This window comes from Psychrobacter glacincola, assembly GCF_904846215.1.
GTDB lineage: Bacteria > Pseudomonadota > Gammaproteobacteria > Pseudomonadales > Moraxellaceae > Psychrobacter > Psychrobacter glacincola.
Window position 1 is genome coordinate 1 of the sequence record NZ_CAJGZK010000010.1, and the last position, 111811, is coordinate 111811.

The following is a 111811-nucleotide window of genomic DNA, read 5'->3' on the forward strand; positions in this document are numbered from 1 at the left end:
TTAAACGGCTTGGATGTGTCTGCCTATTTGACAGACGTGCTAAGACGCCTGCCTATTCAAGATGATCTGGATGAGTTGTTGCCTCATCGCTGGGTGCCACCGCAATAGGGGATGGTCGGATGCTTACTCTTTAACTATATACCTAGCTACATAATGTTCGTATTCAGAAAAATCCATAGATTGATATTTACTAATTGTTGCTACTTTATTTGTTACCGTATGGATTGCACGGTCTTTCAAATCTTGGCTCTGTAACAAAATGGCATTTAATTCGTAACTTTCTAAGTCTTTCACTAGCAGCAAAACGAGTGATGCTACTTTTTGATCATAATGCCTCCAGTCATTAGACATTTCTTTTTGATGCTGATAACAAACGTCGTCCCAGACGTTTTTGAGAGTCTTTATCTCTGGTAGTTTCGAGTCTATTAGCTGTAACTTTTTTATGGTCTGTCTTGTAATTTTCTCACATATTTTTTTAGATAGCTTTTTCGAAACATCTAAAGCTATTTCCTTCTCAAAGTCCATTTTAGCTACCCTTACGTTGAACAGTAATAATCTGTTTTTAATATACCGTTATGAAGAACTAGCACATTGTAAGACTTAATCTAGGTAATAAGCCACTAGAAATAAACCGATAAGGAGGAAAACAAGCGACTCTAGGTCGCTTGTTTCAGCCTAACTAATTTATGCCGTATAAATGAGTTGATTGCTTTAGCTTACCGCTGTCACACTTTGCCGTAGCCCTTGCTCAATGCTAGTCACGTTACGAGTGGCTAACCCGTTCTGATAATTGCCCTGCTGACTATCGCTAATGTCATCTGTTTCCATCGGATAAAACTCCTCAGCGACTTCCACTAAATCATCGCCATCGACCTCAAAGCATGAATTCACGTATCCTTGTTTAGCGGCTGCCTCTAATGCCGCTTGATCAAAGCCATGCTCGCTAAGCTCTGCATCTATCGCTTGCGCATCCTGTACTGCTTGTTTTAGCGTTACACCCTCTCGCAGCGTTAAATCCACAAAGTAGATTGGTGTCCGATAGCTTTGCGTCGTGCTTTTACCTCTCAAGGTGAGTTGCAGAGGCAGACAGGACAGCTTATTGCCTGATACTGCTGCAAAGTAGCTCAGCCTTGCTGCCAGCGTACGAATACTATTAAAGCCTGTGGTGCGAAAGATAAAGGTGCCTAGCTCATCGTCCTCAGACAGATTCACATACAACCTGCCATACGGTTTGCAAGCGCCACCTTGCGCCAGTGGACAGCGATCAGGCGATGGGCAAGGATGGCTTTCAACGCCTTTATTAGTGCGCCTCTGACATTGCTCACCGTCACCCACGCATAGTGGGCGTCCGGTCTGCCTATCAAATAAGGTGTATTCAGCTCGCAAATTAAGCTCAGGATCGTTAAACAACATACGAACCGGTATTTGTCTGAGCTTGCCTTGATTATTTGCACGTAGCTTTTCATCAAGTGGGTGGTTGATCCAGCCATCCTTATTCTGCACTTGGCTAGTAATGGTAAATTGATCGTCTTTCGCAGGTAAACGCTTGCCATCCTTTTGAATCACACGCCCAATGCTGATACGACCTAAAACTGGCGGAGTAATGGTTAGACCTTTAATCATGGTGATATTCCTTTTGTGTTTGATAGGTTTTGTTTAGCCATAAAAAAGCCCACCTATGACGGGTGGGCTGTTATGCACTAATTTGAGTGAGTGGCGTAATTTATTGATTATGATTGATGGCTGAGACTTGGCTCAGTTATCATTAAGAATGACAAAGCGACGACTGCCCGGGCGGGTTTTACCAAACTGTTCAAGCAATTCAGGGTGCGCTTTGGTGAGCGCTTTGCTATCCAGACTGATACTGTCTTTCGAGCGCTTCCATGAAATCGCGCCCATCGAAAATACCGCAATCTCATTGTCGGCAATTAAGCTTTGCAGCTGATGCTTTACCTGGTCATGACGCTGCTCTAATTCTTGCATGTCGTTACGGTAGCTAACCAGCTGCTCAAATAACTTATTGGCTCCGTCATCTTCCCGTAGATCAACTTTGCTTGACGGCTCAGGGGTTGGATAAAGCAGCTTTAAGGCACGCGCTGCGGATTCTGAATGATCAGGCGTTGGTGGTGTGTCTGTCTGCACATATTGCCAGAATAACCGCTCATGCTCGATGATGGACGCAATCAAGCGCTCATCACGCTCAACCTTAAATATCTTGGCTTCATGTCCGCAGATTAACACACAGATATGCGCAGCCTGTTTGCCAGTGACCGCCAGTTGATGCTGTACTTGGCACGTCACGTATAAGGGAACGCCATGCTTCCACAGCTTAGCCCCATGTTCTCCTGCCGTTTTACACTCGAGTATCTGCACCTCATCATTGCCTGTAATGGCGTAGTCTAAGTTAGCCAGCATAAAGTGATTACCAGGATCAGGATGTTGCAAGATGGCATTAACACGGCGAACTTTATTGCCTGTGTGCTGTTGATAATACTTAGCCACCATAGGCTCCAAGGTATTGCCCCAGTAGAGTGGTGAGTAGCCATCAATGTCATCATCTAGATGTGAATGCAGGCGACCCGTCTTGATCATCCATAACTCAAGCATCGACAAATACGGATGAATACCACAGGCAGCAGCAGAGTCAGAGCTGCCAATACCTTGTTTGCGTACCTCAAGCCATTTTTCATGACTTAAGTCTTTGGTATTGACCAAACGCTTAGCGGTGGTTGATTGAGCGGTGGTTATAGGCGCTTTTACCTTAACGGTTGCACGCTTGGTTTGTTTTAGCTGAGCGATATGATTCAATGCGATTGTGTTCATGATAATTCCTTCGTTAGGTTTGTTATTGGTCAAATAAACGGCATAAAAAAACCACGCTTAAAGGCGTGGTTGGTTGTGTTATTAGGTTTTAAATGTCGATAATTAGGCAAGCATCAGCAGCGATTCTTCCAAGCCCTTTTGCTTCAGCTTAGCGCCTGCACCGAACCATGCGGAATTGAGACGGTTATCGGTATTCATCGCACGTCTTTCATGATCAACGTACTCCGTAATGCTGCACAGCAAACCGTAAGCCGTATCACGAGCGGCGTCGAGATCAGCTCCACGTCCTTGACCGTTAAACATCTGCATCACTTGATTCATCGCTTTAGCATTAGGCACCGCATCTTTCTCTTTCTTAGCGCTATTGAAAAGAATGATGTCATTGTCCTGATCATTGAATACACGGCTTAGATAGTTAGCCGCTTCCGCTTGGGTAACGCGGCGCTCTGATAGCTGCTTCATCTCATAGCTGTGCTGATTCCATTGCTTAACCGATACGCCTAATTGCTGCTTGACTCTGTCGCCATCAAAGGAGGTACTATGCGGTACTTTCACTACATTACCGCCTCCATTAGCCAAGCTAATCGCCAAGGTGTTATTGCACACCACACGGATCGATGTGAACTGTGCAGTAGTCGCTAGCGTGCCATCACAAGCGGTTGCAAGAAGTAAATAGCCATTACTGACATCTTTGCCCTTAAGTGTTGCTGACTGGCCTGTACGAGCCAATGCCCACATCTTACGACCGCCCTTTAAGATGCCTGCCGTTTCAAGCTCAAAGTCGGATTGCTCGGTAAGATCACGATAGAATTCTAAAATTTCACGCGGCTGTACTTCTTGATAGCGTTGGCTCACTACGCTAAGTGGTTCTAGATTGTCACTTCTGAACAGCACCTTCTGCTCAGCAAAAGGCAGAATCAGGTTATGCCCTTTGTCGTTGTTCGCCATGTAACTGACGTCCGATGATTCTATACGCCAATCCATACCCGCTTGCTTTGCCCAGACCTCAAGCGGCTGCTTAGGTGCAAGCTCATTGCCTAGTCCGTGCCAAGGGGTGTCACCGACGTACGCTATTGTCTCTAATAAATGTGCCATGAGAATATTCCTTTTGTTATCGATTAAGTGAGTTGGTTATTAGATATATTAAATAGTGAAATTTTTTGAGCAGGTATTGCAGGTATAACGGGGCTTTGATACTAAAATGAGCAAGGGTGGCTGTTGTAGCTTGTCTTTAGCCAAGCTGATCGCAGAGGCAAGCGCAGTACCTACCACCACACCGATAGCGGAATTTATTTTGTAATACCTACAGATGCTCACACCAAGACTAGATAACGCTGTTGGCGTAAATAGCTGCTCAAAGATAGTAAAGGGACTATCTATATCCGTATTGCTCGTCACCCTTGATGAGTGACAGTAAGGACAGATCGTTTGCATATAAGCTCCTTAAATTAAGCGCATAAAAAAAGGCCTGCGATTAAGCAGACCTTTGGTGATGGTGGATTGGGGTTAATAGATAAGAGCGCGAGGGCTCTTTGTCTTATCTCACAGTAGTAATATATACCTAAAATTATTTTACTATAGCCAATCCATTTTAAAGTTCAGTTTTGTTAAACCGGATGCAAGAAAACTTTATACCAGTATCAGTTTTCTTAATAGATATCTCCTTGATGGGCATAACGTTGGCTTTTATCAAAATGATCGGTTATATCAAGTAGTGCATCAATAAACTTTTGAGTATCGTAGTCATCCCAAACCATATTTTTAAAATACTTTTGATCTGTGACCTGATTTACGCTAATAGCAAATAAATCAATGCTCGATAGGCAAAAAGGGTTACGTTCGTAATTGAACATCAGGGGTGAGTATAGAATCGTCAGCTCTATACTGAGATTGCTGATATCGAAATTATCACTTAATACATTTTCGATAAGGTTATTAACACTATGTATAAGTGCAAGTTGATTTTTTAGTAAGTTTAACATGGTAGTGCTCCTATGAGGTTAGTGGTTCATAGGGTTGGGGGGTGTCGTGTTTTTATAATTTTACAGAACAGGGAGCTATTGGCTCCCTGTTTTTTATTAGCATAATGACAATTAGATTGAGTTAACGATATTATTTAGGCAATCCTCTACGTTTAGAGGTTCTATAAATACCATGACCAAAGGTGCGCATGTTTGGTAGCCACAGTTTAAGTTGCTGCTCATCTTTACTTGGCTTCGTTAAGTATAAAGCTGAAGCTATAGCGTTTTCGACTTCCTGAGGGTTATCACGATGAATCATTCCGATACCTAGTTTTCCATGTTGTTGGTACTTCTGCTTAATCTCTGGATCGTGATAGCTATAATATTCACCTAGACCACCAGTTATAGTTTTCCATTTCTCGCCGACCTCTTTAGCAACGTGCCAGTCACTTTGTCGCTCTGAGCCATCATAGATAAGCAGTAAATGACAGTGTAATCCACCGTTGATTCCCCCTTGCTCAATAGCCCAAGCATTACCCTGCAAATGCTTAAAACAAGTTTTCTTATTACCGATAAGATCCCGTAGTTTACTCATGTGATCATCAAAGTTCTCGATAGATACATGATTGCTCGTCTTCTGTGCGTATTTTAAATCAATACGAATAAATAGCAGTCTTGAATAATGGTTAATCAGATTATTAACATAGAGCTCTAATTTTCTTTTGTTTTGAGATTCTTGATAAATGAACGCATGACGTTCATTCTCAATATCATTTTTATAATAGGACAACGTAGTGATAAGTCGCTGGGTTTTATCATGATCCCAAATCACGTTTTCTGGATAGTCATTTCCAACAATAGCGTTGGTGCTATAAATAAATGCGAAAACTGGCTGTGAATAAAATAGCTCAGTATTTAAGTGTGTCATGAACGGGCAATACAACCATTTCAGTTTATTTATGGTCTCGTTAAAGCTAATGGCGTTTGCCAATATGTCTGTAACCAGACTATGGACGTTAGCGACAACTTGAGGTTGGTTGAAGTTTGAATACGGCATGATTTTGATCCTATTAAATTAATGTTCATAGGGTCAGGTCAGTCCGTATTTTTATAATGTTGGCTGCTGAGAGATCAGCTCTCAGCATTAGGATAATCAGTTACTGAGTTATTAATAATATAGATAACCCACTAAGCATGAGCTGCCCGAATGTAGCTTTATCCTAGCTAGCGTTGAAGAGCCGAATGCTGAGCAACGTCAAATTGCTTTATGCTACAGGTGAATGATTGAAATGGAGTTAGCATGTTAAGTTAACCCTTAATTATAAACAAATAATTAGGCTGCAACCTATATTTTTCGTTATATTGACCGAAAATATGCCTACGTTTTAATGACGAATATTAAATGATTTAATCATGTTTTTATGATGTTTTTATGATGTTATAATTACAGTATTATCTTGGCTTTTGAATCAGTTTCAAAAAACTATGGAGAGTTTATTGTGAATGGTAATGGCGTTCAGAATGGATCTAACCGATCAAAAAAATATATATCAAATGATGAATACATTGAAAAGAAGATTGATAGGCTTAGCATATATGATACCTATTGGTGTCTTTTTATGTTGCGATCGCAACATAAAATTCCACAGTCATATATTTTAAAAGATGACGCCGGCAGTAAATTAAGCATCATCAGCATTCTCAAAGACCACTCTTGTACAAAGAAAGATATAGATAGATTTCTACAGACAAGCGCAAGAAACAGCATACCGTTGTCTTATGTTAAATGGTTTTATGAGGACGCAAGAGCAGCCTTATGGATGCATATGGCTTTAAAGAAACTCAATATTATTAGTGATCCTATAGGTATAGAATCTGATATTGCAATTTTTGTCCATGACGTTATTTTTAATAGAAAATTTGCCATTGGAGAAGAAGAGCTTTGTGAAGTACCTGATACTTACTACGAAAGGTGGATAATAAATAAAAAGAAGGGTTTGGATGTTTTAAAAAATATTTATCTCCGTAGTTCAGTTGAACCTAAAGAAACTAAGTGGCTAGACTATGATAATGATATTCAAATCAATCATTTGTATGCATATATGCAAAAGCTCCATGATATTGATAACTTGAAAGCCAATAAAGAGAGCAAAAATCACAATAAAAAATCGATATCAAATAAAGATAAAACCGGGCATAGACAAGCTTTGATTTTCGCAGACACGATCAGATTTAGAGAGACAGATACGGCTAGTAGACTGCACCATATGCTAGCTTCGTTGGACTATTGGGAGGGTATTGCGGTAGACGAAGGTAAGGTAAATAATAGAAGTACGTTTATAGACAACATGTATGAGGCTTGGCTATCAAAAGCCAAACGTGATCGCGATAAAAACATGAAAGAAAAAGGTCTAGTACTTACCAGTGCAAACAAGAAAACCCTCAGTCTTATTGCTAAAAGACAAGGTAAAACTCGAGCGCAAATGCTTAACGATATCATTGCCAGCTACAACCAAACTTTTTTCTCCGAAGTACCTAAGACTACTAGAGCTGCTGGTACTTATATAACGGGCGACTATGGAAAACCATATACAGACACATTTGAAACGCAGCAAAGCCTGAAAGCTAAACAGGCTAGCTCTGAGACTATATTGGTAGATAGTGATAGCGAGGAGACTAAAGATATAAACCATCAGATTGAGTCGCTAGAATCGGTACCAAATATTAAAGATTCTAATGAGGATAAGAGCGAAGAGCCTAACGTAGAATTGGAGTCAATCTCTAGTGAACCACTTTCTAGTGATAATGTTACCAAACCTAGTTGTGAATCCAAAAAAGTGAATCCTCATGAAAGTGGTTTTGAATCAACTAAAAGGCGTAGCATACTCAAGAGTAAATTAACACCCACGGCTAGAGTAACGGGCAGTGGTCCTATTAAAATAGGGTAATTACACGTTAGCAGTAGCTCTATTTTTGAATTAACATTGAGTGTATGTCATCGATGCTTAAGCCTTTATCTTTCAAAGCCTGTATTAAAGCATCACTATCTATGTCTGATAGTGATGCTTGATTCTGCGCTGTCAATGCCCTTTCAATCTGCTGCCGAGCTGTCTGGAAGTCAACAACTTCGCCTTTGTCTCTAAGCAAATCTAAAAAATCAGCCCAAACTTGCATTATCTTACGGCGCTCTTCTAAGTGCTGCGCGTGGTTATAAACTGCTCTGATGCTACTTTTTTTGTCATGTGCCATCTGCTTTTCAATAGCATCACCCATGTAGCCAAGCTCGTTTAAATTGGTTGAGGCAATGTGACGAAAGCCGTGACCTGTCTGTTTTCCACCATAACCTAAGATATCGAGTGCGTTATTGATAAACTCTTCACTATAAGGCTGATGCATGCCAGTATGATAAAACACGTATTCATATTGACCTGTAATACATTTCATTTCCTCTAGCACTGCCAGCATTTGATCTGATAATGGTACGACATGCTTACGCGCAATTTTAAGATTATCAATATCGACACGCCATAGACGGTTCGGGAAGTCGATATGCTCCCATTTCATCATCCTGAGCTCGATAGTACGACAGAAAGAATATGCTAGAAACTTCATACCTAATCGAGTTTGATCATGACCATGATAGGCTTCAATGTCTTGTAAAAGCTTAGGTAAATCACTAAGCTCAACATGTTTCATGTGCTTAGTCTTCGCTTTCGGATATAGCTCTTTAAGCCCATCTGTATGATTTACCTCGATTAGGCGCTCTCTCATGGCTCTTCTAAGAATATTCCCAACGAGATCAATAGTGCGTCTGGTTACTTCTCGTGGTGAGGCCCCTTCATTATTAGTCCTACTTTCAATGTCATCTGCCATTAATTTACAATCTTCGAACGTCACATCTTTTAAAGCGATGCCCTTAAAGCTAGGTATAACGTCTTTATACATGCGATTATAATCCTGCTGATAGGTGCGAGGCTTTACGTTGCGCTCACGCTCCTCTAGCCATTCAAGCGCATAATCATTGAACATTTTAGCTTGCTCATTCGCAAGCTTGTCTTGACGTTTTTTATTCTTTGGATTGATTCCATTAGCTAATAAAGCTTTAATATCAGCGTTAGCTATTCTTGCTTCTGCCAAGCCCATCTGTGGATATGTACCTAAAGTGGTTTTCTGCTGTTTATTATCAAAGCGATATGCACTTATCCATGTTCGCGTTCCTGAGCTGCGTACCAGTAATTGTAAACCTTGGTGATCACTATATTTGTCTGGACGAGAAGGGGTGCATTTATCAGTTGGCTTAAGCTTACGAATTTTGGCATCACTTAACATGCTGGTCTATTCCTTATACCTACAAGCTATATGTTTAAGGCCTAGAGACGATTATGTTGGTCTAAGACATGTAGATTGAGATCGAATATTGGTCTAATTGAGGTGTATATGAATAATAGACCAACGGATAGGCCAACACAACACGTGGGATACATAGGGTTGGACGGGAATGTTTCGGACAGTAATAGATAATAAGTATAGACTGAAAGTCTTACTATTAAAGGTTTTAAGGGATATTTAGGATAGTATGGGACAGATTGGGAAAACAGGGAATAACTAAGATTGGCGGTGAAGGAGGGATTCGAACCCTCGATACGCGATTAACGTATACACACTTTCCAGGCGTGCGGTTTCAGCCACTCACCCACTTCACCGTTTTTAGTCGCGCTAACTTGAATACTAAAAAAACCATTCATTATAAAATGAGCATAGGCTTGTTTTAGTACTTAGGCTTTGAAATCCTGTATAGAACAGACAGGCGCTGATTTTTTGCAGGCCTTAGTATAGCGGATCGCATTCAAAATGTCACGGTTTGCGCAGCATCATTCTTTCTTTATTCTTAGGCGCCTGCTAGGATAGTGCATACATGATAATAAGTATAAATGGTTGAAAATTGCATGATAAGTGTTTTTAAGCATAGATTTAATCTGAAGAATGACGCAGTAATGTTCATTATCGCCGTCGTTCTGAGCATATCATCGGCATACGCTGATGACTTTACACAGTGTAGCCAATCATTTTATGGCGGTGTCTATCCTGAATTCAGCAATACTAAGCTGAGTAATAATACCCAAGCACTGTGCATGGACGGTTTTGCTGTCATGTATTCAGGTGTATCACGTACGCCATTATGGTCAGCAGAATATTTAACGCGTAAGCGTTTGCAGCAGGCCAAACAAATCGACCGTGAAGACAGCTTTCATGAAGAAAGCCAATTACCACAGTCCATGCGAGCGCAACTTTCTGACTATTCAGGATCAGGCTATGACCGCGGACATCTGGCACCGAATGGTGACATGGCCAATCGCAGTCAGCAGTATGATAGCTTTAGCCTTGCCAATATCGCCCCGCAATCACCGCGAAATAACCGCTATATTTGGCGCAATATTGAATCGGCTACCCGCTACTTAACCCAGCAATACGGTGAGGTTTATACCGTCACAGGCGTGGCATTTACGGACAAAAAAGCCAAACAATTAGCGGGACGCGTACTGGTACCCAGCCATTTTTTTAAAGCCGTTTATATCCCCGTAAGCAACCAAGCAGGTGTTTACTATGCGCCAAACGATGAATCTGAGCGTATCGAAATCATTAGTATTGATGAGCTGACTGCTAAAATTGGTATTGATGTTCTGCCGGTACTTGATGCAAAGACCAAAGCGCAAGCCTTGGATTTGCCGTTAAAAGCTGGTGAAGCTATGGATATACCAGAAAAAAAGGTAGAAGAGCCCACTTGGATATTATTTGTGGTAGCAATCTTTGAGTGGGTCATGACACAATTACAAACATAAATCGTTCAATTATTACTGGAACTATGGGATTTTGCTACATCGTGTAATGTACTATTTATGAAAAAAGGAGGATTAGATGATTGACCCATTTGCTAATAATCACCAAAGCATGCAGATTGGTGAGCTGGTTATTGAAAATCAAGAAGACAAAATTATTATTTATGGCGACATTAATCTGCTCTTAAATGACATTGGATATGAGCAGGCAAAGCAGTTGCATGAGCTGAGTAGTAAGATTTTACTCGCCTTTGAAAATAGCAGTCTCTATAATAATGATGAAGCTAAGTCAAAAGAAAAAGATGACCAATCGGGCAAAATTATAGACAATCCATTCCTGTAACTTATTGATATAATTTTGATTTTATAGAAATAATAAACTATAAAAAAATTACTAGGCAAATTCTAAAAATTGCTTATAATGGGTCAAGACAACGCTTATGCTGTTCAGATTTTTTATAAAAGGTGAATTGGTCATTCTGTATTTGCCGCACTAACGAGCGAAAACTGAATATAGTACCATTGACTATAATAAAAAATTGTTGGCAAAGGATAAGCTGAGGACGACAGAAACATATCGTTTCTAGTAATCATTAAATGAAGGGAGTCTATTTATGAAACTATTCGCAAAAACTACGTTGGCAATCGCTGGTATCAGTTTAGCAAGCATGGCATTCGCCGCTGACCCACTAGCTAATACCACTTGGCAAACTTTTGACGAAGGCCAGCCTAAAGGCGTGATCAAAATCACTGAGTCAAATGGTGTTTTAACTGGTAAGCTTATCAGCACCGTTTCAGAGAAAGGTAAGAAGCACGTTGGTATGACTATTATTTCTGGTTTAAAAGCAGACGGTAATGGCAAATACAGTGGTGGTAAAATCACTGATCCTGAAAAAAACAAGACTTATAAATTGACTGCTAACTTAAGCGGCAGCAGCCTTAACCTAAAAGGTCACTTAGGTCCATTCTCACGTAGCCAAACGTGGAAAAAGAAATAAATCTAAGTTAATGTAATTCTCTTTATTAAGCTAAGTTTTGATAAAGAATAAAAAATCCCGCATTACCGAAAGGTTTGGCGGGATTTTTAGTTGTATCTATTTTTAGTGGTATCTACTTTTTAGGTTTGAAATCACTGCAAATTCAAGACACTGAAAATATAGTCAGTAAAAAGCAATATCGATACATTATATACTGCCGGTATGAATTTTTTGCAGTCTCTAGCTACGTAGGCACGGCAAGCAAGAAGCATTCATACCAGCAGTACCGTAATGTTTTTAGAATATTTTGACCATATATAGTCATTCTAAAATGATAGAAGTACAAGTTAAACAGTGCTTTGCTAGGATAAATGTTGCCACTTGCTGCGCAAATAGGCTTCACAAGCTTCGAAAAAGTCATCCTAGCAACATGGTGTTCTTGTTACAGTATGTTTGCTAATCAGCTATCTTATAAATTCCGGATAGGCTTCCATACCACACTCGGCAATATCGGCACCTTGATATTCTTCTTCTTCAGAGAGACGCAGACCGATGACAAGTTTAATAATACTCCAAACGATTAAACTGCTTACAAATACCCATATAAAAATAGTAGCGGCACCGGCTAATTGACCGACTAATGACGCTGCCGGATTGGTCAGTGGTACAATCAATAGACCAAATAAGCCCACCACACCATGGACAGAAATAGCGCCTACAGGATCGTCGATTTTCATTTTGTCTAGGAGCAGAATCGATAAGACGACAATGACACCTGCGGTCATACCAAATAGGGTAGCCTGTAGCGCAGAGGGCGTTAAAGGTTCTGCAGTAATAGCAACCAAACCTGCCAGTGCACCATTTAAGAGCATGGTAAGATCTGCTTTGCCAAAGATAAGGCGTCCAATAAGCAAGGCACCAATTGCTCCGCCAGCAGCGGCAGCATTGGTATTCAAAAATACAATAGCGACGGAATTGGCACTAGCGATATCACCCAGTTTTAATACTGAACCACCGTTAAAGCCAAACCAGCCCATCCATAAGATTAAGGTACCAAGTGCTGCCATTGGCAAATTTGCCCCAGGAATAGCGCGTATCTCACCTTTAGAACCGTATTTACCGAGGCGCGCTCCTAAGAGTAGTACACCTGATAACGCCGCTGCAGCACCTGCTAAATGTACGATGCCAGAGCCTGCAAAATCAGAGAAGCCCAAGTCGCCCAAACTATATAGACCAAAAACCTCCTTGCCACCCCACGTCCAACTGCCTTCTAACGGATAAATAACTCCTGTCATCACCACGGCAAACAGTAAGAATGACCATAGCTTCATACGCTCAGCGACCGCGCCTGAGACAATAGACATACAAGTGGCAACAAAGACTACTTGGAAGAAAAAGTCGGACGCACTGGAGTAAACGGCATCGCCATTAAAGCCATTTTCAGCTGAAGCCGCTAACGCATCAGTGACCAAGCTTTCGGTACCTGCAATCCCACTCAAAAACAGATTGCCGTCATACATGATGGCATAACCGCATATCATGTACATGATACAGGCAGTCGCAAAAAGTGCGATATTTTTGGTTAGAATTTCGACCGTGTTTTTTGAGCGTACCAATCCTGCCTCTAACATTGTGAAACCCGCTGCCATCCACATGACAAGCGCACCACACATTAAGAAGTAAAACGTATCTAACGCGTACTGGAGCTCAAAGATTTGATTTTGCATGTTAATTCCCCCTTGAATATATGCAATGCAGAGATCGAGATAACCTATAAATTGATATTTATAGGTAGGTCTTGCGCCTAGATAGCGTCAGGACCTGTCTCACCCGTACGGATACGAATGACTTGCTCAAGATTGGTCACGAATATCTTGCCGTCACCGATTTTACCGGTGCTAGCGATGCGCGTGATGGCTTCAATAGCTGGCTCAAGCATCTCGTCCATCACCGCCACTTCAATTTTTACTTTAGGTAAAAAGTCCACCACGTACTCGGCGCCGCGATAGAGCTCAGTATGGCCTTTTTGACGACCAAAGCCTTTTACCTCAGTGACGGTAACACCTTTTGCACCAATGTCAGAAAGCGCTTCACGCACATCATCGAGCTTAAACGGTTTTAAGATCGCAGTGATTAGCTTCATAAAAAAATCCTTATATGGGTGATATCGCAGGTTAATAGATGCCATTTGATGCAACATATTATGATCATGCTTGTATTAAGTGCTTCAAGAATTGTGCCAAACCTACTCAAGGGGGAAGGTAGAATAGGGCACATTTACTCAAAATCATTAGCACAATGACAAAAAATAGGCTTTATACAGTAAGTATAACCCTTGTTTTAATCTGTATAAACAAACGATTAACCTGTAACGTTACATGAATGCAAACTTTATTATAACCAACTTTTTAAGCACTTGGGGAAGATATGCCTTTATTTCCTGTGATGATTTGCTAAAAGATTGTAGGATATAAAAACAGCTAGAAAAGACAGAGGCTAATTTTTTATCAATATAAAGAGTGGTCTCTATATCGATAAAAAATTAGCCTTAGTGTCAAAAGAAATACAAAAAGGGCGTGGCTTTAGGCCTTAGGGAACAATAAGTACGGGGTAGTGATGCTCCCCAATAGCTTTTTAGTGGCGCTGCCTTTTAACAGCTCAATTAAGCGCGGTTGGGCAAAAGCGCCTGTCATCAGTAGACCGATATCGTTATCACGTTGGTAGTAGGTTAGCGCTGCGGTAACATCGCGGCAATCGAGCAAGGTTTTTTTGCATTTAATGCCAGCTTGTTTAAGACGCGCATAGGCTTCACGTAACGCATCGCAGTTTTCAGAGTTCTCTTTACCGACCATGACGATATGAATCATCAATGCACGCACCAGTGGTGTTTTACATAGCCAATTCAGCATTTTGTGCGAAGTGGGGCTATTATCAAACGCAAATAAAGCACTGCTAGGGGGCAAAAATGGTGCATGAGTCACCAAAATAGGGCAGAGACTGGAGCGGATAAGCTGGCTTAAAGTCGACTTACAGGTAACATGATGACCAATCACGATTAGTTGGGCTTGGTCATCGACATAATTAATGCTGTCATCGAGCTTTTCATGCCGATGAAGGGTGTAGGTTTTGATTTTGTGACGTTGCTGCTCGCAATAACTGCTGGCTTGATGTAAAAGCAGCTTACCTTGCGCTTTTAACTCGCAATTACTTAAGTGCTCTTTTGACGTGAATTGATCAAGTAAGGTGTTTTCATCATCAATATTGAGGCAGCCTGAATAATCAACGGCTGCTTTTTGCTGTAAGCTTGGTACTGAATAGAGCAGTCCAATCGGGGCTTGCAAGCGGATAGACGCCCACATACTTGCTTCTAATACCGCTTGCACATGGTTTGGGCAGTCTAAACAGGCAATTACGCTATCTGGTTTCAAATTACTCATAAAGGCATCACATCATCTCAATAACTAAAATGCAAGCTGGGCAGTCGAGATATTGCGCTCAACTGCCCAAGCTGATTTTATATACCAATATCATTACTGATCAATAAACAAAGCGTCTATATCAGTTTGATAACACATATACAGCTCTAATCTAATAAGCCAATATCTCGGCGATCATGAATAGAAAAACGATCAATAAGCGTGCGGCTGGCACTATTGAGTCCAACGACTTTGACATCAATCCCTTCGCGCTGCAAGCGTATGACCAGCTTATCTAAGGTATCTACCGCGCTGATATCCCAAAAATGCGCTTGGCTAACATCGATGTGTACATTGTCTAACGCCTCTTTGGTATCAAAGCTTTGCAAAAATTGCGTCGTTGAAGCAAAGAACACTTGCCCTTGAACGTAATAATAACGCGTATTGCTACTGTCATCATATTCGCTAAATACGGTCAAGAATTGACCGATTTTATTGGCAAAAGCCAAAGCAGATAACAGTACGCCAACGCCAACGCCATAGGCTAAGTTATGAGTAAAGACGGTAGTCAAAACGGTCGCTAGCATGACGATGTTAAATGACATAGGATGGGTCTTAAATTCACGAATAGACTGCCAGTTAAAGGTGCCTATAGACACCATAATCATCACAGCTACCAGTGCCGCCATCGGTATCAAGCTGACCCAATCACTTAAAAACACCACCATAATCAGCAGTACCACACCGGCGATGAGCGTGGATAGTCGCGTGCGTCCACCAGATTTTACGTTAATCATTGACTGGCCAATCATCGCACAGCCAGCCATGCCGCCGAAGAACCCTGAGACTACATTAGCAATACCTTGACCACGGCATTCGCGGTTTTTGTCGCTTGGCGTATCGGTCAGCTCATCGACAATGGTTGCTGTCATCATAGATTCCAACAACCCTACGATGGCAAGCGCGATAGAATAAGGCGCAATAATAAGTAAAGTGGTCAAGTTTAACGGGATATCAGGAAGCAAAAACATCGGTAATGAATCTGGCAAGTCGCCCATGCTACCGACGTTACGAATATCAAGATTCATATACATGGCAACAGCTGTCAAACCCACAATACAAACCAGTGGCGATGGAATAACGCGACCAATTTTAGGAATGAGGGGAAATAGGTAAATAATCGCCAAACCTGCGGCAGTCATAATATACACCATCATGCCGACGCGTTCAGTGGCAGGATTAAGCTCGGGCAGCTGCGCGGCAAATATTAAGATTGCCAACGCATTGACAAAACCAATGACCACTGAGCGCGATACAAAACGAATCAGATTACCGAGTTTTAAGATACCCATCACGATTTGAATACCACCGCACAATAAGGTTGCCGCAAGCAGGTATTGCAGACCGTGGTCGGCAACCAAATCAACCATGACCAGTGCCATGGCGCCCGTAGCTGCCGAAATCATACCCGGACGTCCACCAACAAAACTGATGACTACCGCGATGCAAAATGAGGCATATAAACCAACTTTTGGGTCGACACCGGCGATGATAGAAAAGGCAATGGCCTCTGGAATCAATGCCAGAGCAACAACCAAACCTGATAAGGTATCGCCACGAATATTGGAAAACCACTCTTCACGTAAATTACCAAAAAAAGATGTCATAAGTAAACTGCATATGGTTGAAGACAAAAAAAGCAATCATTATTCAGTGATAGAATGATTGCATTGTGATGAACGTATCTAGAATGATAAAACTGTGTCCGCAATCATGGTTTGCGGTAGAAGAGGACAGATAAGCTGTCAGAAATATTATAAAAATATATATGATAAAAAATATGGGAGCGTATGGCCGTCATGGCATTAGTATAATATGAAACATTACTAATGAGAGGCGACAGTCGCACGATAAGTGTGACAACATGATAAACTAAAACGCTAGGCTGAACTGGTCGTCAATATAGTGATTCTTTCTACGGTCGCTATTATAGCATTAGCCACTCAATATAAAAACCGCCGTCTCATAGTATAAAGTATTGAAAAATCAGTACCGAAATGTGGTTGATACCGTTATCATGCTATTCATTTTAAGCAGGTTGTTCAGGCGATATGTGCAGTATGTCAATTGCCTGTTTTCTTGATAGCATTTTGTTCGTTTATTTGTTCGTCTCATAAAAGGAAAAGCCATGACCGCTAGCACCGCAGCAACAACCTTACTTCATAAAGGCAGTGGTTTACAAGTCGTGGTCGGTTTGGGGCAGTCGGGGTTATCGGTCGCGCATTATTTGGCTGAGCAAGGCTACCAAGTTGCCATCACTGACAATCAGGAAAATCCCGCGTTAGCAGATAAACTACCTGCTACTATCGATATCAGGCAGTTTGGCGCGATAGATGCAGAGTTATTACAACAAGCAGCACGAATTATTATCAGCCCTGGTATCTCTCTAGATAATGCTGCGATTGCCGCGGCGCGTGCGGCAAATATTCCAGTGGTCAGTGATATTCAGCTATTTTGTGAGGCCTGTACCGTCCCAATCATTGCGATTACGGGCTCAAATGCCAAGAGTACCGTGACCACTCTGGTTGGACAAATGGCGGCAGATGCAGGTATCAATGTTGGCGTAGGCGGCAATATTGGCGTGCCAGCGCTGAGCCTTTTGAGTAATGATAAAATGGAGCTGGTGGTTTTAGAGTTATCCAGTTTTCAGTTAGAAACGGTCACCAACTTAGGGGCGCAGGTCGCAACAGTCCTCAATATGTCGCCTGATCACTTAGACCGTCATGGCGATATGCTCGGCTATCACCAAGCCAAGCATCGTATCTTTCAAGGTGCCAAATCGGTGGTGATTAATCGTGAAGATGCCTTGACCCGACCGTTGGTTTCAGACAGTTTGCCGCGACTGAGCACCGGTATTCATGCGCCTAATAAAGGGCATTATGGGCTTATTACGGATGCAGCAGGGCAGACTTATTTGGCACGTGGTACAGAGCATCTCATATCAGCAGACAAATTAAAGATAAAGGGACGTCATAACCTGCTTAATGCCCAAGCCGCGTTGGCATTGGGTGAGCTTGCTGGTTTGCCGCTTGAGAGTATGCTTAACACTTTGCAGCAGTTTGCAGGGCTTGAGCATCGTTGCCAATATGTCGCTACAGTCGCTGGCATCGATTACTTTAATGATTCTAAGGGCACCAATATTGGCTCAACCATGGCGGCTGTTGAAGGTTTAGGTGCCGTTTATGCGCCAAAAGACGGTAAGCTGCTATTAATATTGGGCGGTCAAGGTAAAGGTCAGCAGTTTGGTGAACTCTCACCTTTTATCAATCAATATGTCAGCCAAGTGCTGTTTATTGGTGAAGACAGTCAGCAGATTGAACAGCATTTACGCGCCGCAGGTCTCAGTGATGAGGTCAGCCTGCATCAATGTCAGACATTGGAAGGAGCTTTTGCGATGATTGAGCAAGTAACGGCAAGTAGTTTGTCGCAAGTACAGGCGGTATTATTGTCGCCTGCTTGTGCCAGCTTCGATCAGTTTAATGGGTTTGTCGCTCGCGGCGAGCATTTTAGCCAGCTCGTCAAGCAGTTAGATGCTGTGTCTCAATAGGCACTATAGTTGGTCCACTTTTAAAGGAGTACAGCACTACTGGGGTTAATTATTCGCAGCCTCTGTCTGCGTAGGCACAGCAAGCAAGAAAATTAACCCCAGTAGTGCTTGATACTATTTGTATTTCTTTTATTTAGGACTGACTATATCATAAGCGGCAAAACCTAAGCGTCTATGTCGTCATATTCAGTCGTATAAAGCGCCTTGTTACAACATTATGTGACCTGCGCCTTATAATCGTAAAACGGCAAGCGTTTTCTGGATAAATGATTGTTTTGCCTATAAATTGCTGCTACTGTCAAAGCAAGGTCTGTCTCATCAAATCTATTTTTTAGTTTTTAAACGGTGGCGTTGCATAAACGCCGTGTTTTTTCGTTTGCTAGTGTATATAAAATTATGGCGCTCTCTTCTCTCTCTCGTTCTTCTTCTCAACCTCGGCAACCTAATGGTTCAGATGGCGTTTTGTCTATGCCATCTGCGCGTGCGATCTTGTTATCAAGCGTTGGCTGTATGTTGGTACTGAGTCTATTAATGGTGGCTTCGGCTTCTATTCCTTTTGCGCTCAGCCGCGGCATGACAGAACTGCATTTTTTTTATAATCAGCTGCTTTATATGAGTATTGGTTTGGCTGTCGCTGCCATTTCTTATCGGGTTGTGTCCTTAAAAACCTTATATAAAACCGAAACCCAATTTATACTCTTAGCTATTACGGGAGCTTTGCTGTTTGCAACCTTATTTAGCACGCCGATTAATGGCTCTAAGCGTTGGCTGAGCTTGGGAGGTTTTAATTTCCAAGTAGCAGAATTGGCTAAGCTGGTGATGATTATATTTGTCTCAGATTTTGTGGTACGCCGCTCATTTGAGGTTCGTAACGGTTGGGATGGCTTTTTAAGGATTGCGTTGGTGGTTGGAATGATAACCTTCCTACTCTTAGCACAGCCAGATTTTGGCTCCTTTGTGGTTATTATCGGCATGGTGTTTGCGATTTTCTATATTGCTGGGGCGCCCTACAAACAGTTTATCGCCTTGGGTGCGGTCGCTGTCGGCGGCGCCGTATTGATGGTTGCGACGGTACAGTACCGGTTGGTACGGGTAATGTCGTTTCTGGACCCTTTTGATGATGTGCAAGATACCGATTATCAGCTGGCGCGCAGTTTAATTGCCTTTGGTCGAGGTCAGTTTACTGGCGTTGGTTACGGTGAAAGTGTGCAGAAACTGTCCCATTTACCAGAAGCGCATACCGATTTTTTATTGGCTATTACGGGTGAAGAGTTGGGTTTCGTTGGGGTCACGATGATTCTGATACTTGAGGCGTTGATTATTGGTAGTGCAATGCGTATCAGTTATAACGCTCTAAAACGTCGGCAGATGCGCATGAGCTATACCGCTTTTGGTATTGCGGTGGTGTTTATTGCGCAGACCATTATCAATGCCGCGATGAATATGGGCGCAATTCCGACCAAAGGTTTGACGATGCCTTTCTTTAGTTATGGCGGCTCATCAATGCTGATTAGCCTAGTGATGGTGGCGGTGCTACTAAAGATTTATAAAGAAAGTCCTGAGATTGAAAAAAGCCAGTGTCGTTATTATTAAGTGGCATTTTTGATTGAGCAAAGCGTCGCTCGTAGCGGCGTTTTTTTGTTATGTGGTTTTATTCTACAGTAGGCATATTTAAAGACTGTTTACCTTGTAATGGCGCGTTATCCCATTGGGCAATCGCTTGATTGAGCATACGATCCGGCGAGTCATGCTCGACTGGCAATTGCCCTAATAGCTGTAATGCATAGGCAAGTAATTTACTTGGGTGGCGAGTGTCGATAGGCTGGGCAAGATTTTGCTTAGAGAGTTTTTGACCATCTTGATTACATATCAAGGGCAGATGATACCAATGATCGATAGTCGGTAAGCGTGCCGCTTGCATGATACTGATTTGAGCCGTCGTCATCGGTAAGATGTCCAAACCACGCATGATATGAGTGACGTGTTGTAGTCCGTCATCAAGACTTGCCGCCAAAATATAATTAATCATACCATCTTGACGCCGAGCCACCATGTCCCCTAAGGTTTGTTGCGGATTATCCCACTGTATGCCCTGAATACCATCATTAAATCCAATACAATAATCTGGCAGCTGAATACGCAGCTTATGTTGCGTCGGACTTAAATCCGCCTCAATACAAAAACGTGGGTAGCGCTGCCTATTAGGTTGTAGGTCGCTATCCACTTTTTTATCATCGTTAATGGAAAAGTCAGTTGATATGTTTGCATCATTAAGCGCTGTCTGCTCTTGCTGTGTCCAATAATGCTCTAAACGCTTACGTGAGCACTGACAGCCATAAGTCAAGGGACTTAAGATTGAAGAGACATAATCATTATAAATATCAATGCGCTCAGACTGAAAAATAACATCGTCATCCCAGTTGAGACCGAGCGCCTCTAAATCTATCAAAATTTGCTCAGTGAACTGTCTGTCGCAACGTTCGGTGTCCGTATCTTCGATACGTAATAACCATTTGCCACCGATGGATTTAATATGACAAAAGCTGGCAAGCGCTGTCGTTAATGAGCCAAGATGAAGCTCACCTGTGGGTGAAGGCGCAAAACGACCAATAGGCTTGGGCAATGTCGTATTTATTGGCATAGGTTTTTCTGATTTAGAGGGGTTAGATGTTTTCAAAATAGCCAGCTATTGTAAAATGACCAGAGAGACAAATAGAATAAACAATCTCATTATAAAAAGATATTTAACATATGCACATATTTTGTTGGTCACTTATCAACCCGCGCACAGCCTATTGATGAAACGAAAAGAGCGACCAATCAATGGTCGCTCGCATTTATTCTCATAATCGTTTAAGAGGGATTGAGTTCGCTATAGGCGTTCATTTATCAAACCTAAGCGCGTTTAGGTATGACCTTGATTTTGGCGCTCTTTAATCTCAGACAAGGTTTTGCAGTCGATGCACTGGGTCGCCGTTGGGCGTGCTTCGAGACGACGCAAGCCAATCTCTACGCCACAAGTCTCGCAAAAACCATAATCATCATTTTCGATTTCTGAAATAGACTTGTCGATTTTGCGAATAAGCTTGCGTTCGCGATCACGCGTACGCAAAGTCAAAGCAAACTCTTCTTCTTGGGTCGCCCGATCATTGATATCTGGCATAGCGCTCGACTCATCTTGAATATAAGTCTTGGTGCGATCGGCTTCACCGATAAGCTGATGCTTCCAGTCTAATAACATCGCCTTAAAGTGCGCTAACTGCTCATCAGACATATATTCTTCGTCTTTGGCAGGTACATAAGGCGTAAACTTAACATCACTTGGATTCGTGGTCAGGGTGCTCATATGGGTATCCTACTTTTTCAAATTAATTCAATAAAACGCACTGTCAAAAGACCAGACGTTATCAATTTACCAAACGCTATAAATTTTCCCTTTATAAAACATTTTACCACTCAGTAATACAGCTGATCTGATTAGGATGGTTATCTTGATATGCCGATATTGATATGTCAATGGTCAAGTATATTGTCATAAATGTTTTTATTTAAATGGTCATGCCAAAATAAAATAATAAATCACTGACTGTGAACACTTAAACTGTGGTCGATGTAGCCATCCTAGCTTTTATAATATGGCCTAATTATATATTAGACTGTTGTCATTTTTATCACTATTTGTCGTGTGTAATACTGTCTTTAAAACACGGCTCTCAAGACAAAGATGCGATTGGTTATAATGATATAAACCTGTACTGTGCCAGCCATTCTAGAATGAATCAAGCAAAATCAGTGAGTAATATAACCGCCAAGCTCAAAGTAACATCATAGCCAAATAAGTAACTGATTCTAGTCAATAAAACTGGTCATCAAGTATCTAGTCTTTCAACCCAGCTTGCAACCTTTCCATTGTTGGCTAATTGCAACCAACGATATCCTGGTCGCAATTTTTTATCATAGGCAAAATTGTCTTCAAATGGCTTGAATTGATAGCAAGTAGAAGGGGTGCTATACACAGTAACGCCTTGATGATGGCGTGTTTGCTCTTGATGAGTATGCCCATTGATAATCACGCTCAGATGAGCGAAGGGCGCAATGTGCTGCCAAAATTCCTCTGCATTTTCTGCCATGTGGTTATCAATCCATTCAGAATCTACGGGCAATATATGATGATGAAGTGCAATGAGCGCCGGCTTAGCACAAGATGCTAGCTGTGCACATACCCAATCAATGTCGGTCGCCGTAATCTTGCCTTCTACCTTGCCAGTAATCGATGAGTCGAGTAGAAGCATCTGCCAATGCTCAGATTCAATCAGATGACAACTAAGCAGACGTGGGTCAGCAGCGCGAGCAATCAGTGTCCGTTGGTAAAAAGGTAAATCCTCATCCGTCTCATCCGTCACATCATGATTGCCAGCGATACAGACAAAAGCAATGCCCGTCTTCTGCAATACTGTAAAAATATGGTCATAGATAGCAGGCTCTACTTTATTAACCAAATCGCCTGTCACAATAATCAAATCACACCGTATCTCTTTGCTTAATGCTTGCTTGATAATCGCCTCAAAACTGTATTGGCAAACGGCGACTTCGCTACTGATTTCATCAGCAGAAGCTGGCACATGTGATGATAAATGCAAATCAGTGATTTGTAATATATTTACCTGTCCGTCTGGCGTGCTGACGGTACTCACAGGATAGCTAGGCATTGAATTTTGTCCTCTATCGCAGAAAAACAATGAACGTTTTTGAGATATCAAGATGATTAAATGCGTCATGACAGGTCAGCAATTACAGCTCACCTGACTTTCCAGCGTCGTTTTTGTAGAGGGCGCCTTAGACTAATAAGAGGGGCATCCCCTCCTGCATAAAGCGCTGTTAGATATAATTGGTATATTTTTAGAGATGTTTAACTATACTATTGATAGCACTAGTGAAATTTTACAACATTAAGCGTATGAAAGCTCTAGCAATTTTAATGAAATAAAGTTCTATAAGGGAGAGAAAAATAGCCATCATATTACTGATAGCTATAACGTGTTATGGAAAATTGTCTGCCTTCTAACGACGTGACGCCCAAAACTTTGCCAATATGGATTTCGATGTGGTCAATTTTGAGATAATTAAGGCAATAAAAAATAAACTGGCTAAGATTAAGACGATAGAGAGTCCTGTTTGTATATCTAGCCAGACACTGCCCCATACACCAAGTGTCACACCGAGTTGAGCAACGATCAGCGCGATGATGACCATTCGTTTTGGCGACGTTGAATATAGACGTGCCGTGAGTGCCGGTAATACCAGCAAGCCACTGATCAATAAGCTACCCACTGCTTGCAAGGCAATCGCACAGAATCCTGCCAATACGCCCATAAAAAACAGTCGTTGGCGTGTGGGATTAATGCCTTGAATACGGGCTAACGCTTCATGCGTCGCCAGTTTAATTTGCGCGGGCCAAATATAGGCCAATAATCCTAACCCGATCAGCACACTACCCGCCAATAACGGTAAATCTGCCCACCCAAGCTCAAGTAAGTTACCAAATAAGAATCCTAATACATTGGCTTGCTGATTGGTAAGCTGAGTCAATGCTAATAGTCCCAAACACAGCAAGGATACCGCAACCACTGCCAGTACCGCATCGGCAGGAAGCCGTTCATCATCAATGAGTACCAGTCCAAACACCACTATGATGCTAACCAAAGCGATACCAATGCCCATTGGCAACTGCCACCAGACCGCTAAGGCGACGCCAAGTAGCGTCCCATGTGCCAGAGCATCCGAAAAAAATGCCATGCGTCGCCACAGTACAAGACAACCTAAGGGCGCAGATAGCAGGGACAAAATACTGCCAGCAATCCAAGCAGGGGCAATGATAGCTAACCAAGCGGTCATAACAGATATCCGTTGAAAATTTTAGGGAGGGTACAGTGAGTAACAAACATATTATAAAATGTCAGGCTCATATGAATGTTCAAGTATTTACCTATATAGATCGCTTACTGCGTGATGTTCACAGGCGTGTGGCTGATGAACATAAGGCTGCTCATAATGATGGCCGAATAGCTTTTGAAATTCACTGCTAATCGCAAGCTCGCTCGGTTGACCCTCACAGCAAATATGCTTATTGAGACAAATCACCCGTCGACTGCCTTTCATCACCCAATGCAAGTCATGCGACACGACTAACATGGCGCAGCGTAAAAAGTCTGGTAATTCATCAATGAACTGATATAGCCAAAGCTCCGTATCAGGATCCAAGCCTTGCATCGGTTCATCTAAAATTAGTAAGTTAGGTTTGTCTAACAAGGCGCGTGCCAACAGTACCCGCTGAGTCTCACCGCCGGATAAATGCAACATTTGCCGCGGTAATAAGTGGTTTAAAGACAAGTTATCAAAAATGAATTGCCGCTGCTCATCATTCAAGCGTCGTTTGTCAGCTTGCGCCAATAAATCGCAGACTCGTAATGGCAAGATTGGTGGCACGGCAAAACGCTGCGGGACATAACCAAGTTGCAACGGTCCATGAGCAGTAATTTGACCCTCAGTAGGGGTAATAAGCCCCAAAATAAGCTTCACCAACGTTGACTTGCCCGCACCATTAGGGCCAATGAGACTTACGGTTTCATTAATCGCCATATCGATATTAATATGCGATACCAAACGTTGTTGGCCAATATGGTAACTGACATCGCTCAAAGTCAGTAATGGCTTTCCATTGTCTGTGCTGACTCTTTGCTTAGAGGGTGGTCGAGTAGAGGGTGATACTAATTGGTTCATGAGTTGGCAGCTAATAGTTTAAAAATTAATGAATAGAAGAATATTTCGCAGCGCTTTATCGGCAAGCTTGGCAGCGCCCTCTAAGCTCAATGACACTACGGGCAACCGTAAAACCAATGTCTTTTTCAGCAAAACTGATCATCTCTTGGACCGGTAAACTGCTACATTCTTGTACGCGCTGGCATTGATCACAAATTAAGAACGCCGCCGTATGCTGAGCCCGTGGGTGACAACAAGGAACATAGGCATTAATAGAGGTCAGCTGATGAATCAGGCCTTCGCTTAACAAGAACTCTAAACTGCGATAAACGGTCGGCGGCGCCACATTTTTTGCGCCATCAATCTCATTATCACTGTCTAATAAACGTGCTTGCTGTAATTGAGTGATGAGATCATAAGCGCCAACAGGCTTATTGGCTTGTAATACCAGCATATATATCTGTTCACGTAAGGGCGTAAAACGTACGCCATGTGTACGACACTGCTCTTTGGCTGCTGCCAGCCGCTCGGCCACGTCATGTTGCGTAAAGTCTTGCACCTCGTGAACATGACTGTCATACAACTGTCTGCCGTGTGGGCAATTATCGTCTACAGGGCCACTGGCCGATGACTGACAGGCTGATGAAATAGTGGACATCGTACAAGCTCCGAAAAATAAATTAGCACTTTTAATTGTTATAGTATAACATAATGAAAATTAGAAAGAACGTATCTTCTATTATTTTCATTTATTCGATTAACAGGATTGCCTGAACATGACCGCTCACCGTCACAATGCCGATAATGCTATAAATAATCTCTTACATACTATCACTTCCTTTAACACGTCATCTTTTAATAAATGTTGGCGCGCACTGTTACAGCCACAACGTCTGCTGATCGCGGCACTTATGATACTAAGTTCACTGGCAATGAGTGCACAAGCCGCTACCGTCAGTGTAAGTAATTATCCGCTATTCTTATTAAGTGAGGCGGTGACCAAAGGCGCGCCATCAGCTGAGCAAATATTGGACCCAAGTGAAGTCGGTCATCACGGCAGTATCAGTCCCGGCGATATCAAAGCGATTCAAGACAGTAAGTTTGTGGTGTGGTTTGGCGCATCACTAGAGCACAACTTAGCCACCAGTTTAGATAAAGCGCCTAATGCCATCTCACTATATGCTTTCGATGCTTTTAATCGGCATCCACTACGTGACGTACAAGGAGTTCCTATTGCTGGCACGTTAGATCCTCATATCTGGCTTGATCCTGAAAACGCCAAAGCTATTACTCGTGCGTTAGCGGTGATTCATAGTCATGCCAATCCGCAATATAAAAAGCTCTATCATGCCAACGCAAAGAAATTTGCTGAGCGTATGGATGCAGCAGTTGCCTCTATACAACAGCAAAGCGCACAAAATAGCATTTTACGAAAGCATCCTTACTGGGCCTATCACGATGCTTATCAATACCTAGAGCGCGCTACTCAGTTACAATTTGCAGGTAGTTTGAGTGTTGATGAAGATATAGCGCCCAAAGCCAGTCAGTTGCGCTGGGTCAACGAGAACCGTCCGTCCAAAACCATGTGTATAGTGACGCAAAGTGAACCGGCTAAAGGCTTGCTTGCCAAACTACGACCAGTGAATAGCACGGTACAATCAGAAGATATGAGCAACAGTAAAGACTTTGTCAATGGTTGGCAGATGATGGCGCAGCAAATTCGCCAATGTATATCATAATAGAAGCATTAAAATTAGTGATTGAAATCATTAATCAAGCGTCGCTAAAGACTGCGACATGGCTTCGATATAGCTTCGATAAAAGACCGGTTATCTACATATAAGTACCGGAATTGTTGATGATTGAGATAGATGACTGATAAAAGGTATATTTTACTTGCTTAAAAATGGCTCGCTCCCTATAATAAGTTGCGTTTAATTTTGGTTAAAAGGTAACATCTATAGAGTAAGCCATTCACGGATAATAGTGTCGCGATGATGTTAGATAGCTATACAATCCAAATGTTTAAGGCTATAGAAATACCATGACCAAGCCTGCCAAACGCACACAAAAAGATAAAATTGGCATTTATATCAAACGTCAAGCATGGATACTATTTATCCTTATTATTACTGCTTGGCTTGTAGATACGATGTGGCTGCACAGTGCGCTAACTGTTGCAAAAAGCACCGCTATTGGTGCATTGCTGAGTTTTGCCACACAAGCGGTCTTTGCTTTTTTTATCTTTTGGTATACCGGTTATCGCGCGCGCTTACATATTGTTAGCCAGCTTTATCGGGGTCAGATGGCCAAATGGCTATTGACTGTGTTTGGTTTCGCACTAATTTTTATTACCGTACAACCCCTATCAGCGCCTGCGCTGTTTATCGGTTTTATGGTAATGCAAATTAGTCACAGTTGGATGTTGTGGCATATACGCTAGTGTAGATAAAGGATAGCTATTTTATAGTTGCCTTATTGAATGCACTGAGCCGGTCACCCTGCTGTCCAACTTCTCTATGACTATTTAGTAAGTCAAAATATAAGCATTGTCTTAAAATAGCAGCGATAATGGTGATATAAGTTTTCGATATAAAAATATAGGCAGTTATTTGCGGGTAGGAGAGCGTTTATTGCTCTTTATAATTAAATTCTTACAATTTAATTAGTGACGCAAAGCCATGTTAACAAACGTGGACGCCCTTAACTTATTCATACAGTAGATAAAAAAGTCATAATTGACTTTACACGAATACAACGCTGCATTAATATAGGCGCCTAAATATCTTGCTTACGATCGCTGTATTAAGCGTTTATCGTGTCAAAACGAACGAAGCTAACAATATATGATATTTTCCGTACACATTAAAGGGCCATTAATGAATAATGATAAGCCCTTTTTTGATAGCTAAAATTTATCATCAGCTAGCAAATTTAGTATGAGTAACAGAACTATGGGTTGGATGTTATTGTTTACAGAGGCGCTTTAGAATCGTTTGTTTATCTGCATTGAAACGATGCAGCTGCAAGCGCTAAAAACCTCATCAGATGACAACCGTATTTTTTGGTAGTTGATAAATCGTTGACTAATAAGAAGCTTATATTATGGCAGGCGAGCAAACGACAACAGAGTATATCTCTCACCACTTAACGAACTGGACTTACGGCTATCTGCCGGGCGAAGGTTGGAAAGTTGCCTATACTGCTGAAGAAGCTAGTGCAATGGGCTTTAAAGCTATCCACCTTGATTCCATGCTTTGGTCAATTGGTTTGGGCATTGTTTTCTGCGCTATCTTTTGGATGGTCGCTAGAAAAGTCACTTCAGGGGTGCCGGGTAAATTACAGGCCGCTGTTGAGATGATCGTTGAGTTCGTTGATAACAACGTGCGCGACTCTTATAGTGGTACCTCAAAGCTGATTGCGCCTTTGGCGTTGACCATCTTTGTGTGGATATTCTTAATGAACTTGATGGATTTACTACCCGTTGATTTTGTTCCAGGCCTTGCCGGACAAATCGGCGCCATGATGGGACATGATCCGCATCATGTGTTCTTTAAGATCGTTCCAACCACAGATCCTAATATCACCCTTGGCATGTCTTTTTCTGTCTTTATACTTATTCTTTTCTATAGTATTAAAGAAAAAGGTCTGGGCGGCTTTGTTGGCGAGCTGACACTGCATCCGTTTAGTGCCAAAAATCCTATCGTACAAATTATTTTAATACCCATCAACTTTATCTTAGAGTTTGTTACTTTGATAGCCAAGCCTATCTCTTTAGGTCTGCGATTATTCGGTAACATGTATGCCGGTGAGTTGATTTTCATACTGATTGCTCTCATGCCGTTTTGGATTCAATGGGCGTTATCAGTACCGTGGGCTATTTTCCACATCTTAATTATTACCCTTCAAGCGTTCGTATTTATGATGCTGACGATAGTTTATATGTCACTTGCATCATCAACTGAACATTAATTAGACATTCAATAGGTAAATGAGGATACATCCATGGATCCAGTATTAGGTGGTTACACAGTTATCGCAGTAGCACTACTTATCGGTTTAGGTGCACTAGGTACAGGTATTGGTTTTGCTATTCTAGGCGGTAAATTCCTAGAAGGCGTTGCGCGTCAGCCAGAACTTGGTTCACAATTGCAAACTCGTATGTTCATCGTAGCAGGTCTTCTTGATGCTATTCCGATGATCGGTGTTGGTATTGCTATGCTATTGTTGTTCGCTAACCCTCTAGCAGGTTAATCAGAAAGCTCAGTTGTAAATGTTTGGTAGTCAAAATTTGTATCTTAACCATAGCCAAAGTTTGGCTATCAAATATGATCAATGAAACTGATTTTTCATTAACAAAGAGGTGATCACGTGAATATCAATTCTACCCTCATCGGTCAAGCCATTGCTTTTGCAATCTTTGTGATGTTCTGCATGAAATTCGTGTGGCCACCACTTATCGGCGCAATTAACGACCGTCAGCGTAAAATTGCTGAAGGCTTAAATGCCGCAGAAAAAGCAAAAGCAGATTTGGCGACCGCGGAGCGAGATGTACAGCAGGAGCTTGATCTTGCAAAGACTAAAGCTGCTGCTCTGATCGAGCAAGCAAACAAAAGCGCCAATCAACTTGTTGAAGATGCAAAATCGCAAGCCCAAGTGGAAGGCGAGCGCATTCGCCAACAAGCACAAGCGGCAATCGACCAAGAAATCAATCAAGCGCGTGAGTCATTACGTGCCCAAGTTGCTGAATTGGCGGTACTTGGTGCAGAAAAGATTTTGCAAGACAAAGTCGATGTGCAAAAACATGCCAGTATGTTAGACCAACTGGCGGCGAAGCTGTAATTGTGAGGATATAATGGCTGACTTATCAACCTTAGCACGACCGTACGCTAAAGCCGCGTTTGACTATGCCAATGAAAACGGGGCAGTAAATGAATGGGAAGACTTCCTATTTGTTGCCGCCACCGTTGTCAAAGACAAGTCGTTCAGTACTTGGCTAGACAATCCAGCTGTTTCTGCTGAGCATAAGTCAGCTGCTTTGGTCGATCTTTATGATACGCAAGTAGCTAGCGCTAATGATTCTGCTTTTAAGCAGTTATTAGAGGCAAATAAAGGGGTTCGCCCTGACAGCAACGCCAGCTATCCAAAAGTATCAGTAGCATTTAGTAACTTCGTTAAACAGTTATCAGAACAAGAGCGTCTGGCGCTGCTTCCTGAAGTTTATGAGCATTATCGCCGTCACAAGGCAGTAAGCTTAAAGCAGCTTGACGCTTATGTGACCTCTGCTTATCCATTAACCGATGATCAGCGTGATATGCTGCAAGCACGTCTTGCTGCGTCGCTAAATGCTAGCGTGGTGATTCATGAATCGGTGGATGCCAGTCTTTTGGCAGGCGTTACGATCAAAGTCGGTGACAAAGTCATTGATGATTCGATGCGCGGCAAGTTACAACAGTTAAAAACACAGCTAACGGCCTAATGCCAATCATTAACGTAGCTTAAGTAAGCATGCGTGATATAAGAGCATTTACGTCAGTGGCGGGTTATCATAAATTAAAGGAAACAAGGCAATGCAACAATTGAATCCAGCGGAAATCAGTAACCTGATTAAGCAGCGCATTCAAGACCTTGATGCGGGTGCAACTGCAAAGAATGAAGGCACGATTGTCAAAGTATCTGACGGTATCGTGCAGATTCATGGTCTTGAAGATGCCATGTACGGCGAAATGATTGAGTTTGAAGGTGAAGTCTATGGAATGGCGCTTAACTTAGAGCGTGATTCTGTTGGCGCAGTAGTACTGGGTGACTTCCTAAAACTACAAGAAGGTCAAAAAGCCTATTGTACTGGTCGTATCCTTGAAGTTCCGGTAGGTCCTGAGTTGCTTGGCCGCGTTGTTGATGCTTTAGGTAACCCTATTGATGGCAAAGGTCCTATTAATGCCAAAATGACCGACAAAGTCGAAAAAATCGCCCCAGGCGTTATCGATCGTCAGTCAGTTGATCAGCCAGTCATGACAGGTTATAAATCTGTTGATACTATGATTCCAATTGGTCGTGGTCAGCGTGAGCTTATCATTGGTGACCGTCAGACGGGTAAAACCGCGATGGCTATCGATGCGATCATTGCCCAGAAATCATCTGGTATTAAGTGTGTATACGTCGCAATCGGTCAGAAACGCTCGACCATTGCCAACGTGGTACGTAAGCTTGAGCAAACGGGTGCCCTTGAATATACGATCGTTGTCGTAGCGTCAGCATCAGAGCCAGCAGCACTACAATATATCGCACCGTACTCAGGTTGTACAATGGGCGAATACTTCCGTGACCGCGGCGAAGATGCTCTGATTGTATTTGATGATTTATCAAAGCAAGCTGTTGCTTATCGTCAGATTTCACTCCTATTACGCCGTCCGCCAGGTCGTGAAGCGTATCCAGGGGACGTCTTCTATTTACATTCACGTTTACTTGAGCGTGCATCACGTGTAAACGCCGCGTACGTAGAAAAATTCACCAATGGTGAAGTAGTTGGTAAAACAGGTTCTTTAACCGCACTACCGATTATTGAAACTCAAGCTGGTGACGTCTCTGCATTCGTACCAACCAACGTGATTTCAATCACTGATGGTCAGATTTTCTTAGAATCAAGCCTATTTAACTCAGGTATCCGTCCGGCTGTGAACGCTGGTATTTCGGTATCACGTGTTGGTGGTGCTGCTCAGACTAAGATTATCAAAAAACTCTCTGGTGGTATCCGTACTGCGCTAGCTCAGTATCGTGAACTTGCTGCATTTGCACAGTTTGCATCAGACCTTGATGACGTAACGCGTGAACAGCTTGACCATGGTGAGCGCGTGACTGAATTGATGAAACAGAAGCAATATCAGCCAATGTCTATCTCTGAGCAAGCCGCTGTTATCTATGCGTCAAACGAAGGTTTCTTAGCTGACGTTCCTGTTGAAAAAATCGGTTCTTTTGAAGAAGCTTACTTACGTTATATGCATGATGAGCAAGCCGACTTAATGAAAGAGATTGATGATACTGCGAACTATAATGATGATATCGCAGGTCGTTTAAAGTCAGCTTTAGAGACTTTTAAACAAAATCACAGTTACTAGTTTGCTAACGACTAAGTTTACTAACGACTAAGTTAATAAATACTAAGTTATCGGGTTAAGCCAGATTTGTTGTGGCTTTAGTGTTAGAGCTTATTGAGTGGCGCGTTGTCTGATAAGCTTTTTATTAAGACAGCAGCGCCACTTTAGTCACAACTCACGGTATATGGTTGCGTCATGCCACAAGATATTGAAACATTAAAACAATGATGCAATGCTACAATCTGGCAGTGCTACATTGTTAATAAGAACCCCGTTTTATATTAAAATATTGTTGCATGCGCCAATGCTTTTTAACCCTCTTATATTGGAATCATTATGGCAAACTTAAAAGAAATACGTGCCAAAGTCACCAGTATTCAAAGCACCCAAAAAATTACTCGTGCCATGCAAATGGTGGCTGCAAGTAAAATGCGCCGTGCCCAAGAGCGCATGAGCGTGGGTCGCCCGTATGCTGATAGTATGCGCCGGGTTATTTCGCATTTGGTGCACGCCTCATCAGATTATAAACATCCGTATATGGTAAGCCGTCCAGTCAATAGAGTTGGCTATATCGTCATTACCTCTGACCGTGGTCTTGCTGGTGGTTTGAATATCAACTTGTTCAAAGCATTAACAAAAAGCATCCAGCAATATCAAGCTCAGTCTGTACAGGCTGAATTTGCCGTTATTGGTGCCAAGGGTGTCAGCTTTTTTAAAAGCTTTGGTGGTAAAGTCACCTCAGCCGTCACTGATTATGGTGATAAACCTACCTTTGAGCAGATAAACGCACCGGTTCAAGCGATGCTTGACGATTATACGAACGGTAAAATAGATCGCATTTATGTGGTTTATAATAAATTTGTCAATGCAATGACCCAAAAGCCAACGGTTAATCAGTTGGTACCTTTACCAGAGAGTGCTTTTGGTGAAGAAGAAAGCGGCATTCAAACAGAACTGAGCTGGGATTATATCTACGAGCCTGATATCAAAACATTGATTGACGAATTGCTTGGCCGTTATATTGAGTCGATTGTCTATCAAGCGGTAATGGAAAACATTGCCTCTGAGCAGTCCTCACGTATGGTTGCGATGAAAGCGGCGACAGATAATGCTGGTGACCTAATTAACGATTTACAGTTGGTTTATAACAAGCTGCGTCAAGCGGCGATTACCCGAGAAATCTCGGAAATCGTTGGCGGTGCTGCTGCTGTTTCATAATTGAAACCCTTTATAAAACCCACTATATACAGAATTTCAAGGAGAACGCAATGAGTAGCGGTCGTATTGTACAGATTATTGGCGCGGTTCTTGACGTTGAGTTCAACCGTAACGAAGTTCCTCAGATTTATGATGCCTTACAAGTAGACGGTACTGAAACCACCCTAGAAGTACAGCAACAGCTAGGTGATGGCATCGTACGTACTATTGCGATGGGTTCTACTGAAGGACTAAAGCGCAACCTACCGGTTACCAATACTGGTGGTCCGATTTCTGTGCCAGTAGGTATTGGTACGCTAGGTCGCATCATGGATGTTCTTGGTCGTCCTATCGATGAAGAAGGTCCAGTACAAGCAGATGAGCGCTGGTCAATTCACCGTGAAGCGCCAAGCTATGCAGAACAGTCAAACAGTACTGAGTTGCTAGAGACTGGTATTAAAGTCATCGATTTACTTTGCCCGTTTGCTAAAGGTGGTAAAGTTGGTCTGTTTGGTGGTGCTGGTGTTGGTAAGACCGTCAACATGATGGAATTGATCAACAACATCGCGCTTAAACACGAAGGTTTATCAGTATTTGCTGGCGTTGGTGAACGTACTCGTGAAGGGAATGACTTCTATCACGAAATGCAAGAAGCTGGCGTTGTTAATACTGAAGACTTCAGTAAGTCCAAAGTGGCGATGGTATACGGTCAGATGAATGAGCCACCGGGTAACCGTTTACGTGTTGCACTGTCTGGTTTGACCATGGCTGAATACTTCCGTGATACCAAAGATCCTGCCACTGGCAAAGGTCGTGACGTATTGCTATTCGTTGATAACATTTACCGTTATACACTAGCCGGTACTGAAGTATCAGCACTGCTTGGTCGTATGCCATCAGCGGTTGGTTATCAGCCAACACTCGCTGAAGAGATGGGTCAGCTACAAGAGCGCATTACTTCTACGCAATCAGGCTCTATTACTTCTGTACAAGCAGTATATGTACCTGCAGATGATTTAACGGATCCATCACCAGCGACTACTTTTGCTCACTTAGATGCAACTGTGGTACTGAGCCGTGATATCGCCTCACAAGGTATCTACCCTGCGGTTGATCCACTAGATTCAACGTCACGTCAGCTTGATCCATTGGTTATTGGTGAAGAGCATTACAACGTTGCTCGTGGTGTTCAGGAAGTTTTACAGCGCTATAAAGAGCTTAAAGACATCATCGCAATTTTGGGGATGGATGAGTTATCAGAAGAAGATAAATTAGTCGTTTATCGTGCTCGTAAGATCCAGCGCTTCTTGTCACAGCCATTCCACGTCGCCGAAGTCTTCACTGGCGCACCTGGTAAATATGTACCACTACGCGATACCATTGCTAGCTTTAAAGCAATCATCGCTGGTGAATATGACAGCTTACCAGAGCAAGCCTTCTACATGGCTGGCGGCATTGACGAAGTCGTTGCTAAAGCTGAAAAAATGAAGTCTTCTGCAGCGTAAGTAGTATGAGTATTGGCTAATGAGTAGGTATAATATAAATCTTATATCTACTCCTCAGTAACGCATTGCAGTTTTTACTGTTTTTTGATCGCGCTTTGATAGTAAGGAATTAAGTATGGCAACGTTACAATGTCGCGTCGTAAGTGCTCGTGAAGAGTTGTATTCAGGCGAAATTAGCATGTTAATAGCTAGTGGTACCGAAGGCGAGATTGGTATATTGCCAGGTCACACCCCGCTTATTACTTTGCTCAAGCCTGGCGCAATGCGCATCCAAACGCCAAATGGCGAAGAAGAAGTGATTTATGTGTCAGGTGGCGTACTAGAAGTACAGCCAAAAATGGTCACCGTACTTGCTGATACTGCTATGCGTGCACACAATCTTGACGAAAGTAAAATCGTTGAAGCGCGTAAAAAGGCAGAGCAAATGCTGGTTAATCAATCTGATACCGTACAAACCAATGCAGCTTTGGCATCATTGGCAGAATCTGTCGCTCAGCTACAGACCATCCGTAAGTACAAAAACCGTGCTTAATTTTTTTTGCAAGGGTGATTATTTACTCTTGTAAGCAATAATAAAAAAACAGTCCTATAGGGGCTGTTTTTTTATGGCTGATGGTTTTATATCCACCAACAGTACTTTTTAGCTTTTAGTCGAAAAGCCACTAGCAACAATGGTGATATATGGTTATATTAAGGGTTGAAAAATAGTTTGCTAAGTTATATGGTTAAGCTGTTTTACCTGCTTTACTTAATGATCTGGCTTACGGTTGAAAGGTTTAAACATAACAAAACGGTTAGTATCAAATAAAAGTTATTTGATACTTTTTGATTGCGATAAATAGTATGATTTTTGGACGTAAACTAAAATTTTAATGGTCGTAGTTTATAGGTTTTGTTAACGACTATAAGCTATAGTATAGGAAGCTGTAGGTTTAATAGTATACTGTGCTGCCAAGTTTGTAACAGCTATATCAACAGCAGTTGCACTATTTTGTAGTGCTATTCATTTTACTGCTCTTATTTTGACTACTTTTAAATGAGATGTATTAGAGGATATAACAATGACAACGAATGATGATGACAACACCCCCCGAATTTTGATTGTTGAGGATGATGAGCGTCTGGCTATGTTGACCCAAGATTACTTGGTTAAGAATGGTCTAGAGGTGGCGATTGAAACGGATGGTAATCGCGCCATTCGTCGTATTGTCAGTGAGCAGCCAGATTTGGTCGTACTTGATGTTATGCTTCCAGGTAGCGATGGTTTGACGGTCTGCCGCGAAGTACGTCCACATTACCAAAACCCAATCTTAATGCTGACGGCACGCACAGAAGATATGGATCAAGTATTGGGTCTTGAGATGGGCGCGGACGACTATGTTGCCAAGCCGGCTCAGCCACGTGTTTTATTAGCACGTATTCGTGCGTTATTACGCCGCTCAGAAAATGCACCCTCTGAAGATGTGCCGCAGCGTTTAGAGTTTGGCGAATTGGTCATCGATAATGGTGGTCGTTCAGTGAACCTAGGCGATGAGTTGGTAGACTTTACCAGTGCTGAATATGACTTATTATGGCTACTTGCTTCTAATGCTGGACGTATTTTATCGCGTGAAGATATTTTTGAGCGCCTACGTGGTATTGAGTATGATGGTCAAGACCGCTCTATTGACGTACGTATTTCGCGTATTCGTCCAAAAATCGGTGATGATCCAGAAAATCCAAAACGTATTAAAACCGTACGTAGTAAAGGCTATTTATTCGTGAAAGAAGGCAACTAATCACCTATTTTTGCTATGAGTTTTGATTGTTCATCCCTATGTAATAAAAAACCAGCGTGAAGCTGGTTTTTTAGGGTTTAAATATTAAGTTTTTAACCTTAATTGCTGCATTATGTGGTTTAATTAAGCGATAATTTTATATGTCAGTTTAATCATCATTTAATACATATAGTCAAAATACTCTAAAAACGCTACAGTACTGCTGGTACAAATTTTTTGCAGCCTCTGTCTGCATGGGCACAGCAAGCAAGAAAAATTGATACCAGCAGTATATAATGTGTCGATATTACTTTTCACTGACTATATCACAGCAAATATTATCCTATATTATTTATGATAGGTATGCTTCTATTCATAACACGTATTCATTAGGTTGGTCACGGCACGTATGTCATTAGTCTCTTCTCTCAAACACAGTATTTTTGTTCGTATTTATGCAGGGCTCTTGATAGTCTGCTTGTGTGTGGCACTGTTTGCCCAGCTATTAATGGATACCATCAATAAAGAGCGCGTACAATCTTATCGTGAAGACATGGCGACTGGGGCGTTTTATATCGTGAGCGAGGGCTTGGCTCATCAAGAAAACGAGACGCAGCGTGATTATTGGTTATCTGATGCCAGCAGCTGGTTTGGTTCAGAATTTAAGATTGTGCCCATTGATGAGGTGGATTTTAATGCCAGTGAGCTGCGCCGTTTTGAGAAAGAAAACACGGTCGTGCGCTATGTGAGTCAACTGACCTCTGCCGATGTCTATTATCGCCTACCAGACAATCAAGGTGTTTTGACTGCGCGTATCTCACAAGTGACTGAACAGCAAGTCAGAGCTATCGCCGTATTTTTGCTCGATGATTTGTCCTATTATATTACCTTGTCTGATAAACGTACCCGTTTGGCACAGCTAGAAGAAAAGTTTTCATTCCCTTTAGCATTTAAAGCGGTAACGGCGCTCGATTTGGATTCTGATCAGATGGCGCGCTTGCGCCGTGATGAAGTGGTTATCTTATTGCAAGATACCAATACCAGTAAAAGTAACTCATCTATCAAAGTGATTGTGCCGTCTGAAATCAGTGATATGGCGATTTTGATCGGTCCAGTACCTTTGTTTAATTGGTTTCCACTAAACTTGATCGTCAGTATGATTTTGATCAGTATGTTTTTGATCAGTTTGGGTGTATATGCACTGATTTTCCCACTCGAGCGTAAGTTGCAATTGATTCAAGTCGGGGTCAGTGAAGTCAGTAAAGGCAATCTTGAGATTCAGGTACAGGTTATCGGTCAAGACGAAATTGCCCGTTTGGCGGCAACCTTTAACGCTATGACCTCTCATATAAAGCGTTTGATTGAGTCGCAGCGAGAGCTGACGCGCGCGGTATCGCATGAATTGCGCACGCCAGTGGCTCGTATTCGCTTTGCGGTCGATATGCTGGCAGATACTGAGGATGAAGACTCACGTTTTATGCAGCGTGATTTTATTGATGAAGATATCGAATCGCTTAATGGTTTGATTGATGAGATGTTAACTTATGCCAAACTTGAAGAAGGCTCGCCCAAACTAGATTTGGAACCAGTTAATCTTCGAGAGCTGCTTGAACAAATTGAGCGTGAAACCAATGCTTTAGGCAAGCCTATTAAAATTGTCACCAAGCTGCCAAATGCTAAAGTAGAGGCAATAGCAGATAGACGTTACTTACACCGCGTGATTCAGAATTTGGCTGGTAATGCTTTGCGTTATGCAGAGACTACAATTATCATCAGTGCAGGGGTGAAAAAGGGCAATGCCTTTGTCAGTGTTGAAGATGATGGTCACGGTATTCCAGAAGCGGATCGTGAAAAGGTTTTTATCCCATTTTCGCGCTTGGACGACAGCAGGACACGTGCCTCAGGTGGCTACGGTTTGGGCTTGTCTATCGTGTCACGTATTGCTTTTTGGTTTAATGGTCGTATGAAAGTTGATGAGAGCCGCGATCTTGGTGGCGCACGTTTTGTGATGATATGGCCTATCAAGCCACTGACACAAATCCTAGCTGCCGATGAATTAACCCAAGAAAAGAGCGAGCGCGACTTCGATGCTTAAGGTATTTCTAAAACAGAGTAGCATCGTAGGTTTTTAAATTGAATCGACTATCAATACGCTGTTTTTAACTGTTTATAAATAGCGTAATAAATTATTTATTGCTGTCATTTATTCTTTAACGGAGGAGGGCAAAGGATGCCGTATTTATTTGGGGGTTTGGTTGTATTAAATGCTGTGACGCTAGGATATTATTTATTCTTACAGCAGCCAAGCACCACTCAGACGCTAAAAGCGGCGCAGGATGAGATTATCCAGCCTTTAGCGTTTACCAACAGCGCTGAATATATTCCACCTGTCATCGGTAGCAAGCAATAAGTTTTATAACCGTCGCACTTTTTATCTTTAAAGACAAACCACGATAGCCAGTCGTTGTTTTTTAGCGTTATTAATTTGCGATATTATCCATGACAGGGTTTTTATCGGGATTGATATCCAAAGGCTGTTCTCCGGCAACTTCCGAGATGAGAGGGATGCGAATACAGACTTGCAAACCACCATCTGGATGATTAATAGCCTCAACTGTTCCATGATGTAAGCGCGCGATACGGTCAACAATCGCCAAGCCTAAACCGCTCCCTTGGGTGGTACGCGCTGATTCGCCACGCTCAAACGGCTGCATGACACGCTCAAGTTGGTCTTCTGCCACCCCGCCGCCGCAGTCTCGCACACAGATAATCAACTGCTCTTTTGCTTCTTTATTAACGGTGTTCTCAGTCACGACATCGCTGTACTCTATCACTTCCTTTTCTACAAAGGTTGGCATGACAACAGCGGACAGATAAATAGGCGGCTCACCATAACGCTTGGCATTATTCACCAGATTGATAATCAGGCGCTTAATTGACATAGGGCGTACGGGCACAAGCTTGCTGCATTCTGACTGATAAATAAACGCTAGCGGCGCAAATTGCACCATAATCTCATTAAATATGGTATCTAAATTGGTGAGGCGGACAGGCTCATCCGAGCCGTCTTTCATAAACGAGATAAATTGCTCCAAGATAGCATCCATATCTTCGATATCGTAAATCAACCCTTCACGAAAAAAATCATCGGGCAGCATCTCAGCGGTTAGACGCATACGAGTCAGCGGGGTGCGCAGATCGTGGGAGATGCCTGCTAGCATAATCGTGCGCTCTTTTTGCGCTTGATTAAGGGTGGTAAACAGACGGTTGAAAGCCATATTTACTTGGCGAATTTCGGTAGGGCCATAACGCGTCGGTAGCGTTGTCGCATGACCCAACTGAATATAGTTGGTGGCTGCCCGCTGTAAATAACGAAGGGGACGATTTAATTGACGAGCCAATAAAATAATCGTCAACAGTGTCAAAATCGGTAGCCCAAACAAAAACAATATCAGTAAAGCTGGGCTGTACTGCGAATAATAAACCACTGGCTCGCGTATCCAAAAACTGCTATCGCGACTGTCTTGTACCCAAAGCTGAGGAGTCGGTTTGAACTTAAAATATACCTCAACTGGTCGCCCTAGTTGCGCACCGATTTCGCGCTGCAACACATCGGTAAAAACGCTGACAAAGGCTTTGTCGGCAACTTCTGGAAAGTCACTCGGATTATCGACCACCACCACATGCGAGTGCTGATAAATCCACTGCCGCACTTCAGGGTTATCCTTCCAGTCTCGATTGGCACTGTTAATCAGCCGAAGCTCACTGGTCAAATAGCGCGCATGGCTTTTGAGCTCTGGTAAATACAGACTGCGCCAAAAAAATAAAATCGACACCCCAACGCTGATGAGTACAATAAAAGCCACCATCAAAGTGGTCAGCAGACTGTTAGAGTAAGAGCGGGGTAACCAGCTTTTATGAGTCAATGGTAGGTTTGGCGTGGTCATAGGAATCCAAATGATGATGAGGCAGTGACAGATGCTATTGCTAGAATAGCATAAACCAGTAATAGCGCTGCCAGCTTTCATCACTCACTATCATGAGACACGCCGTTCAAGATAAAAAAATGAGAGCAGACGACATGAACATCACTTATATAGTCAGTCCTAAATAAAAGAAGTACAAATGTTATAAAGTACTACTGGGGATAATTTTTCTTACTTGCTGTGCCTATGCAGACAAAGGCTGCGAATGATTAATCCCAGTAGTGCTGTACTCCTTTAAAAGTAGATTAACTATAGTTATGAGTACGATTTATGAATGTTATTTACAGCGATAACGATTTAAGCTATTGTTAATAAATAATTAAATAAGCACAGTTTATGTTTTCAATAAAATAAGACTGTGGTATAATTATGCCCTTTTTGGTATACCTGCGAAAGAGAGAATTCACATGGTTGTTATTCGTTTAGCACGGGGCGGTGCCAAGAAACGCCCATTTTATCAAGTAGTTGTTGCTGATCAACGCCGCGCGCGTGACGGTCGCTACATTGAAAACATCGGCTTTTTTAACCCACTCGCTAAAGATTCTGAAGAAGCAGTGCGCTTGAACATGGAAGCGTATAATGCGTGGGTCGCAAAAGGTGCACAACCTTCTGATCGCGTTGCTTCATTAGCAAAAGCTTATAATAAGTCTGCTGCTCAAACTGAAGCCACTGCTTAAGTTTAAGTAACTACACTGATAGTGCATTTATGCATCCATCAGTTGGCTTAAGAACACCTAGCGTAACTGGTCTAACCAGGGTACGCCATTAACTGTTTATCGCTTTTGACGACGTTTATCGTTTTTAATGGCTTTTTTGTTTATCATCGCTGTTTTTATCATTGTTAGGTTAGCCGTTATGTCGTCTGCTCCAAACGCTAGTGCCCTTATGAAAATTGGTCAGCTCAAAAAGCCTTATGGCATCAAAGGCTGGCTTTGGGTATTTAGTGAAACAGATAATCGTACGGCGATATTTGATATCAAGCCTTGGTGGATGAAAACCGCTACCGGTATGAAACCTTTGACAGTAAAGGCTTGGCGTGAGCAAGGGACAGGAATTGTGGCTCAGTTTGAGCAGATTCCTGATCGCAATGTTGCTGAGACCATGAATGGGGTAACTCTTTGGGTCGAGCAAGACATCTTGCCAGAACCTGCTGAAGATGAATACTATTGGTCGGATTTGGTCAGCCTGCGCGTTATTAACGAGCAGGATGAGTATCTAGGTGATATTACTGAGATGTTTGAGACTGGCGCCCACGCGATCATGCGGGTTGCGGCAACGTCAGACAGCTTGGATGCTGAGGAGCGCCTGATTCCATGGCACAAGCAAACTGTAGTGCAGGTCAGTCTGACTGAAAAAACAGTGCTAGTGGCATGGCCAAGTGACTATTAATAAGCAACTATTAATAAGTGATTATTAATCAGTAATGGTTAATATGCAATTATTAAAACAAGCTTTAGTGGTATAAGCTTTAACTTTATCGCTTAAGATTGTTCATAGTCATACCGATTTGTTTAGCCAATATTAGCCACTGCGCAAGTAGACATCTGATGTATTTTGCCGTTATTAGTATTTTTCCTGAGATGTTTGCCACGATTCGTGAGTTTGGAATCACGGGGCGCGCAGTCACTCAGCAGCAAGTAACGATTGAATGCATTAACCCGCGTGATTTTACCAGTGATAACTATCGCCGTATTGATGAGCGTCCCTATGGTGGCGGTCCTGGCATGGTGATGATGGCTGAGCCATTATCCCAAGCGATTGAGGATGCGCGCCTGCGAGCGGCTCAGCACGGCTGCCGTGTCGACAAAGCGCATTGTCCGGTGATTTATATGTCGCCACAAGGACAGACGCTGAGTGAAAGTAGTGTGGTCGATATGACTGAGTATGACGGCATGATTATATTATGTGGTCGTTACGAAGGTATTGATGAGCGCTTACTGTCGCAATATGTCGATATGGAAGTGTCACTGGGTGATTACGTGCTGACCGGTGGTGAGCTACCTGCAATGGTGCTGATGGATAGTGTGATACGTCGTCTGCCAGATATTATGGGCGATGATAAGTCAGCTGAGCAAGACTCGTTCGTCGATGGCTTGCTTGATTGTCCACATTATACTAAGCCACATGAATTTGCCGGTATGGCAGTACCTGAAGTGTTACTTTCAGGACACCATGCCAATATTGCCGAGTGGCGCTTTCGTCAGCAAGTTGAACGTACGCAAACGCGTCGTCCAGACTTATGGCAAGCGTTTACCCCAACGCTAGAGCAAACAAAGTGGCTAAAAGCATTGGTAAAAGCAGATAAAAAACAGCGTTGATAGCGGCTATAAAGATAAACAGTTAAGTAATAAAATCTTGCGCAACAATAAAACGAGTCATAGCATAATGGCCGTTTGTCATAACCCACTTACGTTGTGTCTTATTAAAAAGATATAATTAATTATTACAAACAGGTGATATGCGTCAAGCCTCTATTATCTAATGTGAGGAGATAACTCTCATGAGCAACAAGCATCCATTGGTTCAGGTCATCGAAAATGCTCAATTGATTGAGCGCCCAAGCTTTGCACCCGGCGATACCGTTGTGGTTCAAGTAAAAGTACGTGAAGGTGAGCGTGAGCGTTTACAGGCTTTTGAAGGCGTTGTAATTGCTAAGCGTAACCGCGGTTTAAACTCAGCGTTTACCGTACGTAAAATCTCAAGCGGTGTTGGTGTTGAACGTGCATTCCAATTGCATTCACCAATCATTGAGAGCATCGAAGTGAAACGCCGTGGCGCAGTTCGCCGTGCGAAACTATACTACTTACGTGAGCGCTCTGGTAAATCAGCACGTATCCGCGAGAAGCTTGCTCCGCGTGCCCCTAAAGTTGTTAAGCCAAAAGCTGACGCTTAGATTATATCCAGTATCTGCTTTTAAGCATTGTGCTTAAGATTGCTTTATTGCTGAGTCGTCTATTATGCGACTTGGCAATAAAGAAAAAGCAGATACAAGCCCTTATTCATAGGTTTATCATATAAATAAGCGGGTAGTACCAAAAAAGACAAAACCCCAATCTGTGCGTAAGCCAGATTGGGGTTTTTGTTTCTGTCGCTTTAATTAAGGCGTTTTAAGTAACATACTTTAAATCAAAAATTTAACTGACCGTTTTAAAATCAAATCACAGTTTTGAAAGTTAACTTCAATCATCCAGATTTTCGATACGGCTACTTTGGTCTTTAGATTTGCTGTACTTGCGCAGGCGTATGTATAGTTTTTTCGTGACGATAGCGATGGTCTTTTGTTGATCGTCGACGATATCTACTTGGTATTCACGAAACACGGGTTCGCCTTCTTTTGCCAGTTCTTGGATGGTGGTGATTTCATTACTGGGAATTTTCATGCGAGCAGTGACTTTGCTATTGCCCGGCGCGATAAATTCAATCTGTGAGCTTTTATCCCAAACGACATAGCTGTTCCCTAACTGGTGCATAAGCATCAACATATAAAACGGGTCAACCATTGAATATAAGCTGCCGCCAAACTGTGTCCCTACAATATTCTTATTCAGGCTATTGAGTCCCATGCTAACCACGCATAAGCCTTGGTCAAGGTTGATGTGCTCAATCTTGATACCGGCACCGATATAAGGGGCATAAGTGTTGATACGCAACTTGAGCAGATAAGGCGTGAGCAATGGCATAATATTTTTTTTAGCGTTACGTTTTAGCGTCTCAAGATTTTTGGGTAGTAAACTCATAAACTTATCCTAGGGTACTTCTTGATTTTTAGACTGCTATTATTCAATCGTTATGGGTAAAAAGGTATTTATCATAGTGAAAAACCCATGAAGGCGCTAGAGCTAAAGCGTAACTTCATTCAAATCTTAGTGCTTTGTTTTTGTCCATGCTTGATATTAACCGGCGTCATGGCTATCGTCGCTATGTTACCGGATATTCTGGCATTACTGCCAAATTTTCGCCACTGGCGTTATTATTATTTTTGCAAAAATTCAGCCTTGGTGCTGGCCTTTTTTGTGGTTATTGCTAAGCTGATAAGTATTCTTGCAAAACGCTCACTATCGCCCCATAAACATCTGTATATCAGCATTTTAAGAGCAATAAATTCTATGGTCAATGTCTTAGCATCGAGTCCCGTCGACGATAAAAAAGCCCGTCTTAAGCATTTAATTCAGCGCCTGCCAAATTTGCCAGGGGTTTATAAAATGTTGGGTAAAAATGGTGATATCTTATATGTCGGCAAGGCAAAATCGCTAAAAAGTCGCGTCAATAGTTACTTTGCTAAGACGATTGACCATCCAAAGACGCGTGCATTGGTCGCGCGTATTCATAATATCGAAACTATTATTACTCGTAGTGAAACCGAGGCATTGCTGCTCGAGCAAAATCTGATTAAAGAACATCGTCCGCCTTACAACGTGTTATTGCGAGATGATAAATCTTATCTTTATGTGTTTATTTCAGCAGATAAGCCGTATCCGCGTCTGGCTTATGGACGCGGCAAGGGCAATCATCAAAAAGGACGATTTTTTGGTCCTTTTCCCTCTGCGCATGCGGCAAAAGAGACGTTAGTGCTGATGCAAAAAATGTTTCAAATGCGCCAATGTACCAATACCTTTTTTAAGCAACGTAAGCGTCCTTGTCTTGAGTATCAGATTAAACGTTGCCGTGCACCCTGTGTGGGCTTAGTATCATCCGAAGATTACGCAGAAGACGTCAATAATACCATCCGATTCCTAAAGGGTGATTCTAGTGATATTCATAGTGCTTTGATTGAAAAAATGGAAGCTTCTGCGGAAGAGCTAGATTTTGAAAAAGCGGTTTTTTATCGTGATCAGCTGTCTATGCTGCGTGAAGTACAAGCGAAGCAAGCCGTCTATACTGTGCAAGGTGAGGCAGACGTGATAGCCATTGCCAGTCAAGCAGGCATGACTTGTGTCAACGTATTGACCGTACGTGGCGGCCGTGTACTTGGTGGTAAAAACTATTTCCCTGATGTCGATAGTAGTGAGCCACTTGCTGATAATTTATCCGCTTTTATCACCTCGTTTTATTTTCAAGTAACAGATGATTTGCCACCCGAAATTATCCTTAGTCATGAGTTACCGGATCAGCTTGCGGTCAGTGAAGCATTGGCAACGCATTTTGGTAGCAAGGTTGTTATCAAAACCAGCGTCCGTGAGCACCGCGCCGAATGGTTAGATTTGGCAAAGCTGAATACCAATAATGCGCTAAAAACCAAACTTGGCGATTATTTAGAGCTGCATGCGCGCTTTGGCGCACTCAAAGACGTCTTGACCGAAGTGACCGATCGAACCATTGATCGCATTGAGTGTTTTGATATCTCGCATACGATGGGTGAGGCGACCATCGGCAGCTGTGTGGTGTTTGACCAAGGTGGCTCGCGTCGCCGTGATTATCGCCAATATGCGATACATGATATTGTCGGCGGCGATGATTATGCCGCGATGAAGCAAGTGCTAACGCGCCGTTATAAGAAGCAGCCACTGCCTGATTTACTACTTATCGATGGCGGTAAAGGTCAGCTAGGTATCGCCAAAGAAGTATTGACCGAGTTGGGTATTCTTGGTGATACCTTGCTGATTAGTGTGGCAAAAGGCGAGGGGCGTAAGGCTGGGCTTGAAGTACTACATTTCATTGACCATGAGCCGCTTGATTTGCCCATGGATAGTAAGGCACTGCATTTATTAATGCATATTCGCGATGAAGCGCATCGGTTTGCGATTACTGCACACCGTAAGAAACGCGATAAGCGCCGTTCATCGTCAGTGCTAGAAGTGATTCCGGGACTTGGTGAAAAGCGTCGTCGTGACTTACTCAATCATTTTGGCGGACTGCAGCAATTACTTGGGGCGTCGCAGCAAGAATTGGCTGGTGTGCAAGGAATTGGGCCAATATTAGCCAAAACGGTTTATAAGGTTTTGCATGAGTAGATTTGTCTAATCTTAAATAAATTTAGGTTTCTGACAATAAAAAACTCGGGCTGTTCTAAATAATATTAGAACAACCCCAGTTTTTTAACGATAACACTTTATTATTCAGCCGCTTTTATTTTATAAGTCATAAATTTGAAATCTAAGCCACTTTTATCATCATGCATCTGCTCAGACTCTTCTGACACTATAAAATCATCTGGTATGTTAGGATAAAAAGCATCGCCATCAGTGATCTCGGTGTCTACATGAGTCAGCTCAATGCGGTCGGTATACATCATCGCCTCTTTAAACACGCGCTCACCGCCAATCACCCAAATCGTATCAAGATGCGCACCGTGCGCGAGACTGGCCGCTTGCGTTAACGCATCATCTAAATTGTGCACGACATAAGCGTTACTTTTACCAACAAGGCCTTTTTGCTCAGCATAATCTAACTGGCTGCTGATGATAAAGCTCACGCGTTTTGGCAAAGGTCGGCTGCCCATTGATTCAAACGTCTTACGACCCATAATGACGATACCTTGAATCGCGCCATCATTTGCTTTAGTCGTCATACTTTTAAAATGCTGCAAATCTGCTGAGATATGCCACGGTAGCTCATTGTTTTTACCAATACAGCGATTGCTACTGATAGCCGCGATTTGGGCAACTTCGGTGTTAGCATAACTCATAACATATCCTTTTTATTTTCTTTTAAAATACGACTTTTATTTAAAATTTTCAATCAGACAAATGCTATACGGCAACCTTCGCTTTGATAGCGGGATGCGATTCATACCCCTCAACGCTAATATCTTCATAGTTAAAAGCAAAAATATCTTTTACATTAGGATTGAGCGTCAACGTTGGCAGCGTATATAACGAACGGGTCAACTGTAATTCAACTTGCTCGCGGTGGTTTTGATAAATATGGCAATCGCCACCGGTCCAGATAAATTCGCCCACTTCTAGTTCGCATACTTGCGCCACCATATGAGTCAAGAGTGCATAGCTGGCAATATTAAAGGGTACACCTAAAAATAAATCTGCTGAACGCTGATAGAGCTGGCAAGAGAGTTTATTGTCCGCGACAAAAAACTGGAACATCGTATGACAAGGTGGCAAGGCAACTTGCTCTGCTTCACTCGGATTCCAGCCAGAAACTATCAAGCGCCGCGAGTTAGGATTGGTTTTTATTTGCTCAATCACTTGGCTGATTTGATCGACGCCATCGTCATTATAAACACGGTTGTCGCTGCCATCTTCGCTTTTACTAGCACCATAATTACGCCACTGATGACCGTAAACTGGCCCCAAGTCGCCAGCAGGACGATTAAAGCGCGCTGTTTGCTCTGCCGTCGCCCACTCATTCCAAATACGCACACCGTTCTCTTGCAAGTAATTGACGTGAGTGCTTCCACTTAAAAACCAAAGTAATTCATAAACGATAGATTTAAAATGGACTTTTTTGGTGGTTAGTAATGGAAAACCATCGGCTAAGTTAAAACGCAGCTGTGCGCCAAAATGGCTAAGCGTACCAGTTCCAGTGCGGTCACCTTTTTCCGTGCCTTCGTTTAGAACTAAATGTAGCAAATCTAAGTAGGCTTGCTCGTTTTTATTGGTAATCATATTTTTCAACTTCAATAAATATTTAAGAGATTTTAAAATTTAGCTATATTAATTTTTATGACCAACTAACGATGATTTGTAAATTGGAATATCTAGTTTGTATGTGTCTTTAACAAGCTTTCGAATGGTATTTTCGAACCAGTCCGAACAGTTAGGATGCAATATAATTTTCTTAATCATTTCTCTACTATACTTAGCCGAAAGATGAATGCCAAGCCTGTCATTCCTTTTTGCCACTGTAGCATCATTGTCGACCAATAAAAATCTTGCTTCTTTTTCAAAAGAAAAAGCGTGATGCTTATGAAATAAATAGAATCGAGGATATGTAGTTTTTGGATCTTTCGAATCATCATTATTGTTTCCAAGCCAAGGTCGAATAGTTTGATTGTCATAAAGCTCTTGAGCGTTAGCGGGCATATGATATTTAACTTTACCAACATAAGAACACATTGGATCTATTTTTGAGCCATGATAAGCAGCTTTGAAATCATGTTGCGTTGTCTGTATCGCTACAGCGTTGTCTGAGTTTCCGTAAGAGTTCCACATGGCATGCGTCTCTGGTTCATCTGCATACCAGCAACTTACGTAAATCCAATCTTTGGCAGTTGTAAGTTCTTCTTTTGTTAAAAATGGATCTTCTGTACCATCAAATAAGTGTAAACCGTCTTCCCATTTGTCGCTAAAAAGGTTTGCTTTAGGAATAAATAAGCCTTCTTCTAACATAGAAATTAGCTTAATAAAGGGCATATATCGTGTTAACACAGCATAATATTCTATTGGCTCAATCATTGTTTGGCACCTTAATAAGCGGCTTGCTTACCCCAGTCATAGATACCGCGTTTGTAAGCATAAATTAGTAGGATAAAGCCAAGAATAATCATTGGCGCACTTAATATTTGTCCTTTAGTCATCCAGCCTAATAACACAAACCCTTGATCAGCGTCTGGTTGGCGGAAGAACTCAATGATGAAGCGGCTGATACCATAGCCTAGTAAGAATACAGCGGTTGCAGCCATGCGTGGACGCGGCTTCGATGAATACCACCATAAGAAAATAAACAATAGCAGCCCTTCTGCAAAGGCTTCGTATAACTGCGATGGGTGACGCGGTAACACATACTGCCCATTGACCTCAATCATCAACTCTTGCAGTTGTGGATTGCTTTGTAATTGCTCCATATCAAAGGCAGCGGCTTGCGGAAAGTAGGTCAGCCAGTTATAGCCACCGTCTGATACGCGTCCCCATAACTCACCATTGATATAGTTGCCAATGCGCCCAAATAATAAGCCTGTTGGTACGCAAGGTACGATAAAATCGAATACTTGGAAGGCGGTTTTCTTATATTTACGAGCAAAGAACCACATACCTACCATGACGCCGATAAAACCGCCGTGGAAAGACATGCCGCCTTCCCAAACTTTTAATAGATAAGCAGGGTTTTGTAATAGCTCACCAAACTGATAAAACAGTACATAGCCAATACGACCGCCCAAAATCACACCAAGCGCACCATAAAAGACCAAATCAGACACCATATCGGTGGTCCAATTGTCGCGTTTGCTGCTGCGATACCAAGCCAGACCAAAAGCGGCAGCGAATGCCAGCAAATACATCAAGCCATACCAGTGCACGTCTACTGGACCCAAGGATAGCGCTACAGGATTATACTGAGGATGAATTATCATAAAGGCGCCATAATTATTGGTAATAAATGCTGTTTATAATAGCAAGATTTGACCTTTGCGAACACTAGTGTCTGTGCAAAATAAAAGAATGTTAACGATTGCAGCAGCCATGGCACTTACAGTGTCTATATCCCAACGTCATGGCACTCCTTCTAAAGCTAATCGCTACCATATTTATTGAAGTAAATTATCGAACCAGGTAAGTGAATGAATAGCAAAGCCCCAAAAAAACCGATAAGATGAACAAAAGCGCATTAACTTCTAAGGAAACGTCATGCACCCCAATGTATCATCACGATCACTTTTGCACGATAAAAAATTCGTTACCAAGGTTGATGTGCAAGCGCCAAACTTTAAGCCAAACAGATTACCCTTATCCTTATTATGTACAGTCGCATCAGGCTTAAGTTTTTTTGTGCCAGTGATGGTGCAAGCAGCAACCAGTAGTATCGAACAAATTACCATTTATCAAGGCTTAGCCAGTGTGACTCGTGCATTACCCATCAGTGGTACAGGAGAGCAGACACTGATTTTTTCCTGTCTTTCGCCTGCGATCGAAGCCGATAGTATTAGTGTGCAAGCACTGGGTAATGTCAATATCGGTGAAGTCAGTATCCAAACCTTGAGTGGCGAGCAAGCAGCGCAGTGCCAGTATCAAGGTGCCGCTAACGTACAGAGTCAGCAGAATAATCTAGCGGATATCAGTGCTGAATTGGAAGCTGCACGCCTGACCAAAGCCTATTTGCAAAATCTCACTAAAGTCACGCAAATCACTACTGCTGGTACCCTTGCTAATAATGCACGCGATTTAGAAACGCAAGCAGCCAGTATCAATAAAAAAATAGTAGAGCTGCAAAAACGAGAAGCCCGCGCCAATGATGATTTAAATCAGCTGGTCGCTGGCAGTACGACCTCGGTACAAAATACTGTTACCCAAGTCACTGTACGTACCGCTAGCCGTTCTGCTAGTAGCGTTAAATTACATTATCAAGTACGCGGCGCCAGCTGGGAGCCGACTTATCAAGCGCGTTTAAATACTGATAATAAACAACTCAATATCACCGCCTCTGCCATCATCGCCCAACAAACGGGTGAAAATTGGAATAATGTGCCGGTTATCTTAAGTACAGTCAATCCAAATCAAACAACGACCAGCCAGCTACCGAGAGTCGAGCGCTTGTCCTTATATGAAGAAGAGCAAGCTAAAATGACTAGGTTTGCACAACCAATGATGGAAGGCGCACCAGTGTTGGTCGTTTCTGCTAGCGACAGTTATGGCGGTGCCGAAAACATGGCGCCGCTACCGAGCTTTACCGTTAGCAGTCAAAATAAAAATGGTATCACTGAGTATCGCTTGCCGCAGCGCGTGAGTATCCCTAGTGATGGCAGGCGCGTACGCACAGTGATAGATGAACAATCTGGCAGCAGCACGCTTTGGCTACGTAGTACACCGAGCGTTGAAGCTGCCGCTTACTGGTATGCGTCTGCGCCGTTTTTGACGCCAGCTTGGGCGGATGGCTCGTTGCAACTGTATCGCGACGATAATTATGTTGGTCAGTCGCGCTATGATTACCGAAGTCTAAAAGAGCAGGGCATTGGTTTTGGTGTTGATCCGAGCCTGCTTGTGAAACAGCTGATTGATGCAGACAAAAAAGGTGATAAAGGCGTATTTAACCGTCAACAAACCAAAACCATCACCCAAGCTTATCAATTCACCAATCAGCATAATCGTAGTGTGCGTCTGCAAGTGTTGGGCGCAGAACCTGTGAGTAGCGACGACAGTATTAAAGTAACTGCAACGCATACACCAGGGATTAGCAAAAAAGATTGGAACGATAATAAAGGCATTGTAGCGTGGGAGTTTGATTTACCGAGTAAACAATCACAGGTTGTGCAGTCGATCTATCAAATTAGCTATCCTGCCGATAAAAAACTAAACACTAACTAAAAACTTATACCAGTATTAGTACGAGTATTAATATCAAGGAATTCTATGTGTATTGTCGCTATTGCTTGGCAGTTATTTGATGAGCTGCCTTTGGTTTTATTATCTAATCGCGATGAGTTTCTAGAGCGTCCGACAGAGCCACTACATCAATGGGAAGATAAGCCTATTTTTGCAGGACGCGATGCGCAAAGTGGGGGTACTTGGCTGGGTATTCATCAAGCAACGATGTCAGAAACACAGCAAGCACAATCAGCTACTTATCAAAGAAACGGTCGCTGGGCGGCAGTATTGAACTTTCGCGATGGTGTGCAAGCAAGTAATGATGAGCGCTCACGTGGTGAATTGGTTACCGATTTCTTGACCAATCACTTAAACCCGATGGAATTTGCACGGAAAATCAGTCTGCAAAAATATGCTGGGTTTAATCTTATTATCGGTGATAGCAAACAGGCGGTTGTCGTTAATAACCGTGGTCATGCACCCACGCCACTATATGCAGGCTTGCACGTATTCTCTAATGGACAGCCAGAAGAGAGTTGGTTTAAGACAGAGCGTTTGCGTGGCAGGTTACGCCAAGAAATATTGCCATTGATTAGCGAAAATAGTGATGCAAGATACTGGCAAACCGCTGCTCTAGAGGTATTGTCCGATATGACTCAAGCACCTGCAGAAAATTTACCAGATACTGGTGTCGATATAAAAGTAGAGCAAGCGCTGTCATCTATTTATATTGGAGGGGTAAATTTGTTAGGAGTTGCTAATGCCAATAATGCCATGCCAAGCTATGGCACACGCACACAAAGTATATTAACCTTACGCAAAAATACTGGCTCGGATACAGGTATTCAAGCTGAAATTGTCAGCCGTGAATGTACTCATTAGCGACTGATAAAACCAAAGCCTTCGACAAAAAAATACCTCTAGTGATGGTCAAATATCATTAGAGGTATTCGTTATTACATGAACGCCGGCAAAATCAGCGACTTTATTCCATCAACAAATGATTGTTTTGTTCTGGAATAATAAGTCCCTGTTGGAGCGGTAGTTCGGGCACCAATTCTTGCAAGGCGCGGCGGTATACCCCGCGTTTAAAGTGAATCACTTGTCCAAGTGGATACCAGTAGCTGACCCATTGCCAGTTATCAAACTCTGGTTTCCCCTCATCAAAGCGGATGTGTTGGGTATTCGGCTCATCTAAGCGTAGCAAAAACCATTTCTGTTTTTGCCCAATACACAAGGGGTACTGCCCATGACGAACATAGCGTTTTGGCAGACGGTAGCGCAACCAATCTTGCGTAACCGCCAGCAAATCGACATGACGCGGATGTAGACCGACCTCTTCCCAGAGCTCGCGATACATCGCATCCATCGGCGTCTCCCCGCGGTCGATACCACCTTGAGGGAACTGCCAAGCGTTGTGACCAATACGTTTTGCCCACAGAACTTGCCCTTGTGTATTGGCCAAGATGATACCGACATTGGCGCGAAAGCCGTCTGCATCTATCATGACCTAACCTTTTAATTTGTGTAAAAATAGCTTATTTCAACACAGTACAGTAACAGCAATCATAATTATTATAGGGTGGCTGTTATCGATACTTTGGTAAAATAAGATTCATTACCGTCATTAAACCAAGAAACAAGCAAAATGTGTAACAGTATTTTGCTATAAAATGTTTCATAGCATTAATGATTTAAAATCAAGATGTTATGTTGCTATTTACAAGCAAACTTTTGTATGATTTTTAGCAAAATTATTTCGTTATCAAAGCTAGTGCTTTAAAGGCTAAAGGCTATGAGCGCTTACTTAATAATACAAGTAATGACACAAGTTTTTGATTTATAAAATCTCATTTTGGCTTATGCTACACTAGTCGTATTCTGCTTATCTCAATCAATCATAAAGTAACAAGTTGATAAAGCTGTTCTTATACATTGAGCCGATAATATTACATCAAGAAAAATGGGCTAATAAAAATGCATCAGCGATTTATCATCTAGCTGTGACCAATTAAAACAAGGATCAATAAAAAATGTCAGAATCTAAAGCAAGCGTTACGTGGCAAGAAAACAAGGCTTTTATGGGTATATCGCCATCAGGTCATAATGTACAAATCGATGCCGATAAAGAAAAAGGCGCAAGCCCTATGGAGCTTATCTTATTGGGATTGGGCGGTTGTGCCAGCTATGATGTAGTGGCAATTTTACAAAAGTCGCGTCAAGAAGTAACTGACGTGCGTTGCGATTTGACCGCTCAACGTGCTGAAACCGTACCGGCTGTCTATACTGATATCCATATGCATTTTGTGGTGACGGGACAAGATGTCAAAGAAAGCCAAGTAGAAAAAGCCATCAAATTATCTGCAGAAAAATACTGCTCAGCCAGTCGAATGTTGGTACAAGGGGGGGTGAATATTACCCATGATTTTGAAGTTATCGCAGAATAAAGGCGAGTATATTGATGAATTTATTCTTAGGATTGGTCTCTGATACCGCAGCATCGGCCATTTGGGCAATGGTGGTGGCAAGTCTGTTGCCATTAACGATGGCATTGACTGCAAAAGCTATTGGCGGTTTTAATCTGGCTGATAACGCCCATCCGCGAGATTTTTTACAGGGCACGACGGGCCCTGCTGCACGTGCTAATGCCGCGCAGCAAAATAGCTATGAGACATTGCCGGTTTTTTTGGCAGCGGTGTTGGTAGCGATGCTGTTTTTTGTGCCACAGATCATTGTGAATACATTGGCGTGGCTATATGTGCTGATTCGTATCGGTTTTTGTGTTGCTTACATCACTAATTTGGCGATGTTCCGCTCGATTCTTTGGGGGCTATCGATTGCCTGCTGCCTCATGCTCTTTTACTTAGCGATTCGAATCAGTACCTAGCAGTATCTAAGTAATGATGATATTTATTCTAAAATACAAGCAGTTAACGTTATTGTTCGCTCATCTGTAGTGCACTAATGATAGCTGCTTTGTTTTTTTCTCTTTTAATACTATCCCATAATATCTTCGCCTCGCTATAGCCTTTGGTGAGCATCGCTAACCACTGTTTATAACGACCGACCAATACGATATCGCTTTTTGCCTCGCCTTGCAAAAATTTAATCTGATGAGCAATCAGCGCTTGCCATAACAATGTCGTCTGATCATTTGAAATCTGACTATGTTCTCTATCAATTTGCGCAACCAAATCAGGACGGGTAACAGCCCCGCGTCCTAACATCAAGTGCCTTGTCCTTGCCTGCGCCATACATTTTTGTGCGTGCTCACTATTCCATATTTCACCATTGGCAATTACTGGTATATCAAGGGTATTAAAGCTTTGAATCTTATCCCAATAGGCTGGCGGCTTATAGCCTTGGGTTTTTGTCCGCGCGTGAATGGTTAGCCAATCAGCACCGCTCGCAGCAATAGCAGCTTTGATTTCATCCATGCGACTGGTATCGGTATAGCCCAAACGAATCTTTGCTGATACAGGAATATGAGCAGGCACAGCTTGCCGCACCGCGCTGATAATCTGATACATGGTTTCGGGTTCATCCAATAATACCGAACCACCACGGTGGCTATTGACCGTCTTGGCAGGGCAGCCAAAGTTAATATCAATCGCCGGCGCACCAAGCTCACAAGCATAAGCGGCATTTTCTGCCATGAGTTGCGCTTCACTACCCAGTAGTTGAATATGAATCGGCGTACCAGATGCGGTCTTGGCATCGTGATGTAGCTCAGGCACATATTTATAAAACACATGAGCGGGCAATACATGCTGAGTCACACGGATAAATTCACTGACCGACCAGTCGTAAGGGCGACCCAAGTCTGTCGCAATTTGCGTTAGAATTTGCCGCATCAATGGATCGGTTAAGCCTTCCATAGGGGCAAGGAGACGAACTGGACTCGCAAATAATTGCTGTAGGGTTGTTTGACGCTGTTGCATTGCTTGAGATAAAGCGTGAGACGACATATCAGGTTGTTGGTGGTTCATGGCTTATTGCTTATTAATATAAAGTCGTTATAAATTAGCATCATGGAAGATTTCTAATGGCTGATAAAAGGTTAAGAATTGCCAAAAATCACCTTTTTGCCCGTCTGCAATCCCGATATCAAATCTTTGATATTATGAATGTCTAAGTTGCTTTGGGCACGTGTACAAGCCACATAAAGCAAGCGCAATTCTTCTGGGCTTATCTTGACCGCATTGGTGTTGATATCATAATAAAAGTCGTCATCTAGCTGTACTTTCCCCCATTCAAGCCCTTTGGCTTTATGAGCGGTTGAGATGACATAGTCGGCATTCTCAATGCTTGATAAGCTATTGACCGCTTGGCTTAAGACATTGGTGCCATGATCATCAACCAATTTGACCAGTGTTTTTAGATCACTGCCTTCATTGGTTTCAGAATACTCTTGTACGTCCGACCAATTATAAAAATACGCCAGCTCAGGGACACCATACGCCGATTTACCATTTTTTAAGTGTTCGGCTGCCTGACAGAATTTTAGCATGCGCTCGGTATCGGCTTGGAGCGCCACTTTATGCCCAAGCTTTAGACCCGTCAACAGCTGAGACATTGCCGCAGCATTGGTACGGCACAGAATGGCATCTTTTTTACTATGTACCATACCTTTGTCGGTGGAAGATTGCTTATTTGGATTACCTTTAAGGGGTACCTCTTCTTGCAGGGCCTTTAATAGCGTATTGGCAATCTCAGCAATCGGCTCGCCAAAGCGAAAAGACTGGGTCAATAAAGTTTGTGGCAATGGCAGTTTTTTCATCGCATTGACGGCACCGCGCCATTCATAAATCTGCTGATGCGCGTCCCCGACGTAGATGACTTGCCGTGGTTGCTGAGTCAAAATTCCCATCATCAGTGGGTCAGCATCTTGCGCTTCATCGAATAAAATAAAATCTGCTGGGATACTGGGCTTAGACAATGCCCAAAGTTTTAGGTAAATATCATGCCCGATACCAGCAGGGTGGCGCGCATCAATCGACTGTAGCCAGCGCTGCTCAACGGCAGGATAGAGCATCTCACGCAGCTGTTCAGCATCTGATCCATCAAGCCAGCTTGGAAATAAGATATGTCTTGGCGCAGGATAGCTGGCATGCGTACTACAAAAATTGCTGATAGCATCGCTGACGAAGCGTGATAATCGTGCTGGCGTGAGCGTAATATATTTATTAACGCCATCCATCTGCCTGCGTACTTGCACAGGTTGCAAACCCAAGTCATCGCCCAAACGCTTGGGCGAAAAGCGCGGTAACGACAGTTTTGCAGTGATATCACGGGCAACATGGCGATAGGCAAGCGAGTGAAAGGTACGGCATTCTACATGTGGCGGGAATTTTGCGCGCGCGTCATTGGCAATGGCTTTGTTAAAGGCTAAGTACAAGCCGCGTCCGCGCAAACGCTCGCCAATCAATTTTAGCGTGGTTGTTTTACCGGCACCGGCATAAGCGACCACTTTAAAAGACTTGTGATCCATCGCCATATTGAGGGCGCTGAGCTGCTCGTCAGTGGGATCGCTCATATAAGCTGGCATAGATGCGGACATAGCAAAGCTACCTAAAAGACTAAAAGAGGATAAAAAATAAGAGGAGTAAAAAAAGCCACTGCATAGACAATGGCTGCTTTTGTGTATATATCGCTGACAAGAATAACAATGCGTTATTCCGTATTTATTTACGGCTTAAGCAGGGTCACGATCTTCTTTGATTAAAATCCTTGCCAAAAACAATCCCAACTCAAACAACAACCACATTGGAATGGCAAGCATCAACATCGACACCCCATCGGGCGGTGTGACAACGGCGGCAACTGCAAAACAGCCGACAATAATATAACGGCGTTTATCTTGTAAGCTCTGAATGGAGACAATGCCGACCAATATCAACAGCAAGGTGACGACTGGAATCTCAAATGTTATCCCAAATACCATAAACAGCTTGAGCGCAAAGCTCAGATAACTGTCGATATCTGTCATCGGCAAGACATTCTGCGGCGCGAACATAATAAAGAATTTTAGAACACCTTTGAGTACAATAAAATAAGCAAAAGCCACCCCAGAATAAAATAAAAATATAGAGGACAGCAATACTGGAATAGCGACTTTTTTCTCTTTTTTATATAGGCCTGGCGCCACAAACGACCAGATTTGATACAAGATATAAGGCATGGCAAAAAATGCGGCGACAAATATTGTCAAGCGTATTGGTGCCATAAAATTTGAAGTGATGTCTGTGGCAATCATCGTCGAGTTGGCAGGTAACTGGGCAACCAATGGATCCGATAAAAAATCATACAACTCGCGTGAAAAGCCGACCAACGCTAAAAATATCACCAATACTGCCACGCATATCTTAATCAGATGACGACGCAGTTCAATTAAATGCTCAGTGATAGGCATATCGGCCAACGTACCTAATATATCACCCGAATTATTGCTGTTTTCCGACTCTGTCTCGCCTTCAATGGCTGAGTCCGCTACCTTTTCTAGGCGGCTTTTTTGCCGTTTAAATAAACCCATCACTCATTCTCCTGTCGATTTACAGAAGCCTGTGTATTTAAAGGGCTGTCTAAAAGACTATCTAAGCCACTATTTAATAAAATATCGGCTTTATAGTTAGGTAAGTAGGGCGGCGCAGGCAAGCGACGTGCTTTGTCATAAGCGCCAAGGCGAAACCACATGTTTTCCCACGGCTTGGTTGTTAAAGGTTGAACAGGCTGCTTAATAGTAGAAGAATCTATTGCTGCATCACTAGGAATGCTCGTCATATCTTGATTTGATGATGGTTGACCGTCGGTTAGGCTGTCATCTTGCCCATCAGGATAAGAAACCGTCGCTGGCTCATCCTTATTTTGCATAGCTTTATTATTATTTGTCTGATTGGCAGGTGAGTCAGTCTTGTCTGAGGTTTTGAGGTTTTGACTCTGTGAATATTCAAATTCTTTCATACTGCCGCGCATCTCTGCCATTTCACGGCGCATTTCTGCTTCAGTTTTGCGAATTTTAGCCAGCTCTTTTTGCATGAGCTGACGGGTTTCAGCCAAATCAAGCTCCGCTTCAATCTCGGACTGCAAGGTAGAAACCGTACGGCGAATTTTGGCATACCATTGCCCAGCAGTACGCGCAGCTTGCGGTAGCTTTTCAGGACCCAAGACGATTAGGGCAATAACGCCAAAGAGGAGTAGTTCAGAAAACCCGATATCAAACATAATGTTCCGATGTCACTGTCTAAATGCTATACATTATGCTTGTCATCAACCTTAGTGGTTGGGAGCTCTTCAGTGTGTGCATTGCCATCATGATCGAGCACCACTTGCTTTTTGGCATGCTCGGTATTTTCGTCTTTGACTGCTTCTTTGAAGCCTTTGACAGCGCCGCCCAAATCTTTGCCAGCATTTCTTAGCTTAGAGGTGCCAAATATGACGACCACTACCACCAATAATATCAGCCAATGCGTAATAGAAAAACTGCCCATAAAGGTATCCTTGTGTTTTGGTTTTCAGTCTTTATGTGCCAACTTTGAGTTTATCAAGTATCAACATATTTAATAAAAAGTCTCGACATACAATGCCAATTGAAACAGAGTAATATTATACCCTGCACTTGTGACAGAAAGGTGAAAGCAACAATAATCAAACAGGTCCGCAATCTAGATTATCAAAACTATCGTGCCGCTTTTTCATCAATCCCTGATAAACCAAAACGTCGACCTAGCTCGTGTAATACCGCATCTGATTCGATATCGAACCATGCCAGTCCAACTAAGGTATGAAACCAGACATCTGCCACTTCATAGATAAGCTCATGACGGGCGTCATCATACTGCGCTTTATTGATATTTTCATCGCAATGAGCAAAATCTTTGGCAGCAATGATGCTTTCTGTGCTCTCTTCGCCCACTTTTTCTAGTATTTTATTGAGACCTTTGGCGTATAGGCTGGCCACATACGAGCTGCCAGCATCTGCTTGTTTGCGTTCTACTAATACTTTATCAAGCTGTTGTAAAATCGAGGTTCTACCTGCTTTGGCTTGATCAATATCGGAGCTGACAATGTTATTGGCTGTCGTATCGTTGGTTTGTGTATGATTAGCTGCTTCATGCGAATGATAAATATCTGCAGGGTCTTTTAGTACTTTATCCACCGTTTGCCATTCAGGCGTTTGCCCGGACAAATCCAAACGCTGATAAAAACAAGACTCGCGCCCGGTATGACAAGCGATACCACCTACTTGAGTGACGCTAAGCACAATCACATCGGCATCACAATCGAGACGAATATCATGTACACGCTGAGTATGCCCTGATGATTCGCCTTTATGCCATAACTTGGCACGTGAGCGCGAAAAATACACCGCCGTTTGCGTTTCGGCAGTCAATTGTAGCGATTCAGCATTCATCCACGCCATCATCAGAATACGTCCTGACTTATGATCTTGCGCAATTGCAGGAATCAAACCATCAGTATTAAAGTTTACGGCGGTCAGCCAAGCAGGTGAAGTCATAATCTTGTTGTCATCTTATAAGTAGAAAATAATAAAAATCCGCTAAGTATTCGCTAAATAATAGTGATTCAGCCTATCTGTCATTTATGCGAGCGTTTCATCAACACGCAGTCTCTACTTAAACACAGCTTCGACTGACATTCAATATGTTAAATCAGCAAATGATGAACAATTATACCTGAGCTGCATTTTGATAGACCAATAATTGTCAATTAGTCACAATAGATTTGTGAAAACTCACACTCTACTTCCCAAACTTTTATTTATAAAATATTTGAAGACAAACATGGGTTAAACGTTATTCATTTTGAATAAGAAGGGTCAGTAAGAGTATGAGGCAAAACTTTCCTTGTCAAAACAGCGACCTATCTGTTAAAATAGCGCCTCCCACCTCGAGGCAAATAGAGGTTTGGTGCCTGTTTTTACAGCTACCAATCATTATTGACTATTTGACGACCAGGTTCTATCAAAGACAAAGAGGCAAATCATCATGAAAAATAAGATGAAAACCAGAAGCGGTGCCGCTAAACGCTTCAAAAAAACAGCGAACGGTTTTAAGCGTAAGCAAGCATTCAAAAGCCATATTTTGACCAAGAAATCACCTAAGCGTATTCGCCAGTTGCGTGGTCTTAAGTTGGTGCACAAGTCTGACGAAGCAGCAGTTCGTCGTATGTGCCCATACATTTAATAGGCTATCGTCATTTATCTTTAATTAAGCGCTGTTTAATGAATAGCTACTGAATTAAAAATAACTGACTTTGCAATTTGATAACGATGTCTATTATCCGATGACATCGTGATTCGTTTAATAATGATTAAAAATATCTTGGAGTAATTTATGGCCCGTGTAAAACGTGGTGTACAGGCGAATCGTCGTCACAAAAAAATCTTAAAGCGTGCAAAAGGCTACTACGGTGCCCGTTCACGTGTTTACCGCGTAGCGGTACAAGCAGTAACCAAAGCTGGTCAATATGCTTATCGTGACCGTCGCAACAAAAAACGTACTTTCCGTCGTCTTTGGATTGCACGTATCAATGCTGGTGCACGCTTAAACGGCTTAAGTTATAGCCGCTTTATCAATGGTATGAAAAAAGCTAACATCTCAATCGATCGTCGCGTACTTGCTGACATCGCTATGCATGATGCAGCGACTTTCACAGCGTTGGTCGAAAAAGCTAAAGCGGAACTGGCATAAATATTAACCTTCCTTTAGGTAGGCTACTTTTTAAGTCGTTATTGACAAGTAGTTATCTACATGGATAGGAATAATATTGATTAATAGGTCGATATTAATAAAAGCTACCGCTGGTCGGTGGCTTTTTTTATATCACATTGTCTGACAGCTGATTTTTAGCGCCAGAGTAAAATACGTTTTTATGAAATAGTTTTTATCATCGTCTAAATATTCAAGCCATTCATATTAATAGTATCGTCGTCACATGAATGGGTAAATGGTTTGTAATATTTGGTCAAATCCCTACCATTAACAGTTCGTCTAAATCAGGAATGATGCGTCTTATGACTAACCCTGCTGCTAACAACGATTTGTCGGCGCTACCGACCTTGTCCTCAGAGCTCAATGAGCTTAATGAAGCCCAGTTAATTGAATTTGCCAATGCTGCCGAGGCTTTAATCCTACAAGTCAATGATGTACGCTTATTACAAGATTTGCGTGTGCAACTGACTGGTAAAAAGAGCCCTTTAACTGGCTGGTCAAAGCAGATGGGTAAACTTAGTAGTGATGATAAAAAAACTTACGGTGGCTGGCTGCATGAAGTACGTAGCCGTATTCAAGAAGCATTGACAGCACATCAGCAACAGCTAGAAATGACAGCGCTCAATGCCAAACTTGCAAGCGAAAGCATTGATATCACCTTGCCGGCTCGCGGTGCTCAAAAAGGTCATTTGCATCCAGTGACCATGATTACCCAGCGTATGCAGCAGTATTTTATACAAGCGGGTTTTAACGTCGCAACTGGTCCTGAAGTTGAGAGTGATTATTATAACTTTGAAGCACTCAACATCCCTGAACACCACCCAGCACGGGCGATGCACGATACCTTCTATTTTGATGCACATTATCTATTACGTACGCAGACTAGTAACGTGCAAATACATACTATGGAAAAGAACGAGCCACCGATTCGTATTATTTGCCCCGGTCGCGTCTATCGTAATGATTCAGACCAAACCCATTCGCCGATGTTTCATCAGTTAGAAGGTTTAATGGTTACAGAGCGATCTACCTTTGCTGAGCTAAAAGGACTCATTAACGAATTCCTAGAAGTTTTTTTTGGAAAAGAGTTGACGATTCGTTTCCGTCCGTCATTTTTCCCGTTTACTGAGCCATCAGCTGAAGTAGATATCTTAGATGGTAATGGTAAATGGCTTGAAGTCATGGGCTGCGGCATGGTGCATCCACAAGTGCTGACCAATTGCGGTATTGATGCCGAAAAGTATACCGGCTTTGCCTTTGGTATGGGCATTGAGCGCTTTGCGATGCTGTATTACGGTATCGATGATTTGCGTTTATTTTTCCAAAATGACGTACGCTTCTTAAAGCAGTTTGGCTAGAGTGCTCTTTGTTTATATAAAAAGTGCTCCCTGTTAATATGACAGGTTAATACGCCAACCTTTAATTCAAAATATTTATTATAAAATTCTGATCCGAGATACTTATGAAAATTAGCGAACAATGGCTACGTCAATGGGTGAATCCCAATAATAACAGTGAACAATTGGCAGACCAACTAACGATGGCTGGGCTTGAGATTGATGATCGCTATGCGGTTGCCCGTGCCTTTAGTGGTGTGGTTGTCGGTGAAGTTATCAGCGTCGAGCAACATCCAGATGCGGATAAATTGCGTGTGACGCAGGTTAATATTGGTTCAGCTGAGCCGTTACAAATCGTTTGCGGCGCGCCCAATGTCACTGTCGGTATGAAAGTGCCCGTTGCCACCGTCGGTGCTGTTTTGCCCAGTGATGATGTCAGTAATGGTAAGGCCGGCTTTCAAATTAAGAATGGCAATCTACGCGGTGTGGCTTCTAATGGTATGTTATGCGGCGCATCTGAGATTGATTTAACCGATAGTATTGATGGTTTGCTTGAGCTACCTGCTGACGCACTAATCGGCATGGATATTCGTGAGTATTTGGGCTTAGACAATCAAATCCTAGATATTTCTATCACCCCAAACCGCGGTGATTGCTTTAGCGTACGTGGTATTGCGCGCGAGATCTCAGTGATTAATGATTTGCCTTTACAGATGCCAAATATTCCTGAAAGCGTTACTACTGATAACGAAAAGATGCCATCTGTGACAGTTGATGCTATTGCAGCTTGCCCGCGTTATTTATTACAATCGATTAGCAATATTGATCGTAGCATTGAGACGCCAAAATGGATGCAAGATGCGCTAGTGCAGTCAGGACTTCGCTCGCACAACTTTTTGGTTGATGTGACCAACTATGTATTGATGGAATTGGGTCAGCCACTACATGCGTTCGATGCTGATACCATCGAGGGCGATATCGTTGTGCGTTTGGCACGTCCTGAAGAAACCATTACTTTGCTGAATGAGCAACTCATTACTTTGATGGGTGATGAATTAGTTATTGCTGATGATAAAGGCGCACTTGCTCTAGCGGGTATCATGGGCGGTCAACGCAGTAGTGTTACTGATAGCACGACTAATATTTTGTTAGAGAGTGCCTTCTTTAATCCATTGGCTATCGCTGCACGCGCACGCCGTTTTGGTCTGCATACTGATGCCTCACAACGTTTTGAGCGCGGTGTCGATTTTGAGTTGCCAGCGCTTGCTTTAGCGCGTGCCGTTGATTTGATGACTAGCGTTACAGGTAGCCAAGCAGGACAAATCGTAAAAGTTGAAAGTAGCAATCACTTACCTAATCGTGCGCCTATTAGCTTGCCAATGACAAAGGTTGGTGATGTCATCGGTATTGAGATTGAGCCTACAGTGATGGTACGTATCTTGACTCAATTAGGCTTTAAAGTAGAACAGCAAGCGGATAGCCTTATTTGCACGCCGCCATCGTATCGCTTTGATATGAGTATCCGCGAGGATTTGATTGAAGAGATTGCTCGTATCTATGGCTATGACAATATTCCAAGCATCTTGCCGCACCTGCAAGTCAGCATGGATTACGACGATACCGCAGACTTGAGTCATCAAATGAAGCTGGCATTGGTCGATAATGGCTATATGGAAGCGATTAGCTTTAGCTTTAGTGATGCCAAACTAGAAGCCTTGCTTGATGATAAAGCTTTGGGCGAAGTGTTGGCACTGGCCAATCCTATCTCTAGCGATTTGGCGGTGATGCGCCGTACCTTGCTATCAAGCTTATTGCCTTGTGTACAATATAACCTGAATCGCCAGCAATCACGTGTGCGTTTCTTTGAAACGGGTCTAAGTTTCGTCGGTCAAAGTATCAGTAATCTGGTACAGACCCCAAGTATTGCTTTGGTAGCAGTTGGCGATATTTGGGATGAGCAGGCTTATCAAAATCGCGCGTTAGACTTTTATGATTTGAAGCATGATATTGAGCAGCTACTACCCGCGCAAGTAGATAGTGCACGTATCCGCTATGAGCGTAGTGAGCTAGCTTTCTTGCATCCTGGTCAAAGCGCCAAGCTTTATATTGACGATCAATATGTTGGCTGGTTAGGACAATTACATCCGAATACTGCCAAACAATTAGATCTGACCACCACTTGGGTTGCACAGTTGTCACTGGCACCATTACTAACGCTTGCTCGTGAACAACATTCAATCATCACCCCAAGTAAGTTCCCGCAAGTCCGCCGCGATATCGCCATATTGATAGACAGCGACATCAGCCTTCAAACTTTAGAGTCAACCATACGCAAAGCGTCAGGTGCACTCTTGACTGATCTTTGGTTGTTTGATGTCTATCAAGGCGAAAAAGTGCCAGCAGGTCAACGTTCATTGGCCTTTGCATTAATATGGCAAGATAAAACGCAAACCTTGTCGGATGACGCCGTAAAAACGGCCACTGATAAAGTGGTACAAGCATTGACGCTTGAGCATTCAGCACAGCTGCGCGACAGCTGACCTCTAATCATAAAAGACAGATACTCTATAGCCTCAATAAAAATGGGGCTATAAAGTTTCGCTACAGTTGATCCACTTTTAAAAGAGCACAACACTACTGGGGTTAATGATTCGCAGCCTCTGTCTGCTAGCTACAGCAAGCAAGAAAAATTAACCCCAGTAGCGATTTATAACATTTGTATTTCTTTTATTTAGGACTGACTATAGTTATAAAAATTAGTGGCTAATAGAAGATTTTCTTCGTAGAGTAAGTTAAGTAGTTATTAACAAAGGATTTTAATACCGTCATTTATTAAAATGAAGGCAAAAAACCTTTATAATAGCTATCATTAATTCTCATACCGCTAAACCATGATATTCGACATCACGACATAGCATAGGAGTCGTACTGTGAGCACCTTAACCAAATCTGACATGATTGAGCATTTGATGAGTCATCTAAACCTAACACGCCAAGAAGGTCGCTGTTTGGTGGAGAATTTTTTTGATGAATTATCAGAGAGTTTGATTGATGGCAAAGAGGTCAAGCTTTCAGGCTTTGGCAACTTTGAGCTTAAAGACAAAAATAGCCGCCCAGGTCGTAACCCTAAGACAGGGGAGCCTGTTTCGGTATCGGCACGCCGCGTTGTGACCTTTAAGACAGGACAAAAATTCCGTCAACAGGTCGATGAGCGACTGTTTGATTAATAATGGTAATAGGTAGTGGTTCAAAATGATGGTTATCGCAGTTGTCTGTTAAATCGACTGTCATAGCCATCATTTTTTATGCGACATGGTTATATATGACGGATAGTGTGAGCAAATTTAACTGACAGGCAGGGCAGGTATGCTATAGTCAAAATACTCTAAAAACGTTACGGTACTGCTGGTACAAATTTTTTGTAGCCTCTGTCTGCATCGGCACAGCAAGCAAGAAAAATTGATACCAGCAGTACTTAATCTGTCGATATTACTTTCACTGACTATAGGTTATTGCTAAAAGCCGTAAACTATACGCTACAAGTTATAAATAATGGGCATAAAAAAAGAGAGCATAGGCTCTCTTTTTTTTAGTGCAGTATTTTTATTACGAAAATAAAAATTACTGAGCTGGTTCTTCAACTACAACTTCGTCAGCTGCGTCTACAGCTGGAGTTTCGCTAGCTACGTCAACGCTAGTAGTAGTACCATCTACAGGTACTTCAGCATCGATTTCGTCAGTAGCAGTAGCCATTTGAGCGTCAGCGATGTCAGCTTCAGCACCGGCTACAGCAGCTTCTGCTTCAGCAGGAACAGCTTCGCCAGCAACAGCAGCTTCGTCTAATTGCTCAGAAGCGTCAGTTACTTCTTCTTGCGCGTCAGATAAATCTTCAGCAGCGTTTTCTTTGTTGCTATCACAGGCAGTTAAGCCCATAGTTGCAGTCATGATACCAGCTAGAGCAAGTAATTTTAAGTTCATAAGGTTTTCTCCGGGATAATTAAATGAGCAGTAGCAGCAAAAAAGGTTGAACATCCAAGATATCTCGGATATTCAACTAGTCTTAGTCACAGCTACTCAGCTTTCACGCATTCTATATGATTTCTTTCTGGATAGAAAGGGGTTGTACAATTAAGTTACAATAAAATTGTAAATAGGCTTTTATTTTACCTATCTAACATAATTATCCATACAAAAAGTCAAATTAATCGACGTATAATCAACGACATCTGCTTATTACAGAGAAATTTCTTATGTCTGGTACTTTGTATCTGTTTGCGCCATTTATCATTTATGACAGCATAATAAATAACATAGCGGCTGAATAAATGATGCCAAGTGATAGTCATAATAGCAGGCTGTAAAGATAGGCAATCAAAGGATTGAGCTAAAAACTACATAACATGAATAATAATCGATATGAGTGGCATAAGATATCGTATTTTTGGGGAGTAAGAGTATGAAATGGCAAGGCAGACGCGGTAGTACCAACGTTCGCACCAGTAGTGGTGGCGGTAAGCTCATGGGCGGCGGTATCGGCGGTATCATTATTGCCGGTATTTTATGGCTGGTGTTTGGGGTAAATCCCATGACCGCATTACAGACAGGTCAAGAAGTCGCAGGCGGTGGTAATACATCTACTGAACCAGCTACCAGTGACGATCGGGATACACAGTTTGTCAAAGTTGTCTTGGCGGATACTGAAGAGGTTTGGCATCAGATATTCAATGAGGGCGGTAGTACGTATAAAGAGCCGTCACTGATTTTATTTAATGGGCAAGTCAGTTCTGCCTGTGGTAGTGCCAGCTCAGCGACCGGTCCTTTTTATTGCCCAGGCGATCAAACAGTCTATTTGGATACGTCGTTTTTTGTAGAAATGCGTCAAAAGCTTGGTATCTCTGGTGATATCCAAAACTCAGGGGATAGTGACAATCAAAATAAAGCTGGCGATTTTGCCCAAGCTTATGTGATCTCGCATGAAGTAGGTCACCATGTGCAGACACTGCTTGGTATTACTCAGCAAGTAAGTGAAGCCAGCCATCAAGTGACTCGTACACAAGCAAATAAATTGTCTGTACTGCAAGAGCTACAAGCCGACTGCTTTGCTGGTGTTTGGGCGCAGCGCAATCAAGAGCGCGTACAGTTTTTAGAGGCAGGTGATATCGACGAAGCCATCAATGCGGCAGGTCAAATTGGTGATGACCGCTTAGCACGTGCAGGCGGCGGGGCAGTAGCACCTGATAACTTTACTCATGGTACCAGCCAACAGCGTGTAGAGTGGTTTACGCGCGGTTTAGAGAGTGGCAATGTGCAAAGTTGTGATACGTTTAGCGGTGCTCTATAGTCAGGGAAAAGTAATATCGATACATCAAGTACTGCTGATATTAATTTTTCTTGCTTGCTGTGCCTACGCAGACAGAGGCTGCAAAAAATTTATACCAGCAGTACTGTAGCGTTTTTGAGATATTTTAACTACATATAAGTCTACTGATCATAAAAAAAGCTATATTGATTGGTACAATAAAAATTTATATAGTAATGGTTAGACACAAAAAAGCCTGCAATTGATTGCAGGCTTTTTTGTCAGCTATTGGGCTAGAGAATATCTTTAGTCAGAATATTTCTGCCAAAATCTGATTATCTAGTTTGGTCATAGATATAACCACCAGCGCCGCCAATAGCAGCACCAGCGAGTGCGCCACGAGCGATGTCTTTGCTATCGCCTTTACTTCTGATAAGTGCACCAGCAGCAGCGCCTGCAGTGGCAGCTTTTGCCGTATTACTCAAACCACTGTTGTATCCGTTAGTAGCACAGCCACCCATGATAAGAGCAGAGCTAGTAAGAGCTGTCATTGCGATAGTTTTAGCAAGTTTCATAATATCACCTATATAAGTCGTTAAGTTTAAAGTGCTAAGTACAGTATATATTTTAATATGTTCTTAACACTTATAATAGCCCTTATCTGTGCATCCGGTCGTAGTAGAAACGCTAATCTTTGCAAGTAGGCTGTAAATTATGTTGCCTCACTGTGTCATTGATGGTGCCTTTGCTTAGGGTTATTGTATTTATAATGATATAGGCAAAATATCCTAAAAACGCAGTACTTAATGTATCAATGTTACCTTTCACTGATCATAGTAAGCTAACTGTTTTTGGAGGGAATGGTTGCTAATAATATAGCCAATAGTAAGAAAAACAAAAAGACTGCCTTGTAGGCAGCCTTTATGAGTGAAACATTCACTATTTTTGAAACTTTATTGTAGTAAAAGATTTAAAATCAATTTTGTGATTTACGCTTCATCTGCTCAAAGAACTCGTCATTAGTTTTTGCTTCTTTTAAGCGATCCAATAAGAATTCAGTGGCTTGTACACCGTCCATCGGCTGTAGCAATTTGCGCAGTATCCAAACCTTACGCAGTTTATCTTCATCAAGCAGACGCTCTTCACGGCGCGTACCAGATTTTTTGATGTTAATGGCTGGGAAGACGCGTTTTTCAGCCAAATCACGCTCAAGGGTAATTTCTTGGTTACCAGTGCCCTTAAATTCTTCAAAGATAACACTGTCCATTTTACTACCCGTATCGATAAGCGCACTGGCAATAATGGTCAAGCTGCCACCTTCTTCAATGTTACGAGCCGCACCAAAGAAACGTTTTGGGCGCTCAAGGGCATTGGCATCCAGACCACCGGTCAACACTTTACCTGATGACGGAATCACGGTGTTATAGGCACGGGCAAGACGGGTAATCGAATCAAGCAAAATGACCACATCTTGCTTATGTTCAACCAAGCGCTTGGCTTTTTCGATGACCATCTCTGCAACCTGTACGTGGCGCTGTGGTGGCTCATCGAAGGTTGAGGCTACCACTTCACCGCGTACGGTACGTTCCATCTCGGTGACTTCTTCTGGACGCTCATCAATTAGCAATACAATCAGGTAGCATTCAGGATTATTACGGGTAATCGATTGCGCTATCGTCTGCAGCAGCATCGTTTTACCGGCTTTGGGCGGTGCAACGATGATAGAACGCTGACCTTTACCAATCGGTGCAATCAAATCAATAATACGACCGGTCAAGTCCTCAGTGGTGCCGTTACCGAGCTCAAGCTTTAACTGCTCAGTTGGAAACAATGGCGTTAAGTTTTCAAAGATAAGCTTATGACGTGAGCGGTCTGGCGTATCAAAGTTGATCTCACCGACTTTGAGTAGCGCAAAATAACGCTCAGAATCTTTTGGTGGACGAATCGTACCTGCGATACTGTCGCCAGTTTTTAGGCTAAAGCGGCGAATTTGGCTTGGGCTGACATAGATATCATCAGGACCTGCTAAATACGAGCCTTCTGATGAGCGCAAAAAACCAAAACCGTCCGGGAGTACTTCGAGCACGCCATCACCATAGATGGCCTCTCCGTTACGGGCATGGGTTTTTAGAATGGCAAAGATAATGTCTTGTTTACGGCTACGTGCCATATTATCAAGACCCATCTCTTTGGCGATGGCCAGTAGCTCAGCGATTGTTTTTTTCTTTAATTCAGTAAGATTCATAGATAGGTCGTTAGCAGTTGATAAGATGAGAGATGCCATTATTCACAAATCACGACGGTGATTAAAACAATGGTATTAGGGCGATAGAGGGTATATAAAGAGTTGAAATTTATGTAGGTTTGATTTTATGTATCAATTTATGAGCTTGTCGCAAGAGAGGCAGACAAGTTATAAAAGGTAAAGAAGTCTACATAAGAGTCTGCGTCAAAAACTCAATATCAGTCATTGTGTTTAGTCATTCGGTCAGTAGTGGTATTTAATAATGACGATGGTGTTTTTGTTGATAAACACGAGGAGAGTAGCGACAAGATATTTAGGAAAACCATTAGTGTTCTCTTATCAGCAGACTATACGGGCTTAAAGATAGTATTGTCAATAATTTTTGCCAAAAAAGTCAGGTAATGCAGTTTTTTGCTTATAAAATCAACAAAAAAGCCATTATCTGTATCCGATAATGGCTTTAATATTTATGCTGCATCTAACGCACTCGTTAAAAGTGATCAAAACAAGCAGGTGTTGATTTACAAATGCTTATCTAACACTTTTGCCAATTCAGCTTTTGGCTGTAAGCCCATCACTGAATCTACTTTTTCGCCATCTTTAAAGACGAATAGGGTAGGAATGTTACGGATACCAAAACGGCTTGCTGCTTGTGGGTTGTTATCAACGTCAACTTTAACGATTTTAACTTTACCTTGGTACTCAGTCGCTAAATCTTCTAAAATAGGCGCAATAGCTTTACAAGGACCACACCACGTTGCCCAAAAATCGACTAAAACAGGCACATCAGATTGTAGGACGTCTTGGTCAAAGTTGGCATCGGTGGTATTAACAATAAGGTCTGACATAGTTTTTCTCTCTTGTTTTATTATTTCTATCACCAACCATCAATAAATATGGGTTTCATATTAAACGGATGAATGGCTAAGGAATGTTAAGAAGGGGTAGAAATCTGCCATTATATTAACATGTTTGCCCAAAGTTGACAGACGTACGCTGATTAAATTGTTTGACAATTACGATTAGCACAATAAATCGACACATAACACTACAGCTTATGGTCTATCCGTTACTTGCTTTAACGGTCGTCACCTTTTACTCAGTATTAATGGCTCTCGCTTACTTCATTTAAAAAATAGATCTTAATACGTCAGCAGTGCTTTTCTGTTTCAAAGTAGTTCAAATATATCTTAAGATTTTGTTATTTTTATTAAATTTTATACCTTTCCGCCTATTAATATACCTCCCTTAGCCAACCCATTATTATAAGTAGCTCACATTTATGCCTTTTACAGATAAAGAAATTGACGCTTTTAATGCTGAAGAAAAAGCCCGCCCGCCTGAGTTTTTTCAAGCATTCGCGCAACAGGTTACCGTCTATGAAGACGATGATATCTGGGTAGTTGATAAGCCAGCAGGATTATTGAGTGTTAATGGTAAGACATTAAAGATCAGTTTGCTTGCTCGCCTTGAGCGTGCCAATCCAGCAGTCAAATTGATTCATCGCCTTGATATGGATACCTCTGGGCTGCTTATTTTTGCCAAAAATCCTGCGGCACAAACCAATATCAGTAAGCAGTTTATTGATCGTTTGCCTCAAAAAAGCTATCAGGCACGGGTTTTTGGTCAATGGGAAAGCGTTGGCGCTACTGGTAAGATATCGGTACCCGTGCGCTATGAGCCAAGCACCAAGCCGCGCCATATCGTTGACCATGAGTGGTCAAAACATGCGCTGACTTTATATAAAGTATTGGCGCATGAAGAATGCAATGGGCAAACGGTCACGCGAGTGATGCTAAAGCCTGTCACTGGCCGTAGTCATCAGCTGCGCGTCCATATGGTACATGTCGGACATGTGATGATTGGTGATCCGATTTATGCAGAAGGTATTGCCTTAGATATTGCGCCAAGACTGAATCTACATGCACAGCAGCTGCGTCTGAAGCATCCAACGCTTGGGGCGTGGATGGACTGGGAAAGCCTAACGCCTTTTTAAGCAATTTTTTCTATCTATAGTCAAAATACTCTAAAAACGCTACGGTACTGCTGGTACAAATTTTTTGCAGCCTCTGTCTGCATGGGCACAGCAAGCAAGAAAAATTGATACCAGCAGCACATCATGTGTCGATATTACTTTTCACTGACTATAAGCTTAGATGCTATTTTATAAAAGCGCTAAATTATAGTTTCTGCTGTTTCAAAACCAACTAAAATCCAGTAATATGAGAATATAATATTTTAGAGTACTTCTGTACTCTGAACATGAAATTCATTATGCAAAAACAAGGATCGTATTATGCTTGATTTTACTACTGCCAGGCAGGCGGTTAAGAATCGTTTTAAAGCCAAACTCTATTCATCAGACACCCCTGCAGATTACGAGGTGCTGATTATCGGTGCTGGTATTGCGGGTATTAGTATGGCGTGTCATTTGCAGCAGCAGAGCTCGCAAAAGCGTCATCAAGGTTTTTTTAATGGTAAAAGTGCTAAGCAAAAAAAACACGCTAAAGTAAATAACAGCCATCGGTTTCTAATCGTAGAGAAACGCGAGGACTTGGGCGGTACATGGGATTTGTTTACTTATCCGGGTATTCGTTCTGACTCTGATGCGTTAACGTTTGGCTATAGCTTCCGGCCATGGCTAGACCATAAAATGCTTGCAAAAGGCGCAGACATTAAAAGCTATATCGCTGACACGGCACGCGAGTTTAAGGTGATAGAACACATTCGCTATCAACATGAGCTACAGCAATTATCATGGTCAAGTAGCAGTCAACAATGGACGGCGATGATTAAAAATTATGCCAGCGGTGAAGTATTCACCTTAACCGCGAATTTTGTCGTTGGGGCGACCGGTTATTATGACTATGAGAGCGGTTATAGACCACATTTTAAAGATGAAGAGCACTTCACAGGTGAAATCGTCCATCCGCAGCATTGGCAAGACACACAATACGACGATAAAAAAGTGGTTGTCATCGGTAGCGGGGCGACAGCGATGACGCTTATACCAGCATTGGTTGATGAAAGTAGCGAACAACGTGCCCAGCATGTAACGATGTTACAACGCTCACCGACTTATGTGGCAAGTGTACCGGGCGATGATCATGCGCTTGACTTGCTATCAGGTAAATTCTCACCTTTATCAAAGGCACAGGCCTATACCTTGCTACGCACACGCAATGTGATGTTTCAGCAGGGGGTTTATCGCACAGCGATGTATGCGCCTAAAGTCATAAAAGCGCTGTTAAACCATAGAGTCAAAAAAGAACTCAAAGGCAGCGGCGTGGATGTTGCCCATTTTAAGCCGGCGTATAATCCGTGGGAAGAGCGCTTATGTGCAGTACCTGACAGCGATTTGTTTCAAGCGTTGCATAGTAAGCGTGCGGAGGTAGTCACTGATACCATCAGTCATTTTACCGAGACGGGTATTGCCCTGACATCAGGCAAGCATTTAGAGGCTGATATCATTGTGACGGCAACGGGTCTTAAATTACAGATGCTCGGCGGCGCTGATTTATATGTTGACGGTCAGCCAGTGGATGTAGGCGCACGGATGACTTATAAAGCGGTACTGCTTGAGGGTGTACCCAATATGGCAATCATGTTCGGCTATACCAATGCGTCATGGACACTAAAGATTGATATGGCCTGTCAGTATGTGCTGCGTTTACTGAATTATATGCATAAAGAAGGCTATAAAACAGTATGTCCGCAGGCTGAGAGTGAGCAAGAGCAAGTAACTAGACAAGTAGTAATGCAGCCAGATACGGTACTTGGCGCACTATCGGCAGGTTATGTCAGCCGTGCTAAAGATGAATTGCCGAAACAAGGCGACCGCTATCCGTGGCACGTTAATAATAATTATGTTACCGATCGCATCATGCTCAAATACCGTAAAATCAAAGACGAATGGCTACAGTTTAGTCATTAAAATTTGCTAATTGCTAAGGTCTATTTTAGCCTAATTATTAGTCTTACTGAGCTTGATTGATAAAGTCGCTGACTTGTTTACTTAGCATTTTCCATAAGGTTTCTTGCGCGCTTTTACTGCCCCAAGCATTGTGCGGGCTAAATATTACGCGAGGATGCTCACCAAGGCTCAATAGGGGGTCATCCTCGGCGATTGGCTCCTGCTCAAACACATCACTACCGTAACCAAGGATTTGCTCACTATGTATAGCATCAGTGAGCGCTTGGCTATCGACAATACCACCGCGCGCAACATTAATAAGCAGTGGTTTCTTAGTCATTTTTGCCAGTGTGTCTTTATTAATCAGATGCTTGGTGGCATCGTTTAAAGGGCAATGTAAGCTAATCACATCAGCACAAGCGAGCACCTCATCAAAGGCGGTATAGTCATCATTACGTGGCGTACGACCTTGGTGCTCCGCCCACAATACTGTCATGCCAAAAGCACGAGCAATATCAGTGACACGTTTACCAATGGTACCAATGCCAATAATACCCAGCGTTTTATCTTCTAAATCAATTAGTGGTATATCAAGTAAGCAAAAATTACCATTCTCTACCCACGTGCCGTCGATGACTTCATTATGATAATGCAGACCGGCACGCATGGCATTTAACATCAGCATAAAGGTATGCTCAGGCACGCTTTTCACCGCGTAACCAGCGACGTTATATAAAGTGACGTTATGAGCAGCACAAGCCTCTTGGTCAACGTTATTCATACCCGTAGCGGTCAGTTGAATGAGCTTCAGATTGGGTAGGTTAGCAATCACTTCAGCACTGATTTGCACTTTATTGGTAATGATAATATCCGCATTTTGACAGCGCTCAATAATCAGCGCTCGAGGTGTATCATTATAAGTAATGTAATCAGTAACGCCAGTCGGTGCTGGCAAGTCGACATTGTCAGAAAAAGTGCCTTTATCTAAAAAAACCGCTTGCATGATGATTCCTTATCTCGTTGTTATTTTAAATGAGCTTTGATATAGTCAGTGAAAAGTAATATCGACACATTATGTACTACGGGTATCAATTTTTCTTGCTTGCTGTGCCTACGCAGACAGAGGCTACAAAAAATTTATACCCGCAGCACCGTAGCGTTTTTAGAGTATTTTGACTATAATTATTGACTTAATGTAGCACGTTGCGGCATTTAGTCAAAAAGCATATCAAAAAGCACAAAGCAAAAAACCTCTACTTCAAGTTGAAATAGAGGTTTTATTTATTGAGACACCAGTTTATTGCGCTTACTTATTTTTTTGTGCTTATAAAGAAAAACGCTTACGCAATTTACCGATAAGACTACGTACACGACTGCTCAAGTCAATACGCACATCATTTTCAGGATCGTGCTCTACTTCATAACGTTTGACCAAATCAGGGCTGGCCTTTAGTTTTGCATGATGCTGAAAAGCACGGTTGACACTGATTTCAAGGAGGCTTGCGCGCATTGGCTTCGGTAAGCAGCGATAAACTTGACCTTTATTAATTAAATCAATGAGCAAACCAGCATCTTGGAATTCGGTCTGTACCAATACGACTAAATGCGGCGCATCTTGCTTTAAGGTAAAGATAATCGGTGCGATATTCTCACCACTGACATTGATGTCGGTAATACAAACACCGATATCTTCGTTCGCCAAATAATCATACGCCTCTTCTAAGCCTTTAGCGTGCAGTACTTTATAGTTGTTAGAGAACTGCTTGCGTATTTGCTCAATCAGCTCGTTGGTCTCATCGATGACCAATAAAGTCTGCTTATTGCCTGAGCTATCAAACTGCTCGGCGTCTTCGTCTGGGTTATACGTCAAGGCGATTTCGGTAGCGCGGCCAACGACGGCGAGTAGCTCTTCAGATTTGCACGGCTTGGTCAAATAACGATAAATCTCACCATCATTAATAGAGCCAATAATCGCGTTTAGATCGGCATAACCGGTCAATAAAATCCGCATGGTAGACGGCGAGACTTCTTTTACCTCGCGCAAGATATCAACGCCAACACGCTCAGGCATACGCTGGTCACTGACCGCGACGTGTACATGATTGTTTCTGATATAGTCAATATATTCAGTCGGGTCAGTTGTGATAAAAACGTCATGCGTTTTACGAAACAGCAGTTTCATAGAACGTAAAATGCGTTGTTCATCGTCAATAAATGCCAGCTTTGGTTTAGATTCAGCGCCTAAATCGGCGGCACTGATGTTATTACTGATGTCATTTTCTAATTCATTCATGATGATATCCTTATGATGAATAACAGTGATATAGCTTTATATAACAATTAAAATACCCATTGAAATAACAATAGAACCTATAGTCAGATGAAAATAAAAATGTTATGAAAATTTCAACGCGCTATCGGTATAAGTTTTACTGGCGTGCTGCGTTCCCAGAGGCTGCGCAAAATTCATACCAATAGCGCTATAACACTTTTGTAGTAAACTCACTATAGCGATTATGCTGCTAGGCTTTTTTCTGTTAAATCACTATTAATCGGTAACGTTAAGGTAAAGGTGCTACCAACGCCTTCAGTTGATACGGCTTTAATGTCACCATTATGCTGCTCCATAATCTGCTGACTGATAGCCATACCGAGACCAGTACCTTCACCTGCGGCTTTGGTGGTAAAGAACGGCTCAAATATTTGACCAAGCACGTCAGGGCTCATGCCTTTACCGTTATCAATCACATCAATATAGACATTGCTATCATCGGCGCGCGTTCTTACTTCGATTTTGCCATCAGGTTTTTCTCCCATGGCTTGCGAGGCATTGTTTAACAAGTTGACCAATACTTGGTTGATTTGTGACGGTGAGCATTTCACTTCAGGTGTCGGCGCAAAATCAGTGATAATCTCTTGATGTCTGATAGAGTTACCAGCGATTTTAAGTGAGGCTTCAATACATTCGCGCACATCAATGGTCTTCACTTTTGACTCATCAAGACGGGCAAAATTGCGTAAGTTTAGCACCATCTCAGTGATTTGCTCAACGCCAAAGAGTGAGTCTTTAATCAGCTCTTTGAGCTCAGCTGACAAATCATCTTCTTGGATTTCATCAGACGCACGGACGATATCAGCCAATAGCTTGTCAATCTTGCCATCAGATGCTGCGTCAGATTTGATACCTTTTAAGCCTTGTACCAGCTCAATCAGCTCTTCGTATTGCTCAGTTAACTGTCCGATAATTTCAAGGTTGTTTTGTACATAAGACAATGGCGTATTTACTTCATGCGCGACGCCTGCCACCATTTGACCGAGAGTCGCCATTTTTTCTGAACGTATCAATTGCAGCTGTGAGTTTTTCAGCTCTTTTAGCGTATCTTGCAGCTCAGCGGTACGTTCTTCTACTTTAATCTCTAGCTGTTGATTGATATTGGCAAGCTTACCTTCGTTAGATTGAATTCGATTTAATAGGTCATTAATAGAGCCGTTTACCAGCCCAATCTCATTGCGACCTTCCTTGAATTTAACTGAGCCCAATTTATTATATTGCTTGTTGTTAATGATATTTTCTGCCAGAGAAATTTTATCAGTGGTTTCTTTTAGAGGTTTGAATGCTAAGAAGGTTAGCATAAAGTAAATAACCCCAGCCGTGAATAATAGCGCTAAAGCAATCCAGTTAATCAGGTTTTCACTCAAATTATCCGCAATGGCGTTAATCTCAGCATCAGGCTGTACGACGATAAGCTTCCAATAAGTCTCAGGAATCTCAAAGACATACGCTTGACTGCCGTTATAGAAGTTATCATTGGTCAGCTCAAAGCTTTGCAACAAGCGGCTGTCCATGGCATTTTGCTTATTTTCACCGTTATTTAAGTAAGCGGCGTAGTTCACCAAATAGTAACCTTTACCGGTACCTGTTTCTGCTTTATCCAGCGTGGTAAGTACTTGCTGTACTTGCGGCGAGACGCTGGCGGCGACTTGCTCGATAGTTTCTTGACGTTGCACATCTAAGAAATCAAGCACTGGTTGCCAAGCTGGATCTGAGTTGATGACTTGTTTGATATCAAGCGGCGTGCCGGTCTCTTCATCAATATAGCTTAAGCGTTCAGGGTTAGATGAGGCAATAACCTTATCACTGTTATCCAGCAATAAAATATAACCTGAGCCTGAGCTTTCACTCAGCTTAACGATGTTTTCTTGTAACTGATTAAGAGTAAAGTTAACCGTACTGGCACCCCAAAACTGATTGTCACGTTCAATAGCGACACCGCAGCTCATCGCAAGCTCGCCTTTGGTTTGGCTGGCGCGTACATGGTTCCAGATACAGCTGTCAGGTTTGAGCAGTTTTAGGACGCCAAACCAATCTTCTTGATAGTAAGGGTTGGCAGGATTTGGATCGCTTAGTACTGCTTGATATTCACCATTTTGGCGCACCATCAAAAACGGATGCGTTGCGGTATTCGCTCCAAGCGCACCGTTATCAGGCCAAATACCGCCACTACCTAATAAATTATAATCGCGCTTATCAAAAGCATTGGCGGTACTGGCTTGTAAAATATTCTCTTGTGTTGGCAAAGTTTCCGCGCTTTGTTGCAGCAGCAACGCACTACGCATCACCCGATTGATATCGGCAGAGATACTATTAACTGCCGTATTACCACGTTCAGCGACCAGTTTTGCTGACTCAAGGCGAATTTTTTCATAACCTTCTTTGTCAACAACATAAACAACGACCGCAAGTACGACCGCAAAAGCAATAAATAGAATAGTAGTAACTTGGGTACTGACTTGATTGAAAAAGCCGACTTTTTTGGAGTCACTCATGATGGGGTTTGTCCTTGGGAATAGGGGTCACACAAAAGAATGCCAATACGGTTTATTGGTCACAATCGCTCATGTGGTTGTGCTTAATTAAAATGGTTTACAAATAACTGATAATGGACATAAACGACAAAAAGTATTTGCATAACTTAAAATAATGATAAAAAACGAAATCCATAACTTAATAGACTACAACAAGAAATACTCTGCCTATAACTGCTGATAAAAATTGATAACAGCTATTAGGTGTATGTAGGTAACAGGGAGTAAGTGTCTAGATAATTCAGATTGAGCAAATAATCTTGCAAATAAAAAACGTTTAATTGCATTTTTTAACAATACAGTAACAATTATATGAGAGCAATTTTTTTTCCTTACTTACGAGTCGTTATCTTATTGTTTTATATGATCAACTTGTGTGTAGCTTTGCCATAATCTTGCATGAATCTGCTCTTGAAAACTTAACTTAACGCACTCATCTAGTCGCTAACGTTATATAATGGTCTGCTTTATCGATTGACCTAGCTTATCAGCGTTACTGAGTCAGCAAGCATGGCTCGCATCGTAAGCTACCTATTTTCTTATCATCTGAGTACAAAAAGACATCGCCCTATGACTATCTCTATCGCTTCATTGCACAGCACCGAATTCGCCGTTGGTCAACGCTATTTATCTGATACGGAGTCTGAGCTTGGCTTGGGTGTGGTCATCGATGTAGACGACCGATGTGTGCATATTTTATTTCCACAAAGTGAAGAGACGCGCGTTTACGCAAAAAACTCTGCGCCGTTATCACGCGTAGTGTTTAAAGTCGGCGATACTATCTCTGATCAGGCAGGTAAGAGCTATACGGTAAGCGCCGTTGAAGAAGTGATGGGCGTGCTCAAATACAGTGTAAACGAGCATGAAAAAGGCGCTGTTTCTAAAGGGATAATGGAAACTCGTCTGGCCGCTAATATCACTCTAGCAAAACCACTTGAGCGTCTGCTTGCCGGTCGTATTGAGCGCAGTGATTGGTACGATTTGCGTCAAGATATTTTGCGTATGCAGTCGGCGCTTGCCGGTCACCCACTCAAAGGTTTAATGGGCGCGCGCGTCGATATCATTGAGCATCAGCTCTATATCGCTCATGAAGTTGGTAAACGTATTGCACCGCGTGTGTTGCTTGCTGATGAAGTGGGTTTGGGTAAGACTATCGAAGCGGGATTAATTATTCATCAGCAGCTGCTGACGGGCAAAGCTGAGCGCGTACTCATACTTGTGCCAGACAGTCTGCAATATCAGTGGATGATTGAGCTGCGCCGCCGCTTTAATCTGAATTTTGCCTTGTTTGACTTGGTACGTACCGCAGCGATTAAAGAGCATGACCCTGAGCAAAACGTCTTTGCGACTGAGCAATGTGTCATCGCTGGTATGGACTTGCTCCTTGACCATCCTGACTTATATGACCAAGCAATGGAAGCAGGGTTTGATTTACTGGTCGTTGATGAGGCGCATCATCTGCATTGGGATGAAGCGCAAGGTGGCAATGATAAGTATGACCTCATTGCAGATTTTGCCGAAGAGACGGCAGGGGTGATGCTATTGACGGCGACACCTGAGCAGCTTGGCGCGCAAAGTCACTTTGCCCGTTTGCGTCTATTAGACCCAGATCGCTTTGATGACTTGGATGAGTTTATTGATGGTCAAGATGCCTTTGCAGAAACGGCAGCTGTCGCCAGCCTATTAATAGAAGACAAGCCCTTAAGTGATGGGCAAATCACCGCGTTAAGCAGCTTGCTGACGATTAGTGTCGATGAATTAGCAACGATTAATGAAGACGAAAAACTGCGTACTTATGCTCTCAATGAGCTGCTAGATCGCCATGGTACAGGACGTATCTTATTCCGTAATACTCGTGAGAGTGTCAAAGGCTTCTATGGGCGTAGCAGCCAGCCGTATCCACTGCCATTACCTGAAGCATGGATCGATAGCTATCAAACCAATGGTAAATTGCGTGAGCAGCTATGGGGCGAAGAAAACCAACCTGATGGTGGCTGGCTAGAAGACGACCCACGTGTGCCTTGGTTGATTGACATCTTAAAGGGTGAGCTTAAGCATAAAAAGGTATTATTGATTGCCCGTAGTGGCGCGACGGTTGAGAGCTTGGAGGCGGTATTGCGCTTACATGCTGGTATCAAAACGGCTATCTTTACCGAGCAGATGACCTTACTTGAGCGTGACCAAGCAGCGGCGTTCTTTGCCGATAGCGAAGGCGCACAGATATTATTGTGCTCAGAGATTGGCTCGGAAGGTCGTAATTTTCAGTTTGCAAGCCAGCTGATATTGTGGGATTTACCTGCCAACCCAGATACCTTAGAGCAGCGTATCGGTCGCCTAGATCGTATTGGGCAAACGCAGCAAATCATGTTGCATGTGCCTTATGTACAAGGCACAGCACAAGAGCGCCTGTATCACTGGTATAGCAGTGCGCTAAATATGTTTAATCAGATTTCACCGACGGCGCAAAGCGTACAAGAGCAGTATATTCAAGAGCTGAAACCGATGCTTGAGGGTGCAGATACGGGCGAAAATCGTACAACCCTTAAAAATGTGATCGAGGAAGCAGCACAAACACGCTTGAGACTTGAGGCACAATTGCAAGCAGGTCGTGACCGTCTACTAGAATATAACTCATGCCGTCCACGTGTCGCTGGGCGTATCGCTGATGCCATGCGTGATTTTGATGGCCACAATCTATTGCCACAATTTATTGAGCGCTTTTTTGCATCAGCAAATATCGAGCATAACATCCAACGTGATGGCTCGTGGGTGATTGCACCGATTGATAGCACTGAGATTAGCGATTATATCGATGGTCTGCCACTCGGTGATGAAGATGGTATGACCTTGACTTTTGATCGTGAGCAAGCACTGCAGCGTGAAGATATCGCCTTTATTACCCATGAGCATCCATTGATGCAGGCGATTTATGAGCTTGCAAGTACCAGCACCTTTGGCAATACCACCGTTGCAATGCTAAAAAGCGCTGCGGTACCACAAGGTATGGTGCTGCTTGAAGTGAATTTCCGTGTAGAAGCCATCGCACCGAAACTGCTTAACTTGCCTGCAACCTTGAGCACGCAAAATATCCGCGTCTTTATCAGTGAGCAGGGCAGTGATTTGTCAGCGCGCATCAGTGCCGATATGATCATGCCGCACATTGAGCGTTTGGATAAAAACCGTGCCCGCCAAGTGATTAAGGCACGTGGCGACGTGATCGAGCAGCGTTACTATGAAGCGGAAGATATTGCCCGTCAGCAGTTGGCTGAGATTGGTGAGCAAGCAAGCGCTCGCTTTAGTCAGCAGTGGTCACGTGAGATCAAACGTCTTAAGCATTTACAAACCATCAATCCAAACGTGCGTCCAGCAGAGATTGAGCGCTTAGAGCAGCTAAAATCGCAAGGTGAGCAAGCATTGGCAGGCTTGTCATTGGTGCCCGATTCTATCCGTGTATTGGTGGCAGTAAAACCCTAAATTCAATACAATAGTAAAAACGAGGTGTATTTAAGCATCTCGTTTTTATTTATGAGCTTTTATCCTGAGTTTTCGATCATTCATTTATTGCTCGGCAGAGTAATAATAATGCTTATTACTCGTTCTAGGTTATTGCTCATCTAAAAATTTATCTTGTATATTACGGCTATTGATTTCGTATTATTTAAATTAAAACGCCATATTGGCTCAAGCCATATTGTCTTGATATTCTTTGGCGCCTATATCTATAGTTAAAATATCTTAAAAACGCTACAGTGCTGCTGGTATAAATTTTTTGCAGCCTCTGTCTGCATAGGCACAGCAAGCAAGAAAAATTAATATCAGCAGTACTTGATGTATCGATATTACTTTTCTCTGACTATAGATGCTTGGCGTTACTGATAAAAATAAGGAAAGTAATCGTCATGTCTGATTATTCACAACTGATAGATGAGCTATTGGCTACCGTCGCGCTCATCGAAGTCAGCCCTGATGTATTTGAAGGTAAAAGCCATGACTATGTTGGTGCCCGTATCTTTGGTGGGCAAGTACTTGCACAAGCGATCATGGCAGCCGCGCATACGCTTAATGAAGATAAGCCTTGTCACTCATTGCATGGCTATTTTTTGCGCGGCGGTGATATCAATCAACCGGTGATTTATCAAGTGCGGCGCTTACGTGATGGGCGTAGTCTGTCAGCGCGTGAAGTGACGGCGATTCAGTATAAGCAAGTACGTGGTAAGCCGCCGGTTGAGCAAGTGATATTTTCAATGATTGCTTCTTTTTCGCCGATGGAAGAGGGCTTAGAGTATCAAGAAGATATGCCTGTTTATCCGCCGCCTGAAGACTTACTTGCGGAGCAGGATCTAAAAGAAGACTATGTCGGTAAAGTCCCAAAGGCATTAAAATCTCGCTTTATGCGCCGTCGTCATATCGAGATCAAACCGGTTAAGCCGCGTGACCCCATCCATCCGGAACCAATGAAGCCTAAGCAAGCAAACTGGTTACGTATTCGTGAATTGGGTAATCAGCCAATCGCTATCCAGCAAGCATTATTGGCGTTTTCCTCTGATTTTTATCTGGTTGGCACGGGACTCATGTCGCACGGTATCAGCTTTATGACCAGTGGCTTGCAAGCCGCTAGTATCGACCATTCCATGCATTTTCATCGTCACTTTGACTTGAACGATTGGCTGTTATACGACATGTGGAGTGATACGACATCCAATGCGATGGGGCTCAATCACGGTCAGTTTTGGCAAGATGGGAAGTTGGTCGCGACGGTACAGCAAGAAGGCTTAATGCGTTTGCGTGTACCCAAATCTTAATTTTTTATCTTTTGATAAAGAAAAAAGCGACTCAGGATAATGCTGAGTCGCTTTTTTAATGGAGTGTTAAGTCAGTATTTATAGTCAGCAAAAAGTAATATCGATAAGTCCTGTACTGCTGGTATCAATTTTTCTTGCTTGCTGTGCCTACGCAGACAGAGGCTGCAAAAAACTTATACCAGCAGTATCGTCACGTTTTTAAGGGGTTTTTACTATAAGCATAAATACTTATTCTAAAATTTTCACCATCGCTCTTGGCAATCCTAACGTTGCTTGTGCATCATCAGCGTTTAACCAGTTAATATTAATTTGTGCAGATTGCAATGCTTCGCTTATCTCGGTCGCCTGTTTATCATTTAAAGTGACTGATTGCGGGGTTAAATACCAATGAAAATGGGTCAGTGAATGCTTAATCGGTGCGTCATCAAGCAGTGTGTTGCTGACTGATTTTGTGACCAATTTATTCTTGTCTAACCACTCATGAATAATCTGCTCGGCAGTAGTAAATTCTGTCTCGTATACTTTCTCATTACTAGCTACTTCTAAAAGCTGATTATCAGTCGCTACAATTGGTTCCTTATTTGTATTCTTGTCAGTATCCTTTACGGCAACTTTTCCGCTAATCTTTTCTATAAACTCTAATGGCAAACTCCACAGTCCGCCCCAAATACCATTGTCAGGGCGCTGTAGCCAAAGTATCTCATCATCTGCATTTTTAATAAGCAGCGCATTGCTAAATTTACTCGGTTTAGGCGGTTTCTTAGCCTTCACTGGATAATCTGTCTCACGACCTTGCGCGTGTGCTAAGCAATCATCTTGTAGCGGACATAATAGACAGGCAGGTTTGCTACGCGTGCACAAAGTTGCACCCATATCCATCATGGCTTGCGCGAATAATCCTGATTGTTCTCTAGGCGTTAGACGCTCTGCCAATGCCCATAGCTCTTTATTCGTCGCCGACTTAGTGATGTCACCATCAATGGCTGCCCAGCGTGTCAGTACCCGTTTGACATTACCATCGCAGATGACACCATAACGATGTAAGCCCATTGCCATAATCGCCCCAGCGGTTGAAGGACCAACACCTGATATCGCTTCCCAACCCTTTAGAGTCGTTGGATATTCGCCAATCTCATCGATAACTTCAGCCAACTGCTTCGCGCCTTTATGCAAATTACGCGCGCGCGCATAGTAACCTAGCCCAGCCCAATGCTCTGCTACCGTATCCCATTCTGCTGCTGCCAAATCTTGTACCGCCGGAAATGATGCCATAAAGCGGGCAAAGTAGGGCAGCACAGTGGTCACTTGTGTTTGCTGTAGCATGACTTCGGATAGCCAAACGATATAAGGGTTTGGCGTATCAGTTTGATGCTGCTGCCACGGTAAATCATGGCGTCCATTATCGGCAAACCAAGCGAGAAGGCGCGGGGCAAAGGAATCGTGAGAAGTAGAGGATTGAGTAAAATTATTTTCTATCGTTGTAATGTTTATAGGAGGAGTAAGCTGAGTCATATCATCAATTTTTTGGCATATTAGTGTATGAATTATAACCGATTTTTGAGAGAAGTGAGTTGATATCGCTATTGTGCGCTGCTTGAGATTATCACGATGTAAGCATCTTTTAAGTATGAGTGTTAAAAAATAGAGTATGTAACAGAAAACTTAATGTAGAGTTGCAAAATTATAAAGTAAATCTTACAAAATAAAATCAATATTGTAGAAAATTTAACTTATTATGCTTCTTTTTAGTAGTATAAGTCTTATTCTAATGAGAGTTGCAAGAGAAGCTTTGAGTTAACCATAACTCATTGTCTAGCTGCATCAACTAGGCTCATTAAATAACTAGGCTCGTTAAATAACTAGGCTCATTAAATTTTACCAAACATCATTTTAAACAAACGCTCATCGATATGAGAAATGTTTTAGGACTCTTTATGAAGTTAATTTCGAACCATTTATCAAAAGCATTATTAGCGCTAGCAGTCATTGGTTGTTCATCCAATGTTTTGGCCGCCAAACCAAACCTGATATTACAACAGCCGAATGTTTCTTTAGAGTTGGCAAATCAATTAATCAATGCCACGATGGCAGCTTGTCATGCAGAGGGTAAATCTGCTGTTGTAGCAGTTGTTGATCGTGGCGGCAATCTCATCGCACTACAGCGTGATGATAACGTTGGCCCACACAATACAGACGCTGCTATTCGCAAAGCCTTTACGGCTTTATCGACCAAAACGCCTTCACGTACTTTGGCAGATAATGCTCGTGCTAATCCAGACTCAAGTAACTTAAATACAATAAATGATTTATTGCTGATCGGTGGTGGCGTACCGTTAAAAGTCGGTAATGATGTGATCGGTGCGATTGCAGCGGGCGGCGCAGGTGGTGCAGTTCAAGATGAAAGTTGTGCGTTGAAAGCTATCGAAAAAGTCATGCCCAAACAGAAGTAGTTGATGGTTTGAGTATCAGTAATGCTAGATATAAAAAAAGCCCTTATAAGGGCTTTTTTTATATCTAATGTCTCAAGCGACTCTAAGCAATTAAATTGAAAACCTACTTCCGATTCTTCCGCGTTTTCAGGCGACGCAGGCGTTTCTCTTCTTCTTTAGCGATTCTTTTTTCTTCTGCGACAATACGTTGCTCAGCGACGACGATTTCTTCGGCCTCAGTCATAGCTGGCGTCTCCAAAGTGATACGCCCAATCTTACCGCTACGCAGCTCATTGACTAGGATTTCTGACATCCGGTAGGTATCAACTTTATTACCCGCGCGCACGCAGCCCCGATTGCGACCCGCTATTTCAAAAAACTCCCAATCTGTCTTAGGCAGTTCTTCAATTTTATAGCGAACTTTTAATAGCTCAGGATAGGCGGTTAATAAATACTCAGCGGTATAACCGGCAACATCTGCAAAATCAAATGCCGTATCACGAATGCCACCGGTTGCTGCCAGACGATAGCCAGAGTTTTCGTTTTCAACTTTTGGCCATAGCATGCCGGGCGTGTCATATAGCATGATGTCATCGTCAAGTTTAATTAGCTGCTGCGACTTGGTGACGGCTGGCTCGTCGCCCGTTCTTGCCACGGCGCGCCCAGCCAAAGTGTTAATCAAAGTCGACTTACCGACGTTTGGAATCCCCATAATCATGGCTTTGATTTGGCGACCGGTACCGACTTTATTGGGCACAAGTTGTTTGCAGATTGCGATGATACGTTTGACATCATTGGCTTTATCAGTATCGCAAGCGATTGCTTTGACACCGTTTTGCTGCTCAAGATATTCCATCCACGCTTTGGTCAATTCGGGATCGGCAAGATCAGCTTTATTTAAGATTTTGATAACCGGTTTTTCGCCGCGCAATGCCGCAACCATCGGGTTTTCACTACTATAAGGAATACGTGCGTCAATCACTTCGATAACCACATCCATCTGCGGCATGATTTCTTTGATTTCATTGCGGGCTTTGTTCATATGCCCAGGGAACCACTGAATACTTACTCTCTTATCCATCTGCTTTACTAACCTTTTATAAAAAATGCTCAAAGTAAGACGATCGTCATTTACTTTTTATGGTGTTCAGTTTACTACATAAGCCGCCTACGGATGCTAAAAAGTAATGATGCTAAAAAGTGCTCACACTATAATTTCCATTCGTTCTAATAAGAAACTATAATTTGGCCTGTTTTATCGTCTCATCACGTGCTGGCGGCAGCGGTGCCAAATAACCAATCAGTAAAATCAAACTGCCCGCGCCAAGGAAAGATATCACTCGCCAAATCGCTTCCGTCTGTGACAAATCAACCAAGACCAACTTTAAGACCACAATACCCAATAAGCCAATGCCCATAAACCACAGCGCGCGCTGAAGGTAGCGACTGGCGCTAATGGTGGCGACCAATGCCAGCAGTGTCCATAAAATCGTCAGTCCTGTCTGTACTTGCTCGCTACGCCATGCGCCGCCAGTATGATCGTATGAGGCAGCTATCCACAGCGGTGTATGAATAAAGGTGTGCATCGTTCTGACCAACATACTAGAGAGTATCCAAAAACTAATCAGCGCTAGTACAATCAGTAACGTGTCACTCTTACGAATAGCAGTGAATAGATTTTGCGAGTGCGCCCCACGTTGACGCAATAAATAAACGCCCAATCCGTAAAACAACACCAGCCACAACGTCACATCATACAAGTTAAACAGTGGGAAATAGGGCAGTCCCCAAATCACGCCATCATAGGTGAAATTGGTAAAAATGACCCAGCACAGTGTTAATGGCACAAATATTTTGGCGCTGCTTAATAGTGATTTTTGCCAGTCAAACCAATACATAGAGAGCGGTGAAACTAGATTTTTCGTCTGATTATTATTCTGCTGACGGTACGTCAACCAGAGTCCAGCCAGCATCAAGGCAATCGGCACAAGGATAGTCATCACGCCTTTTGCATCGGGCAAACCATAATGTACTGCTTCTGCCAAAATGATGATGCCAGTACCAAGCCAGCTGGCGCTATCGTAGCCCTTTAACTCTGCATTGTTATGATGGTCTTTATTGATATTGGTATTGTCATGCCATGTTTTTAACCATAACTGCCCAAACACTAGCCAGCCGATGAACAACGTTATAAATATCGACCAATAAAAGGCTGTCCATTGATAGTCAAATTCATATTGTTGTGGCAATTGTAATATCAGCATGGCATAAAATAACAGCAGCAAACCATGGCTAAATTGTCTGATTGCTCGCCACGGACGATATTGATTGATGACATAATAAACAATCATGCTAACGATGCTTGCTAAGGCAATAAGTGTCGATGTTGCCAACTCCCAGCTGGCAAACCATTGATCAAAATCGAGGACTAATACATAGAGCAGCCAGCCCATCGCGGTGAGCGTCAACAAGCGTATTAACGCTGGACGTTGCCAAATGATTTTAAACGCCATACTTTGGCTATTGATACTGTTAAGCCATTGCTGAGCAGCAGACTCGCTAATCCCCAATGCTTTGCCGTATTCCGACAGTGTGTGGCGAGCGTCAAGCGGCTCTGCAAAATCGCGGACAGGCTGCGTTGAGCCTTGCGTCGCTGTCATAGGTGATGAAATAGGTAATGAAATAGGCGAATTGCTGGCACGTAAGATAAAGACGCTGGCAAGGGCACTGATGGCAGAAATCGTTAATGCAAGCGTCGGATAATAATTAAGAGTAATCACAAAGGTATTAGATAGCATAACAACGCTAATTAGCTGCAATAATAAACCGAATAATACTGACCATGCACGAAGAGAACGCCTGCCAAACCATACCAGCGCTAAGCCCTGCACCGCCCAGCCAAAGGCAATCCACTCTGCATTTAATGCCAGCGGAATCACCAAGGCCAAAAAGCCAAAGCCCAGTGCTAGCATTCCTTCCGTAATCAATGCATAACGCTGACTGCGCTGAATAAACGTCCAGCCAAGCCCTAAGTATACAACTGCTAAAATTGCGCTAGTGATGGTCAAAGCGTGATGGATATCGTGTAATAACGCTGAAAATAAACCAAATGCTAATAGCGGCACAGAGAACAGCAGCCCAATATCAATAGGAAACACGTAGCTGGCATGCTGACTCTTAATATCAGCAGCTTGGTCAGTATCAGTATCAGTATCAGTAGCCGTAACGGTAGCGGCATCACTATCGTTATAAGAGATGTTATCGTTATAAGCAATGATGTGCTGTGCATAGCGAATTACAACGAATAAATACAGCAACACATGTAGCGTTACGAGTAAGACCAATGCCCAGCGCTGATTTTCTATAACTACCGCTAAATTTTCAGTCAATCCCCAATAATATGCCAAGCCAAAGGTCACACTTGCGCCAAATAAATTGAGCACCTTCCACGGGCGATAATAAGCGATAACGGCAATGGTCACGTTTAATAACAAGTAATAACTAAATAGTACCGTTAAGCTGCCAGTGTCTTGACTGGTCAAAATCGGTGCAAAGAATCCACCGGATAATGCTAATAATGCCAAAGGAAAGGCGTTTTGGCGCACCGCTAAGCCAATTGTAATGGCAGATAATATACCAAGAGCCACAAAGCTTGGCAGACTACCAATCACCTGATAAACGCTATAAGCAAAAAATGTGGTCAAATAGGCGATGGCTAAACCCGTGCCTTGTAAGCTGATACCATACGCAAAGCGTTTTGCCGCCAGCTTTAAGCCTAATCCTGCCAGCCCTAATCCTACGATAATAATGGCTGTTAGCTTGATGCCAATAGGTACTTGGATATAGTTGCTCAATAAGCGCAGCAGTAAAACCACGCCAACCAGTAAAACCAATACCCCAACACGTACTACTAGGTTACCACCCAAAAACCAGTTTTGAATCGAATGAAGAAGTGAGGTGACGATAGCAAAGGAGCGCTCGTCAGGCTCTATTGGCGCATTAGTGGCTTTATTGGTCAAAGGCTGACTATTGGAAACTGATGATTGACTTGCAGATGGTGATACAAAGTTATTTGATAGAGAATTAGAGGATAAAGCACTAGGCGGTAACGGCGGCGGCATTGATTTTTCTGTTGATGACAATGCATCATCACTAGGTGATTCGGTATCAACTATACTTTTTACAGCAGTACTTTTTACAGCAGTACCTTTTACAGCAGTGCTATTCTTTTTCTGCGCAAGCTCGCTTTTTAATTGCGCCATATCTTGACGCAACTCTGCAAGTTGCTGATGCAGCCTAATATAAAGGGCAATCATAATGACTATTAAAGTGATTACAACCAGCCAACCTAAAGAATCCATCAAAAAATATAGCATCATTATCACTCAATCTGCCTGTCCATTGAGTGATCATGACGCTATTTAACGATAAGCACAATAGTCATCGTTTTAATGAAAAAATAAGGGCAGCTTATCTGGTAAGTTGCCCTTATCATTGTCTCACATTTATAGAAAGATTTTATCCAGCTCTATGCCAAGTTACTCTTCATAAACGCCAGCATATTGTCCCAGCTCTGTTTAGCCGCCGTTTCGTTATAACCAAGATCAACATCATTTTTGGCAGCACGCTCATCTGCTTGTGGATTGGTAAAGCCATGTTTAGCACCATCATAGACATCAATGGTGTAATCAACGTTTGCCGCATCTAGCTCTGATTTGAGACCTTCAATAGCATCCATGGATACCATCGAATCATCGCGACCATGAGCGACCAATACTTTAGCAGTGAACTTTTCATTGGCAGGCTGCTTGGGTGATGGGTTACCGTGGAAAGTAGCCACTGCTTTTAAGGGCATACCTTCTCGTGCCATATCGAGGACAATTTTGCCACCAAAGCAAAAGCCAATCGCACCTAAGTTATCGCTATCAACGGCTAGTTGATCGCTAAAGTCATTAAGAATCAGCTGGCAGCGTGCCATGAGCATCTCTTGATCAGCTAATACTTGCTCCATCCACATATTTGCTTGTGCAGCATCAGAAGTCAGTTTACCTTCACCGTATATATCCATCGCCACTGCAGCGTAGCCTGCTTCTGCTAAGCGCTCAACGACTGATTTTGGATGCTCGACCACGCCCCACCATTCTGGTGCCACTAAAATACCAGCGACAGAATTATCATCTGTCGCATTTTCTGGCAGCGCAACATAGCTAATCAATTGAACGCCATTTTCTGTCGTACTGATCAATTCAAAAGTCTTAATTGACATAGTGTTGTCCTTTTTTAGGTAATGAAATTTACGTTATAAGTATCAGATATCTGTATTTTTTGAGTGATCTATTTGCTGACCTTTACTACCATAACGCCCAACTTAGTCAAAAACAGCTATAATACTGTAACGCTCTTTGTCAAAATGATACGGCAGTTTTATGACCCTAAATTTGTTAAATACCGATAAATCCAATTTAAATGTCGATACTGACATGCCTTTATTATTTGAAGGTGGCTTGACTGAATCACTGCGCCCGCAGTTTTGGTCACGCTATACGCTAGCAGAATTAAACCCTAGCGAATGGGAAGCCTTGTGTGATGGCTGCGGTAGCTGTTGCTTGATTAAATATATCGATGAGGACGAGCAGGGCAATGTTGATGAAGATTTGGTTGAATATACTGATGTAACTTGCCAGCTAATGGACTGTGCGACCGGCTATTGCAGGCATTATGCGACACGCCAAGAGCATGTGCCAGATTGCATTCAGCTGACGATTGATAATCTGCCAAATATGATGTGGCTACCGTCGCACTGTGCCTATAAACGCTTATATAAAGGGCAAAGCTTGCCAAATTGGCATTTATTATTGACCCAAGATACGGTGGCAACTCAGCAACAAATGCGCGCTGCCAATGTCGGCGTAGCAGGGCGCTGCGTGACTGAGATTGGTATGGATGATGAAGAGATGGAAACGCGCGTGGTAAATTGGGTAACGCCTTAATAAGCTCTGATCTTTTTATTGTTGAAAGCTTTAATCTCTTGTAGCAGTGATATCAATGTGAAGCTTGAGCGGCAGATTTAGCATTTGCTTCGGCAATATTTTGCGAATCAGCCAATGGCGGAATAGGAATGCTTTGTCGAATTTGCCGTGAAAATTCGCTGCCATGAATATCGCCGCTATTCTGAAATCCTTTAACCTTTGGATTGATATGGGTGCGCTCATACCAGGTATCCATCGACCAAGGTTGTCCTCTATTTTCGGGATTGGCGTCTAACATACCGGCATCATAAAGATAATTGGGCAACCAACCAGAGACCCAGATCCGGTAGTCCCATGGCAGACGATCATCACTGACCAGACGCGCCATATAAAAGATAATATTGGTACAGTTGCTGGTCAACGTGTTGTACCACGCAGGCTTGGCATTAAGCTCATCAGCGGCTGTCAAATAGGACTCAAACAATGCTTTGACTTCATGCTGCTGCAAATGGCTAATGGGGAATAAATAGACTTGCTCGCCGCGCGCGTTAGTACGTGTGTAGATAATATCGCGCTCTTCAGCGGCAATCAGGCTCAATTCAAAACGTCTAAAAAATCCTGCCAATGCCGAAAACGATTCGCCATTCTCTTTACGAATCTCAAATGAAAAGGCAAGCGGGCGCTCATCTTCAAACCGAAAGCTCACCAAAGTATGAGCAATCAGTGGTCCCATCCAATACGAATTACTCACATCGATACCTGATAGTTTGGACATATCAATCGTGCGCGTCTCCCAGCGCTCTGTCGCTTCTGTGTCGGTATGCCAATCAAAATTTCGTACATTGGTGAGCGTAATCAGATCAGGATTGCTAGCATCGCGCCTATAAGTGACTCTTTCAGAAACTTCTGGCATCCAGTCACGTGATTGCTCTGCTTCAATAGAGAAAAACCAGCCAAGACCGATGAGCCAAAATGCCGTATAAGTGGCTATAAGGCTTTTAACGACAGTTTTTGTATTAATATTCCTTGTGCCAGTGAGCCTGTTTATCAGTTTTTCCGCCATGCTTGTCCGCAAGCGAATAGCAAGCAGTGCTGCCAGTAGCCCAATAACAGTAATGGTTGTGAACCACGTGATAACTGAGTGCCCACCGAATTGATACCAAATCGCTAGCAATAGCCAAACCGCTGACAGCAAAAGCATTAGCGCAATAAAAAATTGCAGCAAATAATATCGCCACTTAGGTTTAGTCGGCTTAGATTTTAGTAGCTTAGCTTTTAGTGGATTACGATTTGATGGTTTATTCAATGTGCTATTTGCCTTGTCATTATTTAACTGATGATTGCCTAAGCCATTGTCTGAACGATGACCAGTTGAGTGCGACGAAAATAGGCGAGAAAAAAAGGCACGTAGCGACATAAGGTTTATTTTGCCTTTGTATTGGCTTTTATTAAGAAAGAAACAGGCTTTGACCATAGCAAAAATTGCAACACACTGACAATACAATTTGAGTGAATTTGACGTTGAATGTCGCCAAGCCTTGCGATAAAGTAAACCTGATTAATATAGATGATTTATGCTTTAATATCCTGTTAATGATAAGCTGACTGTTTTATTTGGCCTTTTTATCCCCATCTATCATTTTTATGATTCTAATTACCATTACATTAATTAAAGAGGTTAACTCACACCATCATGTCTGAAGATGCTCCAAGCCCGAGTAGTTGGTCGATGCGCGGCTTAAAACGCTGGCTATCGACCGCCCCCGAAACCCGAGATGAACTGATACGTTTGGTGCAAGACTCGCGCCAATTTCTAGAACCTGACACCGTGGATATGTTAGAAGGTGTGCTTGATTTGCCGGCAACACAAGTGCGTGAAATCATGACGCCGCGCCCGCAGGTGGTAGGGCTACATGAAAGCGCCAGCCTTGCTGAAGTCATGGATATCATCCTTGAAACCACCCATTCGCGCTATCCGGTTTTTGATAGCCAAGATGACGATGCGGTGATCGGTATCCTATTGGCAAAAGATTTGATTCCTCTGTTGGTGCACATGGTGCGCGATGAAGAAGATAAGATCGGTAGCAAGCGCTTAAGAGATTTGGTGCGCCAGCCGCTCTATATTAGCGAGAGTGCGCGCTCTGATACCTTGCTGCGCTCATTGCAGCGCACCCAAGTTCATATGGCGATTGTCGTCGATGAGTTTGGCAATTTTGGTGGCGTGGTCACGATGGAGGATTTGCTTGAGGAAATCGTCGGTGACATCGTCGATGAGCATGATGACTTTGATGAAGACAGTGATATTAATAATATCGTCGCTGACCCTGAAAAGCCCAATACTTGGCGTGTGCAAGCGTCTACTGTGATTGAAGATTGTAATGATGAGCTTGGCTGTCATTTTGATGATACTGATGTCGATACCATGGGCGGCTTGGTCATGCAGACGCTTGGTCATGTTGGGGATCTAGAAGGTGAGAGCGTGGTCATAGACGATTGGCAAATCACTATCACTGATGTCGAAGGGCGTTTTATTCAAAATCTAGAGCTGACCAAAATTAATCCTGATCAGCATATCTTGATTGGCAGCCATTAAACACTTTGTTGAATAAGTTAAGCTTATTGATTAGAGCTATTAAAAAGACGCTTAACAAGGGTCATATGCATAAAAAAACACGATTGCGATCGTGTTTTTTGTTTTTTAGCATTTGTAATCACTCTTTGGTCGATAAAACACGCAAATTTACCCATTATTTTGGACAGACTGGTATCATGAGCAAGTTTGATTTTTGACGGCTGTATTGAGCATAATATGCCTGTTTTTATATTAAACGTCGATTGAATCATCAAGATTTGAAATTACTGAATAATAAGGTTTTGGATAACTGCTATGCGTCTGTCTACTGTTGATTTGCAAAAACGTCTAAACCCTGAGAAGCCAAAGGGCTTACCATTGGTGCTGACGATATTGATTGCGTGGCTGGCAGGCGCAATATTTATCTTTGCACTCGCGCCTTATGGTTTTTGGCCGGTGGCTCTGGTTTCTCCAGCGATTTTATACGCGTTATTATTGCCACAGATGAGTGGTAAGCGAGCATTCTTTATCGGTCAGGCTTATGGCACAGGGCTTTGGTGTGTGGGGGCGTTTTGGTTATATACATCTATTCATGTGTATGGTGATACGCCAGTATGGCTTGCGCTGATTATGATTGCGCTAATGGGTCTGGGCATGGGGTTATTCCATGGCTTTTTGGCGCTGACTTTTAATCGGCTGGTTGGCAAGCAGCCGTTATCATTTGCCGCGCTATGGATACTACAAGAGTGGATGAAGACTTGGCTGTTTACAGGCTTTCCGTGGCTGTTTGTCGGTTATGCGTTTACTGAGCAGTATTGGCTGTCGTCATTGGCACCTGTTGCGGGGGTGTTTGCCGTATCGTTTGTGGCCGTATTATTAGCAGCCAGTATCGTGGAGCAATTTCGCCGTCGCGGTGGTTATCTGATTGCCACATTTGCGCTATTAATCATTAGTACTTCTTTATGGCTCATCAATCCGCAATGGACGAAGCCAAAGGGCACACCTGATTTGTCGGTGTCGTTAATTCAGGGCAATATCCCGCAAGACTTAAAGTGGCTGACTGAGTATCAAGTAGAGACGCTAAAAATATATGCAACTTTGACCAGTACCGAGTGGGGGCGTGATATTGTCGTATGGCCGGAATCTTCTATTCCCATGTTTCAAGATGAAGCGGTTGGTTTTATCAATGAAATGGTAAAGATGGCTAAAGAAACCGATACCACATGGATCACAGGCATTCCTTATCGAGATCAAGCCAACTTTGACCCAAAAGTGGATAAATATCCGCCGTTTTATAATAGCGTGATTGCGCTTGGTAGTGATGCGCAAGGGATGTATAAAAAGCAGCGTTTGGTCCCCTTTGGCGAATATATTCCTTTTGAGGGTATGCTAGATATCTTGCCGAACCTTGCCGGCAGCCAAGATATCATGAGCTATAGCCGTGGTAGTGACAGCCAATCACCGCTGCGTGTACGTGGGCATAATTTGGGCGCGGCAGTATGTTATGAAGTCGCTTATCCTGATACCACGCGCAAAAACGCTATCGATACTGAATTTTTATTGACCATCTCAAATGATGCCTGGTTTGGCACTTCAGCGGGTCCGCTACAACATCTGCAAATGGTACAGATGCGCGCACTAGAGAACGGACGCTGGTTTATGCGCGCGACCAATACAGGCGTGACCGCAATCATTGACCATAAAGGACGCATCGTAAAACGTGCCCCGCAGTTTGAGCGCACCGTATTACGTGGTAATATTCAGGCGCGTGTCGGTAATACCCCTTTTATGCGCTTTGGTAATTATCCTATTTTAATCGTGATTGCTCTGCTGCTATTATTGAGCTATCTTGGCAAACGAGCAACGCCTCGAACACGTGTGATCGATTAATTGTATGGGAAATATACAGTCGCTATTATGTTTTTCGATAATAAAACCTTTAAATAGATGAGGGTTTTAACAAATCGACATAAATTGCGATATAATAGGTCAATATTTCAAATATTTTGTGCAAGGTGGATAAGGTATGTCAGAACATATTGTCGAAAACAACCCTAAAAAAGAGTTCTTATTTGCTTTAGGCGGTGTTGGCTTATTTTTAGCTATTGTCTTATTGATTGGTATTTCTGGTTTCTTGCGTCCAGCGGGAGAGCATATTACTGCTGAAGCCACACCAGCGGTTGAAGCCGAAGTGGCTGCCACTGACGCCGTTGCTGCACCCGTAGCAGCCACTACTGCGCCAGTAACAGGGTCGGAAGTAGCGACGACTGCTACGCCAGCCGATGCGACAGTGACACCTGCAGCTGAAGCTGACAGTGCTGTTGTTACCGCAGAAGCGGGTACGGCCACTGCTGAAGGGACAGTCAGTCAAGCAGCAGTTGCTGATGCTGATTTAACAGCAGAGCAAGCCGATGGCGACCTAGAAGCTGGTACCACTGAAAAAGCGCCTGCTGCACAGTAATTTTACTGCGCTAGACATTGTGATATAAGTGTAACGCTGAGCAAGCGATCACTTGAGTCTCTACATGTAGGGTTTAATCTCTACTTAGAGAGATTGCTATTGTTGCTATGAATAGGACTCAGCACAACCATAAAAAACCCGTTCTCAATCACTGAGAACGGGTTTTTTATGGTTGTTTGTATGATTCTTGACTATTTTTCTTTTTACTTGGTTTTGGGCAGGTGAAACAATATTGCGCCTATTACACCTATTTTATGGATCAAGCTTGGTAATCGAGGTTTTGAGCCGAATATAGTTAAAATACTCAGTTATCAATCAGATGAGTTGTCCAAATCAGTGATTAACGATAAGACGTGTTACCATTACTGGAAGCACGTTTTATTGTTTTACATGATGAAATATTCGCCTAAGCCTATTGAAAGCTGACTGTCTGCCTAAACATCTATAGTTAAAATATCTCAAAAACGCTACAGTGCTGCTGGTATAAATTTTTTGCAGCCTCTGTCGGCTAGCTACAGCAAGCAAGAAAAATGAATATCAGCAGTACTTGATGTATCGATATTACTTTTCCCTGACTATAAAGGTGTTGTTTTTATTCTTACGCTTAATCGATATTGTCGGATTGCTATGCTAAACGACTTTGTCTAATATCGTTTGCCCAATCTTTACTACCTCTTAATTTACATTGAAGACTGCATTTATTTATCAAATAAGACGGCTATCCATAGTCGCCTCATATTATTTTCTAAACGCTGATTTTTAAATACTAATTTTTTAAACACTCATAAGGAATTACCTAATGAATAAAAAAGTCATTCGCGACCGTATTGAACGCTTGCGTCAGACGCTGGCGGCGCAAGACCTGACTGCGATTATCGTACCGACAGCCGATCCGCACTTGTCTGAGTATTTACCAGAATACTGGCAGACTCGTGAATGGCTATCAGGATTTACTGGCTCTGCAGGTACTCTAGTAGTGAGCGCTGACTTTGCAGGCTTATGGGCGGACAGTCGCTATTGGGTACATGCCGCTGATGAATTAGCGGATACAGGCATTAGCTTAGAAAAACTAGCACCGGGTCAGCCTAATCATATCGATTGGTTAGCCGAGCATTTGCAGGAAGGGGATAGTGTGGCAGTCGATGGTAATGTGCTGTCTATCGCGGAGCAAGATCGACTGCTAAATGCCTTTGATGCTAATGATATTACTTTGATTACTGAGCGTGATGTATTGACAGAAGTGTGGACAGATCGTCCAGCTTTGCCAACAGCCAGTTTATATGTACATGATGCGCAATTTGTCGCACAGTCTGCTGCCTCAAAACTTGCGGCAGTCCGCGCTGGTATGTCGGATGCAGGCGCGACCCATCATTTGCTTTCCAGTCTAGATGACATTGCATGGCTGACCAACTTACGCGGTGCTGATGTGGATTACAATCCAGTATTTTTGGCGCATATGCTGATCGATGCTGACACAGAGGCTTTAAACAGTGCGACATTGTTTATTGATAATAATAAAGTCAGTAGCGAGATAGCACAAAGTTTAAAAGATAGCGGCATTACCCTTGCTGATTATGACGCCGTACAGGACGCATTGGGTACTCTGACAGCGGATGATTTATTATTGCTAGACCCAAGTAAAGTTGCTGTTGGCACCTTATCCAAAATGGGCGACGATGTTGGCTTTATTGAGCAAATGGCGCCCAGTACATTGCTCAAATCAGTCAAATCAAATACTGATATTGACCATGTGCGTGAAGCGATGCGTCAAGATGGTGCCGCATTATGTGATTTTTTTGCTACCTTTGAGCAGCGTCTAAGAGCTGGCGAGCGTTTAAGTGAGCTGGATGTCGATAGTATGTTGATTGACGTGCGTAGTCGTCAGCCGCATTATGTATCGCCAAGCTTTCCAACGATTGCAGGCTTTAATGAAAACGGTGCTTTGCCACATTACCGCGCAACACCTGAGAAGTTTAGCTACCTTGATGTGAGTGAAGGTGAAGGCGGACTATTACTGATTGACTCTGGTGCTCAATATCAAAATGGCACCACAGATATCACCCGGGTGGTCGGTATCGGTCAAGTAAACGCAGACCATAAACGCGACTTTACGACGGTACTCAAAGCCCATATTGCGCTAGCGCGTGCGTATTTCCCTGACGGTATCGCCTCACCGTTAATCGATGCGATATGCCGTGCGCCATTATGGCAAGCACAGATGGATTATGGTCATGGTACAGGTCATGGTGTTGGTTATTTCCTCAACGTCCATGAAGGCCCACAAGTCATTGCTTATAGTGCCAGCACGCCAAAAGAGCGCGCGATGAAAGAAGGTATGATATCCAGCAATGAGCCTGGACTATACCGCGAAGGCAAATGGGGTATTCGTATCGAAAACTTGGTGGTTAATATGCCAGTTGGCAATCCTGCTGAGACAGAGTTTGGCGATTTCTTAAACTTCGAGACCATTACTTACTGCCCAATCGATACGCGTTTGATTGAGCCATCCTTGTTAACTCAAATAGAGAGTGATTGGCTAAATAGCTATCACAGCCAAGTCTATGCTGAGCTAAAAGACCGCGTCGATGGCGCAGCGCTTGACTGGCTAAGCGAGCGTACGCAAGCGATATAGTCAGTGAAAAGTAATATCGACACATTATGTACTGCGAGTATCAATTTTTCTTGCTTGCTTTGCCTAGCCGACAGAGGCTGTAAAAAATTTATACCCGCAGCACCGTAGCGTTTTTGAGATATTTTAACTATATATAAGAATCGCTCACTTTTAAGCAAGCATAAAAAAGCCCCGTAAAATATTCATGGGGCTTTTTGCTGTTCAGGCACTGCGTTTAATTTTTTGGAAGATTATCGTTAGAACTAGGCTTGTCTTGCTCACTTAAATGTTGAGTCATCTCAGCACGCAGCCAAGATTTTAGGTTTTCAGACATCAGCATCATCTGATCACTCAGATAATCGTCAATTTGCATTTCAAGCTCATGAATCAGCTCTTTATGAGTGACACTGAGTTTGGTATCTTTGACAGCTAAGCTAATCGCTGCACTGGCTTTATTATTGATGGCATTGATGCTGTTATCGCTCTTAATAGTTTTATCGTTGTTAATACTTTCGTCAACAATAGTATTGGCATGTTCGCTAATAGTTTTGCTGGCAACAGTATTTTTTTGAGTATCAGAATCATTATTGATAACGGCATGAACACTATTGTCAGTGTTGGTTTTATCAGTAGCAGATGTTTCTGCTTTTATAGTCGCCTCTAAATGGTTTTTATTAGCAGCCAATCTTGTCTCTTTTTCTGCTTCTTTCTGAGTGTTTTCAGCTTGTTTGCGCTTATTCTCTGCTTTAAGAGCTTCTTCTTTTAACCTGCTTTCCTCTGTTAAGCGTGCTTCTTCTTGACGCTTAGCTTCTGCTGCTGCTTTTATTTTTCGTTCTTCTTCTAAACGCTGTTGTTCAGCAATCGCCTGTTCTGCTACTTGTTTTTCAGCGATTGCCTTGGCGATAGCTTGCTCAGCTTCATGATTCTCATAAAGATCATCAAGATGCGCATCTAAGTCATGGGTGCTAAATACAAAGGTTTCAAAGGGTGTTTCGGCTTTAAGCAAGGTGGTGATATCGGTCAGTTCTTGGATAATTGAGGTGCGTATAGAGTCTGGCGCACACGTCCAGCGCTGATAAAACTGATGAGAAAATGAGTAGCTTGACATGGTATCGTCCATAAATGTTGCAAAAATTACCCCTTATCATACGCAAGGATGATAAGGGGCTGCAAGTAGACAAACGTAGTAAATCTGAGACCAAGGTTACAAGGTCTCAATCATCAGCTTGACGCCTTAGGGCTTGACTGGCCAGCGGGCAAATATTAATGAGCCATTGGTGCCGCCAAAACCGAAACTATTAGATACGGCATACTGCAAATTGTCTACCTGACGCGATTGATTGGCGACATAATCCAGATTACAGTTGTCTTCAATATTTTCTAAATTGATCGTTGGCGGTACTTGCTGATGTTGCAAAGCAAGCACGGTAAAGATAGCTTCAACGCCGCCCGCCGCGCCAAGCAGATGGCCGGTCATCGATTTGGTTGAGCTGACTAAGATGCTATCTTTTACAGGCGCAAATACCGTTTCAATGGCGATAGATTCGGCGACATCACCGGCAGGCGTGCTGGTGCCATGGGCGTTGACATAGCCCACGACCGATGGCTCAATACCCGCATCTTCTAAGGCATTACGCATCGCGCGCGCCGCTCCACGACCATCTTCTGGCGGCGCAGTGATATGACTGGCATCATCACTCATCCCAAAGCCAACCAATTCAGCCAGTATCGTCGCACCGCGCGCTTTGGCGTGAGCAAGGCTTTCTAGTACCATGACACCTGCGCCATCACCAAGCACAAAACCATCGCGGTCTTTATCAAACGGGCGTGAGGCGCGGGTCGGCTCATCATTGCGGGTTGAGAGGGCATGCATAGCACCAAAACCTGAGATACCAAGCGGGCTTGAGCCTTTTTCACTACCGCCTGCCAGTATCACATCGGCGTCACCATAAGCAATCAAACGCGCTGCCAGACCAATCGCGTGAGTTGCTGTGGTACAAGCAGTGGACGTTGCAAGATTTGGACCTTTTAAACAGTGTTTAATCGCTACCAGCCCTGCGGCCATATTGACAATAGAGCCTGGAATGATAAAGGGGGAAACTTTGCTTGCGCCTTTTTCACGTAAAGTATCACGGCTGTTTTCGATGTTTTGAATACCACCAATCCCTGACCCCAAAATTACCCCAAATCGCTCTTGGTCAACGCCTTGTACCGGAGCGTCAGTAGCGCTTACCTCTTCAATAAAACCAGCATTTTTTAATGCCATAGAAGAGGCGGCAACCGCATAATGCATAAACTCATCATAGCGGCGCGCGTCTTTGGCATTCATGTATTGCTTGGCATCAAAGTCTTTGACCACGCCTGCGATTTGCGCGCGATAACCAGTTGCATCAAAATGACTGATAGCTGTGATGCCGCTTTCACCTTTGAGTAGTTTCGCCCACGAGCTTTCGACATCTAATCCCAATGGCGTGACCGCGCCCATACCCGTCACGACGACACGCAACTCATCAGTGCGCTCATAATGTGGCAGCTTATGACGTTGTTTTTTCTGGGCGGTGGCAGGAATGTTGCCAATAGGGCTATTAATAGTACTATTAGTAGTAGCTTGGTCGATAAGTGAGTCGTTGGGTAAACTGCTGTGCTGGCTCATGCGCTATATCCTATACTGACAGATCCTAAAAGGAGAGTATTTCTAAAACCATTATAAAACACATAGGTGTACGCATGTAAACTAAAATTCGACCAATCAGGCAAAACAGACTTGTCCCAATATCACGCCTTTACTGGCGCCCGTCACGGCAGGCAAATTACCTGTTTCACCCATGAGTGTTTGTCTTGCCAACCATGCAAAGGCGACGGCTTCTACCCACGTTGGCTCAAGACCCAAACTGGCGGTGGTTTCTACTTTGCAGCGCGGTAGATGTACTTGTAAGCGATCCATTAAATAATCATTCAGCGCACCGCCGCCGCAGACATATACGGCACTGTTTTCATCAGTGTTGATAAAGAGATTAATTTGGGCGCTGGCAGTGATGGCGGTCAGCTCAGTCAGCGTCGCTTGCACATCAGCGGATGAATAGCGAATATCAGCAGAGGCCTGATCGAATTTTTGTAGCTCATCCTGCAGCCATGCTAAGTTGAAATCTTCACGCCCGGTGCTTTTAGGATGCGTTTTATGAAAAAATGGATGCTCTAAAAGCTGATTGAGTAGTGGCTCAACGACTTGACCTGATTGCGCCCATGTACCGCCAGCATCATAATCTTTATCAGTATGTAATGTCGTCCATGCATCCAATAATAGATTGGCAGGACCGGTATCATAACCAACTACACTATTAACGCTATCAGATGGCTGATGGTCTGAATGTTCATTAGCGTCTGAAAGGCCATTAGCAATCGCTGGCAACACAGCGATATTAGCAATACCGCCTAAATTGAGTAACACGCGAGTGCTATCAGGCACGGCAAATAATGCTTGGTGGAAAGCTGGAACTAAAGGCGCCCCTTGACCACCGACTGCCATATCACGACGTCGAAAGTCACTAACAACGCTAATACCTGTACGTTCAGCGATGATATTGGCATCGACCAATTGCAAGCTAAAACCCATTTGCGGGCGATGACGCACTGTTTGACCGTGACAGCCAATCGCCAGTACCGACTCTACATCGGTATTTGACTGTTGCAATAAGCTATTGATCACATCGCTGGCAAACTCAGCATATGCTTTACTTGCCCAGCCAAACCAGTCCAGCTCGCTGTTTGGCTCATCTTTGATTGGCGTTAATGCTTGGATACCATTGGGTTGACACAATGCCAATAGCACCTCACGTAAACGTGGCGGGAAATCTTGGCTATGAGTCGCTAACAGTTGCATCGGTTGCTGTGTATTGTCATCATTACCACTATTCGAGCTATTAGTCTGGTTGCTAAATTGACAAAGGACAGCGTCCATTCCATCTAAGCTTGTGCCTGACATCATGCCGATATATAAGCCATCGTCGAAGTTTTCGAACACTGTTTGTTCGAGTACTTCAGTCAGAGTGGCATGGTTTAAATCGTCCATATTATCTAGACGCTTATCTAAACGGCTATCAAAATCATTATCTAAACGCATATCTGAAAAATTATTATGCTGACTATCAGCAATCGATGCGGGGTTACTCATGGCAATTTACCTTAAAAAACGCTAGTATATCTGCCAAATTCTAACATTTTTTGATGGCGACGAGATTCTAAATAGCCCAAATGCTCAAACCCTTTAATAAAGACAATAAAGAGATCATCATGACCACTCAAACCTACACCCTAGAAGAACAACTTGCTCTTATCCAGCGCGGCACTCAAGAAATCCTATCTGAAGAGGATTTGGTTAAAAAACTGAAACTAAATCGTCCGCTGCGTATCAAGGCAGGCTTTGACCCTACCGCGCCTGACCTGCATTTGGGTCATACGGTATTGATTAATAAGCTTAAGCATTTTCAAGATTTGGGTCATGAGATTTATTTTTTAATCGGTGATTATACTGCCAAGATTGGCGATCCTTCTGGCAAAAACTCTACCCGTCCGCCATTGACTGATGAGCAAATAAAAATTAATGCTCAAACGTATGCCGAACAAGTATTCAAAATCTTAGATAAAGAAAAGACCCGCGTGGTGTTTAACTCTGAATGGTTTAAAGATATGTCAGCCGCGGATATGATTCAGCTTGCCAGCCAACAGACGGTCTCACGTATGCTAGAGCGTGATGACTTCTCTAAACGCTATGCCTCGCAAACGCCTATCTCTATCCATGAATTTCTCTATCCTTTAGTTCAAGGTTATGATTCAATCGCTCTAAAAGCGGACGTCGAGCTTGGTGGTACCGATCAGACTTTTAACTTGCTTATGGGTCGTACGCTGCAAGGTCGTTATGGGCAAGAGCAGCAAGTCTGTATTACCGTACCAATTTTGGAAGGACTAGACGGCGTTAATAAAATGTCTAAATCCTTAAACAACTACGTCGCTATCCACGATGCACCGGGCACGATGTACCAAAAAATCCTTTCCATGCCCGATACTCTAATTCGTCGCTATTTTGAATTTTTAAGTTTCAAACCGATGGAAGAAGTCGAGAGCTTAATGAGTGAGATGGAAAATGGTCGTAATCCACAAGAAATCAAACGTATTCTTGCTGAAGAGTTAATCGAGCGTTTTCATGATTCGGATGCCGCTGCCAATGCGTATAAGTCAGCGGGCAACGTCTTAGCTGATGGTGAATTGCCAGTAGATTTGCCTGAAGTGACGCTAGACTTGGAAGGTCAAGAGGCGTTATTTATTACCCAAATATTGAACCAAGCTGGGCTTACCAAAAATAGCTCCGCTGCCAAAGATATGATCAAACGTGGCGCGGTAAAAGTAGATGGCGACGTGGTTGATAGCAGTTTTAGCTTAACCTCAGGGCAAACCGTTGTTATCCAAGCAGGCAAAAAGGCTTATGCAAAAGTGACGGTGGGGTAGTCAATTTATCAAAATCTCAGTATAAAAATTAAGGTCTTATTATGGTAGAAAAAATAGTTCCCCAAGGCATTTACCGCCATTACAAAGGCAGTCTTTACCAAGTGTTGCATACTGCTCAGCATTCAGAAACAGAAGAAACGTTGATTGTTTATCGTTGTCTGTACGGAGAATATGACGTTTGGGTACGTCCGCTTGCGATGTTTGTGGAAACCGTTGAGTTTGATGATAAAGAAGTACCGCGCTTTGAACTCGTTAAAGTGTTGGCTGATTAATGAATAAAATGTATTAAAAATCATTGCCCAAATAAAAAGCGACCCGTTAAGGTCGCTTTTTTGTGTCTTATACATGGAGATGCAATTAGCTGTTCAAGAAATCAATCAATACTTTATTAAATTCTTCAGCATGCGTCACATTAATACCATGTGGACCGCCTTCTACAACATGCAATTGACTGTCAGCAATCATATCATGCGATCGCTGACCACTGGCTTCAAATGGGACGATTTGATCAGCATCACCATGAATCACCAAGGTAGGCACATCGAATTTTTTAAGATCATCACGGAAGTCGGTATAGCTAAAGGATTTAACGCAATCCGAAGTTGCTTTTGCCGAAGCAAACGAGGCAATATCGAGGTTATATAAGCGCATCGGTTTGCTGACTAACAGCTTACCGTCCATTGGGGTAAAGAAATTCTTGGTAAAGTCATTTAAGAAGGCGATTCGATCGTTGGTCACGCCATCTACAAACCCTTGAATGTCTGCTTCTGCTAGAGCACCCTCAGGATTATCATCAGCTTTGAATAGATAAGGCGGTACAGCAGAGGCAAGTACCGCTTTGCTAATACGCTCTGAGCCAAATTTGCTAAGATAGCGAGCCACTTCACCGCCGCCCATTGAGAATCCAACAAGGGTTGCATCGTTTAAGTCCAGCTTATCTATAAGTGCTTTTAAATCTTGTGCCAAGGTATCGTAATCATAGCCTTCCCATGGCTGGGAAGATTTTCCAAAGCCACGTCTATCATAAGTAACGACTTGATAGCCCGCTTCTACCAGCGCAAGCGTTTGTGCTTCCCATGCACGGCCACTCAATGGCCAGCCATGAATAAGTACCACAGGCTTACCTATTCCTTGAGTTTCATAGTAGATTTCGACAGGTTGATCGTCTTGGGTTGCAACGGTAACGTAAGGCATGGTTTTGTCCTTTTGTATTATTATTGGAATATATTCTATTAATGACGTTAATGCGCTTATGCAGCTAACGTCAGCTCTTTATTATAAAAGGAGTCTTGAAGCATTACCATGAGATCTTGTACAGTCCTAGTGGGGGTTATAGCGTTTTTTTGTGAGCTTATACTGGGGTAGTTAACCTTGCAAAAACCCCTTCAACACTCGATAAAACCCAGTCGGCTCGTCCAAAGGGATGGCATGACCTGCGCGTGGCAAAATAACTTCAGTAGCGTTGGGTAGCATCTGGGTAATCTTCTGCTGCCATTTAGGGTCGTATAGTTTGGAGCGACCACCGATGAGGTTGATTACCGGAATAGTAACGTCTTCTATGGCTGGCCGAAAATCGTAAGGTATGGCCAAATAGGCTTGTAGACAACGCATCTTATGTTGCCAAGTAATGTGATCATAAAAGACCAATTTATGATCGTTTTGGTGAGTCAATATTTTCACAATTGCCTTTGAGCGTGGACGATTGACTGATAATAAAGAAAACAAGCGTTCGACATCCGTCACACGACGTTTGAGTGCAAAAGGCAAATGAGTGAAGATATCGAGATTAGAGTATGGCAGCGTCAAATCTACCACCTCATGAAAGATATCAAACAACTCTTGTTGTCGCGCGCCAAACAGTCCGCCTTGCCAGTCCGATTGATTATGAATAACAGGACTTTGATCGATATTCAAATAGCGACTGACTCGTGATATACCAAAACGCTCAAAATATGACCACATCACTAGCGCACCCATTGAGATGGCGGCGATTGGTAAAGATTCTACGTTACGATCGCGGCAAACGTGCTCAATCATTATATTCACATCATCAGCATACTGACGCACAAAATCAAACTGAGTAAGATTGATATCTTTTGCTGCGCCAAATCCTCTAAAGTGCGGTAGATAAAAGGTATATTTGCTAGTCAAAGGTAAGATAAATGGTAAAAACTCACGTGCGTCCATGCCGTAGGCGTGCAGCATCATGACGGGTTCGCCGTCACCTATGACAGAGACGGGTAGTAGCGCGCCGTCCATGGTCGCGACAGTCATCGTCTGTAATTGGTATTGCGTAGGTAGGGTGAGTAAGTTTGTCATCATAGCCTTTTATTTTTCGTCCTAATGAGATGTAGTCTTAATCAAAGTCACTACTAAATATTCTGCATCTTATCGATGAGAGCTTGTTATAGTAAAATCGGTGCTAATACATCTGTTTTGATACAAGATAGCTAAGCTGACCATAGCATAAAATGGAAATTCAATTTAAGTCTGTACGATCAAAACAGTAATGAAAAAAAATGAAGAGTAGCCACTATCCTAAATCTGAAATAAAAGAATAAAGGGAGAGATGCTTTATGAGCACACCGACACTGGCATCACTTGATAGTAGCCTTTACCCGCAAGTTTGGGAGCGGCAGACATTTACTGATGCGCGCAGTATATTGATAGCGATGTTAATGGGTAATATCGAGCCAGATGCCAAGGCTTTTAGTAAGCAATTACTGGCAAACGACACTTATCAAGACTGGATTAATAGCAGCGTCTTTGGACGCTACTTACATCGTAACTTTACCGCGTTTTATCAGCAAACCGAAGACAGCTTTAATCTAGAGATGCCTGCATTATTTCGTCAGGAATTGATGCGTCATGCGCAATATTTACCGCTAGAGCAAGTCTTGTTTTTTGCAGGGGATTTGCCAAAAAGCGCGCGCCAGACAAAGATTTTAACCATAACCGTTAATCCAGCCACTGCTGTGATTAATGCGCAAAAGATGAACAAAAAATCTTCGATGAATAGTCCAAGCGCCATTATCAATCAGATTACGGTGATTGGTAAGCAAGTATTAGGATTTCCAATACGTCACAACAAGCGCACCAGTGAGCGCACGCGCAATGAGGTTCTAATTTTGGATTTTCAAGATTTACGCTTGGTCCATGAAATAAATGTCAGAGCCAAAAAAAGAAGCAACACAGCGGATACTATGTTGCTTCGATATTATGAACTATGTTGATAAGCAATTTGAAAATGTTAGGGCGGTCTATTTGTCTTGCTTAGCAATCGTTAGTCCATTATAAGTTTGCGCGACAGGCATGACTTCCAAGCGATTGACATTAATATGAGCGGGAGATTCTATCAACCATAATAAGATATCGCCAATATCATCACCCGTCATGTTCTTAAAACAATCATAGACTTCTGCCGCCTTATTATCATCACCATGATAACGTACGTTTGAAAACTCAGTACCTGCAACGCTACCGGGTTCAAGATTGGTGACGCGCACCTGAGTGCCGACCAGATCTGCTCGCAAGTTTAAGCTAAATTGTTTTACAAAAGCTTTAGTGCCACCATAGACATTGCCACCATAGTACGGCCAATTGCCAGCGATAGAACCTAAGTTAATGATGTAACCACTGTCACGTGCGACCATCGCCGGCAAGACGGCATGCGTCAATGCTATTAATCCTTTAATATTGGTATCGACCATGCGCATCCAGTCATCAAGATTGGTCTTTTGCGCCGGCTCTGTACCAAGAGCGAGCCCCGCATTGTTCACCAAGACATCAATTTCCTTAAAATCATCTGGCAAGTCAGCAATGATTTGCGGAATAGAAGCGGTATCGCTGACATCCATCACGACGGGTAAAAACAATTCACCCAGATTTTCTGCTAGCGCATTGAGCTTTTCAATGCGTCGGGCACAACCAATCACACGATGACCTTTTGCAACCAATCGCTCAGCCAGCGCTTTACCAAAACCCGCGCTTGCTCCTGTAATCAATACGTTCATTGTCTATCCTTATCGTTGATACCATATTATTTTTAACATAATTTTTTTATCATAACTATTATGACGACTGCTTGGCTTAGTTTATCTATTTTGACTTAATAGCAACTATTTTAACTACCATTAGAGTGATAGTTATCGGTTTGATAATTGCTTACCAAAGATTTTATCACCGGCATCACCCAGACCTGGAATGATATAACCGTGCTCATCTAAATGACTATCAAGGGCTGCCGTATAGATAGTCACATCAGGATGCGCTTCATTAACCAAGCGTACGCCTTCAGGTGCTGCCACTAAAACCAACGCTTTAATATTGGTGCAGCCATTTTTCTTGAGCATCTCGATGGTCGCAACCATTGAGCCGCCGGTTGCTAGCATTGGGTCAATGATCAGCGCAGGACGTTTGTCCATATGGCTGACGAACTTTTCAAAGAACGGCACAGGCTCCAAGGTTTCTTCATCACGTTGTAGACCTACCACAGAGATTTTTGCCGTAGGAATCAAATCGAGCACGCCGTCCAACATGCCAATACCCGCACGTAAGATGGGTACGATCGTTGCTGTTTTACCGACAATTTGCTCACCGGTGATTTCACCACACCAGCCTTCCATTGGGAAAGTTTCAATTTCAAAATCGCGGCTCGCTTCATATGCCATCAAGCGTGCAAGCTCTTTGGTCAATGTACGAAACTTATAAGTACTACAGTCTTTTTCACGCATAAGGCTGAGTTTATGACGGACTAACGGATGATCGATTACAGTGATTTTTAAGTCGCTCATAAGTACTCTCTTGGTTTTTTGTCTGACACTTGCGCAGTGACTGCGTTTGCCATTAGTATAAAAGATACAAACACTTACTCCACTTTAACCCTATATTGAGCACACAAGTAGTAAGATTACTATTTCAGTCATAAAACTAGCCACATGACTTTACCGCCTTGATAATGGGACTGCTTTTATTTAAGCCAACTATGTTTGACTGTATTGTTCTATGACAAATGAAGTAGTGTTTAACCTTGCTATGATACCAAAGAAACCGCTTTTCTGATGAAGAATCTTATGACCAAACCAACATCGAACGCTCACACTGAGCCATCAAAACCTGTTAACGACTTTGCATGGTCACAAACTTTAAAAACAGACTCGGATAATATTGAAACGCATCCATTTGGGCCGGTTTTGCCACGTGATGCGACGGTCATGATGATGGGAACGTTTCCACCGACCGCTGATAAGTGGGCGATGAGGTTTCATTATCCTAACTTTTACAATGATATGTGGCGTATTTATGGGCGGGTATTCTTTGATGATGCAGATTATTTCAGAGTAGGCGATGAGAAGCGTTTTGATCCTGAGCGCATCCGAGAATTTATGTTTGAGCGCGGTATCGCGTCCTGTCCCACCGTTATACAAGCGATTCGCGAAACGGGTAATGCCTCTGATAAAAATCTCACGGTCGTCACCCCAGTGGCATTAGACAATATATTAACGCAAGTACCAAAGGTTAAAGCATTATTTACCACTGGCGGTAAGGCAACTGAGGTATTACTTAATATGTTGGATACACCACCCGCTAAATCGAAATACCCGAAGACCAATCAAAGCATTGACTACCCTTATCAAGCGCATAGCGTGGATAATAATCAAAAAGCGAACGTCAATGACTTAACGCTATATAGACTACCCTCAACTTCACGCGCCTATCCATTAGCCTTGGATAAAAAAGTTGCTGCCTATAAGGACTTCTTTAAAGAGATGGGTAAGCTATAAGTTGAGTATGAAATAGCGACTAGCTACCCATTAACTCTATTTAATACCTACCTAGATTCAAATAAGAAGTGCAACGTTTTAAAAGAATGAGTTGAAGAGTAAGATGTGCCGTGTTGCATTTCAAACTTCAACTCCTACATATCAGAACGTTATGACACACTATACACATCTTACCCA

The 111811-nt window shown here is 42.8% G+C and carries 99 protein-coding genes and 1 tRNA gene; 49 read left to right on the forward strand and 51 right to left on the reverse strand.

What is annotated here, in order from left to right:
* On the forward strand, nucleotides 1–108 hold a 108-nt coding region (locus JMW90_RS07305; protein ID WP_201561682.1), incomplete at its 5' end, for a transposase domain-containing protein.
* Nucleotides 109–123: 15 nt separating this feature from the next.
* Here JMW90_RS07305 and JMW90_RS07310 read toward each other — a convergent pair.
* The 7 genes from JMW90_RS07310 to JMW90_RS07340 form a co-directional block, all read right to left on the reverse strand.
* Nucleotides 124–525: a hypothetical protein gene (locus JMW90_RS07310; RefSeq protein WP_201562722.1), complete on the reverse strand. Its 402-nt coding sequence runs from the start codon at nucleotides 523–525 to the stop codon at nucleotides 124–126.
* A 186-nt stretch (nucleotides 526–711) separates the two neighbouring features.
* Nucleotides 712–1623 carry a recombination directionality factor gene (locus JMW90_RS07315; RefSeq protein ID WP_201562724.1) on the reverse strand — a complete coding sequence of 304 codons (912 nt, stop codon included), beginning with the start codon at nucleotides 1621–1623 and terminating at the stop codon, nucleotides 712–714.
* 132 nt (nucleotides 1624–1755) lie between these two features.
* The gene (locus tag JMW90_RS07320; protein WP_020444576.1) at nucleotides 1756–2823 is read right to left on the reverse strand and encodes a YqaJ viral recombinase family nuclease; all 1068 of its coding nucleotides are present in this window, start codon (nucleotides 2821–2823) and stop codon (nucleotides 1756–1758) included.
* A gap of 102 nt (nucleotides 2824–2925) precedes the next feature.
* Nucleotides 2926–3918, reverse strand: coding sequence for a DUF932 domain-containing protein (locus tag JMW90_RS07325; RefSeq protein ID WP_201562726.1), 993 nt, complete (start codon nucleotides 3916–3918; stop codon nucleotides 2926–2928).
* 48 nt (nucleotides 3919–3966) lie between these two features.
* A complete protein-coding gene (locus tag JMW90_RS07330) occupies nucleotides 3967–4257 on the reverse strand; it encodes a hypothetical protein (protein WP_201562729.1) in 291 nt (96 codons plus the stop codon).
* A gap of 215 nt (nucleotides 4258–4472) precedes the next feature.
* The gene (locus JMW90_RS07335) at nucleotides 4473–4805 is read right to left on the reverse strand and encodes a hypothetical protein (protein ID WP_201562731.1); all 333 of its coding nucleotides are present in this window, start codon (nucleotides 4803–4805) and stop codon (nucleotides 4473–4475) included.
* Between the two features lie 130 nt (nucleotides 4806–4935).
* A complete protein-coding gene (locus JMW90_RS07340; protein ID WP_201562733.1) occupies nucleotides 4936–5841 on the reverse strand; it encodes a YagK/YfjJ domain-containing protein in 906 nt (301 codons plus the stop codon).
* Between the two features lie 442 nt (nucleotides 5842–6283).
* On the opposite strand from JMW90_RS07340, the gene JMW90_RS07345 reads away from it, so the two are divergent.
* Nucleotides 6284–7732 carry a hypothetical protein gene (locus JMW90_RS07345; protein WP_201562735.1) on the forward strand — a complete coding sequence of 483 codons (1449 nt, stop codon included), beginning with the start codon at nucleotides 6284–6286 and terminating at the stop codon, nucleotides 7730–7732.
* Nucleotides 7733–7751: 19 nt separating this feature from the next.
* Here JMW90_RS07345 and JMW90_RS07350 read toward each other — a convergent pair whose 3' ends face one another.
* Nucleotides 7752–9113, reverse strand: a complete 1362-nt coding sequence (locus JMW90_RS07350) for a tyrosine-type recombinase/integrase (RefSeq protein ID WP_201562738.1) — start codon at nucleotides 9111–9113, stop codon at nucleotides 7752–7754.
* 283 nt (nucleotides 9114–9396) lie between these two features.
* Nucleotides 9397–9487 (reverse strand) — tRNA-Ser (locus JMW90_RS07355).
* 291 nt (nucleotides 9488–9778) lie between these two features.
* Here JMW90_RS07355 and JMW90_RS07360 point away from each other — a divergent pair.
* The 3 genes from JMW90_RS07360 (at nucleotide 9779) to JMW90_RS07370 (ending at nucleotide 11619) form a co-directional block, all read left to right on the forward strand.
* Nucleotides 9779–10624: a DNA/RNA non-specific endonuclease gene (locus tag JMW90_RS07360; RefSeq protein WP_227691896.1), complete on the forward strand. Its 846-nt coding sequence runs from the start codon at nucleotides 9779–9781 to the stop codon at nucleotides 10622–10624.
* Nucleotides 10625–10700: 76 nt separating this feature from the next.
* Nucleotides 10701–10964, forward strand: coding sequence for a hypothetical protein (locus tag JMW90_RS07365; protein ID WP_201562742.1), 264 nt, complete (start codon nucleotides 10701–10703; stop codon nucleotides 10962–10964).
* Nucleotides 10965–11235: 271 nt separating this feature from the next.
* A complete protein-coding gene (locus JMW90_RS07370) occupies nucleotides 11236–11619 on the forward strand; it encodes a DUF2147 domain-containing protein (protein WP_201562744.1) in 384 nt (127 codons plus the stop codon).
* A 443-nt stretch (nucleotides 11620–12062) separates the two neighbouring features.
* Here JMW90_RS07370 and JMW90_RS07375 read toward each other — a convergent pair whose 3' ends face one another.
* The 4 genes from JMW90_RS07375 to JMW90_RS07390 form a co-directional block, all read right to left on the reverse strand.
* Nucleotides 12063–13325: an ammonium transporter gene (locus JMW90_RS07375; protein WP_201562746.1), complete on the reverse strand. Its 1263-nt coding sequence runs from the start codon at nucleotides 13323–13325 to the stop codon at nucleotides 12063–12065.
* Nucleotides 13326–13402: 77 nt separating this feature from the next.
* Nucleotides 13403–13741, reverse strand: coding sequence for a P-II family nitrogen regulator (locus JMW90_RS07380; RefSeq protein WP_201562748.1), 339 nt, complete (start codon nucleotides 13739–13741; stop codon nucleotides 13403–13405).
* 439 nt (nucleotides 13742–14180) lie between these two features.
* Nucleotides 14181–15035, reverse strand: coding sequence for a universal stress protein (locus JMW90_RS07385; protein WP_201562750.1), 855 nt, complete (start codon nucleotides 15033–15035; stop codon nucleotides 14181–14183).
* A gap of 146 nt (nucleotides 15036–15181) precedes the next feature.
* Complete coding sequence (locus JMW90_RS07390; protein WP_201562752.1) at nucleotides 15182–16681, reverse strand: SulP family inorganic anion transporter; 1500 nt, start codon at nucleotides 16679–16681, stop codon at nucleotides 15182–15184.
* A gap of 521 nt (nucleotides 16682–17202) precedes the next feature.
* Between JMW90_RS07390 and murD the strand changes: the two genes are divergently transcribed.
* Together murD and JMW90_RS07400 are read left to right on the forward strand one after the other, a co-directional pair.
* The gene (murD, locus tag JMW90_RS07395) at nucleotides 17203–18621 is read left to right on the forward strand and encodes a UDP-N-acetylmuramoyl-L-alanine--D-glutamate ligase (RefSeq protein ID WP_201562754.1); all 1419 of its coding nucleotides are present in this window, start codon (nucleotides 17203–17205) and stop codon (nucleotides 18619–18621) included.
* Between the two features lie 396 nt (nucleotides 18622–19017).
* A complete protein-coding gene (locus JMW90_RS07400; RefSeq protein ID WP_227691897.1) occupies nucleotides 19018–20214 on the forward strand; it encodes an FtsW/RodA/SpoVE family cell cycle protein in 1197 nt (398 codons plus the stop codon).
* Between the two features lie 58 nt (nucleotides 20215–20272).
* Here JMW90_RS07400 and gluQRS read toward each other — a convergent pair whose 3' ends face one another.
* The 6 genes from gluQRS to JMW90_RS07430 all read right to left on the reverse strand — a co-directional run bounded on the left by gluQRS (nucleotide 20273) and on the right by JMW90_RS07430 (nucleotide 26038).
* Complete coding sequence (gene gluQRS, locus JMW90_RS07405; RefSeq protein ID WP_201562895.1) at nucleotides 20273–21262, reverse strand: tRNA glutamyl-Q(34) synthetase GluQRS; 990 nt, start codon at nucleotides 21260–21262, stop codon at nucleotides 20273–20275.
* A 264-nt stretch (nucleotides 21263–21526) separates the two neighbouring features.
* Nucleotides 21527–21967: an RNA polymerase-binding protein DksA gene (dksA, locus tag JMW90_RS07410; protein ID WP_201562756.1), complete on the reverse strand. Its 441-nt coding sequence runs from the start codon at nucleotides 21965–21967 to the stop codon at nucleotides 21527–21529.
* A 523-nt stretch (nucleotides 21968–22490) separates the two neighbouring features.
* Nucleotides 22491–23330, reverse strand: a complete 840-nt coding sequence (locus tag JMW90_RS07415) for a metallophosphoesterase (RefSeq protein ID WP_201562758.1) — start codon at nucleotides 23328–23330, stop codon at nucleotides 22491–22493.
* Nucleotides 23331–23682: 352 nt separating this feature from the next.
* Entirely contained in the window at nucleotides 23683–24516 is an 834-nt protein-coding gene (locus tag JMW90_RS07420; RefSeq protein ID WP_201562760.1) for a metal ABC transporter permease, read from the reverse strand.
* Between the two features lie 87 nt (nucleotides 24517–24603).
* Nucleotides 24604–25401 carry a metal ABC transporter ATP-binding protein gene (locus tag JMW90_RS07425; protein ID WP_227691898.1) on the reverse strand — a complete coding sequence of 266 codons (798 nt, stop codon included), beginning with the start codon at nucleotides 25399–25401 and terminating at the stop codon, nucleotides 24604–24606.
* Between the two features lie 55 nt (nucleotides 25402–25456).
* On the reverse strand, nucleotides 25457–26038 hold the full coding sequence (locus JMW90_RS07430) for a Fur family transcriptional regulator (RefSeq protein WP_201562762.1): 582 nt from the start codon (nucleotides 26036–26038) through the stop codon (nucleotides 25457–25459).
* 118 nt (nucleotides 26039–26156) lie between these two features.
* Between JMW90_RS07430 and JMW90_RS07435 the strand changes: the two genes are divergently transcribed.
* The 13 genes from JMW90_RS07435 to JMW90_RS07495 all read left to right on the forward strand — a co-directional run bounded on the left by JMW90_RS07435 (nucleotide 26157) and on the right by JMW90_RS07495 (nucleotide 39343).
* Nucleotides 26157–27119, forward strand: coding sequence for a metal ABC transporter substrate-binding protein (locus JMW90_RS07435; RefSeq protein WP_201562764.1), 963 nt, complete (start codon nucleotides 26157–26159; stop codon nucleotides 27117–27119).
* 305 nt (nucleotides 27120–27424) lie between these two features.
* Entirely contained in the window at nucleotides 27425–27823 is a 399-nt protein-coding gene (locus tag JMW90_RS07440; RefSeq protein WP_201562766.1) for an ATP synthase subunit I, read from the forward strand.
* A gap of 662 nt (nucleotides 27824–28485) precedes the next feature.
* Nucleotides 28486–29352 carry a F0F1 ATP synthase subunit A gene (gene atpB / locus JMW90_RS07445; protein ID WP_201562768.1) on the forward strand — a complete coding sequence of 289 codons (867 nt, stop codon included), beginning with the start codon at nucleotides 28486–28488 and terminating at the stop codon, nucleotides 29350–29352.
* A 33-nt stretch (nucleotides 29353–29385) separates the two neighbouring features.
* Nucleotides 29386–29634 carry a F0F1 ATP synthase subunit C gene (gene atpE / locus JMW90_RS07450; RefSeq protein ID WP_010197960.1) on the forward strand — a complete coding sequence of 83 codons (249 nt, stop codon included), beginning with the start codon at nucleotides 29386–29388 and terminating at the stop codon, nucleotides 29632–29634.
* Nucleotides 29635–29751: 117 nt separating this feature from the next.
* The gene (locus JMW90_RS07455; RefSeq protein ID WP_011281283.1) at nucleotides 29752–30222 is read left to right on the forward strand and encodes a F0F1 ATP synthase subunit B; all 471 of its coding nucleotides are present in this window, start codon (nucleotides 29752–29754) and stop codon (nucleotides 30220–30222) included.
* Between the two features lie 13 nt (nucleotides 30223–30235).
* Nucleotides 30236–30859, forward strand: coding sequence for a F0F1 ATP synthase subunit delta (locus JMW90_RS07460; protein WP_201562770.1), 624 nt, complete (start codon nucleotides 30236–30238; stop codon nucleotides 30857–30859).
* Nucleotides 30860–30950: 91 nt separating this feature from the next.
* Nucleotides 30951–32495: a F0F1 ATP synthase subunit alpha gene (atpA, locus tag JMW90_RS07465; RefSeq protein WP_201562772.1), complete on the forward strand. Its 1545-nt coding sequence runs from the start codon at nucleotides 30951–30953 to the stop codon at nucleotides 32493–32495.
* Nucleotides 32496–32810: 315 nt separating this feature from the next.
* Complete coding sequence (gene atpG / locus JMW90_RS07470) at nucleotides 32811–33692, forward strand: F0F1 ATP synthase subunit gamma (protein WP_201562774.1); 882 nt, start codon at nucleotides 32811–32813, stop codon at nucleotides 33690–33692.
* A 50-nt stretch (nucleotides 33693–33742) separates the two neighbouring features.
* On the forward strand, nucleotides 33743–35176 hold the full coding sequence (atpD, locus tag JMW90_RS07475) for a F0F1 ATP synthase subunit beta (RefSeq protein WP_201562777.1): 1434 nt from the start codon (nucleotides 33743–33745) through the stop codon (nucleotides 35174–35176).
* Between the two features lie 115 nt (nucleotides 35177–35291).
* The gene (locus JMW90_RS07480; RefSeq protein WP_201562779.1) at nucleotides 35292–35708 is read left to right on the forward strand and encodes a F0F1 ATP synthase subunit epsilon; all 417 of its coding nucleotides are present in this window, start codon (nucleotides 35292–35294) and stop codon (nucleotides 35706–35708) included.
* A 529-nt stretch (nucleotides 35709–36237) separates the two neighbouring features.
* Nucleotides 36238–36954 carry a response regulator gene (locus JMW90_RS07485; protein WP_011514631.1) on the forward strand — a complete coding sequence of 239 codons (717 nt, stop codon included), beginning with the start codon at nucleotides 36238–36240 and terminating at the stop codon, nucleotides 36952–36954.
* Between the two features lie 388 nt (nucleotides 36955–37342).
* Nucleotides 37343–39028 (forward strand): ATP-binding protein, encoded by a 1686-nt coding sequence (locus JMW90_RS07490; RefSeq protein ID WP_201562781.1) that lies wholly within the window; start codon nucleotides 37343–37345, stop codon nucleotides 39026–39028.
* A 135-nt stretch (nucleotides 39029–39163) separates the two neighbouring features.
* Complete coding sequence (locus tag JMW90_RS07495) at nucleotides 39164–39343, forward strand: hypothetical protein (protein WP_201562783.1); 180 nt, start codon at nucleotides 39164–39166, stop codon at nucleotides 39341–39343.
* A 70-nt stretch (nucleotides 39344–39413) separates the two neighbouring features.
* Here the strand turns inward: JMW90_RS07495 and JMW90_RS07500 are convergent, their stop codons facing one another.
* Nucleotides 39414–40880 carry an ATP-binding protein gene (locus JMW90_RS07500; protein ID WP_201562785.1) on the reverse strand — a complete coding sequence of 489 codons (1467 nt, stop codon included), beginning with the start codon at nucleotides 40878–40880 and terminating at the stop codon, nucleotides 39414–39416.
* A gap of 446 nt (nucleotides 40881–41326) precedes the next feature.
* On the opposite strand from JMW90_RS07500, the gene rpsP reads away from it, so the two are divergent.
* The 4 genes from rpsP to rplS all read left to right on the forward strand — a co-directional run bounded on the left by rpsP (nucleotide 41327) and on the right by rplS (nucleotide 43812).
* Nucleotides 41327–41596 carry a 30S ribosomal protein S16 gene (rpsP, locus tag JMW90_RS07505; protein ID WP_011281274.1) on the forward strand — a complete coding sequence of 90 codons (270 nt, stop codon included), beginning with the start codon at nucleotides 41327–41329 and terminating at the stop codon, nucleotides 41594–41596.
* A 178-nt stretch (nucleotides 41597–41774) separates the two neighbouring features.
* Nucleotides 41775–42308: a ribosome maturation factor RimM gene (rimM, locus tag JMW90_RS07510; RefSeq protein ID WP_201562787.1), complete on the forward strand. Its 534-nt coding sequence runs from the start codon at nucleotides 41775–41777 to the stop codon at nucleotides 42306–42308.
* Nucleotides 42309–42466: 158 nt separating this feature from the next.
* Nucleotides 42467–43237, forward strand: a complete 771-nt coding sequence (gene trmD, locus JMW90_RS07515; protein WP_201562789.1) for a tRNA (guanosine(37)-N1)-methyltransferase TrmD — start codon at nucleotides 42467–42469, stop codon at nucleotides 43235–43237.
* A gap of 182 nt (nucleotides 43238–43419) precedes the next feature.
* Complete coding sequence (gene rplS, locus JMW90_RS07520; RefSeq protein WP_079692808.1) at nucleotides 43420–43812, forward strand: 50S ribosomal protein L19; 393 nt, start codon at nucleotides 43420–43422, stop codon at nucleotides 43810–43812.
* Between the two features lie 286 nt (nucleotides 43813–44098).
* On the opposite strand, the gene JMW90_RS07525 is transcribed toward rplS, so the two are convergent.
* Nucleotides 44099–44656 carry a DUF4442 domain-containing protein gene (locus tag JMW90_RS07525; RefSeq protein WP_133104943.1) on the reverse strand — a complete coding sequence of 186 codons (558 nt, stop codon included), beginning with the start codon at nucleotides 44654–44656 and terminating at the stop codon, nucleotides 44099–44101.
* 369 nt (nucleotides 44657–45025) lie between these two features.
* Here JMW90_RS07525 and uvrC point away from each other — a divergent pair, with 369 nt between their 5' ends.
* Nucleotides 45026–46870 (forward strand): excinuclease ABC subunit UvrC, encoded by a 1845-nt coding sequence (gene uvrC, locus JMW90_RS07530; protein ID WP_201562899.1) that lies wholly within the window; start codon nucleotides 45026–45028, stop codon nucleotides 46868–46870.
* 101 nt (nucleotides 46871–46971) lie between these two features.
* Here the strand turns inward: uvrC and JMW90_RS07535 are convergent, their stop codons facing one another.
* The 4 genes from JMW90_RS07535 to lgt form a co-directional block, all read right to left on the reverse strand.
* The gene (locus tag JMW90_RS07535; protein WP_201562791.1) at nucleotides 46972–47544 is read right to left on the reverse strand and encodes a dihydrofolate reductase; all 573 of its coding nucleotides are present in this window, start codon (nucleotides 47542–47544) and stop codon (nucleotides 46972–46974) included.
* A 64-nt stretch (nucleotides 47545–47608) separates the two neighbouring features.
* Nucleotides 47609–48481: a thymidylate synthase gene (locus JMW90_RS07540; protein ID WP_201562793.1), complete on the reverse strand. Its 873-nt coding sequence runs from the start codon at nucleotides 48479–48481 to the stop codon at nucleotides 47609–47611.
* 48 nt (nucleotides 48482–48529) lie between these two features.
* Nucleotides 48530–49270, reverse strand: a complete 741-nt coding sequence (locus JMW90_RS07545) for a DUF2971 domain-containing protein (protein ID WP_201562795.1) — start codon at nucleotides 49268–49270, stop codon at nucleotides 48530–48532.
* Between the two features lie 11 nt (nucleotides 49271–49281).
* Nucleotides 49282–50166, reverse strand: coding sequence for a prolipoprotein diacylglyceryl transferase (lgt, locus tag JMW90_RS07550; RefSeq protein ID WP_201562797.1), 885 nt, complete (start codon nucleotides 50164–50166; stop codon nucleotides 49282–49284).
* A gap of 274 nt (nucleotides 50167–50440) precedes the next feature.
* Here lgt and JMW90_RS07555 point away from each other — a divergent pair, with 274 nt between their 5' ends.
* Both JMW90_RS07555 and JMW90_RS07560 read left to right on the forward strand, forming a co-directional pair.
* On the forward strand, nucleotides 50441–52114 hold the full coding sequence (locus JMW90_RS07555) for a DUF4139 domain-containing protein (RefSeq protein WP_201562799.1): 1674 nt from the start codon (nucleotides 50441–50443) through the stop codon (nucleotides 52112–52114).
* 45 nt (nucleotides 52115–52159) lie between these two features.
* Entirely contained in the window at nucleotides 52160–52996 is an 837-nt protein-coding gene (locus JMW90_RS07560; protein WP_201562801.1) for an NRDE family protein, read from the forward strand.
* A gap of 103 nt (nucleotides 52997–53099) precedes the next feature.
* On the opposite strand, the gene JMW90_RS07565 is transcribed toward JMW90_RS07560, so the two are convergent.
* Nucleotides 53100–53621, reverse strand: coding sequence for an RNA pyrophosphohydrolase (locus JMW90_RS07565; protein WP_201562803.1), 522 nt, complete (start codon nucleotides 53619–53621; stop codon nucleotides 53100–53102).
* A 526-nt stretch (nucleotides 53622–54147) separates the two neighbouring features.
* On the opposite strand from JMW90_RS07565, the gene JMW90_RS07570 reads away from it, so the two are divergent.
* Together JMW90_RS07570 and JMW90_RS07575 are read left to right on the forward strand one after the other, a co-directional pair.
* On the forward strand, nucleotides 54148–54561 hold the full coding sequence (locus JMW90_RS07570) for an OsmC family protein (RefSeq protein ID WP_201562805.1): 414 nt from the start codon (nucleotides 54148–54150) through the stop codon (nucleotides 54559–54561).
* Between the two features lie 14 nt (nucleotides 54562–54575).
* Nucleotides 54576–55001, forward strand: a complete 426-nt coding sequence (locus tag JMW90_RS07575) for an MAPEG family protein (protein ID WP_201562807.1) — start codon at nucleotides 54576–54578, stop codon at nucleotides 54999–55001.
* A gap of 49 nt (nucleotides 55002–55050) precedes the next feature.
* Here the strand turns inward: JMW90_RS07575 and JMW90_RS07580 are convergent, their stop codons facing one another.
* The 6 genes from JMW90_RS07580 to hisIE all read right to left on the reverse strand — a co-directional run bounded on the left by JMW90_RS07580 (nucleotide 55051) and on the right by hisIE (nucleotide 60629).
* Nucleotides 55051–56082, reverse strand: a complete 1032-nt coding sequence (locus JMW90_RS07580; RefSeq protein ID WP_201562901.1) for a tRNA dihydrouridine synthase — start codon at nucleotides 56080–56082, stop codon at nucleotides 55051–55053.
* A 92-nt stretch (nucleotides 56083–56174) separates the two neighbouring features.
* Entirely contained in the window at nucleotides 56175–57674 is a 1500-nt protein-coding gene (locus JMW90_RS07585; protein WP_201562809.1) for a UvrD-helicase domain-containing protein, read from the reverse strand.
* Between the two features lie 135 nt (nucleotides 57675–57809).
* Entirely contained in the window at nucleotides 57810–58646 is an 837-nt protein-coding gene (gene tatC / locus JMW90_RS07590; protein ID WP_201562811.1) for a twin-arginine translocase subunit TatC, read from the reverse strand.
* Nucleotides 58646–59335, reverse strand: a complete 690-nt coding sequence (gene tatB, locus JMW90_RS07595; protein WP_201562813.1) for a Sec-independent protein translocase protein TatB — start codon at nucleotides 59333–59335, stop codon at nucleotides 58646–58648. The genes tatC and tatB overlap by 1 nt, the downstream gene beginning before the upstream one ends.
* A 26-nt stretch (nucleotides 59336–59361) precedes the next feature.
* On the reverse strand, nucleotides 59362–59601 hold the full coding sequence (tatA, locus tag JMW90_RS07600; protein ID WP_201562815.1) for a Sec-independent protein translocase subunit TatA: 240 nt from the start codon (nucleotides 59599–59601) through the stop codon (nucleotides 59362–59364).
* A gap of 188 nt (nucleotides 59602–59789) precedes the next feature.
* Nucleotides 59790–60629 (reverse strand): bifunctional phosphoribosyl-AMP cyclohydrolase/phosphoribosyl-ATP diphosphatase HisIE, encoded by an 840-nt coding sequence (hisIE, locus tag JMW90_RS07605; RefSeq protein ID WP_201562817.1) that lies wholly within the window; start codon nucleotides 60627–60629, stop codon nucleotides 59790–59792.
* Nucleotides 60630–61119: 490 nt separating this feature from the next.
* On the opposite strand from hisIE, the gene rpmI reads away from it, so the two are divergent.
* The 5 genes from rpmI to JMW90_RS07630 all read left to right on the forward strand — a co-directional run bounded on the left by rpmI (nucleotide 61120) and on the right by JMW90_RS07630 (nucleotide 66409).
* Entirely contained in the window at nucleotides 61120–61317 is a 198-nt protein-coding gene (gene rpmI / locus JMW90_RS07610; RefSeq protein ID WP_011514608.1) for a 50S ribosomal protein L35, read from the forward strand.
* Between the two features lie 150 nt (nucleotides 61318–61467).
* Nucleotides 61468–61824 (forward strand): 50S ribosomal protein L20, encoded by a 357-nt coding sequence (rplT, locus tag JMW90_RS07615; RefSeq protein WP_010197865.1) that lies wholly within the window; start codon nucleotides 61468–61470, stop codon nucleotides 61822–61824.
* A gap of 323 nt (nucleotides 61825–62147) precedes the next feature.
* Nucleotides 62148–63203, forward strand: coding sequence for a phenylalanine--tRNA ligase subunit alpha (gene pheS, locus JMW90_RS07620; protein ID WP_201562819.1), 1056 nt, complete (start codon nucleotides 62148–62150; stop codon nucleotides 63201–63203).
* A 104-nt stretch (nucleotides 63204–63307) separates the two neighbouring features.
* Nucleotides 63308–65722, forward strand: a complete 2415-nt coding sequence (gene pheT, locus JMW90_RS07625) for a phenylalanine--tRNA ligase subunit beta (RefSeq protein WP_201562821.1) — start codon at nucleotides 63308–63310, stop codon at nucleotides 65720–65722.
* 390 nt (nucleotides 65723–66112) lie between these two features.
* Nucleotides 66113–66409, forward strand: coding sequence for an integration host factor subunit alpha (locus JMW90_RS07630; protein WP_201562823.1), 297 nt, complete (start codon nucleotides 66113–66115; stop codon nucleotides 66407–66409).
* A 394-nt stretch (nucleotides 66410–66803) separates the two neighbouring features.
* Here the strand turns inward: JMW90_RS07630 and JMW90_RS07635 are convergent, their stop codons facing one another.
* Complete coding sequence (locus tag JMW90_RS07635; RefSeq protein ID WP_201562825.1) at nucleotides 66804–67160, reverse strand: hypothetical protein; 357 nt, start codon at nucleotides 67158–67160, stop codon at nucleotides 66804–66806.
* A gap of 478 nt (nucleotides 67161–67638) precedes the next feature.
* Between JMW90_RS07635 and ypfJ the strand changes: the two genes are divergently transcribed.
* Nucleotides 67639–68523, forward strand: coding sequence for a KPN_02809 family neutral zinc metallopeptidase (gene ypfJ, locus JMW90_RS07640; protein WP_201562827.1), 885 nt, complete (start codon nucleotides 67639–67641; stop codon nucleotides 68521–68523).
* A gap of 293 nt (nucleotides 68524–68816) precedes the next feature.
* Here the strand turns inward: ypfJ and JMW90_RS07645 are convergent, their stop codons facing one another.
* From JMW90_RS07645 to trxA, 3 genes are all read right to left on the reverse strand, one after another.
* Complete coding sequence (locus JMW90_RS07645) at nucleotides 68817–69056, reverse strand: hypothetical protein (protein WP_201562829.1); 240 nt, start codon at nucleotides 69054–69056, stop codon at nucleotides 68817–68819.
* 401 nt (nucleotides 69057–69457) lie between these two features.
* Nucleotides 69458–70726 carry a transcription termination factor Rho gene (rho, locus tag JMW90_RS07650; protein WP_201562831.1) on the reverse strand — a complete coding sequence of 423 codons (1269 nt, stop codon included), beginning with the start codon at nucleotides 70724–70726 and terminating at the stop codon, nucleotides 69458–69460.
* A gap of 521 nt (nucleotides 70727–71247) precedes the next feature.
* A complete protein-coding gene (gene trxA, locus JMW90_RS07655) occupies nucleotides 71248–71574 on the reverse strand; it encodes a thioredoxin (RefSeq protein WP_021812773.1) in 327 nt (108 codons plus the stop codon).
* A gap of 434 nt (nucleotides 71575–72008) precedes the next feature.
* Between trxA and JMW90_RS07660 the strand changes: the two genes are divergently transcribed.
* Together JMW90_RS07660 and JMW90_RS07665 are read left to right on the forward strand one after the other, a co-directional pair.
* Entirely contained in the window at nucleotides 72009–72722 is a 714-nt protein-coding gene (locus JMW90_RS07660) for an RluA family pseudouridine synthase (protein WP_201562833.1), read from the forward strand.
* A gap of 300 nt (nucleotides 72723–73022) precedes the next feature.
* Nucleotides 73023–74660, forward strand: a complete 1638-nt coding sequence (locus JMW90_RS07665) for a flavin-containing monooxygenase (RefSeq protein ID WP_201562835.1) — start codon at nucleotides 73023–73025, stop codon at nucleotides 74658–74660.
* A gap of 43 nt (nucleotides 74661–74703) precedes the next feature.
* Here JMW90_RS07665 and JMW90_RS07670 read toward each other — a convergent pair whose 3' ends face one another.
* From JMW90_RS07670 to JMW90_RS07680, 3 genes are all read right to left on the reverse strand, one after another.
* Nucleotides 74704–75642 (reverse strand): D-2-hydroxyacid dehydrogenase, encoded by a 939-nt coding sequence (locus tag JMW90_RS07670; RefSeq protein WP_201562837.1) that lies wholly within the window; start codon nucleotides 75640–75642, stop codon nucleotides 74704–74706.
* A 321-nt stretch (nucleotides 75643–75963) separates the two neighbouring features.
* On the reverse strand, nucleotides 75964–76932 hold the full coding sequence (locus JMW90_RS07675) for a response regulator (RefSeq protein WP_201562839.1): 969 nt from the start codon (nucleotides 76930–76932) through the stop codon (nucleotides 75964–75966).
* A 221-nt stretch (nucleotides 76933–77153) separates the two neighbouring features.
* Nucleotides 77154–79466 (reverse strand): sensor histidine kinase, encoded by a 2313-nt coding sequence (locus JMW90_RS07680; protein ID WP_201562841.1) that lies wholly within the window; start codon nucleotides 79464–79466, stop codon nucleotides 77154–77156.
* 609 nt (nucleotides 79467–80075) lie between these two features.
* Between JMW90_RS07680 and rapA the strand changes: the two genes are divergently transcribed.
* Together rapA and JMW90_RS07690 are read left to right on the forward strand one after the other, a co-directional pair.
* Nucleotides 80076–82979, forward strand: a complete 2904-nt coding sequence (gene rapA, locus JMW90_RS07685) for an RNA polymerase-associated protein RapA (protein WP_201562843.1) — start codon at nucleotides 80076–80078, stop codon at nucleotides 82977–82979.
* 425 nt (nucleotides 82980–83404) lie between these two features.
* Entirely contained in the window at nucleotides 83405–84307 is a 903-nt protein-coding gene (locus JMW90_RS07690) for an acyl-CoA thioesterase (protein ID WP_201562845.1), read from the forward strand.
* A gap of 228 nt (nucleotides 84308–84535) precedes the next feature.
* On the opposite strand, the gene mutY is transcribed toward JMW90_RS07690, so the two are convergent.
* Nucleotides 84536–85819: an A/G-specific adenine glycosylase gene (gene mutY / locus JMW90_RS07695; RefSeq protein WP_201562847.1), complete on the reverse strand. Its 1284-nt coding sequence runs from the start codon at nucleotides 85817–85819 to the stop codon at nucleotides 84536–84538.
* 422 nt (nucleotides 85820–86241) lie between these two features.
* On the opposite strand from mutY, the gene JMW90_RS07700 reads away from it, so the two are divergent.
* Nucleotides 86242–86757: a GlcG/HbpS family heme-binding protein gene (locus JMW90_RS07700; protein ID WP_201562849.1), complete on the forward strand. Its 516-nt coding sequence runs from the start codon at nucleotides 86242–86244 to the stop codon at nucleotides 86755–86757.
* 103 nt (nucleotides 86758–86860) lie between these two features.
* Here the strand turns inward: JMW90_RS07700 and ylqF are convergent, their stop codons facing one another.
* The 3 genes from ylqF to JMW90_RS07715 form a co-directional block, all read right to left on the reverse strand.
* Nucleotides 86861–87817: a ribosome biogenesis GTPase YlqF gene (ylqF, locus tag JMW90_RS07705; protein ID WP_201562851.1), complete on the reverse strand. Its 957-nt coding sequence runs from the start codon at nucleotides 87815–87817 to the stop codon at nucleotides 86861–86863.
* 157 nt (nucleotides 87818–87974) lie between these two features.
* Entirely contained in the window at nucleotides 87975–91115 is a 3141-nt protein-coding gene (locus JMW90_RS07710) for a DUF2339 domain-containing protein (protein WP_201562854.1), read from the reverse strand.
* 149 nt (nucleotides 91116–91264) lie between these two features.
* The gene (locus JMW90_RS07715) at nucleotides 91265–92002 is read right to left on the reverse strand and encodes a dienelactone hydrolase family protein (RefSeq protein WP_201562856.1); all 738 of its coding nucleotides are present in this window, start codon (nucleotides 92000–92002) and stop codon (nucleotides 91265–91267) included.
* Nucleotides 92003–92162: 160 nt separating this feature from the next.
* On the opposite strand from JMW90_RS07715, the gene JMW90_RS07720 reads away from it, so the two are divergent.
* A complete protein-coding gene (locus JMW90_RS07720) occupies nucleotides 92163–92726 on the forward strand; it encodes a YcgN family cysteine cluster protein (RefSeq protein WP_201562858.1) in 564 nt (187 codons plus the stop codon).
* A 52-nt stretch (nucleotides 92727–92778) separates the two neighbouring features.
* Here the strand turns inward: JMW90_RS07720 and JMW90_RS07725 are convergent, their stop codons facing one another.
* Nucleotides 92779–94122, reverse strand: coding sequence for an Lnb N-terminal periplasmic domain-containing protein (locus tag JMW90_RS07725; protein ID WP_201562861.1), 1344 nt, complete (start codon nucleotides 94120–94122; stop codon nucleotides 92779–92781).
* A gap of 276 nt (nucleotides 94123–94398) precedes the next feature.
* Here JMW90_RS07725 and JMW90_RS07730 point away from each other — a divergent pair, with 276 nt between their 5' ends.
* The 4 genes from JMW90_RS07730 (at nucleotide 94399) to JMW90_RS07745 (ending at nucleotide 100370) form a co-directional block, all read left to right on the forward strand.
* Nucleotides 94399–95298: an HlyC/CorC family transporter gene (locus tag JMW90_RS07730; RefSeq protein WP_201562863.1), complete on the forward strand. Its 900-nt coding sequence runs from the start codon at nucleotides 94399–94401 to the stop codon at nucleotides 95296–95298.
* A gap of 294 nt (nucleotides 95299–95592) precedes the next feature.
* A complete protein-coding gene (lnt, locus tag JMW90_RS07735) occupies nucleotides 95593–97167 on the forward strand; it encodes an apolipoprotein N-acyltransferase (protein ID WP_201562865.1) in 1575 nt (524 codons plus the stop codon).
* A 136-nt stretch (nucleotides 97168–97303) separates the two neighbouring features.
* Nucleotides 97304–97738 (forward strand): hypothetical protein, encoded by a 435-nt coding sequence (locus tag JMW90_RS07740; RefSeq protein ID WP_201562867.1) that lies wholly within the window; start codon nucleotides 97304–97306, stop codon nucleotides 97736–97738.
* A gap of 799 nt (nucleotides 97739–98537) precedes the next feature.
* Complete coding sequence (locus tag JMW90_RS07745) at nucleotides 98538–100370, forward strand: aminopeptidase P family protein (RefSeq protein WP_201562869.1); 1833 nt, start codon at nucleotides 98538–98540, stop codon at nucleotides 100368–100370.
* Between the two features lie 214 nt (nucleotides 100371–100584).
* On the opposite strand, the gene JMW90_RS07750 is transcribed toward JMW90_RS07745, so the two are convergent.
* From JMW90_RS07750 to JMW90_RS07760, 3 genes are all read right to left on the reverse strand, one after another.
* A complete protein-coding gene (locus JMW90_RS07750; RefSeq protein ID WP_227691899.1) occupies nucleotides 100585–101457 on the reverse strand; it encodes a cell envelope integrity TolA family protein in 873 nt (290 codons plus the stop codon).
* A gap of 126 nt (nucleotides 101458–101583) precedes the next feature.
* Nucleotides 101584–103002 (reverse strand): beta-ketoacyl-ACP synthase II, encoded by a 1419-nt coding sequence (gene fabF / locus JMW90_RS07755; RefSeq protein ID WP_201562873.1) that lies wholly within the window; start codon nucleotides 103000–103002, stop codon nucleotides 101584–101586.
* A gap of 96 nt (nucleotides 103003–103098) precedes the next feature.
* Nucleotides 103099–104520, reverse strand: a complete 1422-nt coding sequence (locus JMW90_RS07760) for an anhydro-N-acetylmuramic acid kinase (RefSeq protein ID WP_201562875.1) — start codon at nucleotides 104518–104520, stop codon at nucleotides 103099–103101.
* Nucleotides 104521–104639: 119 nt separating this feature from the next.
* Here JMW90_RS07760 and tyrS point away from each other — a divergent pair, with 119 nt between their 5' ends.
* Entirely contained in the window at nucleotides 104640–105851 is a 1212-nt protein-coding gene (gene tyrS, locus JMW90_RS07765; RefSeq protein ID WP_201562877.1) for a tyrosine--tRNA ligase, read from the forward strand.
* A 41-nt stretch (nucleotides 105852–105892) separates the two neighbouring features.
* On the forward strand, nucleotides 105893–106123 hold the full coding sequence (locus tag JMW90_RS07770; RefSeq protein WP_201562879.1) for a DUF1653 domain-containing protein: 231 nt from the start codon (nucleotides 105893–105895) through the stop codon (nucleotides 106121–106123).
* 85 nt (nucleotides 106124–106208) lie between these two features.
* Here the strand turns inward: JMW90_RS07770 and JMW90_RS07775 are convergent, their stop codons facing one another.
* Together JMW90_RS07775 and JMW90_RS07780 are read right to left on the reverse strand one after the other, a co-directional pair.
* Nucleotides 106209–107045 (reverse strand): alpha/beta fold hydrolase, encoded by an 837-nt coding sequence (locus JMW90_RS07775; RefSeq protein WP_201562881.1) that lies wholly within the window; start codon nucleotides 107043–107045, stop codon nucleotides 106209–106211.
* Nucleotides 107046–107216: 171 nt separating this feature from the next.
* Nucleotides 107217–108170 carry an alpha/beta fold hydrolase gene (locus JMW90_RS07780; protein WP_227691900.1) on the reverse strand — a complete coding sequence of 318 codons (954 nt, stop codon included), beginning with the start codon at nucleotides 108168–108170 and terminating at the stop codon, nucleotides 107217–107219.
* Between the two features lie 257 nt (nucleotides 108171–108427).
* Here JMW90_RS07780 and JMW90_RS07785 point away from each other — a divergent pair, with 257 nt between their 5' ends.
* Entirely contained in the window at nucleotides 108428–109084 is a 657-nt protein-coding gene (locus JMW90_RS07785; RefSeq protein ID WP_201562885.1) for a hypothetical protein, read from the forward strand.
* Between the two features lie 27 nt (nucleotides 109085–109111).
* Here the strand turns inward: JMW90_RS07785 and JMW90_RS07790 are convergent, their stop codons facing one another.
* Both JMW90_RS07790 and upp read right to left on the reverse strand, forming a co-directional pair.
* Complete coding sequence (locus JMW90_RS07790; RefSeq protein ID WP_201562887.1) at nucleotides 109112–109864, reverse strand: SDR family NAD(P)-dependent oxidoreductase; 753 nt, start codon at nucleotides 109862–109864, stop codon at nucleotides 109112–109114.
* Between the two features lie 132 nt (nucleotides 109865–109996).
* Nucleotides 109997–110644 (reverse strand): uracil phosphoribosyltransferase, encoded by a 648-nt coding sequence (gene upp / locus JMW90_RS07795; RefSeq protein WP_201562889.1) that lies wholly within the window; start codon nucleotides 110642–110644, stop codon nucleotides 109997–109999.
* Between the two features lie 279 nt (nucleotides 110645–110923).
* On the opposite strand from upp, the gene JMW90_RS07800 reads away from it, so the two are divergent.
* Nucleotides 110924–111634 carry a DNA glycosylase gene (locus JMW90_RS07800; protein ID WP_227691901.1) on the forward strand — a complete coding sequence of 237 codons (711 nt, stop codon included), beginning with the start codon at nucleotides 110924–110926 and terminating at the stop codon, nucleotides 111632–111634.
* Nucleotides 111635–111811: the final 177 nt, after the last annotated feature.

Excerpts from the sequence above, each read along its gene's own strand:
- JMW90_RS07310 (WP_201562722.1), bottom strand. The coding sequence starts at position 525 with ATGGACTTTGAGAAGGAAATAGCTTTAGATGTTTCGAAAAAGCTATCT.
- JMW90_RS07315 (WP_201562724.1), bottom strand. The coding sequence starts at position 1,623 with ATGATTAAAGGTCTAACCATTACTCCGCCAGTTTTAGGTCGTATCAGC.
- JMW90_RS07320 (WP_020444576.1), bottom strand. The coding sequence starts at position 2,823 with ATGAACACAATCGCATTGAATCATATCGCTCAGCTAAAACAAACCAAG.
- JMW90_RS07325 (WP_201562726.1), bottom strand. The coding sequence starts at position 3,918 with ATGGCACATTTATTAGAGACAATAGCGTACGTCGGTGACACCCCTTGG.
- JMW90_RS07330 (WP_201562729.1), bottom strand. The coding sequence starts at position 4,257 with ATGCAAACGATCTGTCCTTACTGTCACTCATCAAGGGTGACGAGCAAT.
- JMW90_RS07335 (WP_201562731.1), bottom strand. The coding sequence starts at position 4,805 with ATGTTAAACTTACTAAAAAATCAACTTGCACTTATACATAGTGTTAAT.
- JMW90_RS07340 (WP_201562733.1), bottom strand. The coding sequence starts at position 5,841 with ATGCCGTATTCAAACTTCAACCAACCTCAAGTTGTCGCTAACGTCCAT.
- JMW90_RS07350 (WP_201562738.1), bottom strand. The coding sequence starts at position 9,113 with ATGTTAAGTGATGCCAAAATTCGTAAGCTTAAGCCAACTGATAAATGC.
- JMW90_RS07360 (WP_227691896.1), top strand. The coding sequence starts at position 9,779 with ATGTTCATTATCGCCGTCGTTCTGAGCATATCATCGGCATACGCTGAT.
- JMW90_RS07365 (WP_201562742.1), top strand. The coding sequence starts at position 10,701 with ATGATTGACCCATTTGCTAATAATCACCAAAGCATGCAGATTGGTGAG.
- JMW90_RS07370 (WP_201562744.1), top strand. The coding sequence starts at position 11,236 with ATGAAACTATTCGCAAAAACTACGTTGGCAATCGCTGGTATCAGTTTA.
- JMW90_RS07375 (WP_201562746.1), bottom strand. The coding sequence starts at position 13,325 with ATGCAAAATCAAATCTTTGAGCTCCAGTACGCGTTAGATACGTTTTAC.
- JMW90_RS07380 (WP_201562748.1), bottom strand. The coding sequence starts at position 13,741 with ATGAAGCTAATCACTGCGATCTTAAAACCGTTTAAGCTCGATGATGTG.
- JMW90_RS07385 (WP_201562750.1), bottom strand. The coding sequence starts at position 15,035 with ATGAGTAATTTGAAACCAGATAGCGTAATTGCCTGTTTAGACTGCCCA.
- JMW90_RS07390 (WP_201562752.1), bottom strand. The coding sequence starts at position 16,681 with ATGACATCTTTTTTTGGTAATTTACGTGAAGAGTGGTTTTCCAATATT.
- murD (WP_201562754.1), top strand. The coding sequence starts at position 17,203 with ATGACCGCTAGCACCGCAGCAACAACCTTACTTCATAAAGGCAGTGGT.
- JMW90_RS07400 (WP_227691897.1), top strand. The coding sequence starts at position 19,018 with ATGGCGCTCTCTTCTCTCTCTCGTTCTTCTTCTCAACCTCGGCAACCT.
- gluQRS (WP_201562895.1), bottom strand. The coding sequence starts at position 21,262 with ATGCCAATAAATACGACATTGCCCAAGCCTATTGGTCGTTTTGCGCCT.
- dksA (WP_201562756.1), bottom strand. The coding sequence starts at position 21,967 with ATGAGCACCCTGACCACGAATCCAAGTGATGTTAAGTTTACGCCTTAT.
- JMW90_RS07415 (WP_201562758.1), bottom strand. The coding sequence starts at position 23,330 with ATGCCTAGCTATCCTGTGAGTACCGTCAGCACGCCAGACGGACAGGTA.
- JMW90_RS07420 (WP_201562760.1), bottom strand. The coding sequence starts at position 24,516 with ATGACCGCTTGGTTAGCTATCATTGCCCCTGCTTGGATTGCTGGCAGT.
- JMW90_RS07425 (WP_227691898.1), bottom strand. The coding sequence starts at position 25,401 with ATGAACCAATTAGTATCACCCTCTACTCGACCACCCTCTAAGCAAAGA.
- JMW90_RS07430 (WP_201562762.1), bottom strand. The coding sequence starts at position 26,038 with ATGTCCACTATTTCATCAGCCTGTCAGTCATCGGCCAGTGGCCCTGTA.
- JMW90_RS07435 (WP_201562764.1), top strand. The coding sequence starts at position 26,157 with ATGACCGCTCACCGTCACAATGCCGATAATGCTATAAATAATCTCTTA.
- JMW90_RS07440 (WP_201562766.1), top strand. The coding sequence starts at position 27,425 with ATGACCAAGCCTGCCAAACGCACACAAAAAGATAAAATTGGCATTTAT.
- atpB (WP_201562768.1), top strand. The coding sequence starts at position 28,486 with ATGGCAGGCGAGCAAACGACAACAGAGTATATCTCTCACCACTTAACG.
- atpE (WP_010197960.1), top strand. The coding sequence starts at position 29,386 with ATGGATCCAGTATTAGGTGGTTACACAGTTATCGCAGTAGCACTACTT.
- JMW90_RS07460 (WP_201562770.1), top strand. The coding sequence starts at position 30,236 with ATGGCTGACTTATCAACCTTAGCACGACCGTACGCTAAAGCCGCGTTT.
- atpA (WP_201562772.1), top strand. The coding sequence starts at position 30,951 with ATGCAACAATTGAATCCAGCGGAAATCAGTAACCTGATTAAGCAGCGC.
- atpG (WP_201562774.1), top strand. The coding sequence starts at position 32,811 with ATGGCAAACTTAAAAGAAATACGTGCCAAAGTCACCAGTATTCAAAGC.
- atpD (WP_201562777.1), top strand. The coding sequence starts at position 33,743 with ATGAGTAGCGGTCGTATTGTACAGATTATTGGCGCGGTTCTTGACGTT.
- JMW90_RS07480 (WP_201562779.1), top strand. The coding sequence starts at position 35,292 with ATGGCAACGTTACAATGTCGCGTCGTAAGTGCTCGTGAAGAGTTGTAT.
- JMW90_RS07485 (WP_011514631.1), top strand. The coding sequence starts at position 36,238 with ATGACAACGAATGATGATGACAACACCCCCCGAATTTTGATTGTTGAG.
- JMW90_RS07490 (WP_201562781.1), top strand. The coding sequence starts at position 37,343 with ATGTCATTAGTCTCTTCTCTCAAACACAGTATTTTTGTTCGTATTTAT.
- JMW90_RS07495 (WP_201562783.1), top strand. The coding sequence starts at position 39,164 with ATGCCGTATTTATTTGGGGGTTTGGTTGTATTAAATGCTGTGACGCTA.
- JMW90_RS07500 (WP_201562785.1), bottom strand. The coding sequence starts at position 40,880 with ATGACCACGCCAAACCTACCATTGACTCATAAAAGCTGGTTACCCCGC.
- rpsP (WP_011281274.1), top strand. The coding sequence starts at position 41,327 with ATGGTTGTTATTCGTTTAGCACGGGGCGGTGCCAAGAAACGCCCATTT.
- rimM (WP_201562787.1), top strand. The coding sequence starts at position 41,775 with ATGTCGTCTGCTCCAAACGCTAGTGCCCTTATGAAAATTGGTCAGCTC.
- trmD (WP_201562789.1), top strand. The coding sequence starts at position 42,467 with ATGTATTTTGCCGTTATTAGTATTTTTCCTGAGATGTTTGCCACGATT.
- rplS (WP_079692808.1), top strand. The coding sequence starts at position 43,420 with ATGAGCAACAAGCATCCATTGGTTCAGGTCATCGAAAATGCTCAATTG.
- JMW90_RS07525 (WP_133104943.1), bottom strand. The coding sequence starts at position 44,656 with ATGAGTTTACTACCCAAAAATCTTGAGACGCTAAAACGTAACGCTAAA.
- uvrC (WP_201562899.1), top strand. The coding sequence starts at position 45,026 with ATGGTCAATGTCTTAGCATCGAGTCCCGTCGACGATAAAAAAGCCCGT.
- JMW90_RS07535 (WP_201562791.1), bottom strand. The coding sequence starts at position 47,544 with ATGAGTTATGCTAACACCGAAGTTGCCCAAATCGCGGCTATCAGTAGC.
- JMW90_RS07540 (WP_201562793.1), bottom strand. The coding sequence starts at position 48,481 with ATGATTACCAATAAAAACGAGCAAGCCTACTTAGATTTGCTACATTTA.
- JMW90_RS07545 (WP_201562795.1), bottom strand. The coding sequence starts at position 49,270 with ATGATTGAGCCAATAGAATATTATGCTGTGTTAACACGATATATGCCC.
- lgt (WP_201562797.1), bottom strand. The coding sequence starts at position 50,166 with ATGATAATTCATCCTCAGTATAATCCTGTAGCGCTATCCTTGGGTCCA.
- JMW90_RS07555 (WP_201562799.1), top strand. The coding sequence starts at position 50,441 with ATGCACCCCAATGTATCATCACGATCACTTTTGCACGATAAAAAATTC.
- JMW90_RS07560 (WP_201562801.1), top strand. The coding sequence starts at position 52,160 with ATGTGTATTGTCGCTATTGCTTGGCAGTTATTTGATGAGCTGCCTTTG.
- JMW90_RS07565 (WP_201562803.1), bottom strand. The coding sequence starts at position 53,621 with ATGATAGATGCAGACGGCTTTCGCGCCAATGTCGGTATCATCTTGGCC.
- JMW90_RS07570 (WP_201562805.1), top strand. The coding sequence starts at position 54,148 with ATGTCAGAATCTAAAGCAAGCGTTACGTGGCAAGAAAACAAGGCTTTT.
- JMW90_RS07575 (WP_201562807.1), top strand. The coding sequence starts at position 54,576 with ATGAATTTATTCTTAGGATTGGTCTCTGATACCGCAGCATCGGCCATT.
- JMW90_RS07580 (WP_201562901.1), bottom strand. The coding sequence starts at position 56,082 with ATGTCGTCTCACGCTTTATCTCAAGCAATGCAACAGCGTCAAACAACC.
- JMW90_RS07585 (WP_201562809.1), bottom strand. The coding sequence starts at position 57,674 with ATGTCCGCATCTATGCCAGCTTATATGAGCGATCCCACTGACGAGCAG.
- tatC (WP_201562811.1), bottom strand. The coding sequence starts at position 58,646 with ATGGGTTTATTTAAACGGCAAAAAAGCCGCCTAGAAAAGGTAGCGGAC.
- tatB (WP_201562813.1), bottom strand. The coding sequence starts at position 59,335 with ATGTTTGATATCGGGTTTTCTGAACTACTCCTCTTTGGCGTTATTGCC.
- tatA (WP_201562815.1), bottom strand. The coding sequence starts at position 59,601 with ATGGGCAGTTTTTCTATTACGCATTGGCTGATATTATTGGTGGTAGTG.
- hisIE (WP_201562817.1), bottom strand. The coding sequence starts at position 60,629 with ATGACTTCACCTGCTTGGCTGACCGCCGTAAACTTTAATACTGATGGT.
- rpmI (WP_011514608.1), top strand. The coding sequence starts at position 61,120 with ATGAAAAATAAGATGAAAACCAGAAGCGGTGCCGCTAAACGCTTCAAA.
- rplT (WP_010197865.1), top strand. The coding sequence starts at position 61,468 with ATGGCCCGTGTAAAACGTGGTGTACAGGCGAATCGTCGTCACAAAAAA.
- pheS (WP_201562819.1), top strand. The coding sequence starts at position 62,148 with ATGACTAACCCTGCTGCTAACAACGATTTGTCGGCGCTACCGACCTTG.
- pheT (WP_201562821.1), top strand. The coding sequence starts at position 63,308 with ATGAAAATTAGCGAACAATGGCTACGTCAATGGGTGAATCCCAATAAT.
- JMW90_RS07635 (WP_201562825.1), bottom strand. The coding sequence starts at position 67,160 with ATGAACTTAAAATTACTTGCTCTAGCTGGTATCATGACTGCAACTATG.
- ypfJ (WP_201562827.1), top strand. The coding sequence starts at position 67,639 with ATGAAATGGCAAGGCAGACGCGGTAGTACCAACGTTCGCACCAGTAGT.
- JMW90_RS07645 (WP_201562829.1), bottom strand. The coding sequence starts at position 69,056 with ATGAAACTTGCTAAAACTATCGCAATGACAGCTCTTACTAGCTCTGCT.
- rho (WP_201562831.1), bottom strand. The coding sequence starts at position 70,726 with ATGAATCTTACTGAATTAAAGAAAAAAACAATCGCTGAGCTACTGGCC.
- trxA (WP_021812773.1), bottom strand. The coding sequence starts at position 71,574 with ATGTCAGACCTTATTGTTAATACCACCGATGCCAACTTTGACCAAGAC.
- JMW90_RS07660 (WP_201562833.1), top strand. The coding sequence starts at position 72,009 with ATGCCTTTTACAGATAAAGAAATTGACGCTTTTAATGCTGAAGAAAAA.
- JMW90_RS07665 (WP_201562835.1), top strand. The coding sequence starts at position 73,023 with ATGCTTGATTTTACTACTGCCAGGCAGGCGGTTAAGAATCGTTTTAAA.
- JMW90_RS07670 (WP_201562837.1), bottom strand. The coding sequence starts at position 75,642 with ATGCAAGCGGTTTTTTTAGATAAAGGCACTTTTTCTGACAATGTCGAC.
- JMW90_RS07675 (WP_201562839.1), bottom strand. The coding sequence starts at position 76,932 with ATGAATGAATTAGAAAATGACATCAGTAATAACATCAGTGCCGCCGAT.
- JMW90_RS07680 (WP_201562841.1), bottom strand. The coding sequence starts at position 79,466 with ATGAGTGACTCCAAAAAAGTCGGCTTTTTCAATCAAGTCAGTACCCAA.
- rapA (WP_201562843.1), top strand. The coding sequence starts at position 80,076 with ATGACTATCTCTATCGCTTCATTGCACAGCACCGAATTCGCCGTTGGT.
- JMW90_RS07690 (WP_201562845.1), top strand. The coding sequence starts at position 83,405 with ATGTCTGATTATTCACAACTGATAGATGAGCTATTGGCTACCGTCGCG.
- mutY (WP_201562847.1), bottom strand. The coding sequence starts at position 85,819 with ATGACTCAGCTTACTCCTCCTATAAACATTACAACGATAGAAAATAAT.
- JMW90_RS07700 (WP_201562849.1), top strand. The coding sequence starts at position 86,242 with ATGAAGTTAATTTCGAACCATTTATCAAAAGCATTATTAGCGCTAGCA.
- ylqF (WP_201562851.1), bottom strand. The coding sequence starts at position 87,817 with ATGGATAAGAGAGTAAGTATTCAGTGGTTCCCTGGGCATATGAACAAA.
- JMW90_RS07710 (WP_201562854.1), bottom strand. The coding sequence starts at position 91,115 with ATGATGCTATATTTTTTGATGGATTCTTTAGGTTGGCTGGTTGTAATC.
- JMW90_RS07715 (WP_201562856.1), bottom strand. The coding sequence starts at position 92,002 with ATGTCAATTAAGACTTTTGAATTGATCAGTACGACAGAAAATGGCGTT.
- JMW90_RS07720 (WP_201562858.1), top strand. The coding sequence starts at position 92,163 with ATGACCCTAAATTTGTTAAATACCGATAAATCCAATTTAAATGTCGAT.
- JMW90_RS07725 (WP_201562861.1), bottom strand. The coding sequence starts at position 94,122 with ATGTCGCTACGTGCCTTTTTTTCTCGCCTATTTTCGTCGCACTCAACT.
- JMW90_RS07730 (WP_201562863.1), top strand. The coding sequence starts at position 94,399 with ATGTCTGAAGATGCTCCAAGCCCGAGTAGTTGGTCGATGCGCGGCTTA.
- lnt (WP_201562865.1), top strand. The coding sequence starts at position 95,593 with ATGCGTCTGTCTACTGTTGATTTGCAAAAACGTCTAAACCCTGAGAAG.
- JMW90_RS07740 (WP_201562867.1), top strand. The coding sequence starts at position 97,304 with ATGTCAGAACATATTGTCGAAAACAACCCTAAAAAAGAGTTCTTATTT.
- JMW90_RS07745 (WP_201562869.1), top strand. The coding sequence starts at position 98,538 with ATGAATAAAAAAGTCATTCGCGACCGTATTGAACGCTTGCGTCAGACG.
- JMW90_RS07750 (WP_227691899.1), bottom strand. The coding sequence starts at position 101,457 with ATGTCAAGCTACTCATTTTCTCATCAGTTTTATCAGCGCTGGACGTGT.
- fabF (WP_201562873.1), bottom strand. The coding sequence starts at position 103,002 with ATGAGCCAGCACAGCAGTTTACCCAACGACTCACTTATCGACCAAGCT.
- JMW90_RS07760 (WP_201562875.1), bottom strand. The coding sequence starts at position 104,520 with ATGAGTAACCCCGCATCGATTGCTGATAGTCAGCATAATAATTTTTCA.
- tyrS (WP_201562877.1), top strand. The coding sequence starts at position 104,640 with ATGACCACTCAAACCTACACCCTAGAAGAACAACTTGCTCTTATCCAG.
- JMW90_RS07770 (WP_201562879.1), top strand. The coding sequence starts at position 105,893 with ATGGTAGAAAAAATAGTTCCCCAAGGCATTTACCGCCATTACAAAGGC.
- JMW90_RS07775 (WP_201562881.1), bottom strand. The coding sequence starts at position 107,045 with ATGCCTTACGTTACCGTTGCAACCCAAGACGATCAACCTGTCGAAATC.
- JMW90_RS07780 (WP_227691900.1), bottom strand. The coding sequence starts at position 108,170 with ATGACAAACTTACTCACCCTACCTACGCAATACCAATTACAGACGATG.
- JMW90_RS07785 (WP_201562885.1), top strand. The coding sequence starts at position 108,428 with ATGAGCACACCGACACTGGCATCACTTGATAGTAGCCTTTACCCGCAA.
- JMW90_RS07790 (WP_201562887.1), bottom strand. The coding sequence starts at position 109,864 with ATGAACGTATTGATTACAGGAGCAAGCGCGGGTTTTGGTAAAGCGCTG.
- upp (WP_201562889.1), bottom strand. The coding sequence starts at position 110,644 with ATGAGCGACTTAAAAATCACTGTAATCGATCATCCGTTAGTCCGTCAT.
- JMW90_RS07800 (WP_227691901.1), top strand. The coding sequence starts at position 110,924 with ATGACCAAACCAACATCGAACGCTCACACTGAGCCATCAAAACCTGTT.